Annotated in this window: 104 protein-coding genes and 2 tRNA genes (1 of these 106 cut by a window edge); 52 read left to right on the forward strand and 54 right to left on the reverse strand. The window is 64.2% G+C overall.

The genetic code is table 11. The features are described 5' to 3' along the window. The 4 genes from CHB88_RS24725 to waaA all read left to right on the forward strand — a co-directional run. Positions 1-129: hypothetical protein (locus CHB88_RS24725; RefSeq protein ID WP_143131220.1), on the forward strand; the 129-nt coding region annotated here is incomplete at its 5' end. 50 nt (positions 130-179) lie between these two features. Beyond that, positions 180-1,160, forward strand: a complete 981-nt coding sequence (gene waaC / locus CHB88_RS18095; protein WP_089400758.1) for a lipopolysaccharide heptosyltransferase I — start codon at positions 180-182, stop codon at positions 1,158-1,160. Between the two features lie 43 nt (positions 1,161-1,203). Further along, the gene (kdoO, locus tag CHB88_RS18100; RefSeq protein ID WP_089400759.1) at positions 1,204-2,073 is read left to right on the forward strand and encodes a Kdo hydroxylase KdoO; all 870 of its coding nucleotides are present in this window, start codon (positions 1,204-1,206) and stop codon (positions 2,071-2,073) included. Beyond that, positions 2,073-3,344, forward strand: a complete 1,272-nt coding sequence (gene waaA, locus CHB88_RS18105) for a lipid IV(A) 3-deoxy-D-manno-octulosonic acid transferase (RefSeq protein WP_089400760.1) — start codon at positions 2,073-2,075, stop codon at positions 3,342-3,344. The genes kdoO and waaA overlap by 1 nt, the downstream gene beginning before the upstream one ends. A gap of 478 nt (positions 3,345-3,822) precedes the next feature. Here the strand turns inward: waaA and CHB88_RS18110 are convergent, their stop codons facing one another. Beyond that, positions 3,823-4,398, reverse strand: coding sequence for a class I SAM-dependent methyltransferase (locus CHB88_RS18110; protein ID WP_176442547.1), 576 nt, complete (start codon positions 4,396-4,398; stop codon positions 3,823-3,825). A gap of 584 nt (positions 4,399-4,982) precedes the next feature. On the opposite strand from CHB88_RS18110, the gene CHB88_RS18115 reads away from it, so the two are divergent. After that, positions 4,983-5,315, forward strand: coding sequence for a CidA/LrgA family protein (locus tag CHB88_RS18115; protein ID WP_089400762.1), 333 nt, complete (start codon positions 4,983-4,985; stop codon positions 5,313-5,315). Continuing rightward, complete coding sequence (locus CHB88_RS18120) at positions 5,312-6,037, forward strand: LrgB family protein (protein ID WP_089400763.1); 726 nt, start codon at positions 5,312-5,314, stop codon at positions 6,035-6,037. The genes CHB88_RS18115 and CHB88_RS18120 overlap by 4 nt, the downstream gene beginning before the upstream one ends. On the opposite strand, the gene CHB88_RS18125 is transcribed toward CHB88_RS18120, so the two are convergent. The 4 genes from CHB88_RS18125 to CHB88_RS18140 all read right to left on the reverse strand — a co-directional run bounded on the left by CHB88_RS18125 (position 6,019) and on the right by CHB88_RS18140 (position 9,229). After that, on the reverse strand, positions 6,019-6,468 hold the full coding sequence (locus CHB88_RS18125; protein WP_089400764.1) for a hypothetical protein: 450 nt from the start codon (positions 6,466-6,468) through the stop codon (positions 6,019-6,021). The genes CHB88_RS18120 and CHB88_RS18125 overlap by 19 nt on opposite strands. 9 nt (positions 6,469-6,477) lie before the next feature. Then, a complete protein-coding gene (locus CHB88_RS18130) occupies positions 6,478-6,963 on the reverse strand; it encodes a glutathione peroxidase (RefSeq protein WP_089400765.1) in 486 nt (161 codons plus the stop codon). Continuing rightward, on the reverse strand, positions 6,960-8,096 hold the full coding sequence (locus CHB88_RS18135; RefSeq protein ID WP_089400766.1) for a PilT/PilU family type 4a pilus ATPase: 1,137 nt from the start codon (positions 8,094-8,096) through the stop codon (positions 6,960-6,962). The genes CHB88_RS18130 and CHB88_RS18135 overlap by 4 nt, the downstream gene beginning before the upstream one ends. A gap of 89 nt (positions 8,097-8,185) precedes the next feature. Further along, on the reverse strand, positions 8,186-9,229 hold the full coding sequence (locus CHB88_RS18140; protein WP_089400767.1) for a type IV pilus twitching motility protein PilT: 1,044 nt from the start codon (positions 9,227-9,229) through the stop codon (positions 8,186-8,188). A gap of 91 nt (positions 9,230-9,320) precedes the next feature. On the opposite strand from CHB88_RS18140, the gene CHB88_RS18145 reads away from it, so the two are divergent. Together CHB88_RS18145 and proC are read left to right on the forward strand one after the other, a co-directional pair. Next, positions 9,321-10,031, forward strand: a complete 711-nt coding sequence (locus CHB88_RS18145; RefSeq protein WP_089400768.1) for a YggS family pyridoxal phosphate-dependent enzyme — start codon at positions 9,321-9,323, stop codon at positions 10,029-10,031. A gap of 1 nt (position 10,032) precedes the next feature. Next, positions 10,033-10,845, forward strand: coding sequence for a pyrroline-5-carboxylate reductase (gene proC, locus CHB88_RS18150; protein ID WP_245845059.1), 813 nt, complete (start codon positions 10,033-10,035; stop codon positions 10,843-10,845). Positions 10,846-10,968: 123 nt separating this feature from the next. Here proC and CHB88_RS18155 read toward each other — a convergent pair whose 3' ends face one another. Beyond that, positions 10,969-11,334: an ElaB/YgaM/YqjD family protein gene (locus CHB88_RS18155; RefSeq protein ID WP_089400770.1), complete on the reverse strand. Its 366-nt coding sequence runs from the start codon at positions 11,332-11,334 to the stop codon at positions 10,969-10,971. 139 nt (positions 11,335-11,473) lie between these two features. Further along, positions 11,474-12,328 (reverse strand): 4-hydroxybenzoate octaprenyltransferase, encoded by an 855-nt coding sequence (ubiA, locus tag CHB88_RS18160; RefSeq protein WP_089400886.1) that lies wholly within the window; start codon positions 12,326-12,328, stop codon positions 11,474-11,476. Between the two features lie 163 nt (positions 12,329-12,491). On the opposite strand from ubiA, the gene ugpB reads away from it, so the two are divergent. The 4 genes from ugpB (at position 12,492) to CHB88_RS18180 (ending at position 16,935) form a co-directional block, all read left to right on the forward strand. Beyond that, complete coding sequence (gene ugpB, locus CHB88_RS18165) at positions 12,492-13,802, forward strand: sn-glycerol-3-phosphate ABC transporter substrate-binding protein UgpB (RefSeq protein ID WP_089400771.1); 1,311 nt, start codon at positions 12,492-12,494, stop codon at positions 13,800-13,802. A 66-nt stretch (positions 13,803-13,868) separates the two neighbouring features. Further along, a complete protein-coding gene (gene ugpA / locus CHB88_RS18170; protein ID WP_089400772.1) occupies positions 13,869-14,753 on the forward strand; it encodes a sn-glycerol-3-phosphate ABC transporter permease UgpA in 885 nt (294 codons plus the stop codon). A 258-nt stretch (positions 14,754-15,011) separates the two neighbouring features. Then, a complete protein-coding gene (gene ugpE, locus CHB88_RS18175; protein ID WP_089400773.1) occupies positions 15,012-15,863 on the forward strand; it encodes a sn-glycerol-3-phosphate ABC transporter permease UgpE in 852 nt (283 codons plus the stop codon). A 1-nt stretch (position 15,864) separates the two neighbouring features. Beyond that, positions 15,865-16,935, forward strand: a complete 1,071-nt coding sequence (locus CHB88_RS18180) for a sn-glycerol-3-phosphate import ATP-binding protein UgpC (protein WP_089400774.1) — start codon at positions 15,865-15,867, stop codon at positions 16,933-16,935. Positions 16,936-16,957: 22 nt separating this feature from the next. On the opposite strand, the gene CHB88_RS18185 is transcribed toward CHB88_RS18180, so the two are convergent. Both CHB88_RS18185 and recG read right to left on the reverse strand, forming a co-directional pair. Beyond that, positions 16,958-17,908: a hydrogen peroxide-inducible genes activator gene (locus CHB88_RS18185; protein ID WP_089400775.1), complete on the reverse strand. Its 951-nt coding sequence runs from the start codon at positions 17,906-17,908 to the stop codon at positions 16,958-16,960. A 168-nt stretch (positions 17,909-18,076) separates the two neighbouring features. After that, positions 18,077-20,224, reverse strand: a complete 2,148-nt coding sequence (recG, locus tag CHB88_RS18190; RefSeq protein WP_089400776.1) for an ATP-dependent DNA helicase RecG — start codon at positions 20,222-20,224, stop codon at positions 18,077-18,079. Positions 20,225-20,383: 159 nt separating this feature from the next. On the opposite strand from recG, the gene queA reads away from it, so the two are divergent. From queA to secF, 5 genes are all read left to right on the forward strand, one after another. Then, positions 20,384-21,403, forward strand: coding sequence for a tRNA preQ1(34) S-adenosylmethionine ribosyltransferase-isomerase QueA (queA, locus tag CHB88_RS18195; protein ID WP_089400777.1), 1,020 nt, complete (start codon positions 20,384-20,386; stop codon positions 21,401-21,403). Next, positions 21,403-22,530, forward strand: a complete 1,128-nt coding sequence (gene tgt, locus CHB88_RS18200) for a tRNA guanosine(34) transglycosylase Tgt (protein ID WP_089400778.1) — start codon at positions 21,403-21,405, stop codon at positions 22,528-22,530. Before queA ends, tgt begins: the two co-directional genes overlap by 1 nt. A gap of 202 nt (positions 22,531-22,732) precedes the next feature. Further along, positions 22,733-22,999, forward strand: a complete 267-nt coding sequence (gene yajC / locus CHB88_RS18205) for a preprotein translocase subunit YajC (protein WP_245845072.1) — start codon at positions 22,733-22,735, stop codon at positions 22,997-22,999. Between the two features lie 72 nt (positions 23,000-23,071). Further along, positions 23,072-24,931: a protein translocase subunit SecD gene (gene secD / locus CHB88_RS18210; protein WP_089400780.1), complete on the forward strand. Its 1,860-nt coding sequence runs from the start codon at positions 23,072-23,074 to the stop codon at positions 24,929-24,931. A 66-nt stretch (positions 24,932-24,997) separates the two neighbouring features. Further along, positions 24,998-25,942, forward strand: coding sequence for a protein translocase subunit SecF (secF, locus tag CHB88_RS18215; RefSeq protein WP_089400781.1), 945 nt, complete (start codon positions 24,998-25,000; stop codon positions 25,940-25,942). A gap of 87 nt (positions 25,943-26,029) precedes the next feature. On the opposite strand, the gene CHB88_RS18220 is transcribed toward secF, so the two are convergent. Genes CHB88_RS18220 through purB form a run of 4 tightly spaced genes read right to left on the reverse strand, consistent with a single transcriptional unit; the run spans position 26,030 to position 29,170 of the window. Continuing rightward, a complete protein-coding gene (locus tag CHB88_RS18220) occupies positions 26,030-26,596 on the reverse strand; it encodes a YceI family protein (RefSeq protein ID WP_089400782.1) in 567 nt (188 codons plus the stop codon). A 38-nt stretch (positions 26,597-26,634) separates the two neighbouring features. Next, entirely contained in the window at positions 26,635-27,201 is a 567-nt protein-coding gene (locus CHB88_RS18225) for a YceI family protein (RefSeq protein ID WP_089400783.1), read from the reverse strand. 36 nt (positions 27,202-27,237) lie between these two features. Beyond that, complete coding sequence (locus tag CHB88_RS18230) at positions 27,238-27,792, reverse strand: cytochrome b (RefSeq protein ID WP_089400784.1); 555 nt, start codon at positions 27,790-27,792, stop codon at positions 27,238-27,240. Between the two features lie 10 nt (positions 27,793-27,802). Then, the gene (gene purB / locus CHB88_RS18235; protein ID WP_089400785.1) at positions 27,803-29,170 is read right to left on the reverse strand and encodes an adenylosuccinate lyase; all 1,368 of its coding nucleotides are present in this window, start codon (positions 29,168-29,170) and stop codon (positions 27,803-27,805) included. 189 nt (positions 29,171-29,359) lie between these two features. Between purB and CHB88_RS18240 the strand changes: the two genes are divergently transcribed. Continuing rightward, positions 29,360-29,968 carry a glutathione S-transferase N-terminal domain-containing protein gene (locus CHB88_RS18240; RefSeq protein ID WP_089400786.1) on the forward strand — a complete coding sequence of 203 codons (609 nt, stop codon included), beginning with the start codon at positions 29,360-29,362 and terminating at the stop codon, positions 29,966-29,968. A 90-nt stretch (positions 29,969-30,058) separates the two neighbouring features. Here the strand turns inward: CHB88_RS18240 and bfr are convergent, their stop codons facing one another. From bfr to CHB88_RS24730, 5 genes are all read right to left on the reverse strand, one after another. Next, positions 30,059-30,535 carry a bacterioferritin gene (gene bfr / locus CHB88_RS18245; protein WP_089400787.1) on the reverse strand — a complete coding sequence of 159 codons (477 nt, stop codon included), beginning with the start codon at positions 30,533-30,535 and terminating at the stop codon, positions 30,059-30,061. 136 nt (positions 30,536-30,671) lie between these two features. Beyond that, positions 30,672-30,905 carry a (2Fe-2S)-binding protein gene (locus CHB88_RS18250; RefSeq protein ID WP_089400788.1) on the reverse strand — a complete coding sequence of 78 codons (234 nt, stop codon included), beginning with the start codon at positions 30,903-30,905 and terminating at the stop codon, positions 30,672-30,674. A gap of 302 nt (positions 30,906-31,207) precedes the next feature. After that, entirely contained in the window at positions 31,208-32,323 is a 1,116-nt protein-coding gene (mnmA, locus tag CHB88_RS18255) for a tRNA 2-thiouridine(34) synthase MnmA (RefSeq protein ID WP_089400789.1), read from the reverse strand. Then, positions 32,316-32,801: an NUDIX hydrolase gene (locus CHB88_RS18260; RefSeq protein ID WP_089400790.1), complete on the reverse strand. Its 486-nt coding sequence runs from the start codon at positions 32,799-32,801 to the stop codon at positions 32,316-32,318. Before CHB88_RS18260 ends, mnmA begins: the two co-directional genes overlap by 8 nt. Positions 32,802-32,939: 138 nt before the next feature. Next, complete coding sequence (locus CHB88_RS24730) at positions 32,940-33,137, reverse strand: hypothetical protein (protein ID WP_143131356.1); 198 nt, start codon at positions 33,135-33,137, stop codon at positions 32,940-32,942. Here CHB88_RS24730 and CHB88_RS18265 point away from each other — a divergent pair. From CHB88_RS18265 to CHB88_RS18275, 3 genes are read left to right on the forward strand one after another with little or no spacing between them, the layout of a single operon-like run. Beyond that, positions 33,136-34,251: a Re/Si-specific NAD(P)(+) transhydrogenase subunit alpha gene (locus tag CHB88_RS18265; RefSeq protein ID WP_089400791.1), complete on the forward strand. Its 1,116-nt coding sequence runs from the start codon at positions 33,136-33,138 to the stop codon at positions 34,249-34,251. The genes CHB88_RS24730 and CHB88_RS18265 overlap by 2 nt on opposite strands. Before the next feature lie 43 nt (positions 34,252-34,294). Continuing rightward, complete coding sequence (locus CHB88_RS18270) at positions 34,295-34,618, forward strand: NAD(P) transhydrogenase subunit alpha part 2 (RefSeq protein ID WP_089400792.1); 324 nt, start codon at positions 34,295-34,297, stop codon at positions 34,616-34,618. Continuing rightward, on the forward strand, positions 34,618-36,057 hold the full coding sequence (locus CHB88_RS18275; protein WP_089400793.1) for an NAD(P)(+) transhydrogenase (Re/Si-specific) subunit beta: 1,440 nt from the start codon (positions 34,618-34,620) through the stop codon (positions 36,055-36,057). Before CHB88_RS18270 ends, CHB88_RS18275 begins: the two co-directional genes overlap by 1 nt. Positions 36,058-36,175: 118 nt before the next feature. Here CHB88_RS18275 and CHB88_RS18280 read toward each other — a convergent pair whose 3' ends face one another. From CHB88_RS18280 to CHB88_RS18295, 4 genes are read right to left on the reverse strand one after another with little or no spacing between them, the layout of a single operon-like run. Then, positions 36,176-37,324 (reverse strand): UbiH/UbiF/VisC/COQ6 family ubiquinone biosynthesis hydroxylase, encoded by a 1,149-nt coding sequence (locus tag CHB88_RS18280; RefSeq protein WP_089400794.1) that lies wholly within the window; start codon positions 37,322-37,324, stop codon positions 36,176-36,178. Positions 37,325-37,332: 8 nt separating this feature from the next. Further along, entirely contained in the window at positions 37,333-38,679 is a 1,347-nt protein-coding gene (gene pepP / locus CHB88_RS18285; RefSeq protein ID WP_089400795.1) for a Xaa-Pro aminopeptidase, read from the reverse strand. Next, a complete protein-coding gene (gene murU / locus CHB88_RS18290; RefSeq protein ID WP_089400796.1) occupies positions 38,676-39,392 on the reverse strand; it encodes an N-acetylmuramate alpha-1-phosphate uridylyltransferase MurU in 717 nt (238 codons plus the stop codon). The genes pepP and murU overlap by 4 nt, the downstream gene beginning before the upstream one ends. 43 nt (positions 39,393-39,435) lie before the next feature. Beyond that, positions 39,436-40,476 carry an aminoglycoside phosphotransferase family protein gene (locus CHB88_RS18295; protein WP_089400797.1) on the reverse strand — a complete coding sequence of 347 codons (1,041 nt, stop codon included), beginning with the start codon at positions 40,474-40,476 and terminating at the stop codon, positions 39,436-39,438. A 132-nt stretch (positions 40,477-40,608) separates the two neighbouring features. Between CHB88_RS18295 and CHB88_RS18300 the strand changes: the two genes are divergently transcribed. From CHB88_RS18300 to rsmA, 4 genes are read left to right on the forward strand one after another with little or no spacing between them, the layout of a single operon-like run. Next, positions 40,609-42,759 carry an LPS-assembly protein LptD gene (locus CHB88_RS18300; protein ID WP_245845061.1) on the forward strand — a complete coding sequence of 717 codons (2,151 nt, stop codon included), beginning with the start codon at positions 40,609-40,611 and terminating at the stop codon, positions 42,757-42,759. 14 nt (positions 42,760-42,773) lie between these two features. Further along, complete coding sequence (locus tag CHB88_RS18305) at positions 42,774-44,225, forward strand: peptidylprolyl isomerase (RefSeq protein ID WP_245845064.1); 1,452 nt, start codon at positions 42,774-42,776, stop codon at positions 44,223-44,225. Between the two features lie 10 nt (positions 44,226-44,235). After that, on the forward strand, positions 44,236-45,264 hold the full coding sequence (gene pdxA, locus CHB88_RS18310) for a 4-hydroxythreonine-4-phosphate dehydrogenase PdxA (protein WP_245845066.1): 1,029 nt from the start codon (positions 44,236-44,238) through the stop codon (positions 45,262-45,264). Next, positions 45,261-46,028 (forward strand): 16S rRNA (adenine(1518)-N(6)/adenine(1519)-N(6))-dimethyltransferase RsmA, encoded by a 768-nt coding sequence (rsmA, locus tag CHB88_RS18315; RefSeq protein ID WP_089400800.1) that lies wholly within the window; start codon positions 45,261-45,263, stop codon positions 46,026-46,028. The genes pdxA and rsmA overlap by 4 nt, the downstream gene beginning before the upstream one ends. A 519-nt stretch (positions 46,029-46,547) precedes the next feature. Here the strand turns inward: rsmA and gloA are convergent. From gloA to mutL, 16 genes are all read right to left on the reverse strand, one after another. Continuing rightward, a complete protein-coding gene (gene gloA / locus CHB88_RS18320; protein WP_089400801.1) occupies positions 46,548-46,934 on the reverse strand; it encodes a lactoylglutathione lyase in 387 nt (128 codons plus the stop codon). A gap of 17 nt (positions 46,935-46,951) precedes the next feature. After that, positions 46,952-47,866 carry a M48 family metallopeptidase gene (locus tag CHB88_RS18325; protein ID WP_089400802.1) on the reverse strand — a complete coding sequence of 305 codons (915 nt, stop codon included), beginning with the start codon at positions 47,864-47,866 and terminating at the stop codon, positions 46,952-46,954. Further along, entirely contained in the window at positions 47,838-48,623 is a 786-nt protein-coding gene (locus CHB88_RS18330) for a lysophospholipid acyltransferase family protein (protein WP_089400803.1), read from the reverse strand. The genes CHB88_RS18325 and CHB88_RS18330 overlap by 29 nt, the downstream gene beginning before the upstream one ends. Before the next feature lie 32 nt (positions 48,624-48,655). Continuing rightward, positions 48,656-49,225 carry a D-glycero-beta-D-manno-heptose 1,7-bisphosphate 7-phosphatase gene (gene gmhB, locus CHB88_RS18335; protein WP_089400804.1) on the reverse strand — a complete coding sequence of 190 codons (570 nt, stop codon included), beginning with the start codon at positions 49,223-49,225 and terminating at the stop codon, positions 48,656-48,658. Position 49,226: 1 nt separating this feature from the next. Beyond that, positions 49,227-51,323 carry a glycine--tRNA ligase subunit beta gene (glyS, locus tag CHB88_RS18340; protein ID WP_089400805.1) on the reverse strand — a complete coding sequence of 699 codons (2,097 nt, stop codon included), beginning with the start codon at positions 51,321-51,323 and terminating at the stop codon, positions 49,227-49,229. A 45-nt stretch (positions 51,324-51,368) separates the two neighbouring features. Continuing rightward, positions 51,369-52,280, reverse strand: a complete 912-nt coding sequence (glyQ, locus tag CHB88_RS18345; protein WP_089400888.1) for a glycine--tRNA ligase subunit alpha — start codon at positions 52,278-52,280, stop codon at positions 51,369-51,371. A 52-nt stretch (positions 52,281-52,332) separates the two neighbouring features. Next, positions 52,333-53,889, reverse strand: coding sequence for an apolipoprotein N-acyltransferase (lnt, locus tag CHB88_RS18350; RefSeq protein ID WP_089400889.1), 1,557 nt, complete (start codon positions 53,887-53,889; stop codon positions 52,333-52,335). A gap of 189 nt (positions 53,890-54,078) precedes the next feature. Next, the gene (locus CHB88_RS18355; protein WP_089400806.1) at positions 54,079-54,969 is read right to left on the reverse strand and encodes a CorC family transporter; all 891 of its coding nucleotides are present in this window, start codon (positions 54,967-54,969) and stop codon (positions 54,079-54,081) included. Positions 54,970-55,062: 93 nt separating this feature from the next. Continuing rightward, positions 55,063-55,527, reverse strand: a complete 465-nt coding sequence (gene ybeY, locus CHB88_RS18360) for an rRNA maturation RNase YbeY (protein WP_089400807.1) — start codon at positions 55,525-55,527, stop codon at positions 55,063-55,065. Continuing rightward, positions 55,508-56,557: a PhoH family protein gene (locus tag CHB88_RS18365; protein WP_245845068.1), complete on the reverse strand. Its 1,050-nt coding sequence runs from the start codon at positions 56,555-56,557 to the stop codon at positions 55,508-55,510. Before CHB88_RS18365 ends, ybeY begins: the two co-directional genes overlap by 20 nt. Positions 56,558-56,595: 38 nt before the next feature. Further along, positions 56,596-57,936, reverse strand: coding sequence for a tRNA (N6-isopentenyl adenosine(37)-C2)-methylthiotransferase MiaB (miaB, locus tag CHB88_RS18370; protein ID WP_089400808.1), 1,341 nt, complete (start codon positions 57,934-57,936; stop codon positions 56,596-56,598). 49 nt (positions 57,937-57,985) lie between these two features. After that, the gene (locus CHB88_RS18375) at positions 57,986-58,300 is read right to left on the reverse strand and encodes a hypothetical protein (RefSeq protein WP_089400809.1); all 315 of its coding nucleotides are present in this window, start codon (positions 58,298-58,300) and stop codon (positions 57,986-57,988) included. A gap of 184 nt (positions 58,301-58,484) precedes the next feature. Further along, positions 58,485-58,561: transfer RNA gene (locus tag CHB88_RS18380), tRNA-Met, on the reverse strand. 38 nt (positions 58,562-58,599) lie between these two features. Beyond that, entirely contained in the window at positions 58,600-59,556 is a 957-nt protein-coding gene (gene miaA / locus CHB88_RS18385) for a tRNA (adenosine(37)-N6)-dimethylallyltransferase MiaA (RefSeq protein ID WP_089400810.1), read from the reverse strand. Next, positions 59,549-60,775, reverse strand: a complete 1,227-nt coding sequence (locus CHB88_RS18390) for a multidrug effflux MFS transporter (RefSeq protein WP_089400811.1) — start codon at positions 60,773-60,775, stop codon at positions 59,549-59,551. Before CHB88_RS18390 ends, miaA begins: the two co-directional genes overlap by 8 nt. Positions 60,776-60,786: 11 nt before the next feature. Next, complete coding sequence (gene mutL, locus CHB88_RS18395; protein WP_089400812.1) at positions 60,787-62,733, reverse strand: DNA mismatch repair endonuclease MutL; 1,947 nt, start codon at positions 62,731-62,733, stop codon at positions 60,787-60,789. 159 nt (positions 62,734-62,892) lie between these two features. Between mutL and CHB88_RS18400 the strand changes: the two genes are divergently transcribed. Continuing rightward, on the forward strand, positions 62,893-63,543 hold the full coding sequence (locus CHB88_RS18400; protein ID WP_089400813.1) for a VTT domain-containing protein: 651 nt from the start codon (positions 62,893-62,895) through the stop codon (positions 63,541-63,543). Between the two features lie 65 nt (positions 63,544-63,608). On the opposite strand, the gene CHB88_RS18405 is transcribed toward CHB88_RS18400, so the two are convergent. Then, positions 63,609-64,931, reverse strand: a complete 1,323-nt coding sequence (locus CHB88_RS18405; protein ID WP_089400814.1) for an N-acetylmuramoyl-L-alanine amidase — start codon at positions 64,929-64,931, stop codon at positions 63,609-63,611. Beyond that, on the reverse strand, positions 64,868-65,380 hold the full coding sequence (gene tsaE / locus CHB88_RS18410) for a tRNA (adenosine(37)-N6)-threonylcarbamoyltransferase complex ATPase subunit type 1 TsaE (protein ID WP_089400815.1): 513 nt from the start codon (positions 65,378-65,380) through the stop codon (positions 64,868-64,870). Before tsaE ends, CHB88_RS18405 begins: the two co-directional genes overlap by 64 nt. Before the next feature lie 47 nt (positions 65,381-65,427). Here tsaE and queG point away from each other — a divergent pair, with 47 nt between their 5' ends. Continuing rightward, the gene (queG, locus tag CHB88_RS18415) at positions 65,428-66,531 is read left to right on the forward strand and encodes a tRNA epoxyqueuosine(34) reductase QueG (RefSeq protein ID WP_089400891.1); all 1,104 of its coding nucleotides are present in this window, start codon (positions 65,428-65,430) and stop codon (positions 66,529-66,531) included. Here the strand turns inward: queG and CHB88_RS18420 are convergent. Then, the gene (locus CHB88_RS18420; protein WP_089400816.1) at positions 66,514-67,404 is read right to left on the reverse strand and encodes an AEC family transporter; all 891 of its coding nucleotides are present in this window, start codon (positions 67,402-67,404) and stop codon (positions 66,514-66,516) included. The genes queG and CHB88_RS18420 overlap by 18 nt on opposite strands. 151 nt (positions 67,405-67,555) lie before the next feature. On the opposite strand from CHB88_RS18420, the gene CHB88_RS18425 reads away from it, so the two are divergent. Both CHB88_RS18425 and xerD read left to right on the forward strand, forming a co-directional pair. After that, positions 67,556-68,065, forward strand: coding sequence for a methylated-DNA--[protein]-cysteine S-methyltransferase (locus CHB88_RS18425; RefSeq protein ID WP_089400817.1), 510 nt, complete (start codon positions 67,556-67,558; stop codon positions 68,063-68,065). Then, positions 68,062-68,982: a site-specific tyrosine recombinase XerD gene (gene xerD / locus CHB88_RS18430; protein ID WP_089400818.1), complete on the forward strand. Its 921-nt coding sequence runs from the start codon at positions 68,062-68,064 to the stop codon at positions 68,980-68,982. Before CHB88_RS18425 ends, xerD begins: the two co-directional genes overlap by 4 nt. 66 nt (positions 68,983-69,048) lie before the next feature. Here xerD and CHB88_RS18435 read toward each other — a convergent pair whose 3' ends face one another. Both CHB88_RS18435 and CHB88_RS25235 read right to left on the reverse strand, forming a co-directional pair. Continuing rightward, positions 69,049-69,651 (reverse strand): phasin family protein, encoded by a 603-nt coding sequence (locus tag CHB88_RS18435; protein WP_089400819.1) that lies wholly within the window; start codon positions 69,649-69,651, stop codon positions 69,049-69,051. A 151-nt stretch (positions 69,652-69,802) separates the two neighbouring features. Continuing rightward, a complete protein-coding gene (locus CHB88_RS25235; RefSeq protein ID WP_176442548.1) occupies positions 69,803-69,964 on the reverse strand; it encodes a hypothetical protein in 162 nt (53 codons plus the stop codon). A gap of 62 nt (positions 69,965-70,026) precedes the next feature. Here CHB88_RS25235 and ybaK point away from each other — a divergent pair, with 62 nt between their 5' ends. The 3 genes from ybaK to CHB88_RS18450 all read left to right on the forward strand — a co-directional run bounded on the left by ybaK (position 70,027) and on the right by CHB88_RS18450 (position 72,794). Next, positions 70,027-70,518, forward strand: coding sequence for a Cys-tRNA(Pro) deacylase (ybaK, locus tag CHB88_RS18440; protein ID WP_089400820.1), 492 nt, complete (start codon positions 70,027-70,029; stop codon positions 70,516-70,518). A 41-nt stretch (positions 70,519-70,559) separates the two neighbouring features. Continuing rightward, a complete protein-coding gene (plsY, locus tag CHB88_RS18445) occupies positions 70,560-71,168 on the forward strand; it encodes a glycerol-3-phosphate 1-O-acyltransferase PlsY (RefSeq protein WP_089400821.1) in 609 nt (202 codons plus the stop codon). Positions 71,169-71,642: 474 nt separating this feature from the next. After that, positions 71,643-72,794 (forward strand): hypothetical protein, encoded by a 1,152-nt coding sequence (locus CHB88_RS18450; RefSeq protein WP_143131357.1) that lies wholly within the window; start codon positions 71,643-71,645, stop codon positions 72,792-72,794. 135 nt (positions 72,795-72,929) lie between these two features. Here the strand turns inward: CHB88_RS18450 and tsaD are convergent, their stop codons facing one another. Beyond that, entirely contained in the window at positions 72,930-73,958 is a 1,029-nt protein-coding gene (gene tsaD, locus CHB88_RS18455) for a tRNA (adenosine(37)-N6)-threonylcarbamoyltransferase complex transferase subunit TsaD (RefSeq protein ID WP_089400892.1), read from the reverse strand. Between the two features lie 102 nt (positions 73,959-74,060). Between tsaD and CHB88_RS18460 the strand changes: the two genes are divergently transcribed. The 4 genes from CHB88_RS18460 (at position 74,061) to CHB88_RS18475 (ending at position 77,995) form a co-directional block, all read left to right on the forward strand. Continuing rightward, entirely contained in the window at positions 74,061-74,684 is a 624-nt protein-coding gene (locus CHB88_RS18460) for an ANTAR domain-containing response regulator (protein ID WP_089400823.1), read from the forward strand. 279 nt (positions 74,685-74,963) lie between these two features. Continuing rightward, the gene (locus CHB88_RS18465; RefSeq protein WP_425436125.1) at positions 74,964-76,193 is read left to right on the forward strand and encodes a CmpA/NrtA family ABC transporter substrate-binding protein; all 1,230 of its coding nucleotides are present in this window, start codon (positions 74,964-74,966) and stop codon (positions 76,191-76,193) included. A 16-nt stretch (positions 76,194-76,209) separates the two neighbouring features. Continuing rightward, a complete protein-coding gene (gene ntrB, locus CHB88_RS18470) occupies positions 76,210-77,142 on the forward strand; it encodes a nitrate ABC transporter permease (RefSeq protein WP_089400825.1) in 933 nt (310 codons plus the stop codon). Positions 77,143-77,179: 37 nt separating this feature from the next. Further along, positions 77,180-77,995, forward strand: coding sequence for an ABC transporter ATP-binding protein (locus CHB88_RS18475; protein ID WP_089400826.1), 816 nt, complete (start codon positions 77,180-77,182; stop codon positions 77,993-77,995). A 60-nt stretch (positions 77,996-78,055) separates the two neighbouring features. Here CHB88_RS18475 and CHB88_RS18480 read toward each other — a convergent pair whose 3' ends face one another. Beyond that, positions 78,056-79,762, reverse strand: coding sequence for a bifunctional protein-serine/threonine kinase/phosphatase (locus CHB88_RS18480; protein ID WP_089400827.1), 1,707 nt, complete (start codon positions 79,760-79,762; stop codon positions 78,056-78,058). A gap of 81 nt (positions 79,763-79,843) precedes the next feature. After that, positions 79,844-81,058: a nitrate/nitrite transporter gene (locus CHB88_RS18485; protein WP_089400828.1), complete on the reverse strand. Its 1,215-nt coding sequence runs from the start codon at positions 81,056-81,058 to the stop codon at positions 79,844-79,846. A 273-nt stretch (positions 81,059-81,331) separates the two neighbouring features. Between CHB88_RS18485 and nirB the strand changes: the two genes are divergently transcribed. From nirB to CHB88_RS18540, 12 genes are all read left to right on the forward strand, one after another. Then, on the forward strand, positions 81,332-83,770 hold the full coding sequence (gene nirB, locus CHB88_RS18490) for a nitrite reductase large subunit NirB (protein ID WP_089400829.1): 2,439 nt from the start codon (positions 81,332-81,334) through the stop codon (positions 83,768-83,770). A gap of 47 nt (positions 83,771-83,817) precedes the next feature. Further along, a complete protein-coding gene (locus tag CHB88_RS25910; RefSeq protein WP_281255031.1) occupies positions 83,818-83,940 on the forward strand; it encodes a hypothetical protein in 123 nt (40 codons plus the stop codon). 40 nt (positions 83,941-83,980) lie between these two features. After that, on the forward strand, positions 83,981-84,334 hold the full coding sequence (nirD, locus tag CHB88_RS18495; protein WP_089400830.1) for a nitrite reductase small subunit NirD: 354 nt from the start codon (positions 83,981-83,983) through the stop codon (positions 84,332-84,334). Next, the gene (locus CHB88_RS18500; protein ID WP_089400831.1) at positions 84,331-87,114 is read left to right on the forward strand and encodes a nitrate reductase; all 2,784 of its coding nucleotides are present in this window, start codon (positions 84,331-84,333) and stop codon (positions 87,112-87,114) included. The genes nirD and CHB88_RS18500 overlap by 4 nt, the downstream gene beginning before the upstream one ends. A gap of 110 nt (positions 87,115-87,224) precedes the next feature. Further along, a complete protein-coding gene (gene ybiB, locus CHB88_RS18505; protein ID WP_089400832.1) occupies positions 87,225-88,220 on the forward strand; it encodes a DNA-binding protein YbiB in 996 nt (331 codons plus the stop codon). Continuing rightward, positions 88,204-88,986 (forward strand): uroporphyrinogen-III C-methyltransferase, encoded by a 783-nt coding sequence (gene cobA / locus CHB88_RS18510; RefSeq protein WP_089400833.1) that lies wholly within the window; start codon positions 88,204-88,206, stop codon positions 88,984-88,986. The genes ybiB and cobA overlap by 17 nt, the downstream gene beginning before the upstream one ends. 84 nt (positions 88,987-89,070) lie before the next feature. Continuing rightward, a complete protein-coding gene (locus CHB88_RS18515) occupies positions 89,071-90,267 on the forward strand; it encodes a BaiN/RdsA family NAD(P)/FAD-dependent oxidoreductase (protein ID WP_089400834.1) in 1,197 nt (398 codons plus the stop codon). Between the two features lie 86 nt (positions 90,268-90,353). Beyond that, positions 90,354-90,566, forward strand: coding sequence for a 30S ribosomal protein S21 (gene rpsU / locus CHB88_RS18520; protein WP_005665410.1), 213 nt, complete (start codon positions 90,354-90,356; stop codon positions 90,564-90,566). A gap of 177 nt (positions 90,567-90,743) precedes the next feature. Beyond that, positions 90,744-91,193 carry a GatB/YqeY domain-containing protein gene (locus CHB88_RS18525; RefSeq protein ID WP_089400835.1) on the forward strand — a complete coding sequence of 150 codons (450 nt, stop codon included), beginning with the start codon at positions 90,744-90,746 and terminating at the stop codon, positions 91,191-91,193. Positions 91,194-91,225: 32 nt separating this feature from the next. After that, positions 91,226-93,016 carry a DNA primase gene (gene dnaG / locus CHB88_RS18530; protein WP_089400836.1) on the forward strand — a complete coding sequence of 597 codons (1,791 nt, stop codon included), beginning with the start codon at positions 91,226-91,228 and terminating at the stop codon, positions 93,014-93,016. A gap of 318 nt (positions 93,017-93,334) precedes the next feature. After that, entirely contained in the window at positions 93,335-95,758 is a 2,424-nt protein-coding gene (rpoD, locus tag CHB88_RS18535) for an RNA polymerase sigma factor RpoD (protein WP_425436126.1), read from the forward strand. A 73-nt stretch (positions 95,759-95,831) separates the two neighbouring features. Further along, positions 95,832-95,910 (forward strand) — tRNA-Ile (locus tag CHB88_RS18540). 1,139 nt (positions 95,911-97,049) lie between these two features. Here CHB88_RS18540 and CHB88_RS24735 read toward each other — a convergent pair. The 5 genes from CHB88_RS24735 to CHB88_RS18565 all read right to left on the reverse strand — a co-directional run bounded on the left by CHB88_RS24735 (position 97,050) and on the right by CHB88_RS18565 (position 103,438). After that, on the reverse strand, positions 97,050-97,406 hold the full coding sequence (locus tag CHB88_RS24735; protein WP_143131358.1) for a hypothetical protein: 357 nt from the start codon (positions 97,404-97,406) through the stop codon (positions 97,050-97,052). Between the two features lie 419 nt (positions 97,407-97,825). After that, the gene (locus CHB88_RS18550; RefSeq protein ID WP_089400839.1) at positions 97,826-98,662 is read right to left on the reverse strand and encodes a hypothetical protein; all 837 of its coding nucleotides are present in this window, start codon (positions 98,660-98,662) and stop codon (positions 97,826-97,828) included. After that, on the reverse strand, positions 98,659-99,201 hold the full coding sequence (locus CHB88_RS18555; protein WP_089400840.1) for a PAAR domain-containing protein: 543 nt from the start codon (positions 99,199-99,201) through the stop codon (positions 98,659-98,661). The genes CHB88_RS18550 and CHB88_RS18555 overlap by 4 nt, the downstream gene beginning before the upstream one ends. Positions 99,202-99,422: 221 nt before the next feature. Further along, positions 99,423-101,882 carry a YbcC family protein gene (locus CHB88_RS18560; protein ID WP_089400841.1) on the reverse strand — a complete coding sequence of 820 codons (2,460 nt, stop codon included), beginning with the start codon at positions 101,880-101,882 and terminating at the stop codon, positions 99,423-99,425. Beyond that, the gene (locus CHB88_RS18565; RefSeq protein WP_089400842.1) at positions 101,879-103,438 is read right to left on the reverse strand and encodes an NADH-quinone oxidoreductase subunit L; all 1,560 of its coding nucleotides are present in this window, start codon (positions 103,436-103,438) and stop codon (positions 101,879-101,881) included. The genes CHB88_RS18560 and CHB88_RS18565 overlap by 4 nt, the downstream gene beginning before the upstream one ends. A gap of 97 nt (positions 103,439-103,535) precedes the next feature. On the opposite strand from CHB88_RS18565, the gene CHB88_RS18570 reads away from it, so the two are divergent. Then, positions 103,536-104,411 carry a LysR family transcriptional regulator gene (locus CHB88_RS18570; protein WP_089400843.1) on the forward strand — a complete coding sequence of 292 codons (876 nt, stop codon included), beginning with the start codon at positions 103,536-103,538 and terminating at the stop codon, positions 104,409-104,411. A 31-nt stretch (positions 104,412-104,442) separates the two neighbouring features. Here the strand turns inward: CHB88_RS18570 and CHB88_RS18575 are convergent, their stop codons facing one another. Further along, the gene (locus CHB88_RS18575; RefSeq protein WP_089400844.1) at positions 104,443-105,267 is read right to left on the reverse strand and encodes an AraC family transcriptional regulator; all 825 of its coding nucleotides are present in this window, start codon (positions 105,265-105,267) and stop codon (positions 104,443-104,445) included. A gap of 92 nt (positions 105,268-105,359) precedes the next feature. On the opposite strand from CHB88_RS18575, the gene CHB88_RS18580 reads away from it, so the two are divergent. Beyond that, on the forward strand, positions 105,360-106,310 hold the full coding sequence (locus CHB88_RS18580; RefSeq protein ID WP_089400845.1) for an MBL fold metallo-hydrolase: 951 nt from the start codon (positions 105,360-105,362) through the stop codon (positions 106,308-106,310). Positions 106,311-106,483: 173 nt separating this feature from the next. Here the strand turns inward: CHB88_RS18580 and CHB88_RS18585 are convergent, their stop codons facing one another. Continuing rightward, positions 106,484-107,923, reverse strand: coding sequence for a DUF1501 domain-containing protein (locus tag CHB88_RS18585; RefSeq protein ID WP_089400846.1), 1,440 nt, complete (start codon positions 107,921-107,923; stop codon positions 106,484-106,486). A gap of 21 nt (positions 107,924-107,944) precedes the next feature. Continuing rightward, positions 107,945-109,663 carry a DUF1800 domain-containing protein gene (locus tag CHB88_RS18590; protein WP_217900194.1) on the reverse strand — a complete coding sequence of 573 codons (1,719 nt, stop codon included), beginning with the start codon at positions 109,661-109,663 and terminating at the stop codon, positions 107,945-107,947. A 434-nt stretch (positions 109,664-110,097) separates the two neighbouring features. Here CHB88_RS18590 and CHB88_RS18595 point away from each other — a divergent pair, with 434 nt between their 5' ends. Then, positions 110,098-111,723 carry an AMP-binding protein gene (locus CHB88_RS18595; RefSeq protein WP_089400847.1) on the forward strand — a complete coding sequence of 542 codons (1,626 nt, stop codon included), beginning with the start codon at positions 110,098-110,100 and terminating at the stop codon, positions 111,721-111,723. Between the two features lie 31 nt (positions 111,724-111,754). Continuing rightward, on the forward strand, positions 111,755-112,696 hold the start of the coding sequence (locus tag CHB88_RS18600) for a bifunctional salicylyl-CoA 5-hydroxylase/oxidoreductase (protein ID WP_089400848.1). The gene runs 1,452 nt beyond the window's last position; the window shows 942 of its 2,394 coding nt (coding positions 1-942); the start codon lies at positions 111,755-111,757; its stop codon lies off the right edge, out of view.

Below are 112,696 nucleotides of genomic sequence, written 5' to 3' on the forward strand. Positions count from 1 at the left end.
CCGTCCAACACCACGCCGGTGGTGGTGATGCGCTTCGAAGGCGAGAACCAGCAGGCGCTGGACCGCATCCAGCAGGAGTTCAAGCAAGCCATTCTTGCCCTCAAGCCGGATGCGCAGTTCCCGTTCTGATTGCGGCAGCATGCGGCCCCCCATCGCTACTCGACCGCAGTGATGACGCAGTGAAGATTCTGATCGTCCGTGTGTCATCGCTCGGCGATGTGGTGCATAACATGCCGATGGTGACCGACATCCTGCGTCACCATCCCGGCGCCCGCATCGATTGGGTGGTGGAAGAAGCCTATGTCAACCTGGTGCGGCTGCATCCGGGCGTGGGCGACATCATCCCGATCGCCTTGCGGCGCTGGCGCAAGAGCCTGCTCTCGGCTGGCACGCGGGAGGAGCTTCATGCCTTCCGCCGCCGCCTGCGTGAACGGGAGTACGACTTCGTGTTCGATACCCAGGGACTGTTCAAGACCGCCGCCGTGATGCGCATGGCGCGCCTGGCGCCGGGCGGGCGCCGCGTCGGCCTCGCCAATGCCACCGAGGGCTCCGGCTACGAAGCCATCTCCCGCATCTTCCACACGATGAGCGTGCCGGTCGGACGCCGTACCCATGCGGTGCAGCGGGCGCGCGAGGTGGCCGCGGCCGCGCTCGGCTATCGCGCCGACTCGCCGGCAGACTTCGGCCTGCAGCCCCCGCCAGTCAAAGACCCGGCCTGGCTGCCAACGCAGCCGTATGCCGCCTTCTTCCATGCCACCGCCCGCGCCGCCAAGCGCTGGGACCCGGCGCATTGGGTCCGGATCGCCGAGCTGCTAAACCAGCGCGGCATGTCGGTGCTGCTGCCCTGGGGCAGCGAGGCCGAGCGGCGCGATGCGGAACAGCTTGCCGCCGGCATGCGCAATGCCACCGTGCTGCCGAAGCTGCCGATGATGGAGGCGGTGCTGCTGGCGCAGCGGGCGTCGCTGGCGGTCGGGGTCGATACCGGCCTGACCCATATCGCCGCCGCGTACAACCGGCCGACGGTGGAAATCTATGGCGATTCACCGCGCTGGAAGACCGAGGGCAACTGGTCGCCGAACATCATCAACCTCGGCGACGAGGGCGCGCCGCCATCCGCCCAGGCGGTAGGCGATGCGGTGCTGACGCTGCTCGGCCGGTAGCGCAGGCTGCTTGTCCGGCCGCCCGATGCGGCATAATCCCGCCATGGAACAGCAAATCATCGACATTCCCGTTGCCGACTGGCACATCGACAACCCGCGTGAAGACTGGATCGCTGCCCTTGAAGCGGGCAAGGTACTTTATTTCCCGAATTTGAAATTCACTTTGCAGGGGAATGAAGCCAGCCTGCTCACGCCGGCAATGCGCGATCCGAAGTCACGCAACGTCAGCCTCGATCAGCACGGTGTGCTCAAGGGCGCGGCCGGCAGCGCTGCGCAGCAGCAGGCGCTGGCCGCCATGGTCGGCCGCTTCCGGCAGCAGGCGCAGCTGCTGGTGCATTCGCTGCTGCCGCGCTATGCCGGCGTGCTGCGGCTGGCGCCGACCAGCTTCCGGCCGATGCAGGTGGAGTCCCGCGCCCAGTCCTGGCGCGCCGACGACCGTCGCCTGCATGTGGATGCGTTTCCTTCCCGGCCGAATTACGGCGAACGCATCCTGCGGGTGTTCACCAATCTCAATCCGGATGGCGTGCCGCGGGTATGGCGCGTCGGCGAACCCTTCGAAGACATGGCCAAGCGATTTCTGCCCCGCGCCAAGCCGTATTCGCGCTGGCAGGCGAAGGCGCTGCAGGCGCTGCACGTGACCAAGTCGCTGCGCAGCGAGTACGACCACCTGATGCTGCAGCTGCATGACGGCATGAAAAGCGACATGGCCTACCAGCAGTCCGCGCCCCAGGTCACCATGCCGTTTCCCTCCGGCTCCACCTGGGTCTGCTTTTCCGACCAGACCTCGCATGCAGTCATGTCCGGACAGTACATGATGGAGCAGACCCTGCACCTCCCGGCGGCGCGCCAGTACAACCCCGACGCCAGCCCGCTCGGCATCCTGACCCGCCTGGCCGGGCATGCGCTGACCTGATGCGCCTGCTGTATTCGTTCGCCTGGTGGCTGGCGCTGCCGCTGGTGCTGCTGCGGCTGTGGCGGCGCGGCGCCAGGGAGCCGGGCTATCGCCAGCATCTCGTGGAACGGTTCGGCTTCTATCGCGAGCCGGTCGGCGCCTATCCCTGGGTCTGGCTGCATGCGGTCTCCGTCGGCGAGACCCGCGCCGCCGAGCCGCTCATCGATGCGCTGCTGGCGGCATTGCCCGGCCATCGCATCCTGCTCACCCACATGACGCCCACCGGCCGCGCCACGGGCGCCGCGCTGTTCGGCAAGCATGGCGCGCGCGTGCGGCAATGCTATCTGCCTTACGACACCGGCTGGATGACCGGCCGCTTCCTGTGCCATTTCCGGCCGCGGCTCGGCATCCTGATGGAAACCGAAGTCTGGCCCAACCTGGTGTCGCAATGCCGCACGCGGGCCGTGCCGCTGGCGCTGGTGAACGCCCGGCTGTCGGCGCGCTCGCTCGCCAAGGGGCAGCGCTTCGCGGGCTTGATGGGCGAGGCCGCCGCCGGCCTGACCGCCGTCCTGGCCCAGACCGAGGCCGATGCGCGGCGTCTGGCGCAGCTCGGCGCGCGCAATGTGCATGTGACCGGCAGCATCAAGTTCGACATCACCCCGCCGCCCGCCATGCTGGAGCGGGGGGCGGAATTGCGGGCGCGCTTCGGCGCGCGGCCGGTGCTGCTGTGCGCCAGCACCCGGGAAGGGGAGGAGGAGGCCATTCTCGACGCCTTCGCCGCCGCCGGCATGGCGCAGGCAGTGCTGCTGCTGGTGCCGCGCCATCCGCAGCGCTTCGATGAGGTGGCGCGCATGGTAACAGCACGCGGCCTCGGCCTGGCACGCCGCTCCACGCTCGGCAACGGGGCACTCGATGGCGCGGTGCACGTCGTGCTCGGCGATTCCATGGGCGAGATGTTCGCCTACTATGCCGCCTGCGACGTTGCCTTCATCGGCGGCAGCCTGCTGCCGCTCGGCGGCCAGAACCTGATCGAAGCCTGCGCCGTCGGCAAGCCGGTGCTGATCGGACCGCATACCTTCAATTTCGCCGCCGTGAGCGAGGATGCGGTGGTGGCCGGCGCGGCCCTGCGCGTGGCTGATGCGTCCGCCATGCTTGAAGAGGCGCGCCGCCTGCTGGACGATGCAGCGGTGCGCGATGAAATGGGCCGCCATGCCATCGCCTTCGCCCGCCAGCATCGCGGCGCCACCGAGCGCACCATGGCGCAGTTGCTGCCGCTGATTAAGGCCACCTGAAGTAATCAATCTAATTGAAGAAATCCCTAGTCAACCAAAGGGATGGGCATTGGCTTCACTTGGAATTTCAGGCATGCGAAACGATAAGGAGATAGCGCCAAAAGCAAGGGAATAATGAAGAGGAGTAGATACAGCGGCGAGCAAATTGCATACAACTGGAGCAAGCATTTTGCCCATATTATGGGAACTGGTTAAGATTGTTAGAGCCGCATGGAATCAAGAAGAGAGGAGCACTCGGCGACCTGCAGCGATACTTGCCTGACTCCACCAGGCAGCGCCGGCATCAACCTAGAGTGATGAGCCGGTGCCGCGATCGGCAATGCATTGCAGGTCGATGGAGAACTAGCTCAAGGTCTTTTGACAGAATTTCTGTAGCTTGTAACCAGAGGCGCAGCAGTGGCTAAAGGGGATTGCCCGCATCGAAAGTCGCTGGCTCTCTATTTGCAATGCAGGTGTCCTTCGTCTCCTTTTCGGCGGCTTAATATTGAGGCGGCGCTATACCGTCAGTCTTTCGGTAAATTCTCTGGTAACTGTCGCTGATAAGTTCAAGCCTGTTAAGTGCGCCATAAGCTTGGTGAAAAAAGTCGACTGCAGGTTTAGGGTACATAACGGTTTTGTCGCCGCCCTGATAATCATCGAAAATCATCAAACCACCGACCTTCAACAATTCAAAACCTAGAACCGCATCATGAATGACAGCAGCAGAAGTATGCTCGCCGTCGATGTAAACCAAGTCAAATTCGCGATCTGGCAATGACCTCATTAATTGGGATTTGCCCTTCATTACCGACACACGCTCGCTATATGGCGCTACGTTATTTTTAAACCGCTTGAATGTGTCTTCTGATGCATCATTTGTAAATGCCCAAGGGTCGATGACAGTCAATCGAAGGGCAGGAAAATTTTGGAGTAACCAAACACTCGACCGCCCTTCAAAAGCTCCAACCTCAAGGACTTTAGGGCTTGGTAATGATCGCAAATGGGGACTTATCACTTGTTCCCACGTTGGAATATTGTGAGAAAACCAATCTGTTGTGAAGGACGGTTGCTGCATGTCGGATGACTCCATATATTGTTTCTAAACTTGGCCGGCCCGATTCTAGCAGATGGCTGTCATTGCCTAGAGCGTGTTATGGACTGAAGAAAAGACAGGATTCCGATGGCTGCCATGAAACCGAGAAAGTCCTATGCCAACGACCAATGTGTTGGCGAGCGGGTTATTGTCCCGCCGTACTTGAACCTACTTGCTTTGAGTACTGCCAAGAAAGAATATTTGCTGTACAAAGTGTTCAATGTCTTGAGCTGGAGCGCACGAAGCGGTACCTCTTGGCGTCCGATACCGCATGGAGCGTCCGTTCTCTACGCAACCCACCGCCGGTTCAAAACCTGCTGTTTTGAGGCCATACCCATAATAGTCACCAGGCGTTAACCTTGGCCGCGCAGCGGTGCCATACGTTTTCTGGATCAATGTTCGTTGCAATTGACGTTGGCAAGCGGCAATTGAGATGTCTGCGACCGCGTCAATTGATAGAAAGAGTCCAAAGTCCATCTCGCAGTAATAATGTGAGAAGCCTAATATTACGCATGCCGTTCGGCACCCAGTATGATGGAAGTCCTTCATCATCGCCGGGAGCCGAGATGATACGCACCCTCACCATCCTGCTGGTTTTCCAGACCCTGGGCGAAAGCCTCGCCTACCTGCTGCAGCTGCCGATCCCCGGCCCGGTGATCGGCATGGTGCTGCTGTTCGGCTGCCTGCTGGCGCGGCGCGGCATGGCGGCCGATCTCGCGCCGGTTTCCCTCGAACTGCTGAAGCATTTGTCGCTGCTGTTCGTGCCGGCGGGCGTCGGCATCATGGTGCATGCGCAGCGGGTGGCGGCGGAGTGGCTGCCCATCCTGGCGGCGCTGGTGGCCAGCACGGCGGTGTCCATCGTCGTCACCGCCCTGGTGGTGAAGGGTCTGCAGAAATGACGCCGCGCCTGAACGAGATCTGGGTCTACCTCTCCGCCACGCCGCTGCTCGGCCTCACCGCCACCCTGATCGCCTACCAGCTGGCCTATGCCTTGTATGCCCGCACCCGCTTCCATCCGCTGGCCAACCCGGTGGCGATTTCCATCGCCCTGCTGGTGGCGGTGCTGACGCTCACCGGCACGCCTTACCGCACCTATTTCGACGGCGCCCAGTTCGTGCACTTCCTGCTCGGACCGGCCACCGTGGCCCTGGCCATTCCGCTCTACCAGCAATGGGACAAGCTGAAGCGCAACTGGCTGGCGCTGCTGGCCGGCACGCTGATTGGCAGCACGGCGGCCATCGTTACCGCCACCTCGCTCGCCTGGCTGCTCGGCGCCTCGCCGGCGACCATCCTGTCGATCGCGCCGAAGTCGGTCACCACCCCCATCGCCATGGGCATCGCCGAAAAGACCGGCGGGCTGCCCTCGCTGACGGCGGTGCTGGTGATCGCCACCGGCATCCTCGGCGCGGTGATGGCGCGCGGCATCCTGAACCTGATGAAGATCGAAGACCATGCGGTGCGCGGTTTCGCCCTCGGCGTGACCTCGCATGGCATCGGCACCGCGCGGGCGTTTCAGGTGAGCGAGGAGATGGGCGCGTTTTCCGGCCTGGCGATGGGATTGTCGGGGGTGCTGACGGCGGTGCTGCTGCCGCTGGCGCTGCGCTATCTGGTGCCGGTTTGAGAGTCGATATTTGCGTTGTCCGCTGCCCCTATCCGTCGCAGTGTCAGGCGATAAGATCGCCAGAATTTCCACCCGGCCGGAGCCACGCTCAGTGTGTAGGACAAACCGTCGTGATAGACGAGCCGCAAACTATTTTCTCCAGCCGGCGCGTGCGAATGAAGAATAAAGGTTTCATAAGGGTAGATGAGCGCGCGCGATGCCAATAGCTTGTAGTCCGGTCCAAGAAGCAAGAAATCGTTTGATTCCTCGAATGGGCAATCCTGTGACACGATCAACAGGAAGCCTTGCTTGCAGCGGTACTGCGCCTCGATTACATAACCGGGAACGGTTGCGCCGGTATCGATCCCGTCGCGGAACAGCCGCGTGCGCCTGGGCCGCTGTTCGTTAGGTCCGGGGTGCTGCTCAAGCGAGAAAGCGGAGATTGCTTCCATCTGTCCCGACTATTCGTCGAGCAGCTTTTCGATATCCGTCTTCATCTCCGCCGGCGTGGTATTGGGCGCATAGCGGTTGCGTACCTTGCCGTCCTTGCCGACCAGGAACTTGGTGAAGTTCCACTTGATCGCCTGGGTGCCGAGCACGCCCGGCGCCTCCGACTTCAGGTAGCGGTAGAGCGGATGGGCATGATCGCCGTTGACCTCGATCTTGGCGAACATCGGGAAGGTGACGCCGTAATTCCTCTCGCAGAAGGCGCCGATCTCGGCTTCGCTGCCCGGTTCCTGGAGGCCAAACTGGTTGCAGGGAAAGCCCAGCACTTCCAGCCCGCGCTCCCGGTAATGCTTGTACAGGTCTTCCAGTCCCTGGTACTGCGGCGTGAAGCCGCACTTGCTGGCGGTGTTCACCACCAGCAGCACCTTGCCGCGATAGCTGTCCAGGCGGACCTCCTCGCCGGTGAGGGCAGGAGCGGAAAACGCGTAGACCGTGTTCATATGATTCCCAGATGTTCGGTGCCCTTGCTCAGGTCGCGATCCTTGGATTCCTTGCCGTGCAGTTTGATCGCGAGCCTCAGGTCGTTGACGGAGTCTGCGTTGCGCAGCGCGTCTTCATAGGTAATCCTACCAGCTTCGTAGAGATCGAACAGCGCCTGGTCGAAAGTCTGCATGCCCAGTTCGCGCGACTTCTTCATGATCTCCTTGATCTCGTGCACATGGCCCTTGAAGATCAGGTCGGCGATCAGCGGCGAGTTCAGCATGATTTCCACCGCGGCGCAGCGGCCCCGGGTGTCGCGCAGCGGAATCAGGCGCTGCGAGATCATCCCCTTGAGGTTGAGCGACAGGTCCATCAGCAGCTGCTGGCGCCGCTCCTCCGGGAAGAAGTTGATGATGCGGTCCAGCGCCTGGTTGGCGCTGTTGGCGTGCATGGTCGCCAGGCACAGGTGGCCGGTCTCGGCGAAAGCCACTGCATAGTCCATGGTCTCGCGGTCGCGGATTTCGCCGATCAGGATCACGTCCGGCGCCTGGCGCAGCGTGTTCTTCAGCGCGATCCCCCAGTCCTGCGTGTCGACGCCCACCTCGCGCTGGGTGATGATGCAATTCTTGTGCGGATGCACGTACTCCACCGGATCCTCGATGGTGATGATGTGGCCGTAGCTGTTCTCGTTGCGGTAGCCGATCATGCCGGCGAGGGTGGTGGACTTGCCGGAGCCGGTGGCGCCGACCATGATCACCAGGCCGCGCTTGGTCATGGCGACTTCCTTCAGCACTTCCGGCACGCCGAGGTTTTCCAGCTTCGGGATCTCGGTGGTGATGGTCCGCAGCACCATCGCGACCCGGCCCTGCTGCACGAAGGCGGAAACGCGGAAGCGGCCGAGACCGCCCGGGCTGATGGCGAAGTTGCACTCCTTGGTCGCTTCGAACTCCGCCGCCTGCTTGTCGTTCATGATGGCGCGCGCCAGTTCCACCGTGTGGCTGGCGGTGAGCGGCTGGCTCGATACCGGCGTCATCTTGCCGTCGACCTTGAAGGCCGGCGGAAAGTCGGCGGTGATGAAGAGGTCGGAGCCGTTCCTGCTGAGCATGAGGCGCAGCAGGTCATGCATGAACTTGGTGGCCTGATCGCGTTCCATAATCGTTTTCCTTTGGCGTTATTCCACCTCGCGGCGTGCAAGCCGCTCGGATACACACGGCGCAAAGCATGCTTTGCGAAACCCCGTGTTCATCCGGGGAAGTTTTCCGGGGTCTTGGCGGCGGCGCGCGCGGTGCCTGCCGAAATCACGTTGCGGCGCACCAGGTCGGTCAGGTTCTGGTCCAGCGTCTGCATGCCGAGGTTGCTGCCGGTCTGGATGGCGGAGTACATCTGCGCCACCTTGCCTTCGCGGATCAGGTTTCGGATGGCCGGCGTGCCGAGCATGATCTCGTGCGCGGCGACGCGGCCGGAACCATCCTTGGTCTTGAGCAGGGTCTGCGAGACCACCGCTTGCAGCGATTCCGACAGCATGGCGCGCACCATCTCCTTTTCCTCCGCAGGAAAGACGTCGATGATGCGGTCCATGGTCTTGGCCGCCGACGAGGTATGCAGGGTGCCGAACACCAGGTGGCCGGTCTCGGCCGCCGTCAGCGCCAGGCGGATGGTTTCGAGGTCGCGCAGTTCGCCCACCAGGATGGCGTCCGGGTCTTCCCGCAGCGCCGAGCGCAGCGCGTTGTTGAAGGACATGGTGTGCGGGCCGACCTCGCGCTGGTTGATCAGCGACTTCTTCGACTCGTGCACGAACTCGATCGGGTCTTCCACCGTGAGGATGTGGGCGTACTCGTTGTCGTTCAGATGGTTGATCATCGCCGCCAGGGTGGTCGACTTGCCGGAGCCGGTGGGGCCGGTGACCAGCACCAAACCGCGCGGCTTCAAGGCCAGGTCGGCGAAAATCTTCGGCGCGTTCAGCTGCTCCAGCGTCAGCACCTTGGAGGGGATGGTCCGCAGCACCGCCGCGGCGCCCCTGTCCTGGTTGAAGGCGTTCACCCGGAAGCGCGACAGGCCGGGAATGGCAAAGGAGAAGTCGCACTCCAGCACCTCCTCATACACCTTGCGCTGGCCGTCATTCATGATGTCATAGATCATCGAATGCACTTCGGCATGGTCCAGCGGCGGCAGATTGATGCGACGCACGTCGCCATGCACCCGGATCATCGGCGGCAGGCCGGCGGAGAGGTGGAGGTCGGAAGCCTTGTTCTTGACGGCGAAGGCGAGTAATTCGGAAATGTCCATACAGGCTCTATAATCCTGGGCTGGCTGAATGTCATGCAATGAATGCAACACTGCGGCCGAGCCGAAAAGTGTTGCCCGAGGAAAACCCATTATGTCTCCAGTGTCCCAGAACTTGCAAGCCGTGCGCCGGCGCATTGCCGCTGCCGCCGAGGCGGTGTCGCGCGAGCCGCACAGCGTTGCGCTCCTGGCAGTGTCCAAGACCTTCGGACCGGAGGCAGTCGCGGAAGCGGCGGCGGCGGGACAACTCGCCTTCGGCGAAAACTACCTGCAGGAAGCGCTGGACAAGATGGATGCGGTGACTTCGCTGCTGCCTGCATCGCGTCCCAAACTCGAGTGGCATTTCATCGGCCCGATTCAAAGCAACAAGACGCGTCCGATCGCCGAGCGCTTCGACTGGGTGCATTCGGTGGACAGAGAGAAGATCGCGCGGCGCTTGTCCGAGCAACGGCCGCAAGGCGCGCCGCCGCTCGACATCTGCCTGCAGGTGAACATCAGCGAGGAAGCCAGCAAGAGCGGCATGCCGGCGGAGGAGGCGCTGCCGCTGGCGCGCGCCGTGTCGACGCTGCCGAACCTGAGGCTGCGCGGCCTGATGGCCATTCCCGAGCCGACCGACGACGTGGCGCGCCAGCGCCGCGAATTCGCCCGCCTGCGTGAACTGATGGAAGCGATACGCCATGCCGGCATCCCGATGGATACCCTGTCCATGGGCATGTCGGCCGACCTGGAAGCGGCAGTCGCCGAAGGCGCTACCATCGTGCGCATCGGCACCGCCATCTTTGGAAAACGAGACTATGCAAAGTGAAATGAAAATCGGATTCGTCGGCGGCGGCAACATGGCCAACGCCCTCATCGGTGGCCTCGCCGGCAAGCTGACGGCGGCAAAGAACATTCATGTGATCGATCCGAATGAGGAGGCGCTGCAGAAGCTGGCGCAGGCCTTCGGCGTGACCACCGCGCTGCAGGCCGGCGAGGCGCTGCGCGCTTGCGACGTGATCGTGCTGGCGGTCAAGCCGCAGCAGATGAAGGATGTGGTGCAGAACCTGAAGCCCTTCATCGCCGCGCAGCTGATCCTGTCGATCGCCGCCGGCATCCGCGCCGTCGACCTCTCCCGCTGGCTCGGCGGTCATGGCGCCATCGTGCGCACCATGCCCAATACGCCGGCACTGATCGGCAAGGGCATCACCGGCATGGTGGCGCTGCCGGGCGTATCCGCTGCCCAGCGCGATGCCGCCGACGCCATCCTGCGCGCCGTCGGCGCCACCGTCTGGCTCGACGATGAAAGCCTGATCGATCCGGTCACCGCCATGTCGGGCAGCGGCCCGGCCTATGTGTTCTATTTCATCGAGGCGATGCAGAAGGCCGGTGCGGAGATGGGGCTGACGGCGGAGCAGGCCAACCAGCTCGCCATCGCCACCTTCACCGGCGCGGCCGAACTCGCAGCGCGCTCCACCGAACCGGTCTCCCTGCTGCGCGAGCGGGTGACCTCCAAGGGCGGCACCACGCATGCCGCGCTGACCAGCATGGAAGCTTCCGGCGTGAGCGATGCCATCGTCAAGGCGCTGAAGGCGGCGGCGGCGCGTGGCAAGGAGCTGGGCGAGGAATTCGGCCGGGATTGATGGCCGACCGGCCGCCGTTCCGCCTTTGCTCCCGTGCGGAGCGGCAAAGAAAAAGCCGGTTCATCGAACCGGCTTTTTCATTTTCAGCGAAGGGCCTTCGTCGCGGAAGACCCCTTGGAAAGCTTACTTGCGGCCGCCGCCGAGCAGCATGCCGAGCACCAGGCCGGCGACGGCGCCGATGCCCACGGCCTGCCAGGGATTGGACTGCACATAGCGGTCGGCCTGGTCCATCATCTGCTGCGCATTCTCGCGCGCCTGCTGCTGCATGGTATCGAAGTTCTCGCGTGCGCTCTGCATGGTGGAGTCGAAGCGGGCGCGGGCCTGCTCGTAGCCGGCGTTCATTTGCTCGGTGGCATTCTTCATCATGTTCTGAGCGTCGTTCATGACGTTCTTCATGTTGTCGCTCATCTGATCGCGGCCGTTGCCGGCGGCAGTGGCGCCGGCCGATCCTGCGGTTCCGGCGGTGGATGCGTTGTCATTGGTGTCCATATGAGCCCCTCGTGTGTTGGGTTAGTGTGGTTGCTTTGATAATACAAGCTTTACCGAGTGTAAGGGGGAAGGGCAAGGGCACTTTGCGCGGTATCAAACGCGCCTGCCGCAAGAACCGGGCCTGCAACGGTGCAGAGGGTCAGCGCAGCGCATAGTCCATCGCCACGCCGGCGAAGATGGCAGCACCGAGCCAGTTGTTGTGGCGAAAGGCGGCGAAGCAGCGCATGCGATCGCGGTCGCGGATCAAGGTGTAGTGATACAGCGCGCACAGCGTCGCCACCGCCATGCCGGCGACGAACCACAGGCCGAGGCCGTACTGCCGGCCCACCGCGATGATGATGGCGAAGGCGACGGCATAGCACAGCATCACCGCCATCACATCGAAGCGGCCGAAGGTGATGGCGGAGGTCTTGATGCCTATCTTGAGGTCGTCGTCGCGGTCCACCATCGCGTATTCGGTGTCGTAGGCAACCGCCCAGAAGATGTTGGCCAGCAGCAGCATCCAGGCTGCCGGCGGCACCGTGTCCAGCACGGCGGCGAAGGCCATCGGGATGCCGAAGCCGAAGGCGATGCCGAGGTAAGCCTGAGGGATGGCGAAGAAGCGCTTGAAATAGGGATAGCTGCCGGCAATCAGCACCGCGGCTACCGACAATTCCTTGGTCAGCGCATTGAGCGGCAGGATCAGCGCCAGCGACACCAGCGCCAGCGTCGCCGCCACCGTCACCGCTTCCCATGCCTGAATCTTGCCGCTGGTCAGCGGGCGCTGCGCGGTGCGCTTGACGTGGCGGTCGAAGTCGCGGTCGGCGTAATCGTTGATGGCGCAGCCGGCGGAACGCATCAGGATGGTGCCGAGGGTGAAGATCACCACATGGCGCCAGTCGGGATGGCCGTCGGCGGCAAGCCAGAGGGCGGTGAGGGTAGGCCAGAGCAGGAGCAGGATGCCGATGGGCTTGTCGAGGCGGACCAGCTGGATGTAGAGACGGAGACGATTCATGGTCATGCGGTGGGTGTGCGACCCGATAAAAATCAAACCGGGCGAATTATCCTACTGAAATACTTGTCATCAAGGCTTAATGGCTGCTGCATAATATGGCAACTTCGGCTGCTGCGGCGGATGGCGGCCATGAAATTACCAAGAGAACGACAAGGAGACAGTCATGCGACATTCCCTGAAAACGCTCGCGGCGGCCTGCCTGCTGGCCGGCGCCGCCGGTTCGGCCCACGCCGTCACCGACATCACCTGGTGGCACGCCATGACCGGCGCGCTCGGCGACCGGGTCGCCAGCCTCGCCGACCAGTTCAACAAGAGCCAGTCCGACTACCGCGTCACCACGGTTTACAAGGGCAGCTACGATGAAGCGATGGCGGCCGCCATTGCCGCCTTCCGCGCCGGCAACGCGCCGCACATCCTGCAGGTGTTCGAGGTCGGCACCGCCACCATGATGTACGCCAAGGGCGCCATCATTCCGGTCACCGAAGTGATGAAGCAGGGCGGCGAGAAGTTCGATCCGGCGGCCTACGTGCCGGCCGTGGCGGGCTACTACACCTCGCCCAAGGGCGACATCATGTCCCTGCCCTTCAACAGCTCCACCACCGTCTTCTACTACAACAAGGATGCCTTCGCCAAGGCCGGCATCGATCCCAACAAGCCGCCGGTGACCTGGCAGGACTTCGTTTCCATCGCTGCCAAGCTCAAGGCCAGCGGCGAGAAATGCCCCTACACCACCGGCTGGCAATCCTGGGTTCACCTGGAAAGCTTCTCGGCCTGGCACAACGTCGAGTTCGCCTCCAAGGGCAACGGCTTCGGCGGCCTCGACGCGCGCCTGAAGTTCAACAGCCCGCTGCACGTCAAGCACATCGAGAACCTGTCCAACTGGGCCAAGCAGGGCTACTTCGTCTACGGCGGCCGCAAGAACGAGCCGGAAGCCAAGTTCTATTCGGGCGAGTGCGCCATGCTGACCTCGTCCAGCTCGGCCTACGCCAACATCAGCAAGAACGCCAAGTTCAAATTCGCCGTCTCCACCCTGCCTTACTACAACGACGTTGCGGGCGCGCCGCAGAACACCATCATCGGCGGCGCCTCGCTGTGGGTGATGAGCGGCAAGAAGCAGGACGAGTACAAGGGCGTGGCGCGCTTCTTCAAGTTCCTGTCGCAGCCGGAAGTGCAGGCCAAGTGGCATCAGGAGACCGGCTATCTGCCGATCACCACCGCCGCCTATGAGCTCACCAAGAAGTCCGGCTTCTACGAGAAATCGCCGGGACCGGAAATTTCGGTGCAGCAGATGATCAACAAGACCACCACCAAGTCGCGCGGCATCCGTCTCGGCAATTTCGTGCAGATTCGCACCGTGGTCGACGAGGAGCTGGAAGGCGTGTGGAACGGCAAGAAGACCGCCAAGGAAGCGCTTGATGCGGCGGTGAAGCGCGGAGACGACCTGCTGGCGCGCTTCGAAAAAGCCAACAAGTAAGCCGCCGGCTTTTTCTTTCCTCGAACCGCCCGGTCTCGGCCGGGCGGTTCCTTGACTGCGCATCTCATGGAAAAACGCGTCCGCTTCAAATCCGCCTGGCTGCCCTATGCGCTGGTGGCGCCGCAAATCATCATCACCCTGCTGTTCTTCTTCTGGCCGGCGGCGCAGGCGCTGTACCAGTCGGTGCTGGTGCAGGATTCCTTCGGCACGTCTTCGCAGTTCGTCTGGTTCGACAATTTCCGCGACCTGTTCCAGGACGGCAGCTATCTCGAATCCTTCACCACCACCGCCAAGTTCTCGGTGCTGGTGGCGGTGCTCGGGCTGTCCTTGTCGCTCGTTCTGGCAGCCTTCGCCGACCGGGTGACCCGGGGCGCCGCCCTCTACAAGACCTTCCTGATCTGGCCCTATGCGGTATCGCCGGTCGTGGTGGGCGTGATCTGGATGTTCCTGCTCAGCCCGACGCTCGGCATTCTGAGCCATGCGCTGCGCGCCATCGGCATCGAGTGGAACAACCTGCTCAACGGCCGCCACGCGATGATCCTGATCGTCATGGCGGCGGTATGGAAGCAGATCAGCTACAACTTCCTGTTCTTCCTTGCCGGCCTGCAGGCGATCCCGAAATCGCTGATCGAAGCCGCCGCCATCGACGGCGCCGGGCCCGTTCGGCGCTTCTTCTCCATCGTCTTCCCGCTGCTGTCGCCCACCACCTTCTTCCTGCTGGTGGTGAACATCGTCTACGCCTTCTTCGATACCTTCGCCATCATCGAGGCCACCACCCAGGGCGGGCCGGGCAAGGATACGGAGATCCTGGTGTACAAGGTGTTCCACGACGGCTTCCGCGGCGGCGACCTCGGCAGCTCGGCGGCGCAGTCGGTGGTGCTGATGGCGATCGTCGTGACGCTGACGGTGGTGCAGTTCAAGTATGTGGAAAAGAAGGTGCAGTATTCATGAGCATCGATTTTGAAGCGACTAAGTGCATGCTGGAGAAACCCATCCCTACCTACGTCAGCGCGGTAACGCGCTGCCGGCTTCGCAGGCGCGGAGCGGCGCTCCGCGAAATCCCTGCTTTTCCACGGTTGCGCTTGCAAGCGCACCCGGCTACGCAGGCGCGACGCATGCGTCGCGAAACCCCTGCTACGCCCCCAACCCTCGCATTGAAAGGTAGGGCTAAAAGGAAATTTGAAAGTAAAGACATCGCTATGCTGCATCATGATTGAACGCCGCCCCATCCTCGACTTCATCAGCCACCTCGTGCTGATCCTCGGCGTGGCCATCGTCGCCTTTCCGATCTATGTCGCCTTCGTTGCCAGCACGCAGACGGCGGAGCAGGCGTCTGCGTCGCCGATTTCGCTCATTCCTGGCACCGAGCTCCTGGCCAACTACAGCGCCGCCGTGGTTCAGGGCGCATCCGGCAATGTCGCCGTGCCGCCGGTGGCGCGCATGATGTGGGTCAGCCTGGTGTCGGCGCTGATGATCGCCGTCGGCAAGATCGCCATCTCCATGCTGTCGGCCTTCGCCATCGTGTATTTCCGCTTTCCCGGCCGCAGTCTTTTCTTCTGGATGATCTTCGTCACCCTGATGCTGCCGGTGGAGGTGCGCATCACGCCGACCTACCAGGTGGTCTCGAATCTGCACATGCTCAACTCGTATGCCGGACTGGCGGTGCCGCTGATCGCCTCGGCCACCGCCACCTTCCTGTTCCGGCAGTTCTTCCTCACCGTGCCGGACGAGCTGGCCGAGGCGGCGCGCATCGACGGCGCCGGGCCGCTGCGCTTTTTCAAGGATGTGCTGTGGCCGCTGTCGCAGACCAACATCCTGGCGCTGTTCGTCATCATGTTCATCTATGGCTGGAACCAGTATCTATGGCCGCTGCTGGTGGCGACCGAGCAGGACATGTATCCGATCGGCATCGGCATCAAGCGCCTGATCGCCGGCGGCGACGCGGCGGTGGAATGGAACATGGTGATGGCCACGCTGATCCTGGCCATGCTGCCGCCGGGACTGGTGGTGGTCATCATGCAGAAGTGGTTTGTAAAAGGATTGGTCGATTCAGAGAAATGACATGGCAAACGTCCACTTGAACAACATTACCAAGACCTATGGCAAGGGAGCCAAGGCGGTGGAAGTCATCCACGGCATTTCCATTGACATCGCCGATGGCGAGTTCATCGTCATGGTGGGGCCGTCGGGCTGCGGCAAGTCCACTTTGCTGCGCATGGTGGCCGGGCTGGAGGAAGTGACCGGCGGCGAGATCGCGATCGGCGCGCGGGTGGTGAACGATCTGGAGCCGAAGGACCGCGACATCGCCATGGTGTTCCAGAACTACGCGCTGTATCCGCACATGAGCGTGTACGAGAACATGGCCTACGGCCTGAAGATTCGGCGCTTCGCCAAGCAGGATATCGACGCCCGGGTGCAGAAGGCGGCGCAGATCCTGGAACTGGGCGCGCTGCTGCAGCGCACGCCGCGCCAGCTCTCCGGCGGCCAGCGCCAGCGGGTGGCGATGGGGCGCGCCATCGTGCGCGAGCCGGCGGTCTTCCTGTTCGACGAACCGCTCTCCAACCTCGATGCCAAGCTGCGGGTGCAGATGCGGCTGGAGATCCAGAAGATGCACCGCGCCCTCGGCACCACCAGCCTGTACGTGACCCACGACCAGGTGGAGGCGATGACCCTCGGGCAGCGCATGATCGTGATGAACGCCGGGCGGGCGGAGCAGATCGGCACGCCGGCGGAGGTCTACGGCCGCCCGGCCACCACCTTCGTCGCCAGCTTCATCGGTTCGCCGCCGATGAACCTGCTGCACGGACGGGTGGCCAACCATGGGGACAGCATGCGGCTCGGCGATGTCGATGCGCCCCTGCCGGCATCGGCGTCACGGCATGCCGGCGAGGACCGCATCCTTGGCGTGCGCCCGGAACATCTGGTGCTGGGAGACGCCGGCCTGCCGATGCGGGTGGAGATGGTGGAAGCGCTCGGCGCCGACCTGCTGGTGCATGCCGAAGCCGGCGGCCAGTCGCTGGTGATCCGGGCGCCGGCGCATGCCCGCGTGCAGGCGGGCGAAAACGTGCGCGCCAGCTTTGATGCAAGCGCGATGCACTGGTTCGACCCGCAGACCAGCCGGCGCATCGATTAAATGCTGGAAAGAGCGGAGGCTGTCAGGCCGCTTCCGCCGTCTCCGCCTCGCGCAGCATCTGCACGCCATGCAGGCCGGACGACAGCACCGCATCGCGCACCGCCTCGATCGCCGGCCGGCGCGTGAAGCTCTTGCGCCAGGCGATGACCACCCGTCGCGACGGTGCCGGATCGGTGAACGGAATGTAACGCAGCATGCCGTCATGAGCGGCGGCATCCGGCACCGACGCCTGTGGCAGGATGGTGATGCCGATGCCGGACGCCACCATGTGGCGGATGGTTTCCAGCGAGGAGCCTTCGAAGGTGCGGGCGATGCCGTCGCCGCTGGTGGAGAAGCGCGACATCTCGGGGCAGACCTCCAGCACCTGGTCGCGGAAGCAATGGCCGTTGCCGAGCAGCAGCATGGTTTCCGACTTCAGCTCGTCGGCGTTGATCGCCTTGCGGTCGGCCCAGGGATGGTTGCGCGGCACGGCCACCATGAAGGGCTCGTCGTACAGCGGCTGCACCACCAGCCCCTGGTCGGCGAAAGGCAGGGCCATGATGGCCGCATCCAGTTCGCCCTGGCGCAGCAGTTCGATCAGCTTGGCGGTGAAGTTCTCCTGCAGCACCAGCGGCATTTGCGGCACCTTGTCGATCATGATGCGCACCAGGGGCGGCAGCAGGTAGGGCGCCACGGTGTAGATGATGCCCAGCCGCAGCGGACCGGCGAGCGGATCCTTGTTCTGCTTGGCGATTTCCTTGATGGCCGCGGTCTGCTCCAGCACGCGCTCGGCCTGGGCCACGATCTGGGCGCCGAGCGGCGTGACCGACACCTCGGTGCCGCCGCGCTCGAAGATCGTCACGCCCAGCTCTTCCTCCAGCTTCTTGATCGCCACCGACAGCGTCGGCTGGGCGACGAAGCACGCTTCCGCCGCATGGCCGAAGTGCTTCTCGCGGGCGACGGCGACGATGTACTTGAGTTCGGTAAGAGTCATACGCTTGAACCGTTAAGTGGGCCATGGAAGTAGGCCATGGAGAAAAGGCGCTTCCTGCTAGGCAAGGGGGATTGCCGCACTGCGGCATGAATCACAGTATATATAAATCGGCAAGGCCTGATTGACAGGATTTTCGATCGGTCGAGGCTTGCCCGGTGCAAGCCGGCATCATGCCTTGAGGAACTCCTCGCGGCCGCCCAGCCAGCGCGTCAGATGCGCTTCCACCGTCGCCAAGTCTTCCTGCAGCAGGCGCTGGGCGGCATCGCGCGCCGCGTCCACCAGCCACTGGTCGGTCTGCAGATCGGCGAAGCGCAGCATGGCCTGGCCCGACTGCCGCGCGCCGAGGAATTCGCCCGGACCGCGGATTTCCAGGTCGCGCCGGGCGATCTCGAAGCCGTCGTTGGTTTCGCGCATGGTGGCCAGCCGCTGCTTGGCCACCGGTCCCAACGGCGCCTGGTACAGCAGCAGGCAGACGCTGGCGGCGGCGCCCCGGCCGACGCGGCCGCGCAGCTGGTGCAGCTGCGACAGGCCGAAGCGCTCCGCATGCTCGATCACCATCAGCGAGGCATTCGGCACGTCGACGCCGACCTCGATCACCGTCGTCGCCACCAGCACATGGATCTCGCCGCGGGAGAAGCCATCCATCACCACCTGCTTCTCCGCCGGCTTCATGCGGCCGTGCACCAGGCCCACCCGCAAGTCGGGCAGGGCGGCGGCCAGCATGTCGTGGGTCTCGGTCGCGGTCTGCAGCTGCAGGACTTCCGATTCCTCGATCAGCGGGCAGACCCAGTACACCTGGCGTCCTTCCAGCGCCGCCGCATGCACGCGGGCGATCACCTCGTCGCGCCGGTTCTGGTCGATGATGCGGGTGACGATGGGCGTTCGCCCCGGCGGCAGCTCGTCGATCACCGACACTTCCAGGTCGGCGTAATAGGTCATCGCCAGGGTGCGCGGGATGGGCGTGGCCGACATCATCAGCTGGTGCGGCACGGTGGCGGTATCCGCCTCGCCGATGGCAGCATCGGCGGCATCCATGCCCTTGTTGCGCAGCGCCAGCCGCTGGCCGACGCCGAAGCGGTGCTGCTCGTCGACGATCACCAGGCCGAGGCGGGCGAAGTCCACGCCTTCCTGGATCAGCGCATGAGTGCCGACGATCAGGCGCGCATAGCCGGAGGCGATGTCGGCCAGGGCTTCGTTCTTTTCCTTCTTCTTCAGGCTGCCGGTGAGCCAGGCCACGCGCACGCCGAGCGGCTCCAGCCAGGAAGCGATCTTGCGGAAATGCTGCTCCGCCAGGATCTCGGTGGGCGCCATCAGCGCCGCCTGGTAGCCGCTGTCGATGGCCTGGGCGGCGGCCATGGCCGCCACCACCGTCTTGCCGCTGCCGACGTCGCCCTGCAGCAGGCGCTGCATCGGGTAAGACGCGCGCAGGTCGGCGCGGATCTCCTCGAGCACCCGCTGCTGGGCCCCGGTCAGCTGGAACGGCAGGGCCTGCAGCAGGGCGGCGGACAGCTCGCCCACCACCGGCAGCGCCGGCGCCCCGCGCGAGCGCCGCGCCTGCTGCGCCCGCTTCATCGACAGCTGCTGCGCCAGCAGTTCATCGAACTTGACCCGGGTCCAGGCCGGATGGCTGCGCTCCATCAGGGCGTTCTCGTCCGCGTCCGGCGGCGGATTGTGCAGCAGCTTCACCGAGCTCTCGAACGGCGCCAGCCCGAGCTGTTCGCGCAGGTCGGCCGGCAGGGTGTCGCGCCAGTCGACGCGCGACAAGGCCGAGGCGATCGCCTTGCGCAGATAGGCCTGGGGCAGACCTTCGCCGGACGGATAGACCGGCGTCAGCGCGGTGGGCAGGGCTTCGCCTTCCTCCACCGCCTTGTAGACCGGGTGCACCATCTCGGCGCCGAAGAAGCCATGCCGCACTTCGCCGCGGGCGCGGATGCGCTTGCCCTCGGCCAGCTGCTTCTGCTGGCTGCCGTAGAAGTTCAGGAAGCGCATCACCAGCTGGCCGGAATCGTCGACCAGGGTCGCCACCAGCTGTCGGCGCGGCCGGTACTGCACTTCGCAGCTGGTGATCACCCCTTCCACCTGCACCGGCGCGCCGGTCATGAAGCCCGCTTCCGCGATCGGCACGATGCGGGTTTCGTCCTCGTAGCGCATGGGCAGGTGCAGCACCAGGTCCATGTTGCTCTTCAGGCCCAGCTTTTCCAGCTTGGCCTGGCCAGTGCTTTTTTTGGCGGCCGGCTTGGCGGGCTTGTCGGTCTTGGCGTCTGCGGCCGTGATTTCGGCGGTGGCGGCGGGCTTGGTCTTCTTGGGCGCTGGCATGGCGGGCCGTAAAAAGTCGGCAGGGCGTAAAATAGCGGGTTTGAATAAAAATCGGCACGCGGCGCGGGCCAGTCGTCAGTCAGCCTCCATTTTACCGGCTTGCCGAGCGGTCAAGCATGGCCTGCCGGAGCGACGCGCCGCCGCCTTGTCATACTCGCCATGTACTCTCTTTCCGACTTCGATTTCTACCTGCCTTCCGAACTGATCGCGCAGACGCCGCTGGCGGAGCGCAGCGCCTCGCGCCTGCTGCAGGTGCAGGGGAACGCGCTCGCCGACCGTCACTTCGCCGACATCGTCGACCTGCTGCAGCCGGGCGACCTGCTGGTGTTCAACGACACCCGGGTGCTGAAGGCGCGCTTCTTCGGCGCCAAGGCCAGCGGCGGCAAGGTCGAGGTGCTGGTCGAGCGCATTCTCGACAGCCGCACCGTGCATGCGCAGGTGCGCGCCTCGAAGACGCCCGGCCCCGGCACCACCCTGCGCCTGGCGGATGCCTTCGACGTCACCGTCGGCGAGCGCGCCGGCGAATTCTTCACGCTTGCCTTCCCGGGCGACGTGTTCGAGCTGATCGACCGCCACGGCCGCCTGCCGCTGCCGCCCTATATCGAGCATGATGCCGACGAGTTCGACGAGCGCCGTTATCAAACCGTCTATGCCCGCGAGCCGGGCGCCGTGGCGGCGCCCACCGCCGGACTGCATTTCGACGAGGCGCTGCTGGACAAGCTGCGCGCTCGGGGCGTCAACCTCGCCTTCGTCACCCTGCATGTCGGCGCCGGCACCTTCCAGCCGGTGCGGGTGGAAAACCTGGCCGAGCACAAGATGCACAGCGAGTGGTACACGATTTCCCGGGAGACGGTGGATGCGGTGCGGGCGGCGCGGACCGCCGGCCGCGACGTGATCGCCGTCGGCACCACCAGCCTGCGCGCGCTGGAATCCGCCTCGCGCGGCGGCGAGCTGCAGCCCGGCAGCGACGACACCAATCTGTTCATCACCCCCGGCTACACTTTCCGCACCGTGACCCGGCTGATCACCAATTTCCACCTGCCCAAGTCGACCCTGATGATGCTGGTGTCGGCCTTCGCCGGCTACGATGAAATCCGCCGCGCCTACGCCCATGCGATCGCGCAGCGCTACCGTTTCTTCAGCTATGGCGACGCCATGCTGCTCACCCGGAATTCCTGATGCTCCAATACCAACTCCTGAAGACCGACGGCAAGGCTCGCCGCGGCCGCCTCACCCTCAACCACGGCACCATCGAGACGCCGATCTTCATGCCGGTCGGCACCTACGGCTCGGTCAAGGCGATGTCGCCGCAGGACCTGAACGACATCGATGCCCAGATCATCCTCGGCAATACCTTCCACCTGTGGCTGCGCCCGGGGCTGGAGGTGGTGGCCAAGTTCGGCGGGCTGCACCGCTTCATCGGCTGGGACAAGCCCATCCTCACCGATTCCGGTGGCTTCCAGGTGTTCTCCCTGGGCGAGATGCGCAAGATCAGCGAGGAAGGCGTGAAGTTCGCCTCGCCCATCAACGGCGACAAGCTGTTCCTCTCGCCCGAGATCTCGATGCAGATCCAGCGCGTGCTCAATTCCGACATCGTGATGCAGTTCGACGAATGCACGCCCTACGAGATCGGCGGCCGTCCCGCCACCCGCGACGAAGCCGGACAGTCGATGCGCATGTCGCTGCGCTGGGCCAGGCGCTCGAAGAACGAATTCGAGCGGGAGCTGAACCCGAATGCGCTGTTCGGCATCGTCCAGGGCGGCATGTTCGAGGACCTGCGCGATGAATCCCTGGCCGGGCTGGAAGAGGTCGGCTTCCATGGCCTGGCCATCGGCGGGCTGTCGGTCGGCGAGCCGAAGGAAGACATGATGCGCATCCTGGAGCATGTCGGGCCGAAGCTGCACGCCGACAAGCCGCATTACCTGATGGGCGTCGGCACGCCGGAAGACCTGGTGGCCGGCGTGGCCAATGGTGTCGACATGTTCGACTGCGTGATGCCCACCCGTAACGCCCGCAACGGCTGGATCTTCACCCGCTTCGGCGACATCAAGATCAAGAACGCGCGCTACAAGGACGACGACAAGCCGCTTGACGAGACCTGCTCCTGCTACGCCTGCCGGAATTTCTCACGCGCCTACTTGTTTCATTTGCATCGGGCCGGCGAAATCCTCGGCGCCCGGCTCAATACCATCCACAACCTGCACTATTACCTGCAGCTCATGCAGGAAATGCGGGACGCGATCGACGCCGGCACCTTCCAGGCCTTCGTCGTCCGCTTCAAGGCCGACCGCGCACGCGGCGTGTAAGTTTGCCAACCCGGCAGCGGCCCGCTTCCCGCTGGAAACGGCAGAGGGCAGGGCGCCGGTTGCCCGGCACATGCCTGCCGATTCTCGCTGCCACACCCCGATGCTAGAATGCCGGGTTGATTCCTATAACTAACCGGAGAAATACGTGTTCATTTCCAACGCCTACGCGCAAGCCGCAGCCGCTGGTCCCGAGAGCAGCCTGATGAGCTTCCTGCCCATCGTCCTGATGTTCGTGGTGCTGTACTTCCTGATGATCCGTCCTCAGATGAAGCGCCAGAAGGAACAGAAGTCGATGATGGAGGCGCTGGCCAAGGGCGACGAAGTGGTCACCGCCGGCGGCATCCTGGGCCGCGTCACCAAGGTGAGCGACGCCTATGTCACCCTCGAAATCGCCAACGGCACCGAGATCGTGGTGCAGAAGGTCGCCGTCTCCACCCTGCTGCCGAAAGGCACCATCAAGGCGCTGTAAGCCGCCTGCCCGCGCGGGCCGCCTTTTGCCGGCCCGCCGCCCGCACCCAAGCAGACCGAAAGCCGGATCATCATGAATCGCTACCCTCTCTGGAAATACATCCTGATCGCCATCGCGCTGTTGTTCGGCGTGCTGTACACCCTGCCGAACTTCTTCGGCGAATCGCCGGCGGTCCAGGTCAGCAGCGCCAAGGCCACGCTCAAGCTCGACAGCTCCGCCACCGCGCTGGTGGAACAGGCGCTGGAGAAGGGCGGCCTGAAGCCTGACGGCATCTTCTACGAAGCCACCGGCACCCAGGGTTCGGTGCGGGCCCGCTTCCCGAGCACCGATATCCAGTTCAAGGCCAAGGCCCTGCTGGAGAAGGAACTCAACCGCGATCCGTCCGACCCGACCTACATCGTGGCTTTCAACCTGCTGCCCAACACGCCGAACTGGCTGCAGAAGCTGCATGCCTTCCCGATGTACCTCGGTCTCGACCTGCGCGGCGGCGTGCACTTCCTGATGCAGGTGGACACCAAGGCGGTGCTCAACAAGCGCCTGCAGGGCATGCAGTCCAGCGTGCGCAGCATCCTGCGCGACAAGAACGTGCGCCATGCCGGCATCGCCCGCAGCGGCGACGCCATCGAAGTCCAGTTCCGCGATCCGGATACCCGCGCCAAGGCGCGCGAGGTGCTGGCTTCCCAGCTCAACGACGTGGCGCTGGCCGACAACAACGACCCGAGCAACCTGAAGCTGCTGGTGACGCTGAAGCCGGAAGCGCTGAAGAGTTTCCAGACCGAGAGCGTGAAGCAGAACATCATCACCCTCTCCAAGCGCGTCAACGAACTCGGCGTGGCCGAGCCGCTGATCCAGCAGCAGGGCGTCGACCGCATCGTGGTCGAGCTGCCGGGCGTGCAGGACGTGTCCCGCGCCAAGGACATCATCGGCCGCACCGCCACCCTGGAAGTGCGCATGGTGGACGAGTCGGTCACCCGCGGCACCGAGGAGAGCGCCGCCGTGCCGTTCGGCTCCGAGCTGTTCCGCGTCGGCAAGGGCGCGCCGGTGGTGCTGTACAAGGACCCGGTGATCACCGGCGACTACATCGCCAACGCATCCGCCAGCTTCGACCAGAACCAGCAGCCGGCGGTCAGCATCGACCTCAACGGCGACGGCGGCCGCCGCATGCGCGAAGCCACCCGCGAGAAGATCGGCAAGCTGATGGCCATCGTGCTGTTCGAAAAGGGCAAGGGCGAGGTGCTGACGGTGGCCACCATCCGCGACGAGCTCGGCTCCCGCTTCCAGATCACCGGCATGGGGTCCGCCGAGGCGGCCAACGACTTGGCGCTGCTGCTGCGCGCCGGCTCGCTGGCGGCGCCGATGGAAATCATCGAGGAACGCACCATCGGCCCGCAGCTCGGCGCCGAGAACATCGCCAAGGGCTTCTACTCGACGCTGTTCGGCTTCGCCGCCATCGCCGTGTTCATGGTGATCTACTACATGCTGTTCGGCTTCTTCAGCGTGTTTGCCCTGGCGGTCAACCTGATCCTGCTGCTGGCCATCCTGTCGGTATTGCAGGCGACGCTGACCCTGCCCGGCATCGCGGCGATCGCCTTCACCCTCGGCATGGCGATCGATGCCAACGTGCTGATCAACGAGCGCATCCGGGAGGAACTGCGCTCCGGTGCCACGCCGCATGCCGCCATCGCCGCCGGCTTCGACCGCGCCTGGGCCACGATTCTCGACTCCAACGTCACCACGCTGATCGCCGGCGTGGCGCTGCTGATCTTCGGCTCCGGCCCGATCCGCGGCTTCGCGGTGGTGCACTGCCTCGGCATCCTGACCTCGATCTTCTCGTCGGTGTTCGTCTCGCGCGGCGTGGCCAATCTCTGGTACGGCCGCAAGAAGAAGCTCACCAGCATTTCCATCGGCCAGATCTGGAAACCGACCGCCTGAGCGGCAGCAACGCATTGAATCAATCGCCCCGCCGGCAGCGCGCCGGCGGCGCAAGGAAAGGAAATCATGGAGTTTTTCCGCATCAGAAAAGACATCCCGTTCATGCGCCACGCATTGATCTTCAATGTGATTTCGGCGCTGACCTTCGTGGCGGCGGTGTTCTTCCTGTTCCACAAGGGCCTGCACCTGTCTATCGAGTTCACCGGCGGCACGGTGATGGAAGTGACCTATCCGAAGCCGGCCGACCTGGAAGGCATCCGCAAGACCATCGAGGGCGCCGGCTTCGCCGATACCCAGGTGCAGAGCTTCGGCACCGCCCAGGACGTGATCGTGCGCCTGCCGACGCAAAAGGGCGTGACCTCCGCCCAGCTGAGCGAGAAGGTGATGGCGGCGCTGACGGCGCATGACAATACCGTCAAGCTGCAGCGCGTGGAGTTCGTCGGCCCGCAGGTGGGCGAGGAGCTGGCCCACGACGGCCTGATGGCGCTCGGCATGGTGGTCATCGGCATCATGATCTACCTTGCCTTCCGCTTCGAGTGGAAGTTCGCGGTGGCGGCCATCATCGCCAACCTGCACGACGTGGTGATCATCCTCGGCTTCTTCGCCTTCTTCCAGTGGGAATTCTCCCTCACCGTGCTGGCGGCGGTGCTGGCGGTGCTGGGCTATTCGGTGAACGAGTCGGTGGTGGTGTTCGACCGGGTGCGCGAAACCTTCCGTGACCGCCGCTACGGCAAGCTGTCGACCCCGGACGTGATGAACCATGCGATCACCAGCACCATTTCCCGCACCATCATCACGCACGGCTCGACCCAGATGATGGTGCTGTCGATGCTGCTGTTCGGCGGCCCGACGCTGCACTACTTTGCCATTGCGCTCACCATCGGCATCCTGTTCGGCATCTATTCGTCGGTGTTCGTCGCCGCCGCCGTCGCCATGTGGCTGGGCGTCAAGCGCGAAGACCTGATCAAGCCGGCCAAGGCCAAGGACGAGACGGACGGCGCGGTGGTCTGATTCAATCAGCCCCATGCAGAACGAAAAAGCCAGCGCAATGCTGGCTTTTGCTTTTTGCGGCCGCTTTGGCGCGAGTACGACGGGAAGCTAGTCCGACTTCACCGCCTCCACCTCGATCGCCAGCCTGATCAGGTCGCCGAAATTGCTGTTGTAGGTCAAGCCGTAATCGCTGCGCTTGAACTCGCCGGAAGCGTCGGCGCCGCAGATCTCGCGCTTGAGCACCGGATGCTCGATGCACTTGAAGCGGTTGATGGTCAGGCGCAGCGGCCGGGTGACGCCGATCAGCGTCATCTCGCCATCCACCGCCACCGGCTGGCCGTTCCTGAATTCGACCGCCTTGCCGCGGTAGAGAATCTGTGGATACTGCTCGACGTTGAAGGCATCCCTGGCCTTCAGGCGCTCGTTGGCCTTGGCCACGCCGAAGTCGATGGTAGTGGCGTCGATGGCGATGTCCACCGTGCCGGTGCCGGCGGCGCGGTCCAGCACGATCCTGCCGCTGGTCTTGTTGAAGCGGCCGCGCCAGAGCGAAATGCCCATGTGCTCGCCTTCGAAGCTGGGAAAGGTATGGCCGGGGTCGATGGTGTAGGTCTGGGCTTGTGCGGTGGCGCTGGCGATGGCCAGCGCCAGCAGCGCGGTGGTGCGTGATGCGCGCAAGATAGCGTCTCCTCGAATCGGTTTTGTCTTGCTGAACGTTATTGGGCGGCGACGCGGAATTTCACCAGGACTTCGTCCGCCACCACGCCCGTGTCCTTCCACTCACCCTCGCCGATGTTGAAGGCGAGCCGGCTGATCGGCAGCGTGCCTTCGAACACCTGGCCGCCGCCTTCCGCCTTCGCGGCGAGCGGGAAGCGCACGTCGGCGGTCCTGCCCTTGAGCGTCAGCTTGCCGCTGACCTCGTACCTGCCAGCGCCGGCGGGCTTGATGGCGGTGGAGACGAAGCTGGCCCTGGGAAAGCGGTCGCTGTCGAACCATTCCTTCTTGCGCACTTCCTTGTTGTACTCCGGGTCGCCGATATCGAAGCTGGCGGTGTCGATGTCGACGCTGGCCTTCGCGCTTTCCGGTTTGGCGGCATCGAGATCGATCAGTACCGCGAACTTGCGGAACTTTGCCTCGACCGGCACGCCGATCTGCTTGAAGACCGCGCCGACGCTGCTTTTGGCGGGATCGACTTTCAACGGTGCAGCCGGTGCGGCGGTCGAGAAGAGAAGCGCCGCGCATGCGGCGGCCGAGGCGAGCCCGGCGCGGGTGAAACTCGGCATGTCACTCCCTGCAGTCAGGGGAGGGCGCGCGGAGCTTCAGGGCAGCATGCGCCGCAGAACGCCATCCCGGTCGATGAATTGGTGCTTCAGCGCGGCGAGCACGTGACCCGCCACGCCGGCAGCCAATATCATAGTCAAAGCGTAGTGAAGCTGCTTGAGTATCGGCTTGAGTTCCTGATCAGGGCCGATCAGCACCGGCAGCGGCAGCACGCCGAGGTAGACCACCGGCACGCCGGCGGCGAGGCTGTAGAAATAGCCGGACATTGGCACGGCGAAGAGCAGCAGGTATAGCAGGCCGTGCAGCGCATGAGCGGCCTTGGCCTGCCAGGCCGGCATGCCGGCGTCGTAGGGCGGCGCGCCATGGGTGATGCGCCACAGCAGCCGCAGGCAGGCTAGCGCCAGCACGGTCACGCCCAGCCATTTGTGCCAGGAGAAGTACTTCAGTTTGGTCGGCGTCAGGCCAGGGATGTCGACCATGGTCAGGCCGAGCGTGAAGGCGGCGGCGACGAGCAGCGCGATCAGCCAGTGCAGCAGGATCGCCACGCCGCCGTAGCGGCGTGGGCTGCCGGCCGGCGTCGCGCTGTGAATCATGGACGTAGCATCAGATGCCGCGCGCGAGCTTGGCGGCGTGGCCGATGTAATTGGCGGGGGTCATCGCCAGCAGGCCATCCTTGGCTTCCTGCGGGATGGCGAGGCCGTTGACGAAATCGCGCAGTGCTGCGCGCGAGATGCCCTTGCCGCGGGTGAGTTCCTTCAGCTGCTCGTACGGATTCTCGACGCCGTAGCGGCGCATCACCGTCTGCACCGGCTCGGCCAGCACTTCCCAGGTGGCGTCCAGATCTTCGGCGAGGCGGGCCGGATTGACTTCCAGCTTGTTCAGGCCGCGCAGGCAGCTGTCATAGGCCAGCACGGTGTAGCCGAAGGCGACGCCGATATTGCGCAGCACGGTGGAATCGGTCAGGTCGCGCTGCCAGCGCGACACCGGCAGCTTCTCCGACAGGTGCTTCAGCACCGCATTGGCCAGGCCGAGATTGCCTTCCGAGTTCTCGAAGTCGATCGGGTTGACCTTGTGCGGCATGGTGGAGGAACCGATCTCGCCTGCCTTGGTGCGCTGCTTGAAGTAGCCGAGCGAGATGTAGCCCCAGATGTCGCGGTTCAGGTCGAGCAGAATGGTGTTGGCGCGGGCCACTGCGTCGAACAGCTCGGCCATGTAGTCGTGCGGCTCGATCTGGATGGTGTAGGGGTTGAAGGCCAGGCCGAGTCGCTGCTCGATCACGTTCTTCGAGAAGCCTTCCCAATCGAAGGACGGGTAAGCCGACAGGTGGGCGTTGTAGTTGCCCACCGCGCCGTTCATCTTGCCGAGAATCTCAACGCCGGCGATGCGCTGCTGGGCGCGGCGCAGGCGCGCCACCACGTTGGCGATTTCCTTGCCCAGGGTCGTGGGGCTGGCCGGCTGGCCGTGGGTGCGTGACAGCATCGGCAGGTCGGCATTGGCGTGCGCCAGTTCCACCAGCTTGTCGATCACGCCTTGCAGCGAGGGCAGCAGCACGTCGTTGCGCGCGGCCTTGAGCATCATGCCGTGCGAGGTGTTGTTGATGTCTTCCGAGGTGCAGGCGAAGTGGATGAACTCCGACGCCGCCACCAGTTCCGGCACGTCCTTCACCTTCTCCTTGAGCCAGTATTCGACCGCCTTCACGTCGTGGTTCGTCACCGCTTCGATTTCCTTGATGCGCTGGGCATCCGCCTCGCCGAATTCGGCGGCCAGCTTGTCGAGCAGGGCTTTTGCGGCGGCGGAGAAGGGCTTGATCTCGGCGAAGCCGGCGGCCGACAGGGCCTGCAGCCAGGCGATCTCGACCTTGACGCGGTGGTGCATGAAGCCGGCTTCCGACAGCAGCGGGCGCAGCTTGTCGACCTTGGCGGCATAGCGGCCGTCGATGGGAGAAAGGGCGGAGAGAGCGGAGAGCGACATGATAGGAAGATAAGAAAAACGCGGATGCGGGAAGTGCGGCGGGGCGCGAGGCGCGCCGGTGCGGCGTCGAAAATGGTGCATTCTACCATTGTCGCTTTTCGGTCCGCGCCAAGGCCTTGCGCCGCCGGCTTGCTATAACGTGCGCAGACGCAATGTTATAATCGGACGCAATAATTACGCGACCTGTCTATGAAACTCATCGGTTCCCTCACCAGCCCTTATGTACGCAAGGTCCGCATCGTCATGGCGGAGAAGAAGCTCGATTACGAGCTCGTGCTGGAGAACGTGTGGTCTCCCGATACCAAGATCCGCCAATCCAACCCGCTGGGCAAGGTGCCCTGCCTGGTGATGGAAGACGGCGGCGCGATGTTCGATTCGCGCGTCATCGTCGAATATCTCGATACGCTGACCCCGGTCGGCAAGCTGATTCCGCCCCATGGCCGCGAGCGCGCCGAGGTGAAGTGCTGGGAAGCGCTGGCCGACGGCGTGCTGGATGCCGGCATCCTGGCGCGCCTGGAAAAGACGCTGCGGCCGGAAGAGCAGCAGAGCGAATCCTGGATCAGCCGCCAGAACGACAAGATCCACGGCGGCCTGAAGGCGATGTCGGCCGGCCTGAAGGACACGCCCTTCTGCACCGGCAACCACTACACCCTGGCTGACGTCGCCGTCGGCTGCGCGCTCGGCTGGCTATCCTTCCGCTTCCCTGAAATCGCCTGGCGCGAGGATTACCCCAACCTCGCCAAGCTGTTCGACAAGCTGTCGGAACGGCAGTCCTTCAAGGACACCATCCCGAGCTGATCCGCGAATCGCCGGCAGGAACAAAGAAAAAGGGCAGTCGTTACAGGCGACTGCCCTTTTTCTTCATTTGCCCGAAGGCCGACGAGCGGCTTACTCTTCGGGATCCATCTGCGACTGCAGGTAATTTTGAAGGCCGATCTTATTGATCAGGTCGAGCTGGGTTTCCAGCCACTCGATGTGCTCCTCGGTATCGTCCAGGATTCTCACCAGGATCTCGCGCGAAACGTAATCGCCGGCGGCTTCGCAGGCGGCGATGCCATCCTTGACGGTGACTTGCGCCGTCTGTTCCAGGTTCAGGTCGGCCTGCAGCATCTCCGGCGTCGACTCGCCGATCAGCAGCTTGTGCAGCGCCTGCAGGTTGGGCAGGCCATCGAGCATCAGGATGCGGTTGATGAGATTGTCCGCATGCTTCATCTCGCCGATGGATTCGTCATATTCCTTCTTGCCCAGCCGCTCGAATCCCCAGTGGCGGTACATGCGCGCATGGAGAAAGTACTGGTTGATGGCTGTCAGCTCATTGGTCAGCTGAGCGTTCAGCAGCCTGATGACGTTGGGATCGCCCTTCATGGATACCTCGGAGGAGAATTTGTTGTCTGGGCCCGCAAGAGCGGGCATAGGCAACCATGATAGCGCAAGTTGACATTCCTGCCACGGCGGTGGAACCGCTGCGCCGGGACAGGAAAGCGGAGAGAGGGGAAGCGGTTCAGGCCGCGATGGCCTGGAAGATCATCGGCTGGAATTGTTCACGCACGCCGACAGCGGCGCTGCGCTGCAGGCTCAGGCATTCACGCAGCACCTGCTTGGCGTGCGAATGGCATTTGCCGCAGCAGGTGCCGACCGCCAGGCATTCGCGCAGCTGCGCCATGGAGGTGGTGCCATTGCTGACGGCTTGTTCAATCTTGCGGTCGGAAACGTTGTTGCAGATGCAGACGATCATATCGGTCCTGTTTTACGCATGGCGCCGAAGTGGCGGGTCAAAAACTGTCAAAAATTCAAATGCGAACAATTCGTATTTAGATTATTCTCGATTCCGCTTGTATTGGCAAGCGGTTCGTGAACTTCTTTTGCCGCGTTGCGATGACCCAACGATGGCGCCGGAACGTAATTGTCCGAATGGAAACGGAGACACGCGGAAGGAAGCCGGCGGCCGCAGGCATGCAGCCGCACACGCTAATGCGGTCGACCTGGAGGAGGGCGGAAAAAAAGCGGCCGGAGAGACCGGCGCGAAGAGAATCAGGCTCAGCCGATGCTGGCCGCGCTGATGATGCCGCCGCCGAGGCAGACCTCGCCGTCGTAGAGCACCGCCGACTGGCCGGGCGTCACCGCCCATTGCGGCTGATCGAAGCGCAGGGCGAACCCTTCCTGCTGCGACAGGAAGCGGCAAGGAACATCCGCCTGGCGGTAGCGGGTCTTGGCGGCGATCATGCCTTCGCCCGGCGGCTCGCCGGCGACCCAGCTTTCCTGGCCGGCGCTCAGCTCGCCCGACAGCAGCCAGGGATGATCATGGCCTTGCGCCACGTAGAGCGTATTGGCCGCCACGTCCTTGCGCGCCACATACCAGGCATCGCTGCTGCCCTCGGCGTTCTGGTAGCTCTTGATGCCGCCGAGTCCGATGCCCTTGCGCTGGCCGAGCGTATAGAAGCTGAGGCCGACATGCTCGCCCACCACCGCGCCATCGGGCGTCTTCATCGGGCCGGGAGCGTAAGACAGATAGCGGTTCAGGAATTCGCGGAACGGCCGCTCGCCGATGAAGCAGATGCCGGTGGAATCCTTCTTCCTGGCGTTCGGCAGGCCGATTTCCTCCGCGATCCTGCGCACTTCGGTCTTGTGGATCTCGCCCAGCGGAAACAGGGTGCGCGACAGCTGCGCCTGGTTCAACCGGTGCAGGAAGTAGCTCTGGTCCTTGCTGGCGTCGATCGCCTTGAGCAGCTGGAAGCGGCCGGCGCCGGGGCCGGACCGGACTTCCCGCACGCGCGCATAGTGCCCGGTGGCGATCAGATCGGCGCCGAGCTTCATCGCATGGTCGAGGAAGGCCTTGAACTTGATTTCGGCATTGCACAGCACGTCCGGATTGGGCGTGCGGCCCGCCTGGTATTCGCGCAGGAATTCGCTGAACACCCGTTCCTTGTATTCGGCGGCGAAGTTCACCGCCTCGATGTCGACGCCGACCACGTCAGCCACGCTGGCGGCATCGATCCAGTCCTGCCGCGTCGAGCAGTACTCGGAATCGTCATCGTCCTCCCAGTTCTTCATGAACAGGCCGATGACTTCATAACCCTGCTGCTTCAACAACCAGGCCGAGACCGACGAATCCACGCCACCGGACATGCCGATCACCACCCTTTTTTTAGGCATGCAATGCTCCAACCACGTTGGGATGGGTGTAGATGATGCTGAGCGGCGCGCGCTTGCCGGCGAGATAGTCGTCGACACAGCGCAGCACCAGCGGGCTGCGGTGCTTTTCCTGGCAGGCGACCAGCTCATCGCGCGTCATCCAGACGGTGCGCAGGATGCCGGTGTCGAGCGGCCGGTCGAGTTCGGCGCCGACGTCGCCGCAGAAGGCGAAGCGCAGGTAGGTCACTTCGGTATGGGTGCGCGCCGACAGATAGCGCGACATGTACATGCCGACCAGGGCGGTGGGCGTGAATTCATGCGCCGCTTCCTCCATGGTTTCGCGGGTGACCGCCTGCTCCAGGGATTCATTCGGATCGAGATGACCGGCCGGCTGGTTGAAGCGGATGCCGTCGCTGGTTTCTTCCTCCACCAGGAGGAAACGCCCGTTGCGCTCGATAATGGCCGCAACGGTGACGGAAGGTTTCCAAACGTCAGTCATAGTATTCCTCAAAAGAGGGCGACATTTTACCGTGCGACCGATAGTTATGCTGCTTGCAGGCCGCTGGGGTGTCGCCGGGAAATGGTGACTGGCGGAATCATGCGCCCGATTCCTATCCCATCCCTTGCGGTCGATTAATCAATCTGTACCAGCGAAATCCACCGTGGATGAAGAAAGCATGCCCCCGAATTTTTCCGTTTCTGCTACGAAATTTGCCAAGGTTATGGGAAGATGTCGGCGATATTGCAAGTTGGAGCGCTGCAATAAGGCACCATCAACGTTTTGAAGCATAGAGGTAGCACCGTCACATTTTTCAATTCTGCAGGAGGATTTCATGAGAATCGGCATCCCCGCCGAAACGCGTCCGGGCGAGACCCGGGTAGCCGCCACCCCTGAAACCGTCAAGAAGCTGGTCGCGGCCAAGCACGAGATCATCGTCCAGTCCGGAGCCGGCCTGCTCGCCAGCGTCACCGACGACGCCTATGCCGCCGCCGGCGCCCAAATCGGCTCCGCCGCCGACGCCCTCGGCTGCGACATGGTGCTGAAGGTGCGCGCGCCATCGGCCGAGGAGCGCACCCTCATGAAATCCGGCAGCGTGCTGATCGGCATGCTCAATCCCTTCGATGCCGATAACACTTCCGCCATGGCCGGCAGCGGGCTGACTGCCTTCGCCCTGGAAGCCGCGCCGCGCATCACCCGTGCCCAGTCCATGGACGTGCTGTCCTCCCAGGCCAACATCGCCGGCTACAAGGCGGTGATGCTGGCGGCAAATACCTACCAGCGCTTCATGCCGATGCTGATGACCGCCGCCGGCACGGTGAAGGCGGCGCGGGTGCTGATCATGGGCGTGGGCGTCGCCGGCCTGCAGGCCATCGCCACCGCCAAGCGCCTCGGCGCGGTGATCGAAGCTTCCGACGTGCGCCCGCCGGTGAAGGAGCAGGTGGAGTCGCTCGGCGCCAAGTTCATCGACGTGCCCTATCTCACCGACGAGGAGCGCGAAATCGCCCAGGGCGCCGGCGGCTATGCCCGGCCGATGCCGCCGGAATGGATGAAGCGCCAGGCCGAACTGGTGCATGAGCGCGCCAGGCAGGCCGACATCATCATCACCACCGCGCTGATTCCCGGCCGAAAGGCGCCGGTGCTGATCGGCGAAGACACCGTCAAGGCCATGAAGCCCGGCTCCGTCATCGTCGACATGGCGGTGGAGCAGGGCGGCAACTGCCCGCTCTCCGAACTCGGCAGGACGGTGACCAAGCATGGCGTGCACATCATCGGCGAGCCGAATCTCGCCTGCCTGGTCGCTGCGGACGCTTCCGCCCTGTATGCCCGCAACGTGCTCGACTTCCTCAAGCTGATCGTCGACAAGGAAGGCCAGCTGGCCATCAACCGCGAGGACGAGATCGTCGCCGCCACCCTGCTGTGCAGCGGCGGCGAGGTGCTGCGCAAATAAGCGGCGCCCGATCCGGGTTCAACCTACAGGGAGACATACCACCATGGAAGTCAGTCACACCATCACCAACCTGATCATCTTCGTGCTGGCCATCTACGTCGGCTACCACGTCGTCTGGACCGTCACGCCGGCGCTGCATACGCCGCTGATGGCCGTCACCAACGCCATTTCCGCCATCATCATCGTCGGCGCCATGCTTGCCGCCGGCCTGACCGAGGGCGTGGTCGGGCAGTTCATGGGCACGCTCGCCGTCGCGCTGGCGGCGGTGAACGTGTTCGGCGGGTTCCTGGTGACCCGGCGCATGCTGGAGATGTTCAAGAAGAAGGAGCCGAAAGCGGCCAAGTCGGACAAAGAGGGAGCGAAATAATGAGCATGAATGTCGTTACGCTGCTGTACCTGATCGCCTCGGTGTGCTTCATCCAGGCGCTGAAGGGGCTGTCGCATCCGTCCACCGCCCGGCGCGGCAATGCCTTCGGCATGATCGGCATGGCCATTGCCATCGCCACCACCATCGCGCTCATCGTCAAGCTCAAGAGCGAAGCACCGATCAGCTCGCCGGCCGGCTTCGGCCTGGTCCTGCTCGGCATCGTTGTCGGCGGCACGATCGGCGCGGTGCTGGCCAAGCGGGTCGAGATGACCAAGATGCCGGAGCTGGTGGCGGCGATGCACTCGCTGATCGGCCTGGCGGCGGTCTGCATCGCGGTGGCGGCAGTGTCGGAACCGGCTGCCTTCGGCATCGTGCAGAGCAACCTCGATCCCATCCCGCTCGGCAACCGGCTGGAGCTGTTCATCGGCACCTTCGTCGGCGCCATCACCTTTTCCGGATCGGTGATCGCCTTCGGCAAGCTGGCCGGCAAGTACAAGTTCCGCCTGTTCCAGGGCGCGCCGGTGGTGTTCTCGGGCCAGCACATGCTGAACCTGGCGCTGGCGATTGCCATGATCGCGTTCGGCATCTGGTTCTGCATGACGCAGGCCTGGCTGCCCTTCATCCTCATGACCCTGATCGCCTTCGCGCTCGGCGTGCTGATCATCATCCCGATCGGCGGCGCCGACATGCCGGTGGTGGTGTCAATGTTGAACAGTTACTCCGGCTGGGCGGCGGCGGGCATCGGCTTCTCGCTGAACAATTCGATGCTGATCATCGCCGGCTCGCTGGTCGGCTCCTCCGGCGCGATCCTGTCCTACATCATGTGCAAGGCGATGAACCGCTCCTTCTTCAACGTGATCCTCGGCGGCTTCGGTGGCGAGGCGGCGGCTGGCGGCGGCGCGGCGCAGCAGCAGCGCAACGTGAAGTCGGGTTCGGCCGACGATGCCGCCTTCCTGATGGGCAATGCCGAAACCGTGATCATCGTGCCCGGCTACGGCCTGGCGGTGGCGCGCGCCCAGCATGCGCTGAAGGAGCTGACCGAGAAGCTGACGCACAACGGCGTGACGGTGAAGTATGCGATCCATCCGGTGGCCGGCCGCATGCCGGGCCACATGAACGTGCTGCTGGCGGAAGCCGAGGTGCCGTACGACCAGGTGTTCGAGATGGAAGACATCAACGGCGAATTCGGCCAGGCCGACGTGGTGCTGGTGCTCGGGGCCAATGACGTGGTGAACCCGGCCGCCAAGGATCCGAAGTCGCCGATTGCCGGCATGCCCATCCTGGAGGCCTACAAGGCCAAGACGGTGATCGTCAACAAGCGCTCCATGGCCGCCGGCTACGCCGGCCTCGACAACGAGCTGTTCTACATGGACAAGACCATGATGGTGTTCGGCGACGCCAAGAAGGTGATCGAGGACATGGTGAAGGCGGTGGAGTGAGCTTTCCGTCAACCTGACGCCGTCTGCATAAGACAAAGCCGCACGGCGCAATCCGTGCGGCTTTTTTCATGGCGGATCGAGTTTCGTTTGGAACGCTGAAGGTTTCCAGCGCCAGCGGTCAGCGCCGCCCGTACATCATCTGCTCCGCGAGCAGCCGCCGCGCCGGCGCCACCGTGTCGAACAAGCCGAGGCCGAGGGCGAGCGTGGCCTGCGACCAGGAGCCCTGGCGGTCGCCGGCGAAGACCCGCGCCATGGCGTCGGTGATGCGGATCGTGAGGCTGCGGTCGGCGCGGCGTTCGTCGTCGAACCGGCGCAAGGCCGCGGGGGACTGCTCACGGGCCAGCAGGCGCGCCAGCACGGCCGCATCGCGCAGGCCGAGGTTGAGCCCTTGCCCCGCGACCGGATGCAGGGTTTGCGCGGCATTGCCGATGGCGGCGACGCGCTGCGACAGCACGCCGCCGGCATTCAGGCCGAGCGGGTAGGCGTGGCGCGCCGACACCGAGGTGAAGCGGCCGAGCCGGTCGCCGAACTGGCGGTGCAGGGCGTCGAGGAAGGCGGCATCGCCGAGCGCCGTCAGGCCGAGCGCGGTTTCCGGCCTGGCGCACCAGACCAGCGCGTAGCCATCCTCCTGCGGCAGCAGGGCCAGGGGGCCTTCGTCGGTGAAGCGTTCATAGGCGCGATGCGGCACCGGGTGGGCTGCCCGCACATGGGCGACGATCGCGGTCTGGCCATAGTCGCGCCGCAGCGGCTTGGCCTGCTGCTCGGCGAACAGGCCGCCTTCGGCCTGCACCACGATGCGGGCGCTCAAGGCGGCGGGCAGGCCCGCGCCGTCCGCCAGCGCGAGCGACACCTGATCCGCTTCCTCGGCCGTGCCGGTGACCTGCGCCGGACGCAGCATGCGCAGCGGCAGCTGCCGGGCGCGCGCATCGAGCGCCGCCATCAGCAGGCCGTAGCGGGTGACGTAGCCGAGGGCCGGCAACTTGTACTCGTCGCGGTCGATCAGCGTGCGCCCGAAATGGCCGCGGCGCGAGACATGGATCTGGTGGATGGAGTCGGCCGGCATGGTCCAGGCGCCGATGTCTTCCAGAATCTGCCGGCTGCCGTGGGACAGCGCCAGCGAGCGCGGGTCCCTGATCGCCTGCTCCGGCGCGCGGGCATCGATCAGCGCGATGCGCCCCGGCGGGACGCCATGCCGCGCCAGCAGCAGGGCCAGCGCCAGCCCGACCGGGCCGGCGCCGATGATGGCGATGTCGCAATCGGTCTGCATGGGCCCGTTCAGCGCCGCATCACGTCTTCGATCTCGGCCACGGTTTTGGGCGCATCCCGGGTCAGCAGTTCGCAGCCGGCGGCCGTCACCAGCGCATCGTCCTCGATGCGGATGCCGATGTTCCAGAATGCCTGCGGCACGCCTTCCGCCGGCCGCACATAGATGCCCGGCTCGATGGTCAGCACCATGCCCGGCTGCAGCTGGCGCCAGGGTCGCTCGCCGTTCGCGGCCGGGGCCGCCTCGCGGTACTCGCCGACATCGTGCACATCCATGCCCAGCCAATGGCCGGTGCGGTGCATGTAGAACTGGCGGTAGGCGCCTTTCTCGATCACGTCGTCCAGCGTGCCGACCTTGTTGGCGTCGAGCAGGCCGGTGTCGAGCATGCCCTGAGCCAGCACCCTGACCGCCGCATCGTGGCCATCCATGAAGGTCTTGCCGGGGCGGGTCTCCGCCACGGCCGCCGCCTGGGAGGCGAGCACCAGTTCGTAGAGGGTGCGCTGCGGACCGCTGAAGCGGCCGTTGGCGGGGAAGGTGCGGGTGATGTCCGAGGCATAACCGTCGAGTTCGCAGCCGGCATCGATGAGCACCAGGTCGCCGTCCTTCAGCTCGGCGTCGCCGGCGCGGTAGTGCAGCACGCAGGCATTGGCGCCGGTGGCGACGATGGAGCCGTAGGCCGGAAATTGCGAGCCGTGGCGGCGGAACTCGTGCAGCAGCTCGGCTTCGAGATGGTATTCGCGCAGGCCGGGCCGGGACGTCTGCATCGCGCGCCGATGGGCGCCGGCGGAGATGTCGGCGGCGCGCTGCATGACGGCGATTTCCTGCTCGTCCTTGAACAGGCGCATCTCGTCCAGCAGCACATGCACGTCGACCACCGTGGCCGGCACGGTGACGCCGGCCCGGGCCAGGGCGCGCACCGCCTGCAGCCAGGACTGGATGCGCGCATCCAGCTTCGCGTCCTTGCCGAGCGCATGGAACAGGGCCGGCGCGTTGGCGATCAGCTTCGGGATCTCGACATCGATTTCCTCGATGGAGTGAGCCTCGTCGAAGCCGAAGCGCTCGCGCGCCGCTTCGGGGCCGTAGCGGAAGCCGTCCCAGATTTCGCGTTCCTCGTTCTTCGGCCGGCAGAACAGGATGGCGCGGCGCTTGGATTTCGCCGCGTCGGTGACCAGCACGATGACCGATTCCGGCTCGGTGAAGCCGGACAGGTAGTAGAAGTAGCTGTCGTGCCGGTAGGGATAGTCGGCATCGCGGTTGCGCATCACTTCCGGCGCGGTCGGGATGATGGCCACGCCGCCGCCCATGGCTTCCATCTTCGCCATCAGGGCACTGCGTCGGTCTGCGTAGAGTCGCGTCATGGTTGTCCTCGGTTGAACGGCGCATTCAGCTGCGCCAGGCGTTCCGGCGTGCCGACATCGGTCCAGTCGCCGCGGTAGAGTTCGCCGCCGACCTGGCCGCGGGCGGCGTATTCGCGCAGGATGGGCGCCAGCGGCGCCGCGTCGCCCGGCTGCACCGAATCGAACATCTCCGGCCGGTACACGCCGATGCCGGAAAAGGTGTGGCGCTGCTCGCCCTCGTTGGCGATGGAAAAGCTGTTCAGCGCGAAGTCGCCCTTCGGATGATGCGCCGGGTTCTTCACCAGGTAGAGCCAGGCGACATCGCGCTTGTCGCGCGGATGCGGGTTGCCCCACATGTCGTTGTCCTGCAGCGCATCCTTCACCTGTCCGAAGTCGAAGTGCGGACAGTAGATGTCGCCGGCGATGGCCACGAAGGGCTCCTCGCCCAGCAGGTGACGCGCCTTGGCAATGCCGCCGGCGGTTTCCAGGGCGGTGCCCTCGGCGGAATAGGCGATGCGGGCGCCGTAGCGTTCGCCGTTGCCGAGCGCTTCCTCGATCATGTGGCCGAGATGCGCATGGTTGATGACGATGTCGGCAATGCCGGCGCGCACCAGGTTGAGGATGTGCCAGACGATCAGCGGCCGCCCGCGCACCGTCAGCAGCGGCTTGGGACAGGTATCGGTCAGCGGGCGCATCCGCTCGCCGCGGCCGGCGGCGAAGATCATGGCTTTCATGCGGGCTTCCTGCGGTAAGGGCGGTGCCTGAGGGACGGGCGCATCAGAAGGTGTAGCCGACCTGGGGGCCGCGGGCCTCGAAGTCGTCGAGCAGGCGCACCAGCGGCGCCAGTTCCTTGTAGCGGCCGGCGGTCTTGCGAGTGTATTCCATCACCAGCGGCAGGTCCTTGAGGTAGCCGTCCTTGCCGTCGCGGTGATAGAGGCGGGCGAAGATGCCGAGCACCTTCAGGTGGCGCTGCAGGCCCATGAATTCGAAGTCGCGGTAAAAGGCGTCGATGTCCGGGTTCACCGGCAGGCCGGCGCGCTTGGCGCGTTCCCAGTAGCGGATGGCCCAGTCCAGCACCAGTTCCTCGTCCCATTGCACATAGGCGTCGCGCAGCAGCGAAACGAGGTCGTAGGTAATGGGGCCGTAGACCGCATCCTGGAAATCGAGGATGCCGGGATTGCCCTGCGACAGCACCATCAGGTTGCGCGAATGGTAGTCGCGGTGCACGTAGACCTGCGGCTGGGCGAGGTTGTTGGCAAGCAGGACATCGAACACCTTGTTCAGCTGCTCGGTCTGGGTCGCCGTCATCTCGACGCCGAGATGCTTGCCGACATACCATTCCGGAAACAGCATCAGCTCGCGCAGCAGCAGGGCGCGGTCGTACTCGGGCAGCTGGCCCGGCTTGCTCTGCGCCTGGATCAGCACCAGCGCCTCGATGGCGCTGATGTAGAGCGCATGCGCGGTGTCCGGCGACAGCTGGTTCAGGTAGGTGGTGTTGCCAAGATCGCTCAGCAGCAGGAAGCCGTTGTCCACGTCCTGGGCCAGGATCTTCGGCACCGAGACGCCGGTCTCGCCGAACAGCTCCGCCACATGGATGAAGGGCCGCACATCCTCCTGCGGCGGCGGCGCGTCCATGATGATGAGGCTGCCCTGGCCATCGACCGCATCGGCACGGAAATAGCGGCGGAAGCTGGCGTCGGCCGACGCCGGCCGGATCGATTCGACGCGGGCCGGCGCTCCGGGCAGGGCGGCAAGCCAGGTTTTCAGGGCATCGAGACGAACATCGGAAGGCGCTGCAGGGGATTGATTTGAAGACATGAAACAGGCTGATTCGGCAATTGAGGGCGGTAAGTTCCCATATAATAAGGGATTCATCTCAAAAATGCGCCTGCCCCTTTCCTGCTCATGACCCGGTTTCGAGCTCGTCCCCAACCGCTTCGCCTGCTCCGTGTGCTGACTGCCCTGATTGCCGCTGGCGTCGTGCCGGGCATGGGCTTTGCGCAACAAAATGCCGCCGCGCCGGCGGATGATCCCAATGGCCCGGCCACCGTGAGCGCCGAGGAAATGACAGGCCGGCCCGACCGCGAGGTATTCCTGGAGCGTGACGTGGAAATCATCCGCGGTCCCACCACCGTGACCTCCGACCGGGCTACCTACCGGGTGCTGGAGGATGAGGTGGAAGCCAGCGGCAACATTCGCCTGCGCCGCAATGCCGACAGCTATACCGGCGACGACATGCGCCTGAAGATCGATACCGGCGAAGGCTTCATCACCCATCCCACTTATCACCTGGGCAAGAACAATGCGCAGGGCAGGGCGGACCGCGTCGATTTCGAGTCGCGCGAGGAAGCCACCATTACCGATAGTTCCTACAGTACCTGCGAAGGGCCGGATCCGGACTGGTATTTGAAGTCCGGCATCATGAAGCTCGATACCGGACGCGATGTCGGCACCGCCTACCGCTCCCTGGTGTACTTCAAGGGCGTGCCCATTCTCGGCGCGCCGGCGATCTCGTTCCCGCTGTCGGATGCGCGCAAGTCCGGCCTGCTGCCGCCCACCATCGGCTCCAACAGCAAGGGCGGCCTCGACATCACCACGCCGTATTACCTCAACATCGCGCCCAACCGCGACCTGACCCTCTATCCGCGCCTCATCGCGCGGCGCGGCTTGCAGCTTGGCGCCGAAGCCCGCTACCTCGGCGAGACTTACAACGGCATCACCCGCGCCGAATACCTGCCGCACGACCGCCTGACCAACAGCGATCGCTACCTGCTGTCGTCGTTGCATAACCAGACCCTTGCGCCGGGCCTGTTCGCCAACTGGAACCTGAATTTCGCGTCGGACGACAACTACATGTCCGACTTCACGCGCAATCTCACCAATACCACCCAGCGTCTGCTGGCGCGCGACATCAACCTGAACTACGCCGGCAGCTTCTGGAGCAGCACCGCCCGCCTGTCCAATTACCAGGTGCTGCAGGATCCGGCCGCGCCGATCACCAAGCCTTACGCCCGCTTGCCGCAGCTGACCTTTCTCAGCGGTCAGCAGGACGTCAACGGCTTCGACTGGAATGCCGATGCGGAACTGACCCGCTTCTGGCATGCCGACCTGGTGCGCGGAAACCGCATGGTGATCAACCCGCGGCTTGCCTATCCGATCATCAACCAGGCCTTCTTCGTCATCCCGAAGGTGCAGGTGCATGCCACCCGCTACCAGCTGGAGAACACGGCGCCGGGCGCCAGCACCACGTTGTCGCGCACCGTGCCGATCTTCTCGGTCGACAGCGGCATGGTGTTCGAGCGCGATGCCCGCTTCTTCAACCTGCCGACGACGCAGACGCTGGAACCGCGCCTGTTCTACGTCTACGCGCCGTACCGCGACCAGAGCGCCTTCCCGCTGTTCGACACTGCCGAGGCCGATCTCAGCTTCGGCCAGCTGTTCAGCGAGAACCGCTTCATCGGCAATGACCGCATCAGCAACTCCAACCAGCTGACGGCCGCGCTGGTATCGCGCTTCCTGGAGCCGAGCGGCGCGCTGCGTGCCCGCTTCGCCATCGGCCAGCGCTACTATTTCACCGACCAGCGGGTGTCGCTCACGTCGACGGCAACCGAAAGCCGCTCCGACCTGCTGCTGTCGGCCTATACCCAGTTGTCCCGCAGTCTCAGCTTCGAGGGCAATACCCAGTACAGCCAGTCGCTGCATAAGCTGCGCCGGGCCAGCCTGTTCGGCCAGTGGCAGCCGGAGCCGGGCAAGGTGCTGAACCTGCGCTACCGGCGCGACCTGCCGAACAACCTGGAGCAGGTGGAAGTCTCCGGCCAGTGGCCGATCTCGCGCCGCTGGTATGGCGTGGCGCGGGTCAACTATTCGCTGCCGGACAAGCGCATCGCCGAAAGCCTGGGCGGCATCGAATACAAGGCCGACTGCTGGGTGTTCCGCCTGGTCGGCCAGCGCATCCCGACCGCGACTCAGCAATCTACCTCGGCCATCTATTTCCAGCTCGAACTGACGGGCCTGACCCGCCTCGGCTCCAATCCGCTGGATGCCCTGCGCGCCGCCGTGCCCGGCTACCAGATGGTGAACCAACCCCGTCCCAATCCTTGAGAAGCCTGTCATCCATGAACACTCGTTTCACGTCTTCCATTTCGCGCCGGCGCACCGGCATGGCTGCAGTGCTGCTGGCCTTCGGCGCCGCGCTGTCGGCGCCGGCCCTGGCCCAGTTCCGCGCGCCATCGCAGCCGGGCCTGCCGGTCAATCCGCCGGCCGCCGTCCAGGCCGCGCCGGCGCAGCCGGCACCCCAGCCGCGGATTCAGCTGGCCGATGCGATCATCGCCGTGGTCAACAACGATGTCATCACCCGCAATGAGCTGATGGACCGCGCCCGCATGGTCGAGCGCCGCATGCGCGGGCAGGGCGTGTCGCTGCCGCCGCCGGCCGAATTCCAGCGCCAGCTGCTGGAGCGCATGATCGTCGACAAGGCGCAGCTGCAGCTGGCCAAGGAAGTCGGCATCCGCGTCGACGACACCATGCTGGACCGCGCCGTCAGCCGCATCGCCGAGCAGAACCGCATGTCGCTGCAGGAGTTCCGCAACCAGCTCGAGCGCGAAGGCATCACCTATCCGCGCTTCCGCGAAGAGATCCGCGAGGAAATCATCATGCAGCGCCTGCGCGAGCGGGAAGTCGACAACAAGATCCAGATTTCGGAGTCGGAAGTCGACAACTACCTCGCCGCCGAGAAGGGCGCCGGCGGTGCGCAGCAGGAGCTGAACCTGGCTCAGATCCTGGTTCGCGTCCCGGAAAACGCCTCGGCCGAGCAGATCGCCGCCCGCCGCCAGCGCGCCGAGGAGATTCAGCGCCAGATCCGCTCCGGCGGCGATTTCGCCAAGTTGGCCGCCACCTATTCCGACGCCAGCGATGCGCTCAGCGGCGGCGACCTCGGCTGGCGCAGCCAGGACCGTCTGCCGCAGCTTTTCCTGGATGCCGTCTCCGGCCTGAAGGAAGGCGAGGCGTCGCAGATCGTCAAGAGCGCCAACGGCTTCCACATCGTCAAGCTGGTCGGCAAGCGCCAGCCGAGCGTCGTGAAGGGCGGTGCGGCCGGCCCGAACGCGGTGCAGCAGACCCATGCGCGCCACATCCTCATCAAGACCAACCAGATCGTCAGCGCCGCCGATGCCCGCCGCAAGCTGGCCGAGCTGAAGCAGCGCCTCGACAACAACGCCGCCAAGTTCGAGGACCTGGCCAAGCTGTATTCGAACGACCTCTCCGCCTCGCGCGGCGGCGACCTCGGCTGGATCTACCCGGGCGATACCGTGCCCGAGTTCGAGCGCGCCATGGACGGGCTGCAGCCGGGGCAGGTGAGCGAGCCTATCGAATCGCCCTTCGGCTATCACCTGATCCAGGTGATCGAGCGCAAGCGCGACGACGTGTCGCAGGAGCGGCAGCGGCTGATCGCCCGCCAGGCCATCCGCGAACGCAAGCTGGAAGAGGCGACCCAGGATTGGCTGCGCCAGCTGCGCGACCGCGCCTATGTCGAATATCGCTTCGAGAACGCCGAGAGCAGCGGATCGTAAGGATTTCATCATGAGCACCGGCAAGCGGCCCGTCATTGCCATCACCTGCGGCGAACCGGCCGGCATCGGCCCCGAAATCTCGCTGCGCGCCGCCTGGGAGCTGCGCGCCGAGATCGACGGCGTGCTGCTCGGCGACGCCGCCCTGCTGTCCATGCTGGCCGAGGACATCTCGCCCGATATCCGGTTGTCGGCCTTGTCCTGGCAGGCGGTTCGCAACAACGGACTGCCTCAGCGCAGCCCGGAGCGTCTGACGGTGATCGACTGTCCGCTGGCGGTGCCGGCGCAGCCGGGCCAACTCGATGCCCGCAACGGCGGCGCGGTGCTGCAGACGCTGGATGTGGCCATCGCGGGCGCCCGGGACGGCCTGTTCGAAGCCATCGTCACCGCGCCGCTCCAGAAAAGCACTATCAACGATGCCGGCGTGCCCTTCACCGGCCATACAGAATACCTGGCGGAGAAAACCGCCACGCCGCAGGTGGTGATGATGCTCGCCGGCGGCACGCCGCTGCTGCGGGTGGCGCTGGCCACCACCCATCTCGCCCTGAAGGACGTGCCGGCGGCCATCACCTTCGACAGCCTGTCGACCACGCTGGACATCGTGCACCGGGACCTGAAGGCCAAGTTCGGCATCGCCAGGCCGCGCATCCTGGTGACCGGCCTCAATCCGCATGCCGGCGAGAACGGCTATCTCGGCCGCGAGGAGATCGATGTCATCGCGCCGGCGCTGCAATCGGCGCAGGCGCGGGGCATCGACGCTATCGGTCCCTATCCGGCCGACACCCTGTTCCAGCCGCGCCATCTGGAAGGCGCAGACTGCGTGCTGGCCATGTACCACGACCAGGGGCTGCCGGTGCTCAAGCACGCCAGCTTCGGCCGCGGCGTCAATATCACCTTGGGCCTGCCCATCATCCGCACCTCGGTCGACCACGGCACCGCGCTCGACCTGGCAGCAAAGGGCCTCGGCCATGCCGACCATGGCAGCATGAAGGAAGCCCTCGCCGTGGCCGCGCGCATGGCGGCATCGAAAGCATCCGCATGAAACACATTCCCCGCAAGCGCTTCGGCCAGAACTTCCTGACCGATCAATCGGTGCTGCACGACATCATCCGCGCCATCGATCCCCGGCCGGAAGACGCCATGGTCGAGATCGGCCCCGGCCTCGGCGCCATGACCTCGCTGCTGCTGCAATCGCTGCGCCAGCTGCACGTGGTGGAGCTGGACCGCGACCTGGTGGCGCGCCTGAAGCGCGACTATCCGGCCGACCGCCTGGTGGTGCATGAAGGCGACGCGCTGCAATTCGATTTTGCTTCCCTGCCGGTGTCCGAGGGCAGGAAGCTGCGGGTGGTGGGCAACCTGCCCTACAACATTTCCAGTCCGCTGCTGTTTCATCTGGCGGAGATGGCGCCGCAGGTGCACGACCAGCATTTCATGCTGCAGAAGGAAGTGGTGGAGCGGATGGTGGCGGAGCCGGGCACCAAGGCCTTCGGCCGGCTGTCGGTGATGCTGCAGTGGCGCTATCACATGGAACTGCTGTTCGTGGTTCCGCCCACGGCCTTCGACCCGCCGCCGCAGGTGGATTCGGCCATCGTGCGCATGATCCCGCTGCCGCAGCCGCTTCCCTGCGATGCCGCCAAGCTGGAGCAGGTGGTCACCAAGGCTTTCTCGCAGCGGCGCAAGGTGCTGCGCAATTGCGTTGCCGGGATGTTCACCGAGAATGATCTGATCGATGCCGGCGTCGACCCGCAGGCGCGTCCGGAAGCGGTGCCGATGGAACAGTTCGTGGCGCTGGCAAATAGGGCGTAGCAGGGAATTCGCGGAGCACTGCTCCGCGCCTGCGGAGCCAGCAGCGCTTGCAAGCGCTGCTGTGGGTGGGGTTTCGCGGAGCACCGTTCCGCGCTGGCGTGGGTCGTGGAAGGGGTTCTCTCGCCCTTAAGGGAAGTTCTTTATAAGCAGAAGAAACCCACCCTCACCCACGTCATTGCTTGCAAGCGATGACGACTTCGCAGGCGGACGGCATGCTGTCCGAATTCCCTGCTGCGCCCCCAACCCTCCCCCTGATGGAGAGGGAGCATCCTTTGTGGTTCAACCTCACCCCTCACGGTCAGGAATGCAAGCCCGACCGGCTGCGCGTATTCAAGGGAAAGGATAGGTAGCCAGACTATGAACCACCCTACGGTCGGGCTTGCAAGCCTGACCGGCTTCGCGTATTCAAGGGAAAGGATAGGTAGCCAGACTTTGAACCACCCCACGGTCAGGCTTGCAAGCCTGACCGGCTTCGCGAGCGCAGAGCAGTGCTCTGCGAAACCCTCGCTGCGCCCCCCTCTACGCTCCCCGCTGAATCAACTCCACCTTATACCCATCCGGATCCTCGATGAAGGCGATCACCGTCGAGCCGCCCTTCACCGGGCCAGCTTCTCGCGTCACCTTTCCGCCCAGCGCCTTCACCTGCTTGCAGGTCCGGTAGGCATCTTCCACCGCGATGGCGATGTGGCCATAGGCGCTGCCGAGGTCGTACTTGTCCACGCCGTAGTTGTAGGTCAGCTCCAGTTCCGCATGGTCCGGGTTGGTGCCGTAGCCGACGAACGCAAGCGAATACTTCTGCTCCGGGCGGTCGGTGGTGCGCAGCAGCTTCATGCCCATGACGCGGGTGTAGAAATCGATGGAACGCTGCAGGTCGCCGACTCGCAGCATGGTGTGGAGGATGCGCATGTGGTTCTCCTGTGTGCTTAAAAAAGTGGCAGCGCTTCCGGGCTGTGGTCGCGCAGCGCTCGCTTGGCGGCAGCGAATTCGGGAAACACTGATTGCACCGTGGCCCAGAAGCGCGGGCTGTGGTTCATCTCGCGCAGGTGCGACAGCTCGTGCGCGATGACGTAGTCGATCAGCGGCGGGGCGAAATGGATCAGGCGCCAGTTCAGCCGGATGCGGCCATCCGAGGTGCAGGAACCCCACTGGGTCGCGGCCGAGGACAGCGCGAACTGGCGATAGGTCACGCCCAGCTTTTCCGCATACACCGGCAGGCGTTCGGCAAAGATGCGCTTGGCTTCCGATTGCAGCCAGCCCTGCACCCTATCCTTCAGCTGCTGCTCGCCCGCTTCCGGCGGCAGGCAGACCGTCAGGCGTGCCGCTTCCGCATCGAAGGCGATGCCGGTGCCCAAAGCCGGTATCACCTGCAGCACGATGTCGCCGCCGAGATAGGGCAGCTTGGCGCCGTCCTGCCAGACCATCGGCGCCTGCAGCCGGCGCGCGGATCGCTCGCGCCGCTCGGTCAGCTTGGCGAAGATCCAGCGCTGCTTTTCTTGGATGGCGCCTTCGATCTCGGCGATCGTCACCCAGCGCGGGGCGGTGATGCGCAAGCCGTCGTCGTCGATGAGGAAGCCGATTGAACGGCGCTTGGAGCGCAGCAGCCGGTATTCGAGGATATGGCTGCCGACATGGATGCGGCGGCGCGGCGTGCTCGAGGCAGTCGTGCCGGGCGTCGGACCAGGGAAGAGTGTCGGCGTCCCGGGCGAGACGGAGCGCGGCGTCTCATGCTTCGGAGCCGGCCTGTCCACCGGGCGCTGCGGGTTGCCCTCGGAGGGCGCGAAGTCCAGCCCGAGTGCAAGCTGTTGGGGTTCAGGCAGGATCTGACGAAGCAGCTTCAAGATGGTTGGGCAGGTTGTCGATGGTGTAGATGCCGGGAGAAGAGATGACGCGCATTTCCGATTCTATCCAATTTTCCACCTGCTGCATGAGTTCGGCCGGCGTCAGGCCGGCTGACCGGATCGGCTTGCCGATGGAAACGGTGATCAGGCCGGGCTTCTTGATGAAGGGTTTCTTCGGCCAGCATTCGCCGGAATTGACCGCGATCGGGATCACCGGCACGCCGGCTTCCACTGCGAGGCGCGCGCCGCCGGTCTTGTACTTGCCCTTCAGGCCGACCGGGATGCGGGTGCCTTCCGGGAACAGCACCGGCCAGCGGCCTTCCTGCAAGCGCTGGCGGCCGAGTTCCACTACCTGGGCGAAGGCATCCTTGCCCTTGCTGCGGTTGATCGGGATCATGCGCAGCAGCGCAATGCCCCAGCCGAAGAAGGGCACGTAGTTGAGTTCCCTCTTGTAGACGAAGACCAGCGGCCGGGTCAGGTTGTAGCAAAGGAAAAGCGTTTCCCACGTCGACTGGTGCTTGCACAGCACGATGGCGGGTTCATCGGGCAGGTTTTCCTCGCCCTTGATCTGGTAACGGATGCCGCACACCAGGCGCGCCGCCTGGATGTTGAAACGGTTCCACAACACCGTCATGTTGTAGTGCTGGCGGTAGGGCAGCAGGGCGAACAGGAAGCAGATCGGCGCCCAGATCGCGGTGGACAGCGCGAACAGCAGCATGAACACGCAGGAGCGCAGGTAAAGCAGAGGGGTGGACATCTTGTCTCCGGAAACAGGGTCGGCGTGGCGGCTCAGACGGAAGGCGCGGGCTCTGCCCGCTTTTTCAGCAGCAGGTCGACCACGGCGGCGAGGTCGGCATGCACCTTGGTGCCGGGCGGCAGGCCGCCCTTGGCCTGCGTGGCTTCGCCCTTGCCGGTCAGGACCAGATAGGGAGCGCAGCCGGCGAGGAAGCCGGCCTGCAGGTCGCGCAGCGAATCGCCGACGTTGGGCACGCCCTTGAGGCTGACATCGAAGCGCTTGGCAATATCGAGCAGCATGCCTGCCTTCGGCTTGCGGCAGGCGCAGTTGTCATCGGCCGCATGCGGGCAGAAGAAGACGGCGTCGATGTCGGCGCCGACCAGCTTGGCCGCCAGATGCATCTTCTGGTGGATGGCATTCAGGGTGAGGATGCTGAACAGCCCGCGCGCGATGCCCGACTGGTTGGTGGCCACCACCACCCGGTAGCCGGCCTGATTCAGGCGGGCGATCGCTTCCAGCGATCCGGGGATGGGAATCCACTCGTCGGTCGACTTGATGAACGCGTCGGAGTCATGGTTGATGACCCCATCGCGGTCCAGGATGATCAGCTTGCTGCGCACCATGTCATGCAGCCAGCTTCGAAATGTCGGCGACGCGGTTCATCATGCCGTGCAGGCCGGACAGCAGCGCCAGCCGGTTGTTGCGCAAACCTTCATCCTCGGCCATCACCATCACGTCGTTGAAGAAGGCGTCGACGTCGTTGCGCAGCCGCGCCAGGGTTTGCAGCGTGCCGGCGAAGTCGCCGGAAGCGAAGGCGGCATCGACGCGCGGCTTCACTTCCTGCATCTGCGCGAACAGGCTCTTCTCGGCGTTTTCCTGCAGCAGGCCGTTGTCGACACGGTCGCCGGCAACGCTGGTTTTCTTCAGGATGTTGGTGATGCGCTTGTTGGCCGCCGCCAGGGATTCGGCTTCCGGCAGCGCGGCGAAGGCGCGCACCGCGTCCAGGCGCTCGATGATGTTGTCGAGGCGATCCGGCTGCTGCGCCACCACCGCCTCGATCTCGTTCTGCGCATAGCCGCGCTCGCGCAGCAAGCCGCGCAGGCGGTCGTGGAGGAAGGCGGTCAGCTCGGCGCCGGGCTGCCTGAAGTTGGCATTGCCGGCGAACAGGGCGGTAGCGCTGTCGATCAGGAAGGACAGACCGAGCGGCAGGCGCTTCTCGATCAGCATGCGCAGCACGCCGAGGGCATGGCGGCGCAGGGCGAACGGGTCCTTGTCGCCGGTCGGCTGCAGGCCGATGCCCCAGATGCCGACCAGGGTTTCCAGCTTGTCGGCCAGCGCCACCACGGTGCCGGTCTGGGTTGCCGGCAAGGCGTCGCCGGCGAAGCGCGGCTGGTAATGCTCGAAGATGGCCAGGGCCACTTCCTCCGGCTCGCCGTCGTGGCGGGCGTAGTAGGTGCCCATGATGCCTTGCAGCTCGGGGAACTCGCCCACCATGTCGGTCAGCAGGTCGGCCTTGGCCAGCAGGGCGCCGCGCTCGGCCAGCGCCGCGTCGGCGCCCGTCCGGCCGGCGATGGCCCGCGCCAGCGCGCACAGGCGCTCGGTGCGCTGGGCCTGGGTGCCGAGCTTGTTGTGGTAGACCACATTGCCCAGGCCGAGCAGGCGCTCTTCCAGGCGCTTCTTCTTGTCCTGCTCGAAGAAAAACTTGGCGTCGGACAGGCGCGGCCGCACTACCCGCTCGTTGCCGCCGATGATGTGCCGCGGGTCCGTGGTCTCCAGGTTGGAGACGATCAGGAAACGCGAGCGCAGCTTGCCGGCGGCGTCGGTCAGGGCGAAGTATTTCTGGTTGGTCTGCATCGTCAGGATCAGGCACTCCTGCGGCACCGACAGGAAGATTTCCTCGAACGCGCATTCATAGACCACCGGCCACTCGACCAGTGCGGTGACCTCATCCAGCAGCGACTCCGGCATCAGCACGGTGTCGGCGCCAGCCTTTTCCAGCAGCGCGGCGCGGATCTTCTCGCGGCGTTCGGCGAAGGGCGCGATCACCTTGCCTTGGGATTGCAGCGCGGCGGCATAGTCGTCCGCCCCGGCAATCGTGATCTCGCCGGCGGACAGGAAGCGGTGGCCGAGCGTGGTGCGGCCGGCTTCCAGGCCGAGCAGCGACAGCGGCAGCACGTCTGCGCCATGCAGCGCGATCAGCTGGTGCACCGGGCGCACGAACTGCACCGTCTCGCCATCCGGGCGCTGGTAGCTCATCACCTTCGGGATCGGCAGCTTGGCAATCGTTTCTTCGAGCGCCGCCTGCAGGCCGGCATGTAGCGCCGAACCCGGCGCGGTGTAGCTGTAGAACAGGCTTTCCGCCTTGCCATCGATGGCGCGTTCGAGCTGTTCCAGCTTGATCTCGCCCACGCCGATGTTCTGCGCCATGGCACCCAGTTTCTTCATCAACGGCGCCGTCGGATTGCCGCTGGCGTCGAGGCCCACGGAAACCGGCAGCACCTTTTCCCGCATCGCCTTGTCGGGCGAGCTGGTGCGCACGTCGGTGATGGTCACCGCCAGGCGGCGCGGCGTGGCGAAGGAAGTAACGATCGAGCCCGGCTCGACGAAGTCGCGCGCCTTGAGGGCATTGAAGATGCCGCTGGCGAAGGCGTCGCCCAGCTTGGCGAGCGCCTTCGGCGGCAATTCTTCGGTCAGCAGTTCTACTAGCAGTGTCTGGTTCATAAGGTCATCGGGCGGTAGCCGCCATGTTGTTCTTGGTGCGCCGGCTCAGGCGGCCTGGCGCGCGTCGCCGCACATCGGGAAGCCGAGCTTCTCGCGCGACTCGAAATAGGCCTGGGCCACGGCGCGGGACAGGTTGCGGATGCGGCCGATGTAGGCGGCGCGCTCGGTCACCGAGATGGCGCCGCGGGCATCCAGCAGATTGAAGGTGTGGGCAGCCTTCAGTACCATCTCGTAGGCGGGCAGGGCCAGCGGCACTTCCATCAGGCGCTTCGCTTCGGATTCGTAGTTGCCGAACAGGGAGAACAGGAACTCGGTGTTGGAGTGCTCGAAGTTGAAGGTCGACTGCTCGACTTCGTTCTGGTGGAACACGTCGCCATAGGTCAGGCGCTTGGTGATGCCGTTCTCCTCCCACTCGGTCCACACCAGGTCGTAGACGTTTTCCACGCCCTGCAGATACATCGCCAGGCGCTCGATGCCGTAGGTGATCTCGCCCAGCACCGGCTTGCAGTCGAGGCCGCCGACCTGCTGGAAATAGGTGAACTGGGTCACTTCCATGCCGTTGAGCCAGACTTCCCAGCCGAGTCCCCAGGCGCCGAGGGTCGGGTTTTCCCAGTCGTCCTCGACGAAGCGCACGTCATTCTGCTTCAGGTCCAGGCCGAGCGCCTGCAGCGAGCCGAGGTACAGGTCGAGGATGTTTTCCGGCGCCGGCTTGAGCACCACCTGGTATTGGTAGTAGTGCTGCATGCGATTCGGGTTCTCGCCGTAGCGGCCGTCCTTGGGGCGGCGCGACGGCTGCACATAGGCGGCGCGCCAGGGTTCCGGGCCGATGGCGCGCAGGAAGGTGGCGGTATGCGAGGTGCCGGCGCCGACTTCCATGTCGTAGGGCTGGAGCAGGGCGCAGCCTTGCGCGTCCCAGTATTCCTGGAGCTTGAGAATGACTTGTTGAAATGTCAGCATGTTGGATTTCTGGCCGGCGGCGGTGCCGGCCATGGTGAGAGGTGGGTTTTTGCTAAACCTGTGATTCTAGCGGTTTTTGCCCGGCTTTAAGCGATTCACGGCTGCCTGCGCCGCCGTTGTCAGGCTGGCCGCCGGTGCGGCGACCGATCGCGCAGGCGAACACCAGCGCCAGCAGCGCCAAGGTCACCGGCAGCTTGTTGCCGAAGTAGATATAGGGCGTGATGCCGGCATGGCCCTGGACCGAGGCCGACAGCACGCCGCGCACGAAGGGCGGCAGCTGGGCCTGCACCCGGCCCTTGGGATCGATCACCGCCGTCATGCCGGTATTGGTGGAGCGCAGCATCGGCCGCCCGGTTTCCAGTGCCCGCATCTGCGAAATCTGCAGGTGCTGCGGCAGCGCCACGGAATCGCCGAACCAGGCGATGTTGGAGACGTTGAGCATCATCGTCGGCTGCGGCAGGTTGGCGAAATAGCTCTGCGCGATCTGGCCGGCGATCTCCTCGCCGAACAAGTCCTCGTAGCAGATGTTGGGCAGCACCCGCTGGTCCTTCACCGCGAACGGTTTCTGCACCGCGGCGCCGGGCGTGAAGTCGCCGAGGGGGATGTTCATCATGTCGACGAACCAGCGCGCCCCCGGCGGAATGAACTCGCCGAAGGGCACCAGGTGATGCTTGTCGAAGCGGTAGGCCGGCAGCGGGGCGAAGGGCGCGATGCCGATCACGCTGTTGGCGTAATTGGTCGGGCTGTCGTTGACGGCGATGCCGAGGGCGATGCTGCTGCCCGATTGGCGCGCGAATTCCGCCAGCTTCGGCAGGTAGTCGGCGGGCACGTTCTTCAGCAGCATGGGCAGCGCGGTTTCCGGCGTGGCGATCAGGTCGGCCGGACGCTGGCGGATCAAATCGTCATACAACTGCAGCGTGGCCTGCAGCTGCTCCGGCGCGAACTTCATTTCCTGCGGCACATTGCCCTGCACCAGGCGCACGCTGATCGGCTGGCCGCTGGGCCGGGTCCAGTCGACGAGCTTGAGCAGCGGACCGGCGGCCAGCAGCACCACCGGCAGCGCTACTGCCGTCCGTGCCCCGGCAAAGGCGACCAGCCCGCCGGCGATCAGCGCCGATACCCAGGCCAGGCCGTAGACGCCGATGACCGCCGCATAGCCGGCCAGCGGACTGTTGCTGTGCGCATAGCCGGAGCTGACCCAGGGGAAGCCGGTAAACAGCCAGCCGCGCACCCACTCCGCCAGCGTCCACAGGGACGGCAGGAGCAGGACCAGCAGGTTCGCCGGGCCCGCCGTCCAGCGCCGCGCCAGCCAGGTGGCGCCGGCCATGGCGAAGGCGACATAGGCGCTCAATCCCGCTGCGAGCAGTGCGACCGCCAGCACCGACATCCACGCCGGCATGCCGCCGTAATCGTGCATGCTGATGTGCAGCCAGTGGAAGCCGGCCGCCAGCCAGCCGAAGCTGTAGGCCCAGCCGAGCAGCGCGCTGCGGCGCGGTGCGACCTGGTGACGCACCATCCAGAACAGCAGCGCGAGCGTCAGGATCTGCAGCGGCCAGGCGCCGAAAGGGGCGAAGGAAAGAATGTTGAGCGCGCCGGCGATGCACAGCATCAGGGGCGCGAGCGGCGAGGTTTGCAGGAAAGCGGTGGGCGTCTTCACTCTGGAACGATGGGCGCCGTCGACGGCAGAAGTGGCAAAGCGCCCACTATAGCGCGACTGGCGCCATCATTCTTGCGGATGATCGGCTGGAAGCAGGTGCCGGCCGCATGTTGGAACGGCCGACGCTTCGGGCAGGAACGCTCAGGAATTGCCGGATGCAACCAGTGGCTGGGTTTCCAGCTTCTCCACCAGCAGCAGCTGCACCTGGCGGGCATCGGCGCGCAGCACCTCGAAGCGCAGGCTGCCGATCTCGAAGGCTTCACCTTTCTGCGGCACGCGGCCGAGATGGTGCGCCACCAGGCCGCCGACGGTATCGACATCCTCGTTCGGCAACTGGCTGCCGAATACCTCGTTGAAATGCGCGATCTCAGTCAGTCCGCGCACCCGCCAGCGCTGGCGCGGGCTGCCGTCGCGCAGCGGCAGGATGTGGTCGGCATGCTCGTCGAGGTCGTACTCATCCTCGATGTCGCCGACGATCTGCTCCAGCACGTCCTCGATGGTGATCAGGCCCGACACGGCGCCGTATTCATCGATGACGATCGCCATGTGGTTGCGGTTGGCGCGGAAGTCGCGCAGCAGCACATCCAGGCGCTTGGTTTCCGGAATGAAGATGGCTGGGCGCAACATCTGCCGCAGGTCGAAGGATTCGTCGGCGTAGCAGCGCAGCAAGTCCTTCGCCAGCAGCACGCCGACCACCTTGTCGCGGTCGCCGTCCACGGCGGGGAAGCGGGAATGGCCGGTCTTGAGCAGCATCGGCAGCCATTCCTTGATCGGGCGGGTGATGTCGACCACGTCCATCTGGGCGCGGGGCAGCATGATGTCGCCGGCGGTCAGGTCGGCCACCTTGAATACGCCCTCGATCATCGCCATGGCATCGGCGTCGATCAGGCTGCGCTCGTGGGCATCGTGCAGGATTTCGAGAATTTCGCTCCGGTTTTCGGGTTCCGGGGAAATCAGGGCGGTGAGACGTTCGATCAGCGAACGTTGGGGTTTGGCATCAAATAGTCTGACACCACTAGGGTGATCTTGCATATGGCGTGAGCCGTAGTTTCGAAGGTCTATAGCATACAGCAATTGGACCATGGTGCACGGCGGCGGTTGCGCCGCCTTCTGCAGCAGGTCAATTCAATCCTGATGTTGGTATGGATTTGGAAATCCCAAGCTTTCCAGGATTTCAACTTCCAGTCCTTCCATCTCTTCCGCTTCCTCGTCGGTCTCGTGGTCGTAGCCCTGCGCATGCAGCACGCCATGGACCACCAGGTGCGCCGCATGGTGTTCCAGCGGCTTGCGCTGCTCCTGCGCCTCGCGCTGCAGCACGTCGGTGCAGAGGATGATGTCGGCCTGGGTGACTTCGCTGTCCTCGTCCTCAGTGTAGGCGAAGGTGAGCACATTGGTGGCGTAGTCCTTGCCGCGGAAGTCGCGGTTGAGGGTCTGTCCTTCCTCGGCGTCGACGAAGCGGATGGTAAGTTCGGCCGGCGCGAACAGCGCCGCCTTGATCCAGCGCCGGAGATCTGCGGCGGGCACCTGAGCCTTGAGGCGCGGATCGGGATACTGCACGGAAAGCGTGAGCTTATTTTTTGGTGGTGGCATTGCGGAGGACGGCGGTGCGCGGCGGGGTCGCGGCATCATAGGCATCGACGATGCGCGCCACCAGCGGATGGCGCACCACGTCGGAACTGTCGAAACGGGTGAAGGAAATGCCGCGCACGTTGCCGAGAATCTTCATGGCATCGACGAGGCCGCTCTTCTGGGTGCGCTGCAGGTCGATCTGGGTGATGTCGCCGGTCACCACCGCCTTGCTGCCGAATCCGATGCGGGTGAGGAACATCTTCATCTGCTCCGGCGTGGTGTTCTGCGCCTCGTCCAGGATGATGAAGGCATGGTTCAGTGTGCGGCCGCGCATGTAGGCCAGCGGCGCGATCTCGATCGCCTGCTTCTCGAACATCTTCTGCACCCGGTCGAAGCCCATCAGGTCGTACAGGGCGTCGTAGAGCGGGCGCAGGTAGGGATCGACCTTCTGCGCCAAGTCCCCCGGCAGGAAGCCTAAGCGCTCGCCGGCTTCCACCGCCGGGCGGGTAAGCACGATGCGCTTGATGGCGTCGCGTTCCAGGGCATCCACCGCGCAGGCCACGGCCAGATAGGTCTTGCCGGTGCCGGCCGGGCCGATGCCGAAGCTGACGTCGTGCTCCAGGATCGAGCGGATGTACTGGCTCTGGTGCGGCGTGCGGCCGCGCAGGTCGCTGCGGCGGGTCTTGAGCACCGGGTCGGGAATCTCTTCCTCGCCGGCATCTGCGCCGCCTTCCTCGTCGCCCTTGGCCGGCTTCGCGGCCTTCGGCGCCGGGGCGCCGCCGGCACGCTGTTCCACCAGCGCCAGCTGTATGTCTTCAACCGAGATCGGCTCGTCGGCTGTCTCGTAGAACTGCTCCAGCAGTTCGAGCGCCTTGGGCGCATTGCCGCCGCCGATGACGAACTTCTCCCCGCGGCGGAAGATGGTGACATCCAGCGCCGCCGAGATCTGGCGCAGGTTTTCATCCATCGGTCCGCACAGGTGGGCGAGACGCTTGTTGTCGACGGGGTCGGGAAGGAATTGCAGGGGCTGGGCGTGGGCGGAGGTCTTCAAAATGGGATCGGTAAAGGGACTCGGGTAGTCGCTAAGATTCACTGTTTGATAACAAGTTCGCCGCGCAGCGAATGCGGGAAGGCCTTGACGATGTTGACATCGAGAATCTGGCCGATCAGCCGCGCGGCATTCGGGCCGCCGTCGAAGTTGACCACCCGGTTGTTCTCGGTGCGCCCCTGAAGTTCGCTCTCGTTCTTGCGGGAAGGCCCTTCGACGATGATGCGCTGCACCGTGCCGACCATGCTCTCGCTGATGCGGCGGACGTTGGCTTCGATGGTGGCCTGCAGGCGCATCAGGCGCTTCTGCTTGACCTCGTGCGGCGTGTCGTCCTCGAGGTTGGCGGCCGGCGTGCCGGGACGCGGGCTGAACAGGAAGCTGAAGCTGGAATCGAAGCCGACGTCCTCGATCAGCTTCATCAGCGCCTCGAAGTCAGCATCGGTCTCGCCCGGGAAGCCGACGATGAAGTCGCTCGACACGCAGATGTCGGGCCGCACCTCGCGCATGCGGCGGATCACCGACTTGTATTCGAGCGCGGTGTAGCCGCGCTTCATCGCCATCAGCACCCGGTCGGAGCCGTGCTGGGCCGGCAGGTAGAGATGGTTCACCAGCTTCGGCACCTTGGCATAGGTATCGATCAGGCGCTGGGTGAATTCCTTGGGATGGCTGGTGACGAAGCGGATGCGTTCGATGCCCGGGAACTCGGCGATGTACTCGATCAGCAGGGCGAAGTCGGCGATCTCGCCGTCGGCCATCTGGCCGCGATAGGCATTCACGTTCTGGCCGAGCAGGGTGATTTCCTTCACGCCCTGCGCTTCCAGGCCGGCGACTTCGGCCAGCACGTCCTCGAAGCGGCGCGACACTTCCTCGCCGCGGGTGTAGGGCACCACGCAATAGCTGCAGTACTTGCTGCAGCCTTCCATGATGGAGACGAAGGCGGTGGCGCCTTCCACCCGCGCCGGCGGCAGGTGGTCGAACTTCTCGATCTCGGGGAAGCTGATGTCGACCTGCGGCCGGCCGCTGTCGCGGCGCCGGCGGATCAGGTCGGGCAGGCGGTGCAGGGTCTGCGGGCCGAACACCACGTCGACATAGGGCGCGCGCTTGACGATGGCCTCGCCCTCCTGGGAGGCGACGCAGCCGCCGACGCCGATCACCAGATTGGGGTTGATCGCCTTCAGTTCGCGCAGGCGGCCGAGGTCGGAAAACACCTTCTCCTGCGCCTTCTCCCGCACCGAGCAGGTATTGAGCAGGATGACATCGGCTTCCTCCGGCGTGTCCGCCTTGACCAGGCCGTCGGAGGCCTGCAGCACGTCGGCCATCTTGTCCGAGTCGTACTCGTTCATCTGGCAGCCGAAGGTTTTGATGAAGACTTTTTTCTGCATGGGATTCAATTCGTGAAATATCCGGCCGGACGGCCAATTGCCTGCCCGGCTACTTGGCCCGCGCCTCATCCGGCGTGAGGATCCACACGCGGTCGATCTCGCCGTGCGAATCTTCGGTATAGCGCACCGGCAGGTCGCTGCCGCGCAGCGAGGCCGGCATCTCGATCAGATTGTCCTGGTTCCAGATGCGGGCGCCGGGCGCGAGCTGGCGTCTGTCGCTGTTGATCTGGATTTCCGGATACGGCGCGGGCGTCATCAGGCCGCGCTTGGTATTGGCCGGGAATGGACGCTGGTCGGTATCGGCCGACGCCATCGGACTCGTCAGCAGGCAGGCAAGCATGATCAGGAAACGCCGTATCGGCATCTATTCCTCGCGTCGGCAGGGTGAAAGCCGCCGGTTCGGCGGCAAAGTCGATCGATGATTATACATCGGCGCCCAGGCCGCCTTTTTCGAGGTGCCAAAGGCCATGCCGAGCGGCGTCAGCAGGCGCGCAAAGCAAAAAAGCCAACCTGGAGGCTGGCTTTTTGTCCGCTGTGCGCGGGAATTCTGGTGGTGATAGGTGGACTTGAACCACCGACCCCAGCATTATGAGTGCTGTGCTCTAACCAACTGAGCTATATCACCAGGAGAGCCCTAAATTATGCAGGCCCAAGTCGCTGCTGTCAAGATACGTCCGCCGGTTTTTCTCCCAGTTCTTCGAGAACCGCCGCCATCACTCTCTCAGATGCATCCGGCGCCAGGCAATCGATCACCAGGCGCTCCGGCATCGCCCGCAGCCAGGTAAGCTGGCGCTTCGCCAGCTGCCGGGTGGCGGCGATGCCTTTCTCGCGCAGCGCAGCCAGGTCGTACCCGCCATCGAGATACTCCCATGCCTGGCGGTAGCCGACGCAGCGCATCGATGGCAGGCCGGGATGCAGGTCGCCGCGCTGGCGCAGCGCCTCCACTTCCTGCAGCAGACCGCCGGCTTCCAGCATGGCGTCGAAGCGGCGGGCGATGCGTTCATGCAGCCGGCTGCGCTCGGACGGCTCCAGCGATATCGGCAGCAGGTCGAACGGCAGGGTTTCGCGCGCCTGCTGCGCCAGCCAGTGCGACATCGGTTTTCCGCTGAGGAGATAGATTTCCAGCGCGCGCTGGATGCGCTGGGAATCATTCGGCTTGAGGCGGGCGGCGGTGTCGGGATCGATGCCCGCCAGACGCGCATGCAGCGCCGGCACGCCATGTTCGGCTGCTTCCGTGTCGAGCTGCGCGCGCAGTGCGGCATCGGCTTCCGGCAGTTCGTTCAACCCGTCGCGCAGCGCCTTGTAGTACAGCATGGTGCCGCCGACGATCACCGGCAGGCGGCCGCGAGCGCGAATCTCGTCCACCAGTTGCAGCGCATCGCGCCGAAACTGCATCGCCGAATACGCTTCGAGCGGATCGAGGATGTCGATCAGGTGATGCGGCGCGGCCGCCCGTTCCTGCGGGGTCGGCTTGGCGGTGCCGATGTCCATGCCGCGGTAGACCAGGGCCGAATCCATGGAAATGATTTCCACCGGCATGCGCTCGGCCAGCGCCAGCGCGGCGGCCGTCTTGCCCGAAGCAGTAGGCCCGACGATGGCCACGGCTTTGGCTTTAGCCATGCGCCACCTCCGGCGCACGGGTGGCGACCTGAAGGCTGGCATACACCAGCATGCCGAGCACGCAGGCGATGATGGCCAGCGGATAGAGCGTGCCGTTGTGGGTGGCGCCGACCACCGTGCCGACCAGCAGCGCCACCAGCATGTTGAGCGCGCCCATCAGCCCGGCGGCGGTGCCGGCCTGCTGCGGAAACGGCGTGACCGCGCCCGACTGCGCTATCGGAAAGTTGATGCCGTGGGCGCTCATGATCAGAAACATCACGACCAGCACCTGGCTCCAGTGCGCCACGCCGGCGGCCACGCTGGCGAGGAACAGCAGTCCGGCGCCCATCGAAAGCAGCGTGCCAAGGCGAAAGGCGGATTGCGTGCCCATGCGCGGCAGCAGGCGCCGGCACAGCAGGGTGCCGATCAGGTAGCCGGAGACGCCGAAGGCGAAGCAGAAGCCGAACCAGGCGGTGGGCACGGTCAGCACGCGGATCAGCACGATGGATGAGCCCGAGATGAAGCAAAAGATGGCGCCGTAGGAAAACGCGCCGGGCAGGGCATGCAGCCAGAATTCACGCGAGCCGAGGATGAGGCGGTAGCTGGCGAGCAGGCCGCGCGGATCGGTGGCATGGGGATTCTTCACCGTGTTCGTCTCCGGCAGGCGCTGGATGGTAAGCAGCAGCACGACGGCGGAAATCAGGGTGTGGGCGACGAAGGCGGCGCGCCAGCCGAAGGTTACCTGCAGGTAGGAGCCGAGGATGGGACCGAGCAGGGGCGCGAGCGACAGCCAGGTGCTGCAGCGGGCCATGACGCGCGCGCCGTCCTGCGGTGCATAGGCATCGCGCACGACGGCGCGGGCGATGATGACGCCGGCGCAGCAGCCGAGCGCCTGCAGGAAGCGGGCGAAGATCAGCATCGCCATCGAGGGCGCCAGCGCGCACAGGATGCTGGCCGCGAGATAGAGGCTGAGCCCGGCCAGCAGTACCGGGCGGCGGCCGAAGCGGTCGGACAGCGGCCCGACGATGAGCTGGGCGCCGCCGAAGCCGATGACGAACAGCGACAGCGTGAGCTGCACCGTCGACAGCGGCACACCGAAGCCGGACGCGAGGCTGGGCAGGGAAGCCAGGTAGAGGTCGGTGGACAGCGGCTGCAGCGCCATGAAGGCGGTGACGAGCAGGATCAGGGGCGCATGGGCGAAAGCCGGCAGCGGCTGGGCAGTCGAAGTGTGGGTGGGCATTGAACTGAAGCTTATTGGCCGCGCAGGAATAGCCGGTCGAGATCGGTGAGGGCGAGCTGGGTCCAGGTCGGGCGGCCGTGGTTGCACTGGTCGGCGCGTTCGGTGGCTTCCATCCGGCGCAGCAGTGCGTTCATTTCCGGGACGGTGAGGCTGCGGTTGGCGCGCACCGCCGTATGGCAGGCCAGCGTGCCGAGCAGTTCGTTGCGCCGCTCCACCAGCACCCGCGAGCCGCCGAAATGATGCAGGTCGCGCAGCACGTCGCGCGCCAGCGTCTGCGCATCGGCATCGCGCAGCAGGGCGGGAACGGCGCGCACCGCCAGCGTGGTCGGCGACAAGGGAGCGATGTCGAAGCCGAGCGTGTGCAGCGTCTCGGCGTGTTCCTCCGCGGTGCCCACCTCGACCGCGTCGGCATGGAAGGTCACCGGAATCAGCAGCGGCTGCACCGGCATCTTGTCCTCGCCGAGCGCCTGCTTCAGCTGTTCGTAGAGGATGCGTTCATGGGCCGCATGCATGTCCACCAGCACCAGGCCGTGGCGGTTCTGCGCCAGGATGTAGATGCCGTGCAGCTGGGCCAGCGCGAAGCCGAGCGGGAAGTCGTCGGCTTCGGTGTCTCGCGCCGTCGCGTTCGCTGCAGCCTGGGCGGGGGCGGCTGCCTCGCTTTGCACAGTTTGCATGGCCGGCGTGCCGGTGCCGGTCGTCGCTCTTTCTGGCGCAGGAACGAAGGGCGCTGGCTGCCACGTGGTGGTCGGACGCGCGCCGGATGCAGATGGCTTCGCCGCGCCGTCGTCGCGGAACAGCGCGCCGTAATTCGCCGTGTTCTGCGCCACGCCAAAGCCGGCGCGGAAGCTGGTCTGCTGCTGCTCGCGCAGCCAGGGCAGAATCTCGGTGTTCTGCGGCGGCTTGGGCGTGGCCGTGGCTGCCGCTTGCGGTCCGGGCACGCTGCCGCCATCGGTGGCCGAGGTGCGCGCCAGGGCACGACTGACGGCATGGAAGATGAACTGGTGAATGGCCCGGCCGTCGCGGAAACGCACTTCGATCTTGGAGGGATGCACGTTCACGTCCACCTGCGCCGGATCGAGGTCCAGCCACAGCACGTAGGAAGGGAAGCGGTCGCCGTGCAGCACGTCCTGGTAAGCCATGCGCACCGCATGCGTCAGCAGCTTGTCGCGCACGAAGCGGCCGTTGACATAGAAGTATTGCGAATCGGCCCGGTTGCGCGCCGCCGTCGGCAGGCCGACGAAGCCGGACAGGCGCAGCTCGCCGCTGTCTTCATCGAGCGGCAGGCGCACCTCGGCGAACTCGTCGCCGAAGATCTGCAGGCTGCGCTTGTCGATGCCGCCCGCATTCCAGTGGTCCACCGTCTTGCCGTTGTGCGACAGCGAGAAGGCGACGTCGGGACGCGACAGCGCGATGCGCCGCACCGCCTCGCTGCAATGGCCGAATTCGGTCTGGTCCGACTTCAGGAACTTGCGCCGCGCCGGGGTGTTGAAGTACAGCTCGCGCACGTCGATGGTGGTGCCGACCGGTCCGGAAGACGGGGTCGGCTGGCTTTCGTGCGAGCCGCTGATTTCCCACGCATGCTCGCCATCGGCCGTGCGCGAGGTGATGGTCACCTGCGCCACCGAGGCGATCGAGGCCAGCGCCTCGCCGCGGAAGCCGAGCGTGCCAACGTTTTCCAGGTCGTCCAGGGACGCAATCTTGGAAGTCGCATGCCGCGCCAGCGCCAGCGCCAGCTGTTCCGGCGGAATGCCGCAACCGTTGTCGGTGATCGCAATGCGCTTGACGCCACCCTGTTCCAGACGGATGGTGATCTGCGTCGCCCCGGCGTCGAGCGCATTTTCCAGCAGCTCCTTGACCACGGCGGAAGGGCGGTCGACCACCTCGCCGGCGGCGATCTGGGAGATCAGCTGGTCGGAAAGCGGCTTGATGATGCGGGGGCGGGGCAGCGGGGCGTTCATGCCATCGATTATACCTTTGCACCCTTTTTCCAGCCGGGCGCCAGGGCACTGGCGATGCCCGCATTTCTTCAGGTTAAAACGCTGCAAACCTCCGCTTTTTTCAGCTTTGAGCGCCGATGCGCTGGTGTATCATGCGGGCGGCTTACTTACGGAGTAAAGATGGATTTCATGCAATTTCTCGACATGTTCCTGCATGTCGACAAGTACCTCGGCCAGTTCATCGCCCAGTACGGCACCATGATCTATGCGGTGCTGTTCGCCATCGTCTTCTGCGAAACCGGCCTGGTGGTGATGCCTTTCCTGCCGGGCGATACGCTGCTGTTCATCGCCGGCGCCTTCTGCGCCACCGGCTCCATGAATGCCGGCCTGCTGATCGTGCTGCTGCTGATCGCTGCCACCGGTGGCAATACCGTCAATTACTGGATCGGCAAGGCGATCGGCCAGCGCGTCTTCACCCATGACTACCGCTGGCTGGACAAGGCGGCGCTGCAGAAGACGCATGCCTTCTATGAGAACCATGGCGGCAAGACCATCATCCTCGCGCGCTTCGTGCCCATCGTGCGCACCTTCGCGCCCTTCGTCGCCGGCGTGTCAGCGATGACCTTCGCCAAGTTCCAGTTCTTCAACTTCGTCGGCGCCGCGCTGTGGGTGATCGGCTTGGTGGCGGGCGGTTACTTCTTCGGCAACATTCCCATCATCCGCGATCATCTGAATACCATCGTGCTGATCGGTGTCGGCGCGGCGGTGGTGCCGCTGGCGCTGGGCGGCATGTGGCGACTGATGGGCAAGCTGGCGCGCGGCGCGCGCTGACGAATCCTTCCCGCCATGACAAAAGGGCTGCCGAGGCAGCCCTTTGTTTTTGGCCCTGCAAAAAATTACATCATTCTGCTCTTCGCCAGCGGCGGATTGCGGGCGAAGTACTTGCGGATGCCGGTCAGCACCGCATTCGCCATCTGGTCCTGGTAGGCGTCGTCGGTGAGCTTGGCTTCCTCTTCCGGGTTGGAGATGAAGGCGGTCTCGATCAGGATGCTGGGAATGTCCGGCGCCTTCAGCACCGCGAAGCCGGCCTGTTCCACCGCGCCCTTGTGCAGGCGGTTGATGCCGCCGATCTCGCCCAGCACCGCCTTGGCCAGCTTCAGGCTGTCGTTGATCTGGGCGGTGGTGGACAGGTCGAGCAGGACGCTGGCGAGCTGGCGGTCGTGGTGCTTGATGTTGACGCCGCCAATGAGGTCGGCGGCGTTTTCCTTGGTCGCGAGCCAGCGCGCGGCGGTGGAGCTGGCGCCCTTTTCCGACAGCACGAATACCGAAGAACCGCGCGCCGTCGGCTCGACGAAGGCATCGGCATGGATGGAGACGAACAGGTCGGCCTGCACCTGCCGCGCCTTCTGTACGCGCACATGCAGCGGCACGAAGAAGTCGCCGTCGCGGGTCAGCATGACGCGCATGTTCGGCTGCTGCTCGATCTTGGCTTTCAGGCGCTTGGCGATGGCGAGCACGACATCCTTTTCGCGGCTGCCGCTGCGGCCGATTGCGCCCGGGTCCTCGCCGCCGTGTCCGGGGTCGAGGGCGATGGTCACCATGCGGGTGGTGCCTTGCTTTTCTTCCGGCGCTTCGCGCCTAGCCTGCGCCTCGGCGCTGTTCCTGGGCTCGGCCTTGGGCTGCGGCCTGGTTTCCGGTTCGGGCAGCGCGGGCTGGGTCGGCCACTCGCCTTTTTCGATCAAGGCGGCGAGCGGATCCACCGGATTCACCGGGTAGAGGTCGAAGATCAGCCGATGCTTGTACTCGCCCACCGGCGCCAGCGTGAACACCTGCGGATTCACTTCTTCCTTCAGGTCAAACACCAGGCGAACCACGTTGGGCCGGTTCTGTCCTACCCGGACGCCCTTGATGTAGGGATCGTTGGACTGGATCTTGGCCACCAATTGCTTCAGCGTCGGATTGAGGTCGATGCCTTCGATATCGACCACCAGCCGTTCCGGATCCTTGACGATGAAATGGTTGGTTTTCAGATTGCTATCGTTTTCCAGCGTCACCCGGGTGTAGTCGGCGGCCGGCCAGACGCGCACCGCGAGGATCTGGGCGGCTCGGGCGGGAGCGGAGGCAAATACCGAGACCAGCAGCGTGGCGCCCGCTTTCAGGACGGTGCGTCGCTTCCTTGGCGTGGGAGATTCGGAGCTGATTGCAGTCGGTCGAGACATTGAGAACCCTGGGCGGAAAACGCCTGTAATTCTATCTCACGACCAACATCGGGAATGCTCAAAAGAATCTTGATGTCTGGCATGGGCAACACCGGAAAAGCCTTTTCCGGCCATTCGACGATGCAGATGTTGTCGGCATTGAAATGCTCGCGGAAGCCGGCGTCGAGAAATTCTTCCGGACTGGCAAGGCGGTACAAATCGAAATGAAAAACCGACACCGTCCGTCCGTCGATCTGCAGGCTGTAAGGTTCGACCAGGGTATAGGTCGGGCTCTTCACCTTGCCGGCATGGCCGGCCGCCTGCAGCATGGCTCTGGTGAGGGCGGTCTTGCCGGCGCCCAGATCGCCATGCAGATACAGGGTGAGGCCGGGGGCGAGCGCGCCGGCCAGGGCGCCACCGATGGCGGCGGTGGCGCTTTCATCCGGAAGATGGGCTTTAAAATGCTGCATTCCGCTGTTTCGAATTTGAAGTGAACGCTGCCGCGCAGCGCATGGACATGATTGCAACCGACATCGATCTGAACGCGCTCGCCGCCGCCATCAAGGCCTGGGGCAGGGAGCTTGGCTTCGCCGACATCGGCATCGCCGACACCGACCTGTCGGCGTCGGAGGCCGGATTGCAGGCCTGGCTGGATGCCGGACATCATGGCGAGATGGATTATATGGCAGCGCACGGCATGAAGCGCGCGCGCCCGGCGGAACTGGTGCCGGGAACGATGCGCGTGATCACCGCGCGCATGAACTACCTGCCGCGCGCAACCGACCAGCAGCGCTGGCGCGAGCAGGAAGCGCAGCGCGGCGCCGATCCATCGGCGGCGGTGATCTCGGTTTATGCCCGCGGCCGGGACTATCACAAGGTGCTGCGCGCCCGGCTGCAGCAGCTGGCGGAACGCATACGTACTGAGATCGGCGAGTTCGGCTTCCGCGCCTTCACCGATTCGGCGCCGGTGATGGAGGTCGGTCTGGCGGAAAAATCCGGTATGGGCTGGCGCGGCAAGCACACCCTGCTGCTCAGCCGCGAGGCCGGCTCGATGTTTTTCCTCGGCGAGATCTATACCGACCTGCCGCTGCCGGTCGATGCGCCGGTCACGTCCCATTGCGGCCAGTGCAGCGCCTGCATCGCCGCCTGTCCCACCGGCGCCATCGTCGCCCCCTACCAGCTCGATGCGCGGCGCTGCATCTCCTACCTCACCATCGAGCTCAAGGGCAGCATCCCAGCCGAACTGCGGCCGCTGATCGGCAACCGGGTGTACGGCTGCGACGATTGCCAGCTCGCCTGCCCCTGGAACAAGTTCGCCCAGGTGGCGAGCCTGCCCGACTTCGATGTGCGCAACGGCCTAGATGCGGCCGGCATGATCGCGCTTTTCGCCTGGGATGAGGAAGACTTCAATCGCCGGCTGGAAGGCAGCCCGATCCGGCGCATCGGCCATGAGCGCTGGCTGCGCAACCTGGCGGTCGGCCTCGGCAATGCCCTGGCGCGGCAGCCAGCGCCCGAAATCGTCGCCGCCTTGCGTACGCGCGAGCAGCATCCCTCCGAGCTGGTACGCGAGCATGTGGCCTGGGCGCTGGCTCAGGCTGGAAGTTCACCGCACCAGGCCTAGCCAGAACGGCAGGGTAAGCACCGACAGCACGGTGCTGGCCGAGATCAGGAAAGCCACGAAGGGGCCATTGCCGCCCATGCGCACCGCCAGCACATAGGCGCTGGAGGCGGTGGGCAGCGCGCAGAAGATCACCGCGATCTGCAGTTGCAGCGGCGGCAGGGCCAGCCAGCGCCCGAGCACATAGGCGATGGCCGGCAGCGCCAGCAGTTTGATGGCAAGGAAATAGGCGGCCATCGCCTTGCCCTGATGCAGGCCCGATAGCCGCAGGCCGGCGCCGACCGCGATCAGGCCGGTGGCAATCGACGCATTGCCCATGCGCGACAGGGTCGCGCCGACCACTTCGGGCAGATGCAGTCCGGCGAGATTGAAAGCCAAACCCCCGGCCGTGGCGATCAGCAGCGGATTCTTCGCCAGCTCGCCCAGCAGGCCGCCGCCGCGATGCACCAGCGCATGCACCGCCGCCATATTGCACAGCGGGACGGCGCAGCCCATGATCAGCGCCATCAGCGAAGTGCCTTGTTCGCCGCCGAGGCGGAAGGCAATCGCCAGTGCGATGTAGGAATTGAAGCGGAAGGCGGTCTGCACGCCGGATTCGAACAGCATCGGCCCGGGTCGGAACAGCGGCCGCGCCAGCCAGCCCAGCGCCACGCCCGCCGCCAGACCGGCGAGCGCGACCTGCAGCATGCGGCCGGTGGCGCCGAAGTCGATCGGCGCGCGCGAGGTGGAGTGGAACAGCAGGGCGGGGAACAGGACGTAGTAGATGAGCTTCTCGAGTCCGGTCCAGAACTCGTCGCCCCAGCGCAGGTAGCGCTTGAGCAGGAAGCCGATGAGGATGAGCGTGAAATCGGGGAACAGCAGCGACAGGACGGACATGGACGGGATGGCAACGATTGCTGCGAAGTAAGCGAGTGTATGGCTTCATGCCGCAAATGCAAAGCGCCGGCAGTTTTCCGCCGAGACATATTGCCGCGCGGCCGGCGTGCGTGAATAATGGCTGCGCCCCTGGGCCTCTTCGAAGATCACCATGACTACGCCATCGCCTCAAAGCGGCAGCGAAATTTTCGCTGCCATCGTTCCTGCTCCCTTCGGCGCCGTCGGCATCCGCATTGCCGACGGCCGGTTGCGCGAGCTGGTCTACCTGCCGCCCCATTACCACGAGAAAGCGCCGCAGGACCACCTCGCCGAGCAGGCGGCGCGGCAGCTGGAACGCTATTTCACCGAGCCGGATTTCCGCTTCGATTTGCCGCTGGCGCCGGCCGGCACCGATTTCCAGCGCCGGGTCTGGGCGGCGATCGGCGCCATTCCGCGCGGCGCGGTGCGCACCTACGGCGATCTCGCCCGCGAACTGCGCTCCGCGCCGCGGGCAGTGGGGCAGGCGTGCGGCGCCAACTGGTTTCCGCTGGTGGTTCCCTGCCACCGGGTGACGGCCGCCGGCGGGCTCGGCGGCTTCGCCAACCAGGACGATGAAACCGGCTTCCATCTCGGCGTCAAGCGCTGGCTGCTGGCGCATGAAAGGGTGGACGGTTACCGATGAGCGACGTGCAGATGGACAAGCCGCTGCAGAGCGCCGGCCTGATCGACGATTTCTGCGACAACCTGTGGCTGGAAGATGGGCTGGCGAAAAATACGCTTGACGCCTACCGGCGCGACCTGACCTTGTTTGCACGCTGGCTGGAAGGGCAGCATGGCCGGGATTTGCATCATGCCGAGGCGGCCGACCTGAATGCCTATTTCGCCGCCCGCCATGCCGACACCAAGGCGACGTCGGCCAACCGGCGCCTCGCGGTGCTGCGGCGCTTCTACCAGATGGCGCTGCGCCAGAACCGCATCGGCGCCGATCCCTGCCTGAAGATGAAGTCGGCCAAGCAGCCGCCGCGCCATCCCAAGGTGCTGTCCGAAGCCCAGGTAGAGGCGCTGCTGGCCGCACCGGACATCGCCACGCCGCTCGGCCTGCGCGACCGCACCATGCTGGAGTTGATGTATGCCAGCGGCCTGCGGGTCTCCGAACTGGTGCTGCTGAAGACGGTGGAACTGGGAATGAACGAAGGCGTGCTGCGCATCACCGGCAAGGGCAGCAAGACGCGGCTGGTACCCTTCGGCGAGGAGGCCCGCACCTGGATCGAGCGCTACCTGCGGGAGTCGCGCCCGGCCATCCTGCGCGGGCAGATCGACGATGCGCTGTTCGTCACCGGCCGCGGCGGACCGATGACGCGCCAGATGTTCTGGACGCTGATCAAGAAGCATGCGGCGAAGGCGGAGATCAATGCGCCGCTGTCGCCGCATACCCTGCGCCATGCCTTCGCCACGCATCTGCTCAACCATGGCGCCGACCTGCGCGTGGTGCAGCTGCTGCTCGGCCACGCCGACATCTCGACCACGCAGATCTACACCCACGTCGCCCGCGAGCGTCTGAAGAAGCTGCATGCGGAGCACCATCCGCGCGGACGCTGAAGCAAACAGGCAAAGAAAAAGGGCCGCAATTGCGGCCCTTCGATTTGGGTGCTGCTGATGCCAGGCTTAGGCTTTGCGGGCGCGGTTGGCAGCGGCGGTAGCCGTGGCAGCGGTCTTCTCGGCAGCCTGGGTGAACTGGTTCACCGCATTGTTGAAGTTGGCTTCGATGACTTCGGCGGCCTGCTTGCTGGTCTTGCTGAACTGCTCATAGCCGGCGGTCAGGGTGCCGAGCGAGGTCTTGATACCGCCAAACAGGTCACCGCCAAACAGGTTCTTGGAACCTTGCGGCGCGTTCTTGGAAATGTCTTCCACCAAGTCGGACACCTTGCGGCTGGTCTCGGCGATCTGCTCTTCGGTCGCCTTGGTCAGGTCGGCTTGCAGGCCGGCGGCGATGGTGGCGAAGTGGCGGTTGTAGGCGATGGTCTTGGCGGCAGTCGGCTGGAACTGGGCCACGAACAGGGAGAAGAATTCCTGCGGATCCTTGGAAGCCAGCAGTTGACGCGAGGTCACGGCGGAATCTTCCAGCGACGCCTTGGCGGCATTCAGGTTCAGGTCGACGATTTTTTCGACGCCTTCGAAGGCCTTGGTGGTCAGCGCGGTCAGTGCGCTCAGCTGAGCTTCGAAGTTGGCTTTGGCTGCGGTGGAGAACTGATCATTGAACGAAAACATGGTGGCTCCTTATGTGAATCTGGATGGGTTCGAAGATTTCGCGACGATGTTGTGCGCCGCAACAAAACCGATTTTAACGTGTTGGCTTACCAAGTCAAGCATTATTTTGTGCGCCGCACAAAATAATGCTTCCCGGCTTGTCCATTGTTTTTCAAAGGAATTTTTTGGCGGCGAAGGCGGCTGCGATGGTCTGGTGGCCGGAGGAAATCAAGGAAGCGAACGCCATTTCTTGGTCGAACTCCAGTAATGAATGGAAGAAAGCGCGGTGCAGCAGACGGCAGAGCGGACGTTCAGCATGGTTACCCGCCTGCATTGGGTATCCTTCCGGCAACCGAGTTCCTGCATAATGTCGCCAGTTTTCTGCGAATACTCATCATGGCAAAGAAAGAACACGTATCCGAGACGCAGGCCACCCAGTTCCTGAAGAAGCACAAGGTCACTTTCAGCGAGCATCCTTACCAATATGAGGAGCATGGCGGGACCGCCGTCTCCTCGCGCGAGCTGGGCGTGGACGAGCACCATGTGGTCAAGACGCTGATCATGCAGGACGAAGCGGCCAAGCCGCTGGTGGTGCTGATGCATGGCGACCGCAAGGTGTCGACCAAGAACCTGGCGCGGCAGATCGGCTGCAAGTCGGTCGAGCCCTGCAAGCCCGAAGTGGCCAGCCGCCATTCCGGCTATCTCGTCGGCGGCACGTCGCCCTTCGGCTTGCGCAAGGCCATGCCGGTCTATGTCGAGCAAAGCATCCTGGCTCTGGACAAGATCTACATCAACGGCGGCCGGCGCGGCTACCTCGTCGGCATCGCGCCTTCGGTGCTGACCGACCTGCTGGCGGCCAAGCCGGTGCAGTGCGCGCTCGACGAATGAAACACCGAAGCTGATCGCCCCCATTCCTCACCTTTACGAACATGACAACCATTCTCTTCGCGCTGGCCGCCTACCTGATCGGCTCCATTTCCTTCGCCGTCGTGGTCAGCAAGGGCTTCGGCATCGCCGACCCGCGCACCTATGGTTCGAAGAATCCCGGCGCCACCAACGTTCTGCGCAGCGGGAACAAGGCCGCTGCCTTGCTCACCCTGTTCGGCGACGGCTTCAAGGGCTGGCTGGCGGTGTGGCTGGCGCAGCGCTTCGGGCCGCAGTACGGCCTGGACGACACCGGCGTGGCGCTGGTGGCCGTTGCGGTGTTTCTCGGCCACCTGTGGCCGGTGTTCTTCCGCTTCGTCGGCGGCAAGGGTGTCGCCACCGCCCTCGGCGTCCTGCTGGCCATCAACGGCTGGCTCGGCCTGGCGACGCTGGTCACCTGGCTGGTGATCGCCTACGCCTTCCGCTACTCCTCGCTGGCGGCGCTGATCGCCAGCATCTTCGCGCCGTTCTACTACGGCCTGCTGTTCGGCACCGACGCGCTGCTGCTGGCGGTGCTGGTGATGAGCGGCCTGCTGATTTACCGCCACCGGCAAAACATCGCCAACCTCATGGCCGGCAAGGAAAGCCGCATCGGCAGCAAGAAAAAAACCTGACGATCATCAGGCGGCCGCTCCGGCATTGCTGCGGTCGGCGCAACGACGATAGCACAACGGCTAGTACCTAATTCATATGTTGGCCATCGGGCCGGGTCTCTAGAATCGACTGCGTACGGTTCTAGACCCGGCCTCATCGTTAATCACGCGCTTCCGCTCGCACTGAAGACAAGAGTCGCTTGAACAAAGGCGATCTCTTCGATTCGACACGCCTGTCCTTTGGCATGTTGGTGCAAGGTGAAAGTCGTCGTGGAACGCCCTGAGTTTCCGTGTCGAAGAAGTCGTTTGGCAGCTCGAAGCGCAAGAAGAAATTGATCGTTCAATTTTCATCAACGGAAAGGAGCCGGTTTCAATCTATCTGCATGATCACTCGCGGGCACCGATCATCTGTTCAAGCCGTACTTCTTATTTAGCAACCAAACAGATAGCTTTTTCGCGCAGTGGTGCGGGTGGCTTTGCAGCCGATAGGACGCCATGAAAAATATCAGAAACCAGTTGTGCCGATGGACCGCCGGCGTGTTGATGGCAGTAATGGCATCGACGTCGCAAGCTCAGGGCGCCTTGGATTTTTTACAGAAGCTCAAGGAAAAAGCCGATCAGGTGACCAATCAGGTCAACAATATCCCGCTTTCTCCATCACAAGGCAGCAACCCAGGCATTCCGCAAACAAGCACGTCAGCGACTAGCGCTTTTCCTGCGCCTTACACCGGCTACAAGGGCGATATTCCGCCGCCGCCGCGAAGGACTGTGTGGAACAAGGAAACCAATACCATCCTGTTTTCCAAAAAACCCATCAAGGTCGGGAAGGAAGACAAGGCGGCCATCACCAACCAGTTCGAGGCCGGTGATCAGATCAGCGCCATGGCTTATCTGAAGGACAATCTGAAGTCATCAAGACTGGTCAATCAATTCAAGGTGTACATCTACGATGCCGAGGACGCGAACAGATACTATTCGGCCAACTTTACCCGCGAAAGAAACAACGACCTCCTGGAAAAACGGGATGACGGTTCCGATCCCGGGGTGGACAGGCACTTCGAATTCGACATTTTCGCCGATGCCAAGACCGCGCTTCAGCCGCAGCTGACTTTCACCCTAATGGAGGCCATGAACCGGTTCCTGACGAACCGGGATCGGGACGAGAAGGACTGGTACCGCACCCATGTTCTGGAAGTCGAGCTTCAAATGAACTATGAACCCGTTGCGTCAGGCATTCTTTACTACAAGATCACGCCTGAAAACGTGGGCAAGTTCAAGGCGATGTACCAGACCCATGTCAATGCCGGTCTCAAGGACGAAAGGCTTCCTGATGCCAGCCACAAGGATCCGGCATTGGAGGCAAAGATCAAGGCCGTGATGACGGCGCGCGGGAACGATGTTCGCAAGGTGGCGCTGTCGCGCGGCGACTGGGAAATCGTCCGCAACAAGCTGACGGGAATAGTCACCCACCGTCTGATCACGGCCTATGTCGTCTCGAAGGAAAAGAAATCGAGCAATCCCGATGAATGCTATTACAACGAACTTCGCTTCCGGGAAGATTATGTGGGAAGCGGCTTCACCGGAAAACTGCAATTGGATGGGGCAGGTCTCATGCAGACCAAGATCTTGTGCAGCAATGTGAAATAGATCCGTCCGACAATCGACGTTTCATACGACGCGGCCTTCGGCTAGCAACGGGAAGGCCACGTGTCTTTTTGCAGGCAACTCCTCGACACACGGATGCGCTGGTTCATTGTCGTTCGATGAATTGGCACGTCTTGCTCAAACCGCCCGCAATTCCTCCAGCGGCCACCGCGGCCTGACATTGAAGCCGTAGTCCTTGGTCGCCGCCTGCGGGTCGCGCTGCAGGCGCATGGCGCCGGCGAAGGCGATCATCGCGCCGTTGTCGGTGCAGAATTCCAGTTCCGGGTAATACACGTCGAAGCGGCGCTTGCGAGCGGCCTCGTTCAGCGCCTCGCGAAGCTGGCGGTTGGCGCCGACGCCGCCGGCGATCACCAGCCGCTTCAGCCCGGTTTCCTTCAGGGCCGTCAGGCATTTCGCCACCAGCACGTCCACGATGGCGTCGACGAAGGCGCGGGCGATGTTGGCCTTGTCCTGTTCGCAGATGTTGGTGGTCTGGTTCTTCACCAGGGTCAGCACCGCCGTCTTCAAGCCGGAAAAGCTGAAATTCAGGTCCTTGGAGTGCAGCATCGGCCGCGGCAGCTTGAAGGCGCCGGGATCGCCGAATTCCGCCAGACGGGAAATAGCCGGTCCGCCCGGATAGCCCAGGCCGAGCAGCTTGGCCGACTTGTCGAAGGCTTCGCCGGCGGCATCGTCCAGGGTTTCGCCCAGCAATGCATAACTGCCAACGCCGTCCACCCGCATCAGCTGGGTATGGCCGCCCGAGATCAGCAGGGCGACGAAGGGAAACTCCGGCGGCGTGCGCGACAGCAGCGGCGACAGCAGATGGCCTTCGAGGTGATGCACGCCGAGCACCGGCCGGTCCAGCGCCAGGCCGAGGCCGCAGGCAATGGAAGCGCCGACCAGCAGCGCGCCAGCCAGGCCAGGACCCTGAGTATAGGCGATGGCGTCGATGTCGCCGCGGCTGATGCCTGCCTGCGTCAGCACCTGGTTGAGCAGCGGAATGGCGCGCCGGATGTGGTCGCGCGACGCCAGCTCGGGCACTACGCCGCCGTATTCTTCATGCATCGCCACCTGGGAGTGGAGCGCATGCGCCAGCAGGCCGCGCTCGCTGTCATGCAAGGCGAGGCCGGTTTCGTCGCAGGAGGATTCGACGCCGAGGACAATCATGGAAAAACCGACAAGGGATGCGTTGAACGGGCAGGCGCCGGACAGCGGCCTGGAGATGGCAAGCTTCTTGCACACCGTCATTGTAAAGGAAACCTACCTGCCATGACGGACCACACTTCTCTCAAGATCATTGTCATCAACTCCGTCGTCGCTCCGCGCGACGCCGACCAGGCGGCCCTGGAGCAGGCCGAGCGCGCCCGCGCCCTGCGCATCGGCCTGCTGGAAGCCGGCTACAACATCATGGCGGTGTTCCCGCCCGAAGCCGACCTCGAAAAGCACATCACCGACCTCCAGCCCGACCTGATCATCGTCGACGAGCAGTCCGATGCCGCGTTGAAGCGGGTGGTGGCCGCCACCGCCGAAGCGCGCCGGCCCATCGTCTGCTTCACCGAGGATGACGACAGGCAGAAGATGCATGCGGCCATCGAAGCCGGCGTCTCGGCCTATGTGGTCGCGGGACTGTCCGCCGAGCGGGTCAAGGCGGTGCTCGACGTGGCCATGGCCCGCTTCGAGGTGGAGCAGAAGCTGCGCGAGGAGTTGAACGAGACCCGCCTCAAGCTGGCCGAGCGCAAGGTGATCGAGCGCGCCAAGGGCTTGCTCATGGAAAGGCACCGCTGCTCCGAGGACGAGGCTTACCGCAAGCTGCGGCGGCTGGCGATGGACAAGAACCTGCGGCTGTCCGACGTGGCGCAGCGCATGCTGGATGTGGCCGATTTGCTCATTTGAGCGCCCTGTTTTAAGGCGGCGCACAACAACAGTGCGCGCAACGTGCCGGAATACTCCGGAAACCGCCTCAAGTGATCTGAATCAAGCTGGCACATGACTTGCACTTAAGGGGATGTGCCAAAGGCGGCGCAGCAATCAATCGATGGTTCGGCCAATGACGGCCGGATCGTTTGGACAAAGGCGTCCGAGTCAGGCGAGCAAGCTCGTCTGGCCGGACGCCTTTCTTTTTGCCCATAACGACAAACGCATGAGGACATCATGACAGGGAAGGACAGGAAAATGGATGTGACCCGCCGCACCATGCTCAAGACCGGCGCCGCGATGACCGCCGGCGCCCTCGGCGGACTGGCCACGCAAGGCGCATGGGCCGCCGGCTCCGACAAGCCGGAAAAAGAAGAGGTCAAGGTCGGTTTCATCCCGCTCACCGATTGCGCGTCGGTAGTGATGGCGTCGGTGCTCGGCATCGACAAGAAATACGGCATCAAGATCGTGCCGACCAAGGAGGCTTCCTGGGCCGGCGTGCGCGACAAGCTGGTCAATGGCGAGCTGGATGCGGCACATGTGCTGTACGGCCTGATCTACGGGGTGCATCTCGGCGTCAGCGGTCCGAAGAAGGACATGGCGATGCTCATGACCCTCAACAACAATGGCCAGGCGATCACCCTGTCGAAGAAGCTGGCCGACAAGGGCGCGGTCGACGGCCCGTCGCTGGCGAAGCTGATGCAGAGCGACAAGCGCGAATACGTGTTCGCCCAGACTTTCCCCACCGGCACCCACGCGATGTGGCTGTACTACTGGCTGGCCAGCTACGGCATCAATCCGATGAAGGATGCCAAGATCATCACCGTGCCGCCGCCGCAGATGGTGGCCAACATGCGGGTCGGGAACATGGACGGCTACTGCGTAGGCGAGCCCTGGGGCCACCGCGCCATCGCCGACGGCATCGGCATCACCGGCGTCACCACCCAGGACATCTGGCGCGATCATCCGGAAAAGGTCCTCGGCACCACCGCCGACTTCGTGAAGAAGTACCCCAACACCGCGCGCGCCCTGACCGCCGCCGTGCTCGAAGCCGGCAAGTGGATCGATGCCTCGCTGTCGAACAAGAACAAGATGGCCGAGACGATCGCCGACAAGTCCTACGTCAACACCTCGGTCGACGTCATCAACCAGCGCATCCTCGGCCGCTATCAGAACGGCCTGGGCAAGACCTGGGACGATCCGAACTACATGAAGTTCTACAACGACGGCGCGGTGAATTTCCCGTACCTGTCCGACGGCATGTGGTTCCTGACCCAGCACAAGCGCTGGGGCCTGCTGAAGGACGACGTCGATTACCTCGGCGTGGCCAAGGCCATCAACCAGATCGACCTGTACAAGGATGCCGCCGCCATGGCGAAGGTGAGCGTTCCCAAGGACGCAATGCGAACCTCGAAGCTGATCGACGGCGCGACCTGGGACGGCAAGAACCCGCAGGCCTATGCTGCGTCCTTCAAGATCAAAGCCTAATTTTTCCGGAGTCAACATGAGCGCAGTCATGGACAAGATCGTCACCCAGCCGGTGGAGCCGGCATCGGAATCGCCGCCGGCGGCCGGCGAAAAGAAGGCCCTTGCGCCGGAAATGCGGCGCCGCATCGCGGTCGGCGCCGAACCAACGCGCTCCGGCGCGCGCAAGGCGGCGCAGCGCCAGTTCCTGCTGGCGGTGCTGGCGCCGGTGATCGGCGTGGCGGTGCTAGTGCTGCTGTGGCAGCTGGTGGCCATGGGCAATTCCGGCTTCCCGACGCCTTTCGCCACGCTGCAGGAAGCGATCAATGTATTCTCCGATCCCTTCTATCAGAAAGGTCCGAACGATCAGGGCATAGGCTGGAACCTGTGGTCTTCCCTTAAGCGCGTCGGCATGGGTTTCGGGCTCGCCGCCGCCGTCGGCATTCCGCTCGGCTTCATGATCGGCCGCTTCCGCTTCCTGTCGGCGATGTTCGGCCCGATCATCAGCCTGCTCAAGCCGGTGTCGCCCCTGGCCTGGCTGCCGATCGGCCTGCTGGTGTTCAAGGCCGCCAATCCGGCGGCGATCTGGGCCATCTTCATCTGCTCCATCTGGCCGATGATCATCAACACCGCCGTCGGCGTGCAGCGTGTGCCGCAGGATTACCTGAACGTGGCGCGCGTGCTGAACCTGTCGGAGTGGAAGATCCTGACCAAGATCCTGTTCCCTTCGGTGCTGCCCTACATGCTGACCGGCGTGCGCCTGGCCATCGGCACCGCCTGGCTGGTCATCGTCGCGGCCGAAATGCTGACCGGCGGCGTCGGCATCGGCTTCTGGGTCTGGGACGAATGGAACAATCTGAACGTGCCGCACATCATCATCGCCATCGTCGTCATCGGCATGGTCGGCCTGCTGCTGGAACAGGCGCTGGTCGCCCTGGCCAAGGCCTTCACCTACGAAGACGTGCGCAGCTAATTCATCTCGCCGGCCCAGGCCGGCATCGGGAGCCAACATGGACAACGACAGCAAATTCATCGACGTGCAACACGTGGAAATGGTGTTCAACACCAGGAAGGGCAGCTTTCATGCGCTGCGCGACATCAATCTCTCGGTGAAGAAAGGCGAATTCATCAGCCTGATCGGCCACTCGGGCTGTGGCAAGTCGACGCTGCTGAATCTGATCGCCGGGCTCAACCGCGCCACCGAAGGCGCGCTGCTGTGCGCCAACCGCGAAATCGCCGGCCCGGCGCCGGAGCGGGCGGTGGTGTTCCAGAACCATTCGCTGCTGCCCTGGCTGACCTGTTTCGAGAATGTCTACCTGGCGGTGGAACGGGTGTTCGGCGCCAGCGAGAACAAGACCCAGCTCAAGGCGCGCGCCAGGGCGGCGCTGGCGCTGGTCGGCCTGACGGCGGCGGAACAGAAGCGGCCGAACGAGATCTCGGGCGGCATGAAGCAGCGCGTCGGCATCGCCCGCGCGCTGTCGATGGAGCCGAAGGTGCTGCTGATGGACGAACCCTTCGGCGCGCTCGACGCGCTCACCCGGGCGCATCTGCAGGACGAGCTGCTGAAGATCGTCGCCAAGACCCACTCCACCGTCGTCATGGTGACGCACGACGTGGACGAGGCGGTGCTGCTGTCGGACCGCATCGTGATGATGACCAACGGTCCGGCGGCAACCATCGGCGACATCGTCAATGTGCGCCTGGCGCGCCCGCGCGACCGCGTCGCGCTGGCCCAGGACCCGCTGTACATCGAATACCGCACCGCGGTGTTGGAGTTCCTTTATCACCGCCAAGCGCATCCGGCGGTGCAAAAAGAAGCGGCTTGATTCTGGTTTGAGAAAGCGCCGCGTCCGGCATGTCCGGCGCGGCGTTTTCTCCTGTCGGATTTACCGCACCACGATCAGGTAGAGCAGCAGCAAATTGAGCACGATGGACATTGACGCCACCGCCCGCCACAGCATGGCCGGATCGCGCTTGGCCAGCGGCATGCCCGCCGTCCGGCGCGGCGTCGGGTTGCTGGCGCCCCGCTCCAGCGCCAGCTCGAACTCCTCGGCGGTCTCGTAGCGGTCCTGCGGATCGCGCGCCACCGCCTTCATCAGCACGTTTTCCAGCCACAGCGGGATGTCGGGCCGGTAGCGGCTCGGCGGCACCGGGTTGCCGAATTTCGGGCGCTGGAAGGGCTCGATCTCGCCGTAGGGATAGTGCCGGGTCAGCACCAGGTAGAGCGTCACGCCGGCCGCATACAGGTCGGTACGCCGCGATGGCGGCTCGCCGTTGAACTGCTCCGGCGCGAGGAAGGACGGCGTGCCGGCCTGCGGCGCGTCCACCGCGTCCTCCTGTTCCAGACCGCTCTGGGCCACGCCGAAATCCAGCACCCGCAATTCGCCGTCTGCGCCGAGATGCACGTTGGCCGGCTTGATGTCCCGGTGCAGGATGCTGCGCCGGTGCAGCGCGCCGATGGCACGGATCAGTCGGGTGCCGATGGCGATGGCTTCCGGCGCGGTGAAATGCAGGCCGGCATCCAGCCTTTGCTGCAGGGTGTCGCCTTCGTGCCAGGTGGTCAGGTAGTACAGCCAGTTGCGGTCTTCGGCAGCAATCACCTGCGGAAAGAAGCGCGCCACCACGCGCTTGGCCAGCCACTCCTCGTGGGCGAAGGCGGAACGTTCGGCCGGATCGTCGGCGCGGTCGGGATGCAGGGTCTTGAGCACCAGCTTGCGGCCGGAATGGCGGTCGACTACTCGATAGAGCAGGGTGGCCTGGGAGGCATGGATGGCTTCCTCCACTTCCAGATGATCGATGAGCTGGCCGGGTTTCAGCTTCGGCGGCACCGGCAGCCGGCGCGAGCCGGAAACCGCGTCGCGCAGGTTTTCGTCCGGCAGCGTGGCTACGCGCAGCACCAGCGCGCTGCAATTGTCCTTGGTGCCGGCGCGCACCGCATTTTCCACCAGCGCCGTACCGACGGCGCTGGCATCGGCGTCTCCGCCGAGCAGGTGGCTCAGGTGATGGCACAGGTCATACTCCGACATCGTGGCCCAGACGCCGTCGGTGGCGAGCAGGAACACATCGCCTTCCTGCAGCGGGCCCATGCCATGGTCGATGGCAAGCCGGCTGTCGAGCCCGACGGCGCGGGTCAGCACATGCTGCATTTCCGGACGGTCCCAGACGTGGTCGGTGGTCAGTCGCGACAGGCGTCCGTCGCGCAGCAGGTAGAGGCGGCTGTCGCCGACATGGGCGAAATAATAGAAGCGGCCGCGCAGCACCACGCTGGTGAGGGTGGTGGCCATGCCAGCCAGCTCCCGGCGCGAGCTTCCCTGTTTCTGCACCCAGCTGTTGATGGCCTTGATCACCTTGTCCAGCGCCTGGGTCACCGGCCAGGTTTCCGGGGTGGCGTAATAGTCGGCCAGCAATCCTCGCACCGTGTACTCCGACGCCTGGCGACCGCCTTCGCTGCCCGAGACGCCGTCGGCCACGGCGGCGATCAAGCCCTTGGAGGACAGTTCCGGCTCCGCCGGCGTGACCATGCCGACGAAATCCTCATTGCGTTCGCGCGGGCCGGCATGGGTGGCATAGCCGGCATCGATGATCAGGGGCATGGGCGGCAATCGAGAGACGAAAAAAGGGGCGAACCCGGTTCGCCCCTTGATGATGAAACATTAAGGATGCGGATTCAATGATCAGATCCGTGCCGAGGTCATGGCGGCGCTGCCCCAGGTAGTGCGCCAGCGGGTCTTCACCGCCGACAGGCCGAGCAGGGCGGCCACCGCGAGGGCGGCGAAGATGGTCAGGCCGAGCTGATAGCTGCCGGTGACCTGCTTCGAATAGCCTAGGCTGGAAGCGAGATAGAAGCCGCCGACGCCGCCGGCCATGCCGACCAGGCCGGTCATGACGCCGATTTCCTTGCGGAAGCGCTGCGGCACCAGCTGGAACACGGCGCCATTGCCGGTGCCCAGCGCCAGCATGGCGAGCACGAACACGATCACCGCCGCCAGCGCCGATTGCAGCCCGGTGCTGGCGATGAACAGGAAGGCGGCCGCGCCCACATACATGATCGACAGGGTCTTGATGCCGCCGATGCGGTCGGCGATGCGGCCGCCGAGCGGGCGCACCAGCGAGCCGGCGAAGACGCAGCCGGCGGTGAAGTAGCCGGCGGTTACCGGCGACAGGCCGTACTGGGTGTTGAAGTAGATGGTGAGGGACGACGCCAGGCCGGAGAAGCCGCCGAAGGTCACGCTGTAGAAGAACATGAACCACCAGGCATCCTTGTCCTTGAGCACCGCCAGGTACTCGGTCAGCATCTTCGGCGCCGGTGCGGACGGCGCGTCCTTGGCGAAGATCAGGTACACCGCCAGCGCCACGCCGAGCGGAATCAGGCACAGGCCGAACACATTCTGCCAGCCGAAGGCGATCGCCAGTCCGGGCGCGAACAGGGCGGCAAAGGCAGTGCCGGAGTTGCCGGCGCCGGCAATGCCCAGCGCCGTGCCCTGGTGCTCCGGCGGATACCAGCGCGAGGCGAGCGGCAGCGCCACAGCGAAGGCGGCGCCGGCGAAGCCGAGCAGCATGCCCAGCACCAGCATGGTCTCGAAGCTGGCGATGCTGCCCAGCCAGGCCCAGCACAGCGCGGCGAGCACGATGACCTGGCCGATCAGGCCGGCCTTCTTCGGCTTCAGGTGATCCACCAGCACGCCCATCACGATGCGCAGCAGGGCGCCGGCCAGCAGCGGTGTGGCCACCATCAGGCCCTTCTGCGCCGGGGTCAGGGCGAGGTCCTTCGAGATCTGGATGCCGAGCGGGCCGAGCAGCACCCAGACCATGAAGCTGAGATCGAAGTAGAGGAAGGAGGCAAGCAGGGTGGGAGTATGGCCTGCCTTCCAGAATGAGGACTTTTGCATCGGATTTCCTAACTGAGCGCAATTGATGAATGCGGTGCGTAATGCAAGCGTTGTGCCATTCAAAAAAGTGCGCAATCGATTCACGAGCGCGCGATTCAGAACCGAAAACGTGCGTGATGCATGGCGAGACAACTTTTCGCACTCCAGGTGTGCATGCGGCACGCCTCGATGGTGCATCAGCGTGCTTTCGGCATTGGCACCGCTCTTGCTAAACAAAGACCTGTCTTTTTGTTTAGATCGCTTCAATGACGAAGTGAATTGCTGGGAGCTTTAATGAAGAAGCTGAAGTTGGTCATGGTGGGCAATGGCATGGCGGGCGTGCGTACGCTTGAGGAACTGCTGAAGATCGCGCCCGACATCTACGACATCACGGTATTCGGCGCAGAGCCGCATGCCAACTACAACCGCATCCTGCTGTCGCCGGTGCTCGCGGGCGAGCAGACGCTGCAGGAGATCATGCTCAACGATGTCGACTGGTATGCGCAGAACGGCATCACGCTGCATCTCGGCAAGAAGATCGCGCGCATCGACCGCGTGAAGCGCCAGGTGATCGCCGAGGATGGCACGACGGCCGACTACGACCGCCTGCTGCTGGCCACCGGCTCCAATCCCTTCATCCTGCCGGTGCCGGGCAGTGACCTGGAAGGCGTCATCTCCTATCGCGACATCCAGGACACCAATGCGATGATCGAGGCCGCCCGGCACTACAAGCATGCGGTGGTCATCGGCGGCGGCCTGCTCGGCCTCGAGGCGGCCAACGGCCTCAAGCAGCGCGGCATGGAGGTGAACGTGGTGCATCTGCATGACTGGCTGATGGAGCGCCAGCTCGACAGCGTCGCCGCCAGGCTGCTGCAGAAGTCGCTGGAAGACCGCGGCCTGAAGTTTCTGCTGAAGAAGAACACCCAGGAACTGGTGGGCGACGCGAACGGCCGCGTCAGGGCAATTCGCTTCACCGATGGCAGCGAGGCACCGGCCCAGCTGGTGGTGATGGCGGTCGGCATCCGGCCCAATACCGAGCTGGCCGAGTCGGCTGGCCTGTACTGCAATCGCGGCATCGTCGTCAACGACACCATGCAGACCTTCGATCCGCGCATCTACGCCGTCGGCGAATGCGTCAACCACCGCGGCACTGCCTACGGCCTGGTGGCGCCGCTGTTCGAGATGGCCAAGGTCTGCGCCAACCATCTCGGCAACTTCGGCATCGGCCGCTACCAGGGTTCGGTCACCTCCACCAAGCTGAAGGTGACCGGCATCGACCTGTTCTCCGCCGGCCAGTTCATGGGCGGCGAGGATACCGAGGAAATCGTGCTGTCCGATCCCATCGGCGGCGTCTACAAGAAGCTGGTCATCAAGGACGACAAGCTGGTGGGCGCCTGCCTCTATGGCGATACCGTCGATGGCTCCTGGTACTTCCAGCTGCTGCGCGAGGAAAGGAATGTCGCCGAGATCCGCGATTCGCTGATGTTCGGCGAATCCAACACCGGCCGCCCGGGCGACGTCGGCCATGAGGGGTTCACCCGCGCCGCCGCCATGCCGGACACCGCCGAAGTCTGCGGCTGCAACGGCGTATGCAAGGGCGCCATCGTCAAGGCGATCAAGGAAAAGGGCCTGTTCACCCTGGAAGACGTGCGCAAGCACACCAAGGCTTCCGCTTCCTGCGGCTCCTGTACCGGCCTGGTGGAACAGATCATCATGTTCACCGCCGGCGGCGACTACTCGGCGGCGAACAAGGTCAAGCCGATGTGCGGCTGCACCGACCGCAGCCACCAGGAAGTGCGGGATGCCATCCGCGCCAACAAGCTGCTGACCATCGCCGACACCATGGCTTTCATGGAGTGGCGCACGCCGAACGGCTGCGCGAGCTGCCGCCCGGCAATCAATTACTACCTGCTCTCCACCTGGCCGCATGAGGCGAAGGACGATCCGCAGTCGCGCTTCATCAACGAGCGCGCCCATGCCAACATCCAGAAGGACGGCACCTATTCCGTGATCCCGCGCATGTGGGGCGGTGAAACCAATGCCGATGAACTGCGTCGTATTGCCGATGTGGTGGACAAGTTCAGCATTCCCACCGTCAAGGTCACCGGCGGCCAGCGCATCGACCTGCTCGGCGTGAAGAAGGAAGACCTGCCGGCGGTGTGGAAGGAACTCGGCATGCCGTCGGGACACGCCTATGCCAAGGCGCTGCGCACCGTGAAGACCTGCGTCGGCTCCGAATGGTGCCGCTTCGGCACCCAGGATTCGACGCTCATGGGCAAGCAACTGGAGCGGGCGCTGTGGCGCATGTACGCGCCGCACAAGGTGAAGATCGCCGTCTCCGGCTGCCCGCGCAACTGCGCCGAGTCGGGCATCAAGGATGTGGGCGTGATCGGCGTCGACTCCGGCTGGGAAATCTATGTCGGCGGCAACGGCGGCATCAAGACCGAGGTGGCGCATTTCTTCGTCAAGCTCAAGACGCATGGAGAAGTGCTCGAATACGCCGGCGCCTTCCTGCAGCTGTACCGCGAGGAAGGCTGGTACCTGGAGCGGACGGTGCATTACCTCGCCCGGGTCGGCCTGGAACACGCGAAGCAGAAAATCGTGGAAGATGCAGTAAACCGCAAGGCGCTCTACGAACGCCTGCTGTTCTCGCTCGACGGCGAGCCGGACCCCTGGCATGAGCAGGAGAAGGCGGCCGTCGACCCGCGCCAGTTCGCGCCGCTGACGCTCTGAAACGAAACAGGGCGGCGGGCGCTCTCATTGATTTGAAAGGAAAAAGCATGAAACTTTATGTCGCCGCCGCCGTGATCGCGCTCACCGCCACCGCCACGCTCATCAATGCCTGCCTGCTGCACACCTCCACCCAGCACGCGCGGCCGGTGAACCTGGTTCAACTGAAGTAAGCATCGGCCGCTGCGCCGATGGTTCAAGCAAAGGAAAGACATGTCGCAACAATGGAAGGCCGTCTGCAACGTGGCAGACATCCCCGTGCTCGGCGCGCGGGTCGTCAAGCGGGCAACGCAGCCCGATGTGGCGATTTTCCGAAACAGCGAGGATGAAGTCTTCGCGCTGCTCGACCGCTGTCCGCACAAGGGCGGACCGCTGTCCCAGGGCATCGTGTTCAAGGACCGCGTCGCCTGCCCGCTGCACAACTGGAACATCCAGCTGGATTCCGGCTGCGCCACCGCGCCCGACGAAGGCTGTACCCAGAAATTCAGCATCAAGGTGGAGCAGGGCAAGGTTTTCCTCGACATGAATGAACTCCAGCCTGTTTCCGGCGAGGCGGCCGCCGCATGACCCAGATCCAGGAAACCAAGGCAACCTGCTGCTACTGCGGCGTCGGCTGCGGCGTGATCGTGCAGACCGATGGCCGGCAGGTGACCGGCGTGCGCGGCGACCCCGACCATCCCGCCAACTTCGGCCGCCTATGCACCAAGGGCAGCACGTTGCATCTGACGGCGCGACCGGCCCTGCAGCAGCAGGCGAGGGCGCTGGCGCCGGAGCTGCGCACCCAGCGCGGCGAGCCGCGCCGCCAGGCAGGCTGGGGCGAGACGCTGGACTTCATCGCGCAGAAGTTCGCCGACACCATCCGCCGCCATGGCCCCGACAGCGTCGGCTTCTACATCTCCGGCCAGCTGCTGACGGAAGACTATTACGTCTTCAACAAGCTGGCCAAGGGCCTGATCGGCACCAACAACATCGACACCAATTCCCGCCTGTGCATGTCGAGCGCGGTGGCCGGCTACAAGCAGACCCTGGGCGCCGACGCGCCGCCGGCCTGCTACGAGGACATCGACCATGCGCAGGTCATCTTCATCGCCGGTTCCAATACCGCCTATGCCCATCCCATCCTCTACCGCCGCATCGAGGAGGCGCGCCGCCGCAATCCGGACCTGAAGGTGATCGTGGCCGACCCGCGCCGCACCGACACCGCGCGGGAAGCCGACCTGTTCCTGCCCATCCTGCCGGGCACCGACGTGGCGCTCTTCAACGGCATGCTCCACATCTGCCTGTGGGAAGATCTGATCGACGCCGATTACATCGCGCGCCATACCGAGGGCTTCGCCGAGCTGAAGCAGACCCTGCGCGACTACACGCCGGCTTATGTGGCCGAGACCTGCGGCATCCGCGAGCAGGACCTGGTCGCGGCGGCGCGCTGGTTCGGCCAATCGAAGGCGGCGCTGTCGCTCTATTGCCAGGGCCTGAACCAGTCGTCCTCCGGCACCGCCAAGAATGCCGCGCTGATCAACCTGCACCTGGCCACCGGCCAGATCGGCAAGCCGGGCGCCGGACCGTTCTCGCTCACCGGCCAGCCGAATGCCATGGGCGGGCGCGAAGTCGGCGGCCTGGCCAACCTGATGTCGGCCCATCGCGACATGGCCAACCCCGCGCATCGGGCCGAGATCGCCAGGCTCTGGGGCGTGGACGATGTGCCGTCCAGGCCCGGCAAGACGGCGGTGGAAATGTTCGACGCCATTCGCGCCGGCGAGATCAAGATCGTCTGGATTGCCTGCACCAATCCCGCCCAGTCGCTGCCCGAGCAGCGCATGGTGCGCGAGGCGCTGGAGAAGGCCGAGCTGGTGATCGTCCAGGAAGCCTACAAGACCACCGCCACCGTGGACTATGCCGACGTGCTGCTGCCGGCCACCACCTGGAGCGAGAAGGAAGGCACGGTCACCAATTCCGAGCGCCGCATCACCCGCTTCAAGCCGGTGTTGCCGCGGCCGGGCCAGGCCTGGCATGACTGGGAAATCGCGGTGAATTTCGCGCGCCGTCTCGAGGCGAACCTCGGCCGGACTGCAACGCTGTTTCCCTACGCCGACGTGGAGGCCATCTGGAACGAGCACCGCGAGACCACCCGCGGCCGCGACCTCGACATTACCGGGCTGTCCTACCGCATCCTGGAAGAGCAGGGGCCGCAGCAGTGGCCCTATCCGGAAGGCGCCGCCGGAGGCCGCAAGCGGCTTTATGAAGATGGCGTCTATCCCACGTCCAGCGGCAAGGCCAGGTTCGCCAATACCGTCTACCAGCCGGTGGCGGAAGCGGTGGATGCGCGCTATCCCTTCCGCCTCAGCACCGGCCGCCTGCGCGACCAGTGGCATGGCATGAGCCGCACCGGCACGGTGGCGCAGCTGTTTTCGCATGCGGCCGAGCCCGCCGTCGTGATGGCGGCGGCCGACATGGACCGGCGCATGATCGCCGAAGGCGACCTGGTACATGTCACCGGCCGGCGCGGCTCGCAGATACTGCCGGCGATGGCGGGCGATGACATGCGGGCCGGCCAGGCCTTCATCGGCATGCACTGGGGCGAGGAGTACTTGTCCGGCCGCGGACACGACGGACGCGGCAGCTTCGGCGTCAACAGCCTGACCAGCCCGGTGTTCGACCCGGTCTCCAAGCAGCCGGAACTCAAGCATGCGGCGGTGAAGATCCTGAAGGCCGAGCTGCCGTGGCGCTTCCTGGTGTTCGGCTGGGTGGCGGAGTCCGAAGCGCTGGCGCTGCAGTCGGCGCTGCGGCCGGCGATGCGCCAGTTCGGCTATGCCTCCTGCACGCTGTTCGGGCGCGAGCGCATCGGCGTGCTGTTCCGCGCCGCCGACGATTACGCGGCGGCGCCGGAGCTGGTGGCGGAGATCGAAGCGCGCTTCGGCATCGCCGGCGTCGGCGTGCTGCGCTACGACGATGCCAAGCGCAGCAATGCGCGGCATATCCTGGTGCGCGACGGTCGCCTGCAGGCCGTCTCCCTCGCCGGCGATACCTCGGCCGAGCGCTGGCTGAAGGAGTACCTGGAAGCGGAACAGCCGGTGGCCAGCCTCGGCCGCCTGCTGCTGATGCCGAGCGCCAAGGCGCCGCAGGGCTTCAAGTCGCGCGGCCGCATCGTCTGCAACTGCTTCAATGTCGCCGAGAGCGAGATCGGCGAGGCGCTGGGGCAGAGCGAATGCCTGGCGGCCGGTTCGCCGGAAGCGGCGCTGTCGGCGCTGCAGGGCAGGCTGAAGTGCGGCACGAATTGCGGCTCCTGCGTGCCCGAGCTGAAGAAGATGGTGCTGGCGCGCCCGGCGCCGGCCAAGGCAGCGGCCTGACCTGCGGCGCATCATCCAGCCGGCCCCTTTGAAGCGGGCCGGCTTTTTCGCGCCCGATTCATGCTGCAACGAAAACAGCATCGCCCCTCGCTTTTGTGTACCCTTCGCACATGGAACACATCAAAACCACCTCATCCTTTCCCGCCGCCCGATTCATCAAGGAAATCGGGCGCGGCAAGAAGGGCGCCCGCAGCCTGTCGCGCGAGGATGCCCGCGAACTCTACGCCGCCATGCTCGACGGTCGCGTCACCGACCTGGAATTGGGCGCCATCGTGCTCGCCATGCGCATCAAGGGCGAATCCACCGAGGAGATCGCCGGCTTCCTCGATGCCGCCGAAGCGTCTTTCGAGCGCTTGCCCGATCCGCCGGGTGAGTTCGCGCCGGTGGTCATCCCCAGCTACAACGGCTCCCGCAGCGTGCCCAATCTCACGCCGCTGCTGACGCTGCTGCTGGCGCGCGAAGGCGTGCCGGTGCTGGTGCATGGCGTGACCCGCGACGCCGACCGCGTCACCACGGCGGAAATCTTCGAGGCGCTGAGCCTGCCCTTCGCCCACAGCGCGGATGAGGCGCTGCAGGGCTTCGCGGCGGGCCGTCCGGTCTTCATGCCCATCGCCAGCCTGGCGCCGAACCTCGCCGGCCTGCTGGCGCTGCGGCGCGTGCTCGGCGTGCGCAATTCCACCCATACCCTGGTGAAGATCATGCAGCCCTTCGAAGGGCCGGCGCTGCGCCTGACGTCCTACACCCATCCCGAGTACCTGGCCATGCTGTCCGACTATTTCGGCAGCCTGGCGCCGGTCGAGCGCGGCGACGCCTTCCTGATGCGCGGCACCGAAGGCGAAACCGTGGCCCATCCCAAGCGGGCGCAGCAGATCGACTGGTTCCACGCGCATCAGCGCACGGTATTGGTGCAGCGGGCCGAGCCGGTGGACGAGATACCGCCGCTGCCCGCCTCCAGCGAGGCAGCCGAGACGGCGCGCTGGATACAGGCCGCCCTGAGCGGGGAAGAGCCGGTGCCGCAGCCGATCCGGGAACAGGTGGAACACTGCTTGCATATAGCGAGGCAATTACGCAGCGAGCAGAAAGTTCACCATGAAAGTGCAAGTTAGGTCAGGCAAGGTTCAACTCGTCGGCGCCGGTCCGGGCGATCCGGAACTCCTTACGCTGAAAGCAGCGAAGGCGATTGCCGCCGCCGACGTCATCCTCGTCGACGATCTCGTCAATCCCGACGTGCTGGAGCATGCCTCCGCTGAAGCGCGCATCGTCCCGGTCGGCAAGCGCGGCGGCTGCCAGTCCACGCCGCAGGAATTCATCGAGCGCATGATGATCGCCGAGGCGCGCGCCGGCAACCGGGTGGTGCGCCTGAAGGGCGGCGACCCGTTCATCTTTGGCCGCGGCGGCGAGGAGCGCGCCCATCTGCAAGCCGAGGGCATCGAGGTCGAGGTCATCAACGGCATTTCCAGCGGCCTGGCCGCGCCGAGTTCCATTGGCGTGCCGCTCACCCACCGCGACTGGAGCCAGGGCGCCATCTTCGTCACCGGCCACGGCAAGACGCCCGGCGCCGAACCGGACTGGGCGGCGCTGGCGAAGCTTCCTTTTACCCTGGTCATCTACATGGGCATTGCCCGCTGCGCGCAGATCCAGGCGGCGCTGCTGGCCGGCGGCAAGCCGGCTTCCACGCCGGTGGCGGTGGTGCAGTCAGCCAGCCGGGCGCAGCAGGCGCAGCTCATCACGACCCTGGGGGAGCTGCCCAACGCGATCGCCGCGGCGGGCATCGCCAGTCCCGGCATCATTGTCATCGGCGACGTGGTGCGCTGTGCCGAGCAGTCGGCGGCATGCGAGCCGGAAAGGCTTGCACGGTTGTCAGCCGCCTGAGCACGCTCCGCCATAGCCGCAGCGGCCATCCGGCCGCTCGCTTACAATCACGGCTTGTTTCTGCTACGCGAAAAGTTTCAAGCCATGCCAACACAATTCGATGTCGCCGTGATCGGCGCGGGCGCGGCCGGCATGATGTGCGCCGCCGTGGCCGGGCAGCGTGGCAGAAAAGTGGTGCTGATCGATCATGCCGGGAAGCTGGCGGAGAAGATCCGCATTTCCGGCGGCGGACGCTGCAATTTCACCAACCTGCATGCCGGCCCGCAGAATTACCTCTCCCGCAATCCGCATTTCTGCCGCAGCGCCTTGTCGCGCTATACGGCCCAGGATTTTCTCGGGCTGGTGAAGCGCTATCGCATCGGCTATCACGAAAAGCACAAGGGGCAGCTGTTTTGCGACGACTCGGCGGAGCAGATCATCGCCATGCTCAAGGCCGAGTGCGATCTTGGCAACGTCGCCTGGCGCATGCCCTGCCGCATCGACGCGGTCGGTAAAACCGGCGCCGGCTTCCGCCTCGACACCAGCGCCGGCGAGATCTTGGCCAGAAGCGTGGTGGTCGCCAGCGGCGGCCTGTCCATTCCAAAGATCGGCGCCACCGACTTCGCCTTCCGCCTCGCGCGCCAGTTCGGCCTGAAGCTGGTGGAGCCGCGGCCGGCGCTGGTGCCGCTGACCTTCGAGCAGTCCTCCTGGCAGCCTTTCCTGCCGCTGGCCGGCATCGCGCTGGAGGTGGAGGTCGAGACCGGTGAAAAGAAGGAACGCGGGCACTTCCGCGAGGACTTGCTGTTCACGCATCGCGGTCTGTCCGGCCCTGCGATCCTGCAGATTTCCAGCTTCTGGCAGCCCGGCACGCCGCTGACACTGAACCTGCTGCCGGCAATGGATGTGGCCCAGGTGCTGATTGAAGGCAAGAAAACCCTGCGCAAAAATCTCGGCAACCTGCTGGCGCAATGGCTGCCGGCGCGCTTGGCGGAGGGATGGCTGGCTGCCAACGATTTCTCCGCCGAGGCGCGACTGGCCGACATGCCGGACAAGGCCCTGCGCCGGCTGGGAGAATCCCTCAACGGCTGGCGCATCGTGCCGAACGGGTCGGAGGGCTATCGCAAGGCGGAAGTCACCTTGGGCGGCGTCGACACGCGCGAACTGTCGCAGCAGACCATGATGGCGAGCAAGTCAGAAGGTCTGTACTTCATCGGCGAGGCGGTGGATGTGACCGGCTGGCTGGGCGGCTACAACTTCCAGTGGGCGTGGTCGTCCGGTGTGGCGGCGGGGCTGTCGGTCTGAACCCGCGAAAATCTGTTGAGCCGCTTGCGAATTGCTGTTATAGTGGCGAACTTTCCTTCAGACCCATCGGTTTAGATAGAGCTTACATGACCACAATTCGCCTTAAAGAAAACGAGCCGTTCGAAGTCGCCATGCGTCGCTTCAAGCGCACCATCGAAAAAACCGGTTTGCTGACCGAGTTGCGTGCGCGCGAGTTCTATGAGAAGCCGACTGCCGAGCGCAAGCGTAAGCTCGCCGCTGCCGTGAAGCGCCACTACAAGCGCATCCGCAGCCAGCAATTGCCCAAGAAGCTCTACTGATTCTTGCCGCACCCAGCGTGCGGTCGAATGCAAACCCGCTCCGGAATCGTCCGCAGCGGGTTTTGACGTTTAGGGCATTGTCAAACATCAAATCCGCCGGGATTTGCCTATACGCATTTGTTCCATTGTGCAAAGATAAGCGTGGTAGGCCTTTCCGGCTTGCATGACGGAGTTCGCATGAGCCTCAAAGAGAAAATCACCGAAGACATGAAAGCCGCTATGCGCGCCAAGGATGCCGGCCGCCTCGGCACCATCCGCCTGCTCACCGCGGCAATGAAGCAGAAGGAAGTCGACGAGCGCATCGAGCTCACCGACGCGCACGTTCTGGCCATCATCGAGAAGATGATCAAGCAGCGCAAGGATTCGATCAGCCAGTTCGAAGCCGGCGGCCGCCAGGACCTGGCCGATGTCGAGAAGGCCGAGCTCGCCGTGCTGGCCGAATACATGCCGGCCGGCCTGTCGGACGCCGAGATCGAGGCTGAAGTCGCCAATGCCGTAGCCGCGACCGGCGCCGCCGGCCCGCAGGACATGGGCAAGGTGATGGGCGTGCTCAAGCCGAAGCTGGCGGGCCGCGCCGACATGACCAAGGTATCCGGACTGGTCAAGGCTGCACTCGCCAAAGGTTGATCATCTTCCCATCGCTTTATTGCTGACGCCGCGTGATTCCGCAGTCTTTCATCCAGGACCTCTTGAACCGCGTCGACATCGTCGACGTGGTAGGCCGCTACGTGCAGTTGAAAAAGGGCGGCGCCAACTTCATGGGGCTGTGTCCTTTTCACAATGAAAAATCGCCCAGCTTCACCGTCAGCCCGACCAAGCAGTTCTACCACTGCTTCGGCTGCGGTGCCCATGGAACGGCGATTGGTTTCCTGATTGAATTTTCCGGCCTCGGCTTTGTCGAAGCCGTGAAGGATCTGGCGCAAAACGTCGGCATGACGGTGCCCGAAGAGGATCGCCTGCTGCCGGCGCAGCGCGCCGAGGTGCAGGCGAAGAGCTTGGCCTTGTCGGACGTGATGACGCGCGCCTGCGACTTCTACCGCCAGCAATTGCGCGGTGCGCCGGCAGCCATTGCTTACCTCAAGGGGCGGGGACTCACCGGCGAAATCGCCGCCCGTTTCGGCCTCGGTTTCGCGCCGCCCGGCTGGGACAACTTGCGGACCGTCTTTTCCGACTACGACAGCCCGGCGCTGGTCGAGGCCGGACTGGTGATCGACCGCGAGGAAGACGGCGGCCCGCGCAAGCGTTATGACCGCTTCCGCGAGCGGATCATGTTCCCGATTCGAAATACCAAAGGTCAAGTCATTGCCTTCGGCGGCCGTGTGCTGGACGGGGGCGAGCCCAAATACTTGAATTCACCCGAGACGCCCCTATTTCAAAAGGGAAGCGAGCTTTACGGGCTGTTCGAGGCACGGCAGGCGATCCGCGCTGCGGGCTATGTGCTGGTGACCGAAGGTTACATGGATGTGGTGGCACTGGCGCAGCTCGGATTTCCGCAGGCAGTGGCGACGCTCGGCACCGCCTGCACACCGACCCATGTGCAGAAGCTGCTGCGCCAGACCGACCAGGTGGTGTTCAGCTTCGACGGCGATGCCGCCGGCCGCCGCGCTGCCCGCAGGGCGCTGGAAGCCTGTCTGCCGCATGCCACCGACAACCGGACGCTGAAATTCCTGTTCCTGCCGGCGGAGCATGACCCGGACAGCTACGTGCGCGAACATGGCGCCGCCGCCTTCGAGCAGCAGGTGCGCGACGCGATGCCGCTGTCGCAATTCCTGCTCAACGAGGCGCTGGGCGACAACGACCTCGACAGTTCGGAAGGCCGGGCGAGGGCACAGTTCGATGCCAAGCCGCTGCTGCAGGCGATGCCGCCTTCGGCCCTGCGGCTGCAACTCGTGCGCAGCCTGGCGCAGAAGACCGGCACCGCGCCGGGCGAGATCGAGGCGCTGTTCGAACTGGCGCAGCCGGTGGCCAAGGCGAGGAAGGTTGCGCCGAAGACCAAGCGCACCCCGCCCATGGGTCTGGAGCGGCAGATGATGCGCCTGCTGGTGGCTCAGCCCTTGCTATCGTCCGAACTGGACGAAGAGGCAATCGGCGCGGTTGCGCAGCTTGCGCCGGACAACGCCGAGATGCTGCGCACGTTGATAGGCTGCTGCAAGGCGCTGGGCGAGAGGGCCAATTTCGCCGCCCTGGCCGAGCAGTTGCGCCAAACGCATTCGGAGTTCGACGCGCTGGTTGCCGAAATCGCCGGCGAAACCGAATCGGATGCGGCAGCGGCGCGGCTGGAATTGCTTGGTGCGGTGCGCCAGGCGAAGATGCAGGTGATGAAGGCTGAGATGGACAGTTTGGCAGCGCAAGGGTTGTCCGGCGATGAGGCGAAGCACCGCTATCGGGCGCTGATGCAGCAGCTGGAGCAACTACGGCGCGAGGCTGCGGTCGAAAACATGCCGCGCTGATCCAACTGGCTTAAAATGAGGCAATATTGCTCCGTATGCTATACTTAAAGGCTTTCGATTCAAGGCCTTAGATTGATTTTTCCGGCTCGGACAAGGCGCGAAGAGGGTTTGGCAGCGCTTCAGAACGAACCGGCGAGTGCAGCAACGCTTCAAGGGACAGTGACTAAAGATTAATCAGCTCAGCGGCGCGAGCAATGCCCGCAGGAGCCCACAGTTGGTATTGATGCCATGGCAAACGCAACAAAGACACCCGCGAAATCGAATGCAGCCGCGAAAACCGCGAAGTCGGCTGCAACTAAAGCCGCTGCCGGCAAGTCGATGGCAAAGCCTGCTGTGAAGGAATCCGAAGCAAATCAAGCCGCAGGCAAGGCAAGCAGTCCAAGCAAGGCCTCGACCAGGACCGTCGCCAAGGCGGAACCGGAAGCCGCCGTCAAGGCGACCGCGTCGAAGGCAAAGTCCTCATCCAAGGCGGCTGCCGAGCAGCCGGCTACCAAGCAACCGAAAGCACCTGTGACCAATAAAAAGACCGAATCGAAAGCAGCTGCCAAGCCGGCCAAGTCCGTGGCCAAGGCGGAAGCAGGTTCCAGCAGCAAGAACATGGCGGTAAGTCAGACGACCGATGCAGCTGCATTGGCCGCGATCGACACGTCCAACTATGTGCTTCCCGGCGTGAAGGTGCCCGGACGCCGCGGCCGCAAGCCCAAGGATTTCCAGCCCGAGAATGAAGAAGTCGCGGCGCTGAACGCCGTCGAGCGCGCCGAGCTGAAGGCCGCCGACAAGGCGCGCGCCAAGGATCGCAAGGCCAAGGAAAAGGCCCTGCTCAAGGACGCATTCTCCTCCGATACCGAGGCTTCCGAGGAAGAACTCGAGCAGCGCCGCCAGAAGCTGAAGAACCTGATCAAGCTCGGCAAGGAGCGCGGCTTCCTCACGTACTCGGAAATCAACGACCACCTGCCCGAGAACATCGTCGATCCGGAAGCGATCGACGGCATCATCGGCACCTTCAACGACATGGGCATCGCCGTCTACGAGCAGGCGCCGGATGCCGAGACGCTGCTGCTGTCCGACAGCGTGGCCAGCGTCGCCACCGACGATGACGCCGAAGCCGCTGCTGAAGCCGCGCTCTCCACCGTCGATTCCGACTTCGGCCGCACCACCGACCCGGTGCGCATGTACATGCGCGAGATGGGCTCGGTCGAGCTGCTGACACGCGAGGGCGAGATCGAGATCGCCAAGCGCATCGAGGAAGGCCTGAAGGACATGATCCAGGCCATCTCCGCCTGCCCGACCACCATCGCCGAGATCCTCGCCGCCGCCGACCGCATCGAGCGCGACGAGATCAAGATCGATGAGATCGTGGACGGCCTGGTGGATCCGAACGCGCCTGAAGATTCCGTCGCGCCGCCGGCGCCTGCCGCCGCAGCCGCTTCCGATGACGACGAAGACGACGATGAGGAAGGGGAAGAAGGCGAAGAGGAAGAGGGCAACGCCGCCTCCGGCGCTGCCGGCTACTCGGCCGAACAGCTCGAACAGCTCAAGCGCGACGCGCTGGACAAGTTCAACCTGATCGCCAACCAGTTCGACAAGATGCGCAAGGCCTACGAGAAGGAAGGCTACAACTCCAAGCCGTACGTCAAGGCCCAGGAAACCATCTCCAATGAACTGCTCGGCCTGCGCTTCACCGCCAAGTTCGTCGAGAAGCTGTGCGACACCCTGCGCGGCCAGGTGGACGAGGTGCGCCATATCGAGAAGCAGATCCTCGACGTGGTGGTGAACAAGTGCGCCATGCCGCGCACCCACTTCATCAAGACCTTCCCGGGCAATGAAACCAACCTCGACTGGATCGACGGCGAAGTCGCCGCCAACGAGCCGTACAGCGCCGTCCTCGGCCGCAACGTGCCGACGGTGAAGGAACTGCAGCAGAAGCTGATCGACCTGCAAGCCCGCGTGGTGCTGCCGCTGCCCGACCTGCGCAACATCAACAAGAAGATGGCGGCAGGCGAAATGAAGGCGCGCAAGGCCAAGCGCGAGATGACCGAGGCCAACCTGCGCTTGGTGATCTCGATCGCGAAGAAATACACCAACCGCGGCCTGCAGTTCCTCGACCTGATCCAGGAAGGCAACATCGGCCTGATGAAGGCGGTGGACAAGTTCGAATACCGGCGCGGCTACAAGTTCTCGACCTATGCGACCTGGTGGATCCGCCAGGCCATCACCCGGTCCATCGCCGACCAGGCCCGCACCATCCGCATCCCGGTGCACATGATCGAGACCATCAACAAGATGAACCGCATTTCGCGCCAGATTCTGCAGGAGACCGGCGCGGAGCCGGATCCGGCCACGCTGGCGCTGAAGATGGAAATGCCCGAGGACAAGATTCGCAAGATCATGAAGATCGCCAAGGAGCCGATCTCCATGGAAACGCCGATCGGCGACGATGACGATTCCCACTTGGGCGATTTCATCGAGGACAACAACACGCTGGCGCCGGCCGACGCGGCGCTGCATGCCTCGATGCGCGGCGTGGTTAAGGACGTGCTGGACTCCCTGACCCCGCGCGAAGCCAAGGTGCTGCGCATGCGCTTCGGCATCGAGATGTCCACCGACCATACGCTGGAAGAGGTCGGCAAGCAGTTCGATGTCACCCGCGAGCGCATCCGCCAGATAGAAGCCAAGGCATTGCGCAAGCTGCGCCACCCGTCCCGCTCCGACAAGCTGAAGAGCTTCCTCGAAGGCAGCTGATCAGGAACGCCGTCGCCGGCATGAGCTATTTCATGCAGGAAGGTGACGGCGCTTCGTGTATCATTGCGACCTCGGGCCTCTAGCTCATGCTTGGTTAGAGCAGCGGACTCATAATCCGTTGGTGCCGTGTTCGACTCACGGGAGGCCCACCAAAAATTTATGTCGTGTTATCGAGGGGAAGATGAGGAATCATCTTCCCCTTTTTGTTTGTGGCTCCTTCTCCGCTGAATCTATGTTCAAAAGAGGATGCCGATGCTATCGAAAGAGATTAAAAAATAAATAGCACTCGCAAATCAGCGGAAAGAAACGTCGGGTTTTCGAACTTTGAACATGCGCAAGGATTTGGACCTGAGCGGAAGGGACCTTTCCGATTTGAAGCGGTGGTGAAGCAAAGTTATGGCTACCCCGGTGCTGGCGCAGTAAATGTAAAATAAATGCCGAGGGCAAGTAATGCTGGGAAGATAAGAAGAGCAATTCTTACCGAAATCCTGTACCAAGACTGAGAATGGAACCGTTGCACGAAGCCGAGCAAGAAAAGCATTATTTGCAGCGCGGAGACAACATAAAAAATCCAGGAAACTCCACTCGTGTCTGACATCACGGCAAGTATCGTTCTAAATATTTCCAACGAAGTTGGCGGCGTCATTTCTCTTTACCCCGGCTTCTTAACATGCTCATGATTGAGATACGCACTACGTATCAAATGCAAATTTCCGCTTGCCACGCCCTGAACTTCTTGACCTCACCATCGAACTTAATGAGGCTTTGTCCTGTTGGAAGTGATCCCCTCACAACCCGCCCATTTGACAGAAGAGCGATATAGTCGAATCGACAGTCAAAGGTTTTACCATCGGACTTATTGAGGATGATTTCTTTCGTCCCGTAGCGAAGGTCGTCCCAAACTACGCATCCAATTTGGCAGGTCTTAGGATCAATCCGCCGATTCAGGTCAAGAAGCTGATTCTCGCCTAGGAAAAATACCGACTCACTATTTGAAAGTGGGGCGCGGGGCGATGTATTCCGAGCCTCTGCTTTGCCCAGTGCAACGCAAAATGCGATGCCTGTGAAGTAAAAAATTCGCTTGGACTTTGTGGCGGCAGACATAGCGAAGCGAGCGACTAAAGTTTAATTTTGTGGCATTCAACAAGCTTGGTTGTACTATGGTTGTTCAGTAGTTCGAATCCATTGAAGTTTTCAAGCAGCGTCGTTGTCGTGGCCGTTAGGATGCTCGGATCGAGTGGTTACTCTTGCGTAAATGACCGGCCCGGCGCTCCTGCTCAGCACTCGTTTGTCAAACCGCGGCTCGCTTAAAGAAATAAAAAGTGATACATGCTTCAGCAATTCCTATCCACACCACAAATAATGCACTCAATGCCATATCAAAGATTTTTAGGGCAGTAGCCGAAAGCCTGTGCTTGAGATTTTCAGTAATCGGCAAAATAAAAATTAAGCTTAAGCAAACGGCCTGGAAGAAATAAACGGTGTATGTACCTTCGAAAAGGTCGAAAAGGGAGTGCCTATCCTCGGTTGAAAAAAATTGCAATAGCCAAAAAAAGAACGGAGCAGAGACAGATGCTATTAGGAAAAATTTTTCGCTGGAAAATTCAACATGTACCCAAGCGTGATGCCAGCGATGGCGAAGATCCAAATATAGAGTCCGAAAAAATGGCGAAAGTAACTGCCCATAAAGCCGCTTGGAACAAGTATGGGCATTAACATCCAACTGCTCAAAAGCGCTAAAAAAAAGGCCGATATGTTAAAGAATGTTTGAGCAACACAAACATATATTTTTTTGTAGGCTTCTTGCATACACCATTTCTTCTAATTACGCTGAGATTACGGTCGGTTTCGGTCTACGCAGGCGGCCTTGAAACAAAATAAAAGCCCACGCAAAAAAAAGCCGGAATTAAGCCCAATAGAAATAAAGTGAATATTCGGTATAACCGATTGTTCCACGCCTTTTGGAATAAACCAAAGATTAACGCAGACAGGTAGCAAAGAAAAATTAATATGGTGACTATCGACTCGTCGCCGAGCACCCCCCAGATAGTGAAAAACGCTTTTGCATCATTGATTAAATTCATGAAAATTCCATCGATAGAACATGAACTCACTTAGCTTGTCGTCGTAACGCCGTTTGCTAGTCAAGTTTTCATAATCCCACTTCCCGATTTTGTTTTTTGAATACTTACCACGCTCTATTGGTAGTCCAGCGTATAACCTATCTTGCGGATCGGCTGGATTTCTGCCGAATATTTTCATTAACTTTGGAGTAATAAAGTGAATCGTGTTATTCGAATTTCCTTGGAAGATTTCGATTTCTTTGTCAGAGGTTGATATGGTTAGCTGTATGTGATGCGCCACGTTGACAGCGCTATCGCGCTTCACTGCTAAAGCTTTTCCTTGTAAGTCATTGGCCTGTGCCAGAACATCTCCCGGCACTAACTCTTCTGGTTCGCTAACCAAGATCGTATTGGCCCCTTTACGCTGCATGTCAGGCGCGCCATAGGTGAGCATCACCATTTCGGAAAACCCGTAGATGTTCGACGCATAGCGATCGTGATGCTCGGCGCTGTAGATTTCCATGTTGCGGTAAGTTCGCACGCCTGTCGTCAGCTTGACCGGGAGCCCCTTGGACGAGGCGTACTCGCATAGCACGCGGATGGCGAAATCCTCGCAGGTGAATCGGTTACTGCGAATATCGCCATCTTTATTCCAATACTGTTCGGTCCGTAATCGCTCAGCGATAGGCTTAACACTCTTTTGGAAATCTGCTATATCGGCCTCCGTCCAGAATCTGACCGTCTTCCAAAAAACTTTGAGTTTGATGCTGACGCCTTCTTTATCCGCTTTAGGCGTCAAGGCAATAGAGCGGACCATAAGCGTGGATAAGGCAGCGCTCATCCGAGAGCCTTTCCGCCGATCTCGCAATCGAACGTATCGCCACTATCGCCAGCGATGAGCTGCGTTTTTCCATCCTGGCAGGTCTTCCCTTCGATCACTGCCCCTCGGGCGTCGGTGAGCCGGTAAGGGATGCCTTCAAGCGGCTGGCCGTCCTCATTTAGCAGAATCACATGCTGGTCATGCTCGCACTCTTCATGTCTGCGAGGAGAAAGTACCTTGACCCATTCGCCTGCGTCGTTCTGGCGGTATGTATCTCCACCATCTTCACCGCTTTCACTCGACCAGCCGTGAACATCATTCAACGTAGAAATCAGCGGACAACCGGCCGTGGTGATGTTTCCGTGATGGGGAATGTTCCTCCCGTTGGGGAGCTTAATGCGGGAATGCGCTTCCACGATCTGGCAGCGCTTGCGGCAGGCCATTTGGGCACCGTAGAAAGTCAGTTCCCTTCCGTGGCTGGTGAGTCCGGGCATGGCCTCAACCACTGTGCCACCGCACGCTGCTTTATCGCCAAGGCGAATCCAACCGATTATCTTCATGCCTCAATCTGCGCCGCCACAAAATTAATATATTAACAATAACGAAGCTGTGAACACCTATGTGCGTTGGAAAAGCAACAACCGCCCATGAGGACGGTGTGAGCACGATGGGGATCTTTGAATAAGGAATTGGTGAGAAGTCGCGGTGCTGAATACCGAAGCACCCATGACCTTGAAGCGGGGACCGGATGCTGCAAATCGCGGCATCCGGTATTTGGGTTTTAATCGCGTGTGTTAGCAGATCCAGCCGCGCGCCACGCAGCACCGCTGCGCGCTTCCACAGCATGCGTTTCGCTATCAATGCGGAACAGATAGAGCCATCCATGCTCCACCAACTGCCGCACCAGTTCATGCTTGGCGATGACCGCCTCGATCGCTGCTCGGGGCGCTTCGATGAACACCGACAGCCGCAGCGGCGTGTGCTGCCAGCGCTCGCCATCGTGCAGGGACTGCAGCGGCAGGCCGATGCGCAGGTCGCCGCCATTGCCTTCGAAGACGCCGATGCGTCCGCCGACCACATTGTGCAGGACCTTGTTGCCGCTGCCGTAGCGCAGATTGTCGACGGTGGAGGCGTAGTACTGCATGTTGATCCAGTGGGTGACCACCATGGGCGCGGTCATGATGAGTTCCAGGATGCTGTTGTCCGGATCGTTGCGCCAATCGTAGTCGTGCAGGAAGGCGCGGCCATCGAGGTCGATGCCGGCGCTGCGGCTGCGCGGGGCGACGATGAAGGCGGCATTGCTCGCGAGGCCCCATTCCGGGCGGGTTTGGGCCCAGTCGCCGGCGCGGGCCTGCACCGCGCGCAGCAAGGCCTCAGGTCGCTCGCGCAGGTCGGCCAGGCCGAGAGAGGGCGCGCGTTCCGCCCGCGCGGTCCTGCCGGCCTTCTCCAAACTCTCTTTCAGCCGGATAAGATGGCCGGCGTGGTCGGCGGGAACGAGGTCGGTGTCGAACAGTTCCACCATGTCGGTAGTGGTGTTGTGCAGGCCGGCCAGGAACCAGGTCCTGTCCGGGATCTCGATCCCATCCACAGCCAGCTGCGCACGCACGGCGGCTTCATTGAGCAGCGCCGCCAGCGCGCGGGAATTCACCTCGCCGGTCTGGCCGCAGCAGGCGCCGCAATCGAGTCCGGCGGCATGCGGATTGTTGGCGCTGGCGCTGCCGTGGCCACATAGCAGCACCAGCGGCGCGAAGCCTTGGGTGAGGTTCATGGCGCGCAGCACGCGTGCCGCCAGCGCCGCCTTGTCGGCTATTGCATCGCCGTTCAGCAACAGGCGCGGGCGCAGCTGGCCGCGCTCCTTGCCGAGGCCGTCGTGGTCAGGCGAACTCGCTCGCGCCTTGGTGGGAAGGCTGCGCTGCACCAGCTTGCCGAGGTAGCCGAGGCCGAGAGTTTCCACCAGGGTGAAGGCGGAACCGGGCAGGCGCTCGAAGGACAGCCGCGACTGCTTGCGTTGCAGCCGCTGCTGGCGGGCGCGAATCAGGGTTTCTTCTTGGTGGGGATGATCACAGCAGTCGCCCACCTGCAGCGCCGGCGCCAGCAGACCCGGCAGCTGCGGACGCGTCGCCCTGGTCCCGAGCGGCGTGTAGCTGATGGGCAGGCCGAAGAAGCCGGCGAAGCCCATGGTCTGCGCATCCGGGTCGGCCTGCTCCAGCGCGCGGCGGAACACTTCGGAGCGGACGTCGATGCAGAACACCGCCTGGAAGGCCGGCTCGGTCCGGCGCTGCAGCAGCGGGCGAGACAACGCTGCCGCCAGGGGTAGCTGGTAGGCGAGCTCCAGGGCGCGTTGGAACACGGCTTCGCTGTCATCGGGATGCGCCGCGCCGGCTGCCACCCAGGCGCGCTGCCAGCGCTTCCATGTGGAGTCGGTGCCGCGTTCGCTGTCGTCGAGGAGGCATTCCCAGCTCAGCCGGATCGCCAGCAGGTCGACGATGCGGTCGTCGTCCCGGCCTTGCAGCCGCGCCTGCCAGCGCAGGTAGGCGCACCAGGCGGCCCAGCCGCCGATGCGCAGCAGGGCGACGCTCAGCAGGTCAATGCGATCCTGCTCCGGCGGCGCGAGGCGTTCCAGGGCTAAGGCGATGGCGGCGCGAGCATCGGCCGTCAAGTTGCGCGCGCGCTTCGCTACCTCGGGCGCGTTCATCAGGAGCGCGACGCCATGGTCGGCCATCATCGCGGCGCGCCAGTCGGCGTACAAGCCATTGCCGTGCGGCGGATGCCAGTCGGCCTGGTCGGCGTCGAACCAGGCGGCGCAGAACTGGCTGACCTGATGCGTGATGGTGTTGCGCCAGGCGGGTTCATGGATCAGGTCGCGCTGAGCATCTAGCACGTCGGAAAGCAGCGGCAACGACGGCAGAGCCGGCTCGGGCTGGTTCAACAGGTCGATGAGGCGGTCGATGCCGACATCGGCGCCGGCTTCCTGCGCGGCCTGCTCCAGGTGTCGGCGTGTGAACTCGCCGGCTTCCCAGGCGGCGCGGTAGTAGGCGCGAGGCATGCGCATCGTGCTGCCGGCGAGCGTGCGCAGCCGGCGGGCCGCCGTATCGAAGGGCTGGGCGACCCATCCCCAGTAGGGATTGACGGCGATGAAGCGGTCGAGCGGCCAGGTCGGCGCGATCGCGGCGCAGGCGGCGTCGATGGCACTGTCGAGCTTGGCCTGCTTCGCGGCGAAGAGAGCGTCGGCGGGATTCATGCGTTTTCTCCTTGGGCGGCGGGGCGGGGCAGTGCGCTGGCGCCGACCACATGGGCCGGCATGCGCGCCGGCCAGAGGCGGAAGGTGAGGCGGGTAAAGCGTTCATCCAGGTAGAAGCCGGCGTAGGCCCAGGGATAAAGTCGCGCCGCGAGTCGACCGCGCGGGAAGGCCTGCAGCCATGCCTGTGTCAGGTAGAGCAGCACGAAGCAGGCGCCGATCCAGGCGAGCACAGGCGTGGATGCAGGCGCTGCTGGCGTGCCCACCATCACGCTGAAGACGAGGTGCCAGGCGATATACAGCTGCGCCAGCGCGAGGAGGCGCACGGCGCCTGCCAGCATGCCGTGCCAGAGCAGCGGTGCCAGGCCCAGGCCGGCCACCAGCACGGCCGCGGCGGACAAGTGCAGGTGCGGCATGAGCAAGGACCAGGCGGCGGCGGACGCGGCCACGGCGCCCACCGCAATCGGCGCTGCCGCCAGCTTCTGCACCAGGGCCGGTAAGGGTTTGCGCTGCACGAAGGCAGGCAGCAGATCGCGGCGGCGAACTTCCGATACCGTGTCGCCGGCGCTGAGGAAGGCATGCGCCTTGTAGAGCGAGTGGGCCATCAGGTGCAGGAAGGCCAGATCGTAAAGGCCGAGGCCGCACTCCATCAGCATGAAACCCATCTGGGCGCAGGTCGACCAGGCGAGGCGCACCTTGATGCTGATGCGCGTCATCATCACCAGACCGGCCAGCACGGCGCTCAAGCTGCCGACGGCGATGAGCATTTCCCGAGCCGGCGTCGCCGCCGTCATGAGCGGAGCGAGCCGTATCAGCACCAGGCCGCCAAGGTTGACCACGCCGGCATGCAGCAGGGCCGACACCGGCGTCGGCGCTTCCATCACCTGGATCAGCCACCCGTGCACCGGCAGCTGGGCCGACTTGAAGATGACGGCCAGCGCCACCAGCGCGGCGGCTATCGCGAGCCCCGGGGGGAGCGTGCTCATGCCCTGCAGGTGTGCGGCGATATCATCCAGATAGAGGCTGCCGGTGTCGCGATACACCAGCGCCAGCGCGCCGGCAAGGCACAATTCGGCCAGGCGGCTGGCGAGGAATTTCTTGTGGGCGACGATCAGCGCCGCCGGGCGGTCGGCATAGAACGTGAGCAGCGCATGCAAGCCAAGGCTGCTCATCGCCCATGCCAAGACCAGCACGCCGAGGTGGTCCGTCAGGGCCACGGTGGCGACGGAGGCCAGCGTCAGGAGCATCGCCTTCAGGTAGCGTCCCTGTCCCGGCTCGCCGGCGAGATAGCGGCGCGAATAGCGCAGGATGACCCACCCCAGCAGGGCGATCAGCAAGGTCATGGCCAAACCGAGACCGTCCGCCCGGATGCCGGCCGACGCGGCTTGCCAGGCGGCACCGGCGCCGGCGGCGAGGGCGACGGCAAGGGAAATCAGGGAGGCGACGGCGGCGACACGCCAGGTTTCATCGAGCCGGCGGTCCAGCGCGGCCCAGCCGCTTGCAGCGAGATAGGTTGCCGGCACGCACCATGCCAACGTATCGAATGTGAAAGGCGCCATGTTTTTCTCGGTTGATTCGGGATAGAGCTACTTTGCCTGCCGGACTCGATTAAGTAAAATATATACTTGTTCAACAAACGTTCTATTAAACAGAACAATGCAAAGACTGAACTACCGGCATCTTTATTATTTCTGGTCCGTCGCCAGGGAAGGCAACCTCACCCGGGTGGCCGAGCAGTTGCACGTATCGCAATCGGCCCTGTCGGCGCAGATCCGGCAGTTCGAGGAACAGCTCGGCTACGACCTCTTCCTGCGCGAGGGACGCAGCCTGAAGATCACCGAGGCGGGCCGCATGGTGCTCGGCTATGCCGACGGCATTTTCGCGCTGGGCGGGGAGCTGATGGCGGTGGTGGGTTCGGGGCACGGCGGGCGCCTGCAGCGCCTGCGGGTAGGGGCGGTCGCGACGCTATCCCGGAACTTCCAGGAGAATTTCCTGCGCCCGGTGATGGGCATGGAAGAGGTGCAGCTGGTGCTGGAATCGGGCGGCCTGGAGGAATTGCTGGCGCGGCTGAGCGTGCACAAGCTCGACCTCGTGCTGTCGAACCGGCCGGTCACGCCGGAAGCGGAGCAGCCGTGGCGCTGCCGGCGCATCGCGCGCCAGCCGGTCTGCCTGGTGGGCCCGCCGCGCGGCGGGGCTGCGCCGTTCCGCTTTCCGCAAGACCTGCACGGCGTGAAGCTGCTGCTGCCCGGACACACCAGCGACATCCGCACCCAGTTCGATCTGCTGTGCGAGGACCTGAAGGTGGAAGCGAAAATCTTCGCCGAGGTGGACGACATGGCGATGCTGCGCCTGCTGACGCGCGATTCCGGCGGCGTGTCGCTGGTGCCGGCGGTGGTGGTGCAGGACGAGCTGCGCAGCGGCGTGCTGGAGCAGTACTGCGTGGTGCCGAAGGTGCACGAAAACTTCTATGCGATCACCACCGAGCGCCAGTTTCAGCCGGCGGCGCTGGAGCAGCTGCTGGCGCAGTCATGAGCAGGCGCGGCATGTGCCAGGGCGGATCAGATCATGCCGATGCGGCACGGCTTGCCGCCTGTTTCGGCTCGCGCCCGCGGGGCATTCGTTCCTGCCGCTTCTGTTGCGACTGGAAATAGCGTGCCGGCGTCTCGCCAAAGGCTTCCTTGAATACCGTAATGAAGGACGACACGTCTCGATAACCCACTTCCAGTGCAATGTAAGTGACGCTCTTGCCCATGCTCAGCAAATGGATGGCCTTCAGCAGCCTGAATTGCTGGCGCCAATGGCTGAAAGTCAGGCCGGTCTGCTTGAGAAACAAGCGGGCAGCGGTGCGGCCCGTCATGCCGCATAGCCCAGCCAGGGTGTCGAGCGTGCGGGCCTCTGCCGGATCCTGGTCCAGCAAGCCGATGAGTCGCAGCAGGCGCCCATCCGTTGGCATTGGCAGCCAGGACGGCACGACATCGAGCCGGCCGAGCCGGTCCAGAATTACTTGAAGCAGCCGCTGCTCCATCCCATGCGAAGGAAAGCTGTGGCCGAAGGTGGCGGCTTCGGCCATCAATGCGTCCAGCAGGCGGTCGACGAAAATTACCCCGCTGCGCGACGGGATGGGCGCCGCCGACGCATCAACATACAAGGATCGCAGCAGGAAGGCTTTCGCAGCCGATACCTGATGCCGCTCGCCGGGGAGGATCCAGACCGCCCGTTGCGGCGGCACGACCCACACCCCGGCATCGGTGCGCACGGTCAATACGCCTTCACCGGGTTGGATAAGCTGGGCACGGCGATGAACATGCCAATTACCTTCTCCCGCGTCGTAACGCTGGACCAGGACAAACACAGGGTTTTCTGCACCATCGGGATCAATGAATCTCATGTTTTGTCTGTTTGGCAATATTTGTTGTCATTGTATGCCGAGCTCCGCACGTCCGGAATTTCTATTCTGCAGACCTTCTTTCAAAGAAAGGGATGCAAATGACTAAACATGGAATATTGGGTTCGCTTTTTGCCATTGCCGTGCATGGCGGCAACGCTATCGGAGGAGAGTTGCAGGTATTTACCTCGGATCAGGCGGGCTTCAACACGCATTCAATCTGGTATGACGACGGTCAGGAAGTCACTGTGGTGGATACGCAATTCACGCCCGCGCATGCCGAATCGCTGCTCGCAGAGATTCGCCGGCAAACCAAGTCGCCGGTGACACGGGTGATCGTGACCCACCCGAATCCGGACAAGTTCAATGCGCTATCGGTTTTTCACCAGGCCGGTGCAGAAAGCATTGCATCGGTCAGAACGGCGGCAGCGATGCCTGGTGTGGACGCCTACAAACGTTATTTCTGGGTAAAAATCGCAAAAGCCTTTACCGATGAAACCTACCCCAAGCTGGAACCGGTAAAGACGACGTACAGCGGCAACAAGGTCATCACGCTGAGATCGGGCGAGACGATCACCTTGTTCGAACTTCCGCAGCCGGGCGTATCCAGCAACCAGACCGTGGTGCGGATCGATAAGAGCGGCGACCTGATCGTCGGCGATTTGATCCATGCGCGCAATCACGCCTGGCTGGAGGGCGGCATCGTCGACGGCAAGCCGGTTCCCTCCCTGGCGGGATGGAAGTCAGATCTGCAGGAGTTGCTGAAGCTGGGGCAGGGCAAGGCTTATGGCGGCAGGGGAGCATTCTTGCCGGTGCCGAAGGCAGTGGCACAGCAGACAGCCTACCTGGACAAGGCAGATGCCATCGTCGGTGCCTATATCAGGCGGCTCGGCGACAAGGCGCCTGAACTGGTTGATCCGGCGAAGCAGGGCGCGCACCACGCAGCCATCCAGGCCGAGTTCGTGAAAGCCTTTCCGGATTACGCGATGCCCGATCTCATCGGATACAGCATCTATGGCCTGGTCCAGCAGAAGCTGGGTAACTGACTGCCCTCTGAACCGGATGCCTGCCGGCGCTATGCCGGCGGCATTCAACGTCCTCGCCGCCCGCTTTCGAAAAGCTTCCGCTCCGCGGCGTCAGCTGCGGCTCGCGGCTCTCGGCGAAGACGCCGCTCTGCCGCGACGGCAGTGCGAGCGCGCAATCCTTCAGGTCGCCCGCATCACGCCATGAAGCCGAGGTCGGCCGTGGCGAAGTTGCCGATGTTGGGGAACACGTCGGCGATATCGCCCGGCGCCAGCCCGAACCATTTCCCGAGCGTGGCCGCGTACTGGTCCACCGCGATCTGCGGAAGCAGGCTGCCGGAGCCGACATCGCATTGATGGCCGAGGCCCAGCGGCGGGAATTCGCCGTAGATGTCGCCGCCCTTGACCGCGCCGCCGATGACGAAATGATGCGAGCCCCAGCCATGGTCGGTGCCGTCGCCGTTGGAGGTGAAGGTGCGGCCGAAGTCGGAAGCGGTGAAAGTGGTGACCTGGGCGCGCATGTCGGTGCCCTGCAGGTTGGCCAGCGCGGCATCGAAATAGCCGAGCGCATGCGCCACCTTCGACAGCAGCGCCGCCTGGTTCACCCGCTGGTTGTCATGGGTGTCGAAGGAGGCGAGGTTGACGAAGAACACCTGCCGCTTCATGCCCAGCCCGTTGCGGGCGGCGATCACCCGGGCCACCGTCTGCATCTGCACCGCCAGCGGATTGGCCGCCGCCTGCCCGGTGTTGGGATTGATCCAGGGCGGGATGGCCAGCAGCGCCGAGGCCGGCGGCAGCTGCGCCGCCAGCACGCTCTGGGCGTCGATGGAGCGCGACACGATGGAGGCATGCTCCTGCTCGAGCAGATGGCTGCCGCCGCTGGTGATGATGGAGCGCAGCGGATTGTTGGCGGCGGTGATGCCGTACAGCCCGTTCAGGCCGGCGATGGAGAGCGCGCCGGCGGAAGTCATCTGGAACTGCTTCACCGACTTCCCGGAGAGGAAAACGGTGTTGCCGGCGGCGGAGACGGTGGTGAAGGTGGCCTGGCCGTTGCTGGAGGCCAGCAGGTCGCCCATGCGCCCGCCCCAGCCGAACTTCGCGCCCTCGGCGCCATAGCTCTGCCACAGCGATTGCTGGTCGTTGTGGGAGAACAGCTTCGGCGGCCGCGGCAGGGTGCGGGCCTGGTACTGCGCCAGCGTGAGCGGGCAGATCAGCGGGCCGACGTTGGCGACGATGGCGGCGCGGCCGGCGCCGAACAGGTCCGCCAGCGGCTGCATCGCCGGATGCAGGGCGAAGCTGCGGCCCTGGGCGTTGGCCGGCGCGATCGGCAGCACGCCGCCGGCGCCGCCCGCCGGGGGCAGGGCGATGGCGTCCGGCGTGCCGGTGGCACGGTAGGCCTGGTATTGCAGCCAGGAGTCGGGATCGGTGGCCAGCACCGTGTTGGCCTGGTCGTTGCCGCCGTACATGAAGAGGCAGACCAGGGCCTTGTAGTCGCTTGGCGCGGTCGCGGCGGCGGCGGACGACAGGGTGGCGAGGTTGAGGGCGAAGGGCGCGGCGGCGCCGAGGGTGGAGAGGGCGGCGGCGGTGCGCAGGAAATGTCGGCGCGAGGCTTGCATGCCGGCGGGCTTGTGCTTCATGGGGTTCCTTGGTGCGTAAGACTATTTCTGGATCAGGTACTCGGGCGAGGCCATGGTCAGGAAGATCGCGGCCTGCACCCGGCTGAGCGAGGCGCTGTTGATCGCCGCGTCGTTGCTGCCGGTGGGCGAGGGAATCGCCAGGCTGGAAATCGACTTCACGATGCGGCTCTTCAGGTCGGCCGACATCTGGCCGCCGGTGAGCAGCAGGTTGATGCGCTCCACCAGCTTGTCCGGCGTGGCGGCCAGCGCGATTTCGGCGCCGTAGTCGGCCTTGATGTCGCGGTTGGTCCCGGCGCCGTTCTGGATCACGTCGCGGATCAGGTTCAGGTAGCCGACGACCGAGGTCTCGCCGGTGATCTGGAATTCCGGCGCCACCAGCCCGGCGGCGGCGATCGCGGTGTTGGGCGGCGTGTAGCCCGGCCGGTAGAAGTTGAACACCGATGGCGAGCGCAGCGGCGACTGGCCGAGGGTGTAGACCGGGTCGTCGGTGGTCGTCATCAGGAAGCGCCCGGAAGCGGACTTGGCATTGAAGGAGCGCATCCAGTGCGCCAGGCGCAGCACCGGCTCGCGCAGCTTGCCGCCGTCGGCGGTCGGGACGTCGCTGCGGGCTTCCGGATCGAGCAGGACGGCCTTGATCACCGCCTTCATGTCGCCGCGCACGCCGCTGCCGTTGTCGGCGAAGGCGGCAGCCACCCGCGCCACATAGGCCGGGCTGGGGTTGCTCGTCACCAGCCGCTGGATCAGCTGGCGGCCGATGAAGGGCCCGACATTGGGATGGTTGAACAGCGTGTCGAGCGCGATCTTCAGGTCCGACAGGCCGCTGCCGCCGCCGGGAATCGTCACGCCGAGGAAGCTCTTGTCGAGCGTGGAGTGGAACTGCGGGTACATCTGCATCGGCTTGATGTCGCGGTCGGGGTCCGGCGTCGGCGAGCTGTAGCCGTAGAAGCGGTTGGCGGTCTGGTCTGGGCCGGCCCAGCTCCATCCGGTGAAGACGCGCGACAGGCCGACGATGTCGGCATCGCCGTAGGTTTCCACGGGCGCGCCGTTGACCAGCTTCGGGGTCCCGTCCTGATTCAGCTGCACCAGGCCGATGGAGAACAGCTGCATGATCTCGCGGGCGAAGTTCTGGTCCGGCACGCGCTGGCCCGACTCCTTTTCGTTGTGCAGGGCATTCAGGTACACGCCCATCACCGGATGCAGGGCGACGTTCTGCAGCAGGGCGCGGAAATTGCCGAAGGCGTTGTTGGCCAGCATGTCGTGGTAGCCGGCCATGCCGCGCGGCATGCCGCCGGCCTGCACGTCCACCATCGACACCACGAAGATCTGCGACAGCGCATAAGCCACGCGCTGGCGCAGCTGGTCGTCGGCGGTCACCGCCTTCTGCCAGAAGGCTTCGAAGAACTGGTTCTGCGCCAGCGTGGCTGGCGGCTGCAGGGTGGCGGCGGCTTGGTTCATGACGGCGGTGAGGGAACTGGCCGGCTTCTGCATCTGCCAGGTCAGCCAGCCGTCATAGCCGCGCCAGATGACGGCGCTGATGTCGGTCGACGTCGGGCCAAAGGTCGCCTGGCCGAGGAAGCGCGCGGCGCTGGCCTGGGTGATGGACGCCGTGGCGGCGAACTGGCTGGCCGGCGGTTCGGCCGGCAGCGCGGCCGGCGTTTCAGGGCTGCCGGACTGGCCGCCGCAACCCGCCAGCAGGGCGCCGGCCAAAGCGGCCAGCAGGGTTTTGAAGGGTGAGGTCATGGTATTTCGCATCGGAATCGAGGGAGCGGAAAGCGCCACCATTTTCGGGATTCCATATCGGCGTCATGGACCAAGCAGACCGGGATTTGCACCGATACTTGCAGTAAAGAAAGTTTGGCATCTGCCGGATTCCGACAGGGAATGAGACTAGCGGCGATCCGTGGTGATCAGGCCAGCGTCCAAGCTTGCCTGCTGGTGCCCTGCGTTTCGGCCTGGCCATCCGCTTCCATCTGGAGCCGCCGGCATCCGGCCCGTGCTTCACCGCCACGGCAAGGCGAATTTGATTTACTTCAAGCCTGAAAGAAATCCCTTTCAATTTAATTATTTGAAGCTTAAACTAAATCCCCGAATGCGCCGCTGCCGCCGCAGCGCCCGGCGACGCACCGACCCGACATGCCGCCGTTACGCGCCCTCCCTTTTCCACCGGAGCAGCCATGACCGCCACCACGCAGACCGCCCACGCGGACACCTTCGCCGCCGACCACCTGCCGCCGCGCAGCGAGTGGCCGGAGTTCATCTTCGACCGGCCCGAACTGCGCTATCCGCCGCGCCTGAATTGCGTTCAAGTGCTGCTGGACGAGGCGGTGGCGAATGGCCATGGCGACCGGCCGGCCCTGCTCGGGCCGCAGGGTGCCTGGAGCTACGCCCAGCTGCAGGCCCAGGTGAACCGCATCGCCCAGGTGCTGCGGCAGGACATGGGCCTGGTGCCGGGCAATAGGGTGCTGCTGCGCGGCGCCAACAATCCGATGATGGCGGCCTGCCTGCTGGCGGTGTTCAAGGCCGGCTGCATCGCGGTGCCGACCATGCCGCTGCTGCGCGCGAAGGAACTCACCGTCATCCTCGACAAGGCGCAGGTGCAGGCGGCGCTGTGCTCGGAGAATCTGCGCGAGGAAATGGAGCTGGCGCGGGAAGCCGCCGCCACGCTGAAGCAGGTGGTCTACTTCAACAGCGCCGCGCCGGAGGCGCTGGAACAGCGCATGCAGGACAAGCGCGACACCTATGCCGCCGTCGATACCAGCGCCGAAGACGTGTGCCTGATCAGCTTCACCTCCGGCACCACCGGCATGCCCAAGGGCACCATGCATTTCCACCGCGACCTGCTGGCGGTGTGCGACTGCTTCCCGCGCTCCACCCTGAAGGCGGCGGCCGACGACATCTTCATCGGCACGCCGCCGCTGGCCTTCACCTTCGGGCTCGGCGGCATGCTGCTGTTCCCGCTGCGCGCCGGCGCCGCCACCGTGCTGCTGGAGAAATGCACGCCGCAATCGCTGCTGGAAGCGATACGCGACTACCGCGCCACCATCTGCTTCACCGCGCCCACCTTCTACCGCCAGATGGCGGCCTGCGCCAAGGAAGTCGGCCCGACGCCGCTGAAGAAGGCGGTCTCCGCCGGCGAGTACCTGCCGGTGTCGACCCGCGACGCCTTCCGCCGCGCCACCGGCATCGACATCATCGACGGCATCGGCTCCACCGAAATGCTGCACATCTTCATTTCCGCCGCCGGGGAAGAGATTCGTCCCGGCGCCACCGGCCGCGCCCTTCCCGGCTACCAGGCCTGCATCCTGGACGAGGACGGCAAGCCGGCGGGGCCGGGCGTGGTCGGGCGGCTGGCGGTGAAGGGGCCGACCGGCTGCCGCTATCTTGCCGACCCGCGCCAGGCGAATTACGTGCAGCATGGCTGGAACGTCACCGGCGATGCCTACGAGATGGATGCCGACGGCTATTTCTGGTACAAGGCCCGCACCGACGACATGATCATTTCCGCCGGCTACAACATTGCCGGTCCGGAAGTGGAGGAGACGCTGCTCAGGCATCCGGCGGTGGCCGAGTGCGGCGTGGTCGGCTGCAGCAGCGAGGAACGCGGCCAGATCGTGAAAGCCTTCGTGGTGTTGAAGCCCGGCCATGAGCCGGGGCCGGCGCTGGTGAAGGACATGCAGGATTTCGTCAAGAACAGCATCGCGCCCTACAAGTATCCGCGCGAGATCGAGTTCCGCAGCGCGCTGCCGCGCACCGAGACCGGCAAGCTGCAGCGCTTCCGTCTGCGCCAGGACTGCTGCTGATACATCAAGGACCCAGGAACAAGGAACAGCCATGAACATCGTCTGCATCGGCGGCGGCCCCGCCGGCCTGTATTTCGCGCTGCTGATGAAGAAGCAGAACCCGGCGCACCAGATCACCGTGGTCGAGCGCAACCGGCCCTACGACACCTTCGGCTGGGGCGTGGTGTTTTCCGACCAGACCCTGGGCAATCTGGTGGCGGCCGACGAGCCGACCGCGCGCAGCATCCTGCAAGCCTTCAACCACTGGGACGACATCGACGTCCACTTCAAGGGCCGCACCATCACTTCCGGCGGCCATGGCTTCTGCGGCATCGGCCGCAAGCGCCTGCTCAACATCCTGCAGGAGCGCTGCGAGCAGCTCGGCGTGAAGCTGGTGTTCCAGACCGACGTCGCCGACGACCAGGCCATCGCCCGCGAATACAACGCCGACCTGGTGATCGCCAGCGACGGCTTGAACAGCCGCATCCGCAACCGCTATGCCGAGACCTTCACGCCCAGCGTGGAAGCGCGCCAGTGCCGCTTCGTCTGGCTCGGCACGCGCAAGCTGTTTTCCGCCTTCACCTTCGCCTTCGAGAAGACCGAGCATGGCTGGTTCCAGGCCCATGCCTACCAGTACGACGGCGAAACTTCCACCTTCATCGTCGAGACGCCGGAAAGCGTGTGGCAGGCGGCCGGCATCGACAAGATGAGCCAGGAAGAGGGCATCGCCTTCTGCGAGCGCCTGTTCGCCAAATACCTCGACGGCCAGCCGCTGATGTGCAACGCCAGCCACCTGCGCGGCTCGGCGATCTGGATCAAGTTCCCGCGCATCGTCTGCGGCAACTGGGTGCAATGGAACGAGATCGACGGCCGCCGGGTGCCGGTGGTGCTGATGGGCGACGCCGCCCACAGCGCCCATTTTTCCATCGGCTCCGGCACCAAGCTGGCGCTGGAGGATGCGATCGAGCTGTCCCGCAGCTTCGCCGCCCATGCC

The organism is Noviherbaspirillum humi (assembly GCF_900188095.1).
Lineage (GTDB): Bacteria > Pseudomonadota > Gammaproteobacteria > Burkholderiales > Burkholderiaceae_D > Noviherbaspirillum > Noviherbaspirillum humi.

Bases quoted from the DNA above. Each gene is read 5' to 3' on its own strand.
- CHB88_RS18465 (WP_425436125.1), top strand. From the start codon at position 74,964: ATGGATGTGACCCGCCGCACCATGCTCAAGACCGGCGCCGCGATGACC.
- CHB88_RS25910 (WP_281255031.1), top strand. From the start codon at position 83,818: ATGAAACTTTATGTCGCCGCCGCCGTGATCGCGCTCACCGCCACCGCC.
- CHB88_RS18135 (WP_089400766.1), bottom strand. From the start codon at position 8,096: ATGGAACGCGATCAGGCCACCAAGTTCATGCATGACCTGCTGCGCCTC.
- CHB88_RS18260 (WP_089400790.1), bottom strand. From the start codon at position 32,801: ATGACTGACGTTTGGAAACCTTCCGTCACCGTTGCGGCCATTATCGAG.
- CHB88_RS18575 (WP_089400844.1), bottom strand. From the start codon at position 105,267: ATGAGATTCATTGATCCCGATGGTGCAGAAAACCCTGTGTTTGTCCTG.
- CHB88_RS18565 (WP_089400842.1), bottom strand. From the start codon at position 103,438: ATGGCGCCTTTCACATTCGATACGTTGGCATGGTGCGTGCCGGCAACC.
- rsmA (WP_089400800.1), top strand. From the start codon at position 45,261: ATGAAACACATTCCCCGCAAGCGCTTCGGCCAGAACTTCCTGACCGAT.
- CHB88_RS18225 (WP_089400783.1), bottom strand. From the start codon at position 27,201: ATGCCGAGTTTCACCCGCGCCGGGCTCGCCTCGGCCGCCGCATGCGCG.
- tsaD (WP_089400892.1), bottom strand. From the start codon at position 73,958: ATGATTGTCCTCGGCGTCGAATCCTCCTGCGACGAAACCGGCCTCGCC.
- purB (WP_089400785.1), bottom strand. From the start codon at position 29,170: ATGTCGCTCTCCGCTCTCTCCGCCCTTTCTCCCATCGACGGCCGCTAT.
- kdoO (WP_089400759.1), top strand. From the start codon at position 1,204: ATGGAACAGCAAATCATCGACATTCCCGTTGCCGACTGGCACATCGAC.
- lnt (WP_089400889.1), bottom strand. From the start codon at position 53,889: ATGCTGTGCATCGCCGGCGCGCTCAACATTCTTTCCTTCGCCCCTTTC.
- ugpA (WP_089400772.1), top strand. From the start codon at position 13,869: ATGGAAAAACGCGTCCGCTTCAAATCCGCCTGGCTGCCCTATGCGCTG.
- CHB88_RS18475 (WP_089400826.1), top strand. From the start codon at position 77,180: ATGGACAACGACAGCAAATTCATCGACGTGCAACACGTGGAAATGGTG.
- pdxA (WP_245845066.1), top strand. From the start codon at position 44,236: ATGAGCACCGGCAAGCGGCCCGTCATTGCCATCACCTGCGGCGAACCG.
- CHB88_RS18580 (WP_089400845.1), top strand. From the start codon at position 105,360: ATGCAAATGACTAAACATGGAATATTGGGTTCGCTTTTTGCCATTGCC.
- CHB88_RS18305 (WP_245845064.1), top strand. From the start codon at position 42,774: ATGAACACTCGTTTCACGTCTTCCATTTCGCGCCGGCGCACCGGCATG.
- CHB88_RS18400 (WP_089400813.1), top strand. From the start codon at position 62,893: ATGGATTTCATGCAATTTCTCGACATGTTCCTGCATGTCGACAAGTAC.
- mutL (WP_089400812.1), bottom strand. From the start codon at position 62,733: ATGAACGCCCCGCTGCCCCGCCCCCGCATCATCAAGCCGCTTTCCGAC.
- tgt (WP_089400778.1), top strand. From the start codon at position 21,403: ATGCTCCAATACCAACTCCTGAAGACCGACGGCAAGGCTCGCCGCGGC.
- CHB88_RS18420 (WP_089400816.1), bottom strand. From the start codon at position 67,404: ATGTCCGTCCTGTCGCTGCTGTTCCCCGATTTCACGCTCATCCTCATC.
- CHB88_RS18375 (WP_089400809.1), bottom strand. From the start codon at position 58,300: ATGCCGATACGGCGTTTCCTGATCATGCTTGCCTGCCTGCTGACGAGT.
- ybaK (WP_089400820.1), top strand. From the start codon at position 70,027: ATGGCAAAGAAAGAACACGTATCCGAGACGCAGGCCACCCAGTTCCTG.
- mnmA (WP_089400789.1), bottom strand. From the start codon at position 32,323: ATGCCTAAAAAAAGGGTGGTGATCGGCATGTCCGGTGGCGTGGATTCG.
- xerD (WP_089400818.1), top strand. From the start codon at position 68,062: ATGAGCGACGTGCAGATGGACAAGCCGCTGCAGAGCGCCGGCCTGATC.
- miaA (WP_089400810.1), bottom strand. From the start codon at position 59,556: ATGGCTAAAGCCAAAGCCGTGGCCATCGTCGGGCCTACTGCTTCGGGC.
- CHB88_RS18500 (WP_089400831.1), top strand. From the start codon at position 84,331: ATGACCCAGATCCAGGAAACCAAGGCAACCTGCTGCTACTGCGGCGTC.
- CHB88_RS18525 (WP_089400835.1), top strand. From the start codon at position 90,744: ATGAGCCTCAAAGAGAAAATCACCGAAGACATGAAAGCCGCTATGCGC.
- CHB88_RS18435 (WP_089400819.1), bottom strand. From the start codon at position 69,651: ATGTTTTCGTTCAATGATCAGTTCTCCACCGCAGCCAAAGCCAACTTC.
- yajC (WP_245845072.1), top strand. From the start codon at position 22,733: ATGAGCTTCCTGCCCATCGTCCTGATGTTCGTGGTGCTGTACTTCCTG.
- CHB88_RS18585 (WP_089400846.1), bottom strand. From the start codon at position 107,923: ATGAAGCACAAGCCCGCCGGCATGCAAGCCTCGCGCCGACATTTCCTG.
- CHB88_RS18185 (WP_089400775.1), bottom strand. From the start codon at position 17,908: ATGACTCTTACCGAACTCAAGTACATCGTCGCCGTCGCCCGCGAGAAG.
- CHB88_RS18265 (WP_089400791.1), top strand. From the start codon at position 33,136: ATGAGAATCGGCATCCCCGCCGAAACGCGTCCGGGCGAGACCCGGGTA.
- CHB88_RS18145 (WP_089400768.1), top strand. From the start codon at position 9,321: ATGTCTCCAGTGTCCCAGAACTTGCAAGCCGTGCGCCGGCGCATTGCC.
- CHB88_RS18110 (WP_176442547.1), bottom strand. From the start codon at position 4,398: ATGCAGCAACCGTCCTTCACAACAGATTGGTTTTCTCACAATATTCCA.
- plsY (WP_089400821.1), top strand. From the start codon at position 70,560: ATGACAACCATTCTCTTCGCGCTGGCCGCCTACCTGATCGGCTCCATT.
- ugpB (WP_089400771.1), top strand. From the start codon at position 12,492: ATGCGACATTCCCTGAAAACGCTCGCGGCGGCCTGCCTGCTGGCCGGC.
- CHB88_RS18230 (WP_089400784.1), bottom strand. From the start codon at position 27,792: ATGATTCACAGCGCGACGCCGGCCGGCAGCCCACGCCGCTACGGCGGC.
- bfr (WP_089400787.1), bottom strand. From the start codon at position 30,535: ATGAAGGGCGATCCCAACGTCATCAGGCTGCTGAACGCTCAGCTGACC.
- CHB88_RS18275 (WP_089400793.1), top strand. From the start codon at position 34,618: ATGAGCATGAATGTCGTTACGCTGCTGTACCTGATCGCCTCGGTGTGC.
- secD (WP_089400780.1), top strand. From the start codon at position 23,072: ATGAATCGCTACCCTCTCTGGAAATACATCCTGATCGCCATCGCGCTG.
- CHB88_RS18250 (WP_089400788.1), bottom strand. From the start codon at position 30,905: ATGATCGTCTGCATCTGCAACAACGTTTCCGACCGCAAGATTGAACAA.
- ubiA (WP_089400886.1), bottom strand. From the start codon at position 12,328: ATGAATCGTCTCCGTCTCTACATCCAGCTGGTCCGCCTCGACAAGCCC.
- waaA (WP_089400760.1), top strand. From the start codon at position 2,073: ATGCGCCTGCTGTATTCGTTCGCCTGGTGGCTGGCGCTGCCGCTGGTG.
- CHB88_RS24730 (WP_143131356.1), bottom strand. From the start codon at position 33,137: ATGAAATCCTCCTGCAGAATTGAAAAATGTGACGGTGCTACCTCTATG.
- CHB88_RS18425 (WP_089400817.1), top strand. From the start codon at position 67,556: ATGACTACGCCATCGCCTCAAAGCGGCAGCGAAATTTTCGCTGCCATC.
- CHB88_RS18115 (WP_089400762.1), top strand. From the start codon at position 4,983: ATGATACGCACCCTCACCATCCTGCTGGTTTTCCAGACCCTGGGCGAA.
- CHB88_RS18120 (WP_089400763.1), top strand. From the start codon at position 5,312: ATGACGCCGCGCCTGAACGAGATCTGGGTCTACCTCTCCGCCACGCCG.
- CHB88_RS18450 (WP_143131357.1), top strand. From the start codon at position 71,643: ATGAAAAATATCAGAAACCAGTTGTGCCGATGGACCGCCGGCGTGTTG.
- CHB88_RS18130 (WP_089400765.1), bottom strand. From the start codon at position 6,963: ATGAACACGGTCTACGCGTTTTCCGCTCCTGCCCTCACCGGCGAGGAG.
- rpsU (WP_005665410.1), top strand. From the start codon at position 90,354: ATGACCACAATTCGCCTTAAAGAAAACGAGCCGTTCGAAGTCGCCATG.
- CHB88_RS18295 (WP_089400797.1), bottom strand. From the start codon at position 40,476: ATGTCTTCAAATCAATCCCCTGCAGCGCCTTCCGATGTTCGTCTCGAT.
- gloA (WP_089400801.1), bottom strand. From the start codon at position 46,934: ATGCGCATCCTCCACACCATGCTGCGAGTCGGCGACCTGCAGCGTTCC.
- CHB88_RS18125 (WP_089400764.1), bottom strand. From the start codon at position 6,468: ATGGAAGCAATCTCCGCTTTCTCGCTTGAGCAGCACCCCGGACCTAAC.
- CHB88_RS18355 (WP_089400806.1), bottom strand. From the start codon at position 54,969: ATGCAAGATCACCCTAGTGGTGTCAGACTATTTGATGCCAAACCCCAA.
- CHB88_RS18560 (WP_089400841.1), bottom strand. From the start codon at position 101,882: ATGAATCCCGCCGACGCTCTCTTCGCCGCGAAGCAGGCCAAGCTCGAC.
- CHB88_RS18330 (WP_089400803.1), bottom strand. From the start codon at position 48,623: ATGTCCACCCCTCTGCTTTACCTGCGCTCCTGCGTGTTCATGCTGCTG.
- CHB88_RS18460 (WP_089400823.1), top strand. From the start codon at position 74,061: ATGACGGACCACACTTCTCTCAAGATCATTGTCATCAACTCCGTCGTC.
- gmhB (WP_089400804.1), bottom strand. From the start codon at position 49,225: ATGGTGCGCAGCAAGCTGATCATCCTGGACCGCGATGGGGTCATCAAC.
- ybiB (WP_089400832.1), top strand. From the start codon at position 87,225: ATGGAACACATCAAAACCACCTCATCCTTTCCCGCCGCCCGATTCATC.
- glyS (WP_089400805.1), bottom strand. From the start codon at position 51,323: ATGAACCAGACACTGCTAGTAGAACTGCTGACCGAAGAATTGCCGCCG.
- nirD (WP_089400830.1), top strand. From the start codon at position 83,981: ATGTCGCAACAATGGAAGGCCGTCTGCAACGTGGCAGACATCCCCGTG.
- ntrB (WP_089400825.1), top strand. From the start codon at position 76,210: ATGAGCGCAGTCATGGACAAGATCGTCACCCAGCCGGTGGAGCCGGCA.
- CHB88_RS18390 (WP_089400811.1), bottom strand. From the start codon at position 60,775: ATGCCCACCCACACTTCGACTGCCCAGCCGCTGCCGGCTTTCGCCCAT.
- CHB88_RS18485 (WP_089400828.1), bottom strand. From the start codon at position 81,058: ATGCAAAAGTCCTCATTCTGGAAGGCAGGCCATACTCCCACCCTGCTT.
- proC (WP_245845059.1), top strand. From the start codon at position 10,033: ATGAAAATCGGATTCGTCGGCGGCGGCAACATGGCCAACGCCCTCATC.
- CHB88_RS18405 (WP_089400814.1), bottom strand. From the start codon at position 64,931: ATGTCTCGACCGACTGCAATCAGCTCCGAATCTCCCACGCCAAGGAAG.
- CHB88_RS18570 (WP_089400843.1), top strand. From the start codon at position 103,536: ATGCAAAGACTGAACTACCGGCATCTTTATTATTTCTGGTCCGTCGCC.
- recG (WP_089400776.1), bottom strand. From the start codon at position 20,224: ATGCCAGCGCCCAAGAAGACCAAGCCCGCCGCCACCGCCGAAATCACG.
- CHB88_RS18590 (WP_217900194.1), bottom strand. From the start codon at position 109,663: ATGACCTCACCCTTCAAAACCCTGCTGGCCGCTTTGGCCGGCGCCCTG.
- CHB88_RS18515 (WP_089400834.1), top strand. From the start codon at position 89,071: ATGCCAACACAATTCGATGTCGCCGTGATCGGCGCGGGCGCGGCCGGC.
- secF (WP_089400781.1), top strand. From the start codon at position 24,998: ATGGAGTTTTTCCGCATCAGAAAAGACATCCCGTTCATGCGCCACGCA.
- CHB88_RS18480 (WP_089400827.1), bottom strand. From the start codon at position 79,762: ATGCCCCTGATCATCGATGCCGGCTATGCCACCCATGCCGGCCCGCGC.
- CHB88_RS18550 (WP_089400839.1), bottom strand. From the start codon at position 98,662: ATGAGCGCTGCCTTATCCACGCTTATGGTCCGCTCTATTGCCTTGACG.
- miaB (WP_089400808.1), bottom strand. From the start codon at position 57,936: ATGCAGAAAAAAGTCTTCATCAAAACCTTCGGCTGCCAGATGAACGAG.
- nirB (WP_089400829.1), top strand. From the start codon at position 81,332: ATGAAGAAGCTGAAGTTGGTCATGGTGGGCAATGGCATGGCGGGCGTG.
- queA (WP_089400777.1), top strand. From the start codon at position 20,384: ATGTACTCTCTTTCCGACTTCGATTTCTACCTGCCTTCCGAACTGATC.
- tsaE (WP_089400815.1), bottom strand. From the start codon at position 65,380: ATGCAGCATTTTAAAGCCCATCTTCCGGATGAAAGCGCCACCGCCGCC.
- CHB88_RS18270 (WP_089400792.1), top strand. From the start codon at position 34,295: ATGGAAGTCAGTCACACCATCACCAACCTGATCATCTTCGTGCTGGCC.
- CHB88_RS18555 (WP_089400840.1), bottom strand. From the start codon at position 99,201: ATGAAGATAATCGGTTGGATTCGCCTTGGCGATAAAGCAGCGTGCGGT.
- cobA (WP_089400833.1), top strand. From the start codon at position 88,204: ATGAAAGTGCAAGTTAGGTCAGGCAAGGTTCAACTCGTCGGCGCCGGT.
- ybeY (WP_089400807.1), bottom strand. From the start codon at position 55,527: ATGCCACCACCAAAAAATAAGCTCACGCTTTCCGTGCAGTATCCCGAT.
- murU (WP_089400796.1), bottom strand. From the start codon at position 39,392: ATGAAAGCCATGATCTTCGCCGCCGGCCGCGGCGAGCGGATGCGCCCG.
- pepP (WP_089400795.1), bottom strand. From the start codon at position 38,679: ATGACGCGACTCTACGCAGACCGACGCAGTGCCCTGATGGCGAAGATG.
- CHB88_RS25235 (WP_176442548.1), bottom strand. From the start codon at position 69,964: ATGCAGGCGGGTAACCATGCTGAACGTCCGCTCTGCCGTCTGCTGCAC.
- queG (WP_089400891.1), top strand. From the start codon at position 65,428: ATGATTGCAACCGACATCGATCTGAACGCGCTCGCCGCCGCCATCAAG.
- CHB88_RS18180 (WP_089400774.1), top strand. From the start codon at position 15,865: ATGGCAAACGTCCACTTGAACAACATTACCAAGACCTATGGCAAGGGA.
- CHB88_RS18155 (WP_089400770.1), bottom strand. From the start codon at position 11,334: ATGGACACCAATGACAACGCATCCACCGCCGGAACCGCAGGATCGGCC.
- ugpE (WP_089400773.1), top strand. From the start codon at position 15,012: ATGATTGAACGCCGCCCCATCCTCGACTTCATCAGCCACCTCGTGCTG.
- glyQ (WP_089400888.1), bottom strand. From the start codon at position 52,280: ATGCTGACATTTCAACAAGTCATTCTCAAGCTCCAGGAATACTGGGAC.
- rpoD (WP_425436126.1), top strand. From the start codon at position 93,335: ATGGCAAAGCCTGCTGTGAAGGAATCCGAAGCAAATCAAGCCGCAGGC.
- CHB88_RS18140 (WP_089400767.1), bottom strand. From the start codon at position 9,229: ATGGACATTTCCGAATTACTCGCCTTCGCCGTCAAGAACAAGGCTTCC.
- CHB88_RS18240 (WP_089400786.1), top strand. From the start codon at position 29,360: ATGAAACTCATCGGTTCCCTCACCAGCCCTTATGTACGCAAGGTCCGC.
- CHB88_RS18595 (WP_089400847.1), top strand. From the start codon at position 110,098: ATGACCGCCACCACGCAGACCGCCCACGCGGACACCTTCGCCGCCGAC.
- CHB88_RS18280 (WP_089400794.1), bottom strand. From the start codon at position 37,324: ATGCAGACCGATTGCGACATCGCCATCATCGGCGCCGGCCCGGTCGGG.